General features: G+C 66.8%; 102 protein-coding genes (1 of these 102 cut by a window edge). 59 read left to right on the top strand and 43 right to left on the bottom strand.

All coding sequences use genetic code 11. The features are described 5' to 3' along the window. The 5 genes from KY501_RS17570 to KY501_RS17550 form a co-directional block, all read right to left on the bottom strand. Nucleotides 1-366, bottom strand: partial view of a pilus assembly FimT family protein gene (locus KY501_RS17570; protein ID WP_224364323.1) — the start only. Its footprint begins 393 nt before the window's first position; 366 of the gene's 759 nt are visible here — the first part of the coding sequence; the start codon lies at nt 364-366; the stop codon falls past the left edge of the window. 171 nt (nt 367-537) lie between these two features. Beyond that, complete coding sequence (locus KY501_RS17565) at nt 538-1,239, bottom strand: hypothetical protein (protein ID WP_224364322.1); 702 nt, start codon at nt 1,237-1,239, stop codon at nt 538-540. A gap of 58 nt (nt 1,240-1,297) precedes the next feature. Beyond that, entirely contained in the window at nt 1,298-3,187 is a 1,890-nt protein-coding gene (locus tag KY501_RS17560) for a cytochrome c/FTR1 family iron permease (protein WP_224364321.1), read from the bottom strand. A 121-nt stretch (nt 3,188-3,308) separates the two neighbouring features. Beyond that, entirely contained in the window at nt 3,309-3,797 is a 489-nt protein-coding gene (locus tag KY501_RS17555; RefSeq protein WP_224364320.1) for a dihydrofolate reductase, read from the bottom strand. Further along, nucleotides 3,794-4,588 carry a thymidylate synthase gene (locus KY501_RS17550; RefSeq protein WP_224364319.1) on the bottom strand — a complete coding sequence of 265 codons (795 nt, stop codon included), beginning with the start codon at nt 4,586-4,588 and terminating at the stop codon, nt 3,794-3,796. The genes KY501_RS17555 and KY501_RS17550 overlap by 4 nt, the downstream gene beginning before the upstream one ends. A gap of 15 nt (nt 4,589-4,603) precedes the next feature. Here KY501_RS17550 and KY501_RS17545 point away from each other — a divergent pair, with 15 nt between their 5' ends. From KY501_RS17545 to KY501_RS17530, 4 genes are read left to right on the top strand one after another with little or no spacing between them, the layout of a single operon-like run. Further along, nucleotides 4,604-5,164 carry a cob(I)yrinic acid a,c-diamide adenosyltransferase gene (locus tag KY501_RS17545; RefSeq protein ID WP_224364318.1) on the top strand — a complete coding sequence of 187 codons (561 nt, stop codon included), beginning with the start codon at nt 4,604-4,606 and terminating at the stop codon, nt 5,162-5,164. A 39-nt stretch (nt 5,165-5,203) separates the two neighbouring features. After that, nucleotides 5,204-6,223, top strand: a complete 1,020-nt coding sequence (gene queG / locus KY501_RS17540; protein ID WP_224364317.1) for a tRNA epoxyqueuosine(34) reductase QueG — start codon at nt 5,204-5,206, stop codon at nt 6,221-6,223. After that, on the top strand, nt 6,220-7,161 hold the full coding sequence (locus tag KY501_RS17535; RefSeq protein ID WP_309242970.1) for a DMT family transporter: 942 nt from the start codon (nt 6,220-6,222) through the stop codon (nt 7,159-7,161). Before queG ends, KY501_RS17535 begins: the two co-directional genes overlap by 4 nt. A 57-nt stretch (nt 7,162-7,218) precedes the next feature. After that, entirely contained in the window at nt 7,219-7,578 is a 360-nt protein-coding gene (locus tag KY501_RS17530) for a hypothetical protein (RefSeq protein WP_224364315.1), read from the top strand. A 23-nt stretch (nt 7,579-7,601) separates the two neighbouring features. Here the strand turns inward: KY501_RS17530 and KY501_RS17525 are convergent, their stop codons facing one another. Beyond that, nucleotides 7,602-8,339 carry a hypothetical protein gene (locus KY501_RS17525; protein WP_224364314.1) on the bottom strand — a complete coding sequence of 246 codons (738 nt, stop codon included), beginning with the start codon at nt 8,337-8,339 and terminating at the stop codon, nt 7,602-7,604. Between the two features lie 86 nt (nt 8,340-8,425). Between KY501_RS17525 and KY501_RS17520 the strand changes: the two genes are divergently transcribed. The 3 genes from KY501_RS17520 (at nt 8,426) to rd (ending at nt 10,704) form a co-directional block, all read left to right on the top strand. Continuing rightward, nucleotides 8,426-9,313 (top strand): MTAP family purine nucleoside phosphorylase, encoded by an 888-nt coding sequence (locus KY501_RS17520; RefSeq protein ID WP_224364313.1) that lies wholly within the window; start codon nt 8,426-8,428, stop codon nt 9,311-9,313. Between the two features lie 110 nt (nt 9,314-9,423). After that, nucleotides 9,424-10,470: a YihY/virulence factor BrkB family protein gene (locus KY501_RS17515; RefSeq protein WP_224364312.1), complete on the top strand. Its 1,047-nt coding sequence runs from the start codon at nt 9,424-9,426 to the stop codon at nt 10,468-10,470. A gap of 63 nt (nt 10,471-10,533) precedes the next feature. Then, entirely contained in the window at nt 10,534-10,704 is a 171-nt protein-coding gene (gene rd, locus KY501_RS17510; protein ID WP_224364311.1) for a rubredoxin, read from the top strand. A gap of 3 nt (nt 10,705-10,707) precedes the next feature. On the opposite strand, the gene KY501_RS17505 is transcribed toward rd, so the two are convergent. Then, entirely contained in the window at nt 10,708-11,535 is an 828-nt protein-coding gene (locus KY501_RS17505; RefSeq protein ID WP_224364310.1) for a M48 family metallopeptidase, read from the bottom strand. A 227-nt stretch (nt 11,536-11,762) separates the two neighbouring features. Here KY501_RS17505 and ku point away from each other — a divergent pair, with 227 nt between their 5' ends. The 11 genes from ku to KY501_RS17450 all read left to right on the top strand — a co-directional run bounded on the left by ku (nt 11,763) and on the right by KY501_RS17450 (nt 23,510). Then, nucleotides 11,763-12,716: a non-homologous end joining protein Ku gene (gene ku, locus KY501_RS17500; RefSeq protein ID WP_224364309.1), complete on the top strand. Its 954-nt coding sequence runs from the start codon at nt 11,763-11,765 to the stop codon at nt 12,714-12,716. A 96-nt stretch (nt 12,717-12,812) separates the two neighbouring features. After that, on the top strand, nt 12,813-14,243 hold the full coding sequence (locus KY501_RS17495; protein ID WP_224364308.1) for an adenylate/guanylate cyclase domain-containing protein: 1,431 nt from the start codon (nt 12,813-12,815) through the stop codon (nt 14,241-14,243). A gap of 60 nt (nt 14,244-14,303) precedes the next feature. Beyond that, entirely contained in the window at nt 14,304-15,134 is an 831-nt protein-coding gene (mutM, locus tag KY501_RS17490) for a bifunctional DNA-formamidopyrimidine glycosylase/DNA-(apurinic or apyrimidinic site) lyase (RefSeq protein ID WP_224364307.1), read from the top strand. Next, nucleotides 15,131-15,550 (top strand): methylmalonyl-CoA epimerase, encoded by a 420-nt coding sequence (gene mce, locus KY501_RS17485; protein WP_224364306.1) that lies wholly within the window; start codon nt 15,131-15,133, stop codon nt 15,548-15,550. Before mutM ends, mce begins: the two co-directional genes overlap by 4 nt. Nucleotides 15,551-15,662: 112 nt before the next feature. After that, nucleotides 15,663-17,537 (top strand): TIGR04551 family protein, encoded by a 1,875-nt coding sequence (locus KY501_RS17480; protein ID WP_224364305.1) that lies wholly within the window; start codon nt 15,663-15,665, stop codon nt 17,535-17,537. A gap of 222 nt (nt 17,538-17,759) precedes the next feature. Continuing rightward, nucleotides 17,760-19,001 carry a diaminopimelate decarboxylase gene (lysA, locus tag KY501_RS17475; RefSeq protein ID WP_224364304.1) on the top strand — a complete coding sequence of 414 codons (1,242 nt, stop codon included), beginning with the start codon at nt 17,760-17,762 and terminating at the stop codon, nt 18,999-19,001. Nucleotides 19,002-19,018: 17 nt separating this feature from the next. After that, complete coding sequence (gene dapA, locus KY501_RS17470; RefSeq protein ID WP_224364303.1) at nt 19,019-19,906, top strand: 4-hydroxy-tetrahydrodipicolinate synthase; 888 nt, start codon at nt 19,019-19,021, stop codon at nt 19,904-19,906. Nucleotides 19,907-19,925: 19 nt separating this feature from the next. Next, entirely contained in the window at nt 19,926-20,741 is an 816-nt protein-coding gene (dapB, locus tag KY501_RS17465; protein ID WP_224364302.1) for a 4-hydroxy-tetrahydrodipicolinate reductase, read from the top strand. Continuing rightward, nucleotides 20,738-21,508, top strand: a complete 771-nt coding sequence (locus KY501_RS17460) for a fumarylacetoacetate hydrolase family protein (protein WP_224364301.1) — start codon at nt 20,738-20,740, stop codon at nt 21,506-21,508. The genes dapB and KY501_RS17460 overlap by 4 nt, the downstream gene beginning before the upstream one ends. After that, the gene (gene folK, locus KY501_RS17455; protein ID WP_224364300.1) at nt 21,505-22,035 is read left to right on the top strand and encodes a 2-amino-4-hydroxy-6-hydroxymethyldihydropteridine diphosphokinase; all 531 of its coding nucleotides are present in this window, start codon (nt 21,505-21,507) and stop codon (nt 22,033-22,035) included. Before KY501_RS17460 ends, folK begins: the two co-directional genes overlap by 4 nt. Beyond that, nucleotides 22,032-23,510, top strand: a complete 1,479-nt coding sequence (locus KY501_RS17450; RefSeq protein WP_224364299.1) for a tetratricopeptide repeat protein — start codon at nt 22,032-22,034, stop codon at nt 23,508-23,510. Before folK ends, KY501_RS17450 begins: the two co-directional genes overlap by 4 nt. Before the next feature lie 7 nt (nt 23,511-23,517). On the opposite strand, the gene KY501_RS17445 is transcribed toward KY501_RS17450, so the two are convergent. Further along, nucleotides 23,518-23,760 (bottom strand): hypothetical protein, encoded by a 243-nt coding sequence (locus KY501_RS17445; RefSeq protein WP_224364298.1) that lies wholly within the window; start codon nt 23,758-23,760, stop codon nt 23,518-23,520. A gap of 125 nt (nt 23,761-23,885) precedes the next feature. Then, nucleotides 23,886-24,941 (bottom strand): KpsF/GutQ family sugar-phosphate isomerase, encoded by a 1,056-nt coding sequence (locus tag KY501_RS17440; RefSeq protein WP_224364297.1) that lies wholly within the window; start codon nt 24,939-24,941, stop codon nt 23,886-23,888. 140 nt (nt 24,942-25,081) lie between these two features. Here KY501_RS17440 and fsa point away from each other — a divergent pair, with 140 nt between their 5' ends. Continuing rightward, nucleotides 25,082-25,729 carry a fructose-6-phosphate aldolase gene (gene fsa / locus KY501_RS17435; RefSeq protein WP_224364296.1) on the top strand — a complete coding sequence of 216 codons (648 nt, stop codon included), beginning with the start codon at nt 25,082-25,084 and terminating at the stop codon, nt 25,727-25,729. A gap of 83 nt (nt 25,730-25,812) precedes the next feature. Here the strand turns inward: fsa and KY501_RS17430 are convergent, their stop codons facing one another. Further along, nucleotides 25,813-28,026: an Ig-like domain-containing protein gene (locus KY501_RS17430; protein ID WP_224364295.1), complete on the bottom strand. Its 2,214-nt coding sequence runs from the start codon at nt 28,024-28,026 to the stop codon at nt 25,813-25,815. 104 nt (nt 28,027-28,130) lie between these two features. On the opposite strand from KY501_RS17430, the gene KY501_RS17425 reads away from it, so the two are divergent. From KY501_RS17425 to KY501_RS17415, 3 genes are all read left to right on the top strand, one after another. Continuing rightward, complete coding sequence (locus tag KY501_RS17425; protein ID WP_224364294.1) at nt 28,131-29,267, top strand: acyl-CoA dehydrogenase family protein; 1,137 nt, start codon at nt 28,131-28,133, stop codon at nt 29,265-29,267. Between the two features lie 120 nt (nt 29,268-29,387). Then, nucleotides 29,388-30,185 (top strand): electron transfer flavoprotein subunit beta/FixA family protein, encoded by a 798-nt coding sequence (locus KY501_RS17420; protein ID WP_224364358.1) that lies wholly within the window; start codon nt 29,388-29,390, stop codon nt 30,183-30,185. 39 nt (nt 30,186-30,224) lie between these two features. Beyond that, a complete protein-coding gene (locus KY501_RS17415; RefSeq protein WP_224364293.1) occupies nt 30,225-31,190 on the top strand; it encodes an electron transfer flavoprotein subunit alpha/FixB family protein in 966 nt (321 codons plus the stop codon). Nucleotides 31,191-31,265: 75 nt separating this feature from the next. On the opposite strand, the gene KY501_RS17410 is transcribed toward KY501_RS17415, so the two are convergent. Continuing rightward, nucleotides 31,266-31,835, bottom strand: a complete 570-nt coding sequence (locus KY501_RS17410; RefSeq protein WP_224364292.1) for a cytochrome c oxidase assembly factor Coa1 family protein — start codon at nt 31,833-31,835, stop codon at nt 31,266-31,268. Nucleotides 31,836-32,041: 206 nt separating this feature from the next. Between KY501_RS17410 and KY501_RS17405 the strand changes: the two genes are divergently transcribed. From KY501_RS17405 to KY501_RS17360, 10 genes are all read left to right on the top strand, one after another. Then, complete coding sequence (locus KY501_RS17405; RefSeq protein ID WP_224364291.1) at nt 32,042-32,389, top strand: PqqD family protein; 348 nt, start codon at nt 32,042-32,044, stop codon at nt 32,387-32,389. Between the two features lie 61 nt (nt 32,390-32,450). Then, nucleotides 32,451-38,276, top strand: a complete 5,826-nt coding sequence (locus tag KY501_RS17400) for an FG-GAP repeat domain-containing protein (RefSeq protein WP_224364290.1) — start codon at nt 32,451-32,453, stop codon at nt 38,274-38,276. A gap of 5 nt (nt 38,277-38,281) precedes the next feature. After that, entirely contained in the window at nt 38,282-38,425 is a 144-nt protein-coding gene (locus KY501_RS17395) for a hypothetical protein (RefSeq protein ID WP_224364289.1), read from the top strand. A gap of 17 nt (nt 38,426-38,442) precedes the next feature. Beyond that, nucleotides 38,443-39,201, top strand: coding sequence for a P-loop NTPase family protein (locus KY501_RS17390; protein ID WP_224364288.1), 759 nt, complete (start codon nt 38,443-38,445; stop codon nt 39,199-39,201). Next, complete coding sequence (locus KY501_RS17385; RefSeq protein WP_224364287.1) at nt 39,191-40,156, top strand: GNAT family N-acetyltransferase; 966 nt, start codon at nt 39,191-39,193, stop codon at nt 40,154-40,156. The genes KY501_RS17390 and KY501_RS17385 overlap by 11 nt, the downstream gene beginning before the upstream one ends. Nucleotides 40,157-40,227: 71 nt before the next feature. Further along, a complete protein-coding gene (gene cax / locus KY501_RS17380; RefSeq protein ID WP_224364286.1) occupies nt 40,228-41,370 on the top strand; it encodes a calcium/proton exchanger in 1,143 nt (380 codons plus the stop codon). 28 nt (nt 41,371-41,398) lie between these two features. Then, on the top strand, nt 41,399-42,313 hold the full coding sequence (locus KY501_RS17375; RefSeq protein ID WP_224364285.1) for a DMT family transporter: 915 nt from the start codon (nt 41,399-41,401) through the stop codon (nt 42,311-42,313). A gap of 111 nt (nt 42,314-42,424) precedes the next feature. Next, complete coding sequence (locus tag KY501_RS17370) at nt 42,425-43,402, top strand: MBL fold metallo-hydrolase (protein WP_224364284.1); 978 nt, start codon at nt 42,425-42,427, stop codon at nt 43,400-43,402. A 13-nt stretch (nt 43,403-43,415) separates the two neighbouring features. Beyond that, nucleotides 43,416-44,003 carry an MOSC domain-containing protein gene (locus tag KY501_RS53640; protein WP_309242969.1) on the top strand — a complete coding sequence of 196 codons (588 nt, stop codon included), beginning with the start codon at nt 43,416-43,418 and terminating at the stop codon, nt 44,001-44,003. Between the two features lie 108 nt (nt 44,004-44,111). Beyond that, on the top strand, nt 44,112-45,128 hold the full coding sequence (locus KY501_RS17360; protein ID WP_224364283.1) for an Rpn family recombination-promoting nuclease/putative transposase: 1,017 nt from the start codon (nt 44,112-44,114) through the stop codon (nt 45,126-45,128). A 75-nt stretch (nt 45,129-45,203) separates the two neighbouring features. Here the strand turns inward: KY501_RS17360 and KY501_RS17355 are convergent, their stop codons facing one another. Next, nucleotides 45,204-46,664 (bottom strand): pentapeptide repeat-containing protein, encoded by a 1,461-nt coding sequence (locus KY501_RS17355; RefSeq protein ID WP_224364282.1) that lies wholly within the window; start codon nt 46,662-46,664, stop codon nt 45,204-45,206. A gap of 43 nt (nt 46,665-46,707) precedes the next feature. On the opposite strand from KY501_RS17355, the gene KY501_RS17350 reads away from it, so the two are divergent. Continuing rightward, entirely contained in the window at nt 46,708-47,673 is a 966-nt protein-coding gene (locus KY501_RS17350) for an RluA family pseudouridine synthase (protein ID WP_224364281.1), read from the top strand. Then, nucleotides 47,670-50,324 carry a penicillin-binding protein 1A gene (locus KY501_RS17345; protein ID WP_224364280.1) on the top strand — a complete coding sequence of 885 codons (2,655 nt, stop codon included), beginning with the start codon at nt 47,670-47,672 and terminating at the stop codon, nt 50,322-50,324. Before KY501_RS17350 ends, KY501_RS17345 begins: the two co-directional genes overlap by 4 nt. Before the next feature lie 9 nt (nt 50,325-50,333). On the opposite strand, the gene KY501_RS17340 is transcribed toward KY501_RS17345, so the two are convergent. After that, nucleotides 50,334-51,095: an SDR family NAD(P)-dependent oxidoreductase gene (locus KY501_RS17340; RefSeq protein WP_224364279.1), complete on the bottom strand. Its 762-nt coding sequence runs from the start codon at nt 51,093-51,095 to the stop codon at nt 50,334-50,336. Nucleotides 51,096-51,174: 79 nt separating this feature from the next. Continuing rightward, nucleotides 51,175-53,013 (bottom strand): ATP-binding protein, encoded by a 1,839-nt coding sequence (locus tag KY501_RS17335; protein WP_224364278.1) that lies wholly within the window; start codon nt 53,011-53,013, stop codon nt 51,175-51,177. Nucleotides 53,014-53,318: 305 nt separating this feature from the next. Here KY501_RS17335 and KY501_RS17330 point away from each other — a divergent pair, with 305 nt between their 5' ends. Continuing rightward, a complete protein-coding gene (locus KY501_RS17330) occupies nt 53,319-53,717 on the top strand; it encodes a response regulator (RefSeq protein WP_224364277.1) in 399 nt (132 codons plus the stop codon). Nucleotides 53,718-53,738: 21 nt separating this feature from the next. Here KY501_RS17330 and KY501_RS17325 read toward each other — a convergent pair whose 3' ends face one another. Next, on the bottom strand, nt 53,739-54,767 hold the full coding sequence (locus tag KY501_RS17325) for a histone deacetylase family protein (RefSeq protein WP_224364276.1): 1,029 nt from the start codon (nt 54,765-54,767) through the stop codon (nt 53,739-53,741). Nucleotides 54,768-54,914: 147 nt separating this feature from the next. Between KY501_RS17325 and KY501_RS17320 the strand changes: the two genes are divergently transcribed. The 8 genes from KY501_RS17320 (at nt 54,915) to KY501_RS17285 (ending at nt 65,193) form a co-directional block, all read left to right on the top strand. Beyond that, nucleotides 54,915-56,966: a methyl-accepting chemotaxis protein gene (locus tag KY501_RS17320; protein WP_224364275.1), complete on the top strand. Its 2,052-nt coding sequence runs from the start codon at nt 54,915-54,917 to the stop codon at nt 56,964-56,966. Nucleotides 56,967-57,033: 67 nt separating this feature from the next. Then, nucleotides 57,034-58,308 carry an MFS transporter gene (locus KY501_RS17315; protein ID WP_255636613.1) on the top strand — a complete coding sequence of 425 codons (1,275 nt, stop codon included), beginning with the start codon at nt 57,034-57,036 and terminating at the stop codon, nt 58,306-58,308. Between the two features lie 129 nt (nt 58,309-58,437). Beyond that, nucleotides 58,438-58,944, top strand: a complete 507-nt coding sequence (locus KY501_RS17310) for a Sec-independent protein translocase subunit TatA/TatB (protein WP_224364274.1) — start codon at nt 58,438-58,440, stop codon at nt 58,942-58,944. Nucleotides 58,945-58,997: 53 nt separating this feature from the next. Then, complete coding sequence (tatC, locus tag KY501_RS17305) at nt 58,998-60,203, top strand: twin-arginine translocase subunit TatC (protein WP_224364356.1); 1,206 nt, start codon at nt 58,998-59,000, stop codon at nt 60,201-60,203. Then, a complete protein-coding gene (locus tag KY501_RS17300; protein WP_224364273.1) occupies nt 60,200-61,306 on the top strand; it encodes a potassium channel family protein in 1,107 nt (368 codons plus the stop codon). The genes tatC and KY501_RS17300 overlap by 4 nt, the downstream gene beginning before the upstream one ends. A gap of 139 nt (nt 61,307-61,445) precedes the next feature. Further along, entirely contained in the window at nt 61,446-62,363 is a 918-nt protein-coding gene (locus KY501_RS17295; RefSeq protein WP_224364272.1) for an MBL fold metallo-hydrolase, read from the top strand. 232 nt (nt 62,364-62,595) lie between these two features. Beyond that, the gene (locus KY501_RS17290; protein WP_224364271.1) at nt 62,596-63,447 is read left to right on the top strand and encodes a bifunctional transcriptional activator/DNA repair enzyme AdaA; all 852 of its coding nucleotides are present in this window, start codon (nt 62,596-62,598) and stop codon (nt 63,445-63,447) included. A 33-nt stretch (nt 63,448-63,480) separates the two neighbouring features. Further along, on the top strand, nt 63,481-65,193 hold the full coding sequence (locus tag KY501_RS17285) for an amidase (RefSeq protein WP_224364270.1): 1,713 nt from the start codon (nt 63,481-63,483) through the stop codon (nt 65,191-65,193). Nucleotides 65,194-65,196: 3 nt separating this feature from the next. Here the strand turns inward: KY501_RS17285 and KY501_RS17280 are convergent, their stop codons facing one another. The 3 genes from KY501_RS17280 to KY501_RS17270 all read right to left on the bottom strand — a co-directional run bounded on the left by KY501_RS17280 (nt 65,197) and on the right by KY501_RS17270 (nt 68,207). Then, nucleotides 65,197-66,042: an aldose epimerase family protein gene (locus KY501_RS17280; protein ID WP_224364269.1), complete on the bottom strand. Its 846-nt coding sequence runs from the start codon at nt 66,040-66,042 to the stop codon at nt 65,197-65,199. A gap of 7 nt (nt 66,043-66,049) precedes the next feature. Continuing rightward, entirely contained in the window at nt 66,050-67,687 is a 1,638-nt protein-coding gene (gene pruA / locus KY501_RS17275; RefSeq protein ID WP_224364268.1) for an L-glutamate gamma-semialdehyde dehydrogenase, read from the bottom strand. 115 nt (nt 67,688-67,802) lie between these two features. After that, on the bottom strand, nt 67,803-68,207 hold the full coding sequence (locus KY501_RS17270; RefSeq protein ID WP_224364267.1) for a response regulator: 405 nt from the start codon (nt 68,205-68,207) through the stop codon (nt 67,803-67,805). A 276-nt stretch (nt 68,208-68,483) separates the two neighbouring features. Between KY501_RS17270 and KY501_RS17265 the strand changes: the two genes are divergently transcribed. After that, on the top strand, nt 68,484-68,903 hold the full coding sequence (locus KY501_RS17265; protein WP_224364266.1) for a hypothetical protein: 420 nt from the start codon (nt 68,484-68,486) through the stop codon (nt 68,901-68,903). Here KY501_RS17265 and KY501_RS17260 read toward each other — a convergent pair. Beyond that, on the bottom strand, nt 68,854-69,468 hold the full coding sequence (locus tag KY501_RS17260) for a glutathione S-transferase family protein (RefSeq protein WP_224364265.1): 615 nt from the start codon (nt 69,466-69,468) through the stop codon (nt 68,854-68,856). The genes KY501_RS17265 and KY501_RS17260 overlap by 50 nt on opposite strands. A 104-nt stretch (nt 69,469-69,572) precedes the next feature. Here KY501_RS17260 and KY501_RS17255 point away from each other — a divergent pair, with 104 nt between their 5' ends. The 3 genes from KY501_RS17255 (at nt 69,573) to KY501_RS17245 (ending at nt 74,951) form a co-directional block, all read left to right on the top strand. Next, nucleotides 69,573-70,472, top strand: a complete 900-nt coding sequence (locus KY501_RS17255; protein WP_224364264.1) for a LysR family transcriptional regulator — start codon at nt 69,573-69,575, stop codon at nt 70,470-70,472. 324 nt (nt 70,473-70,796) lie between these two features. After that, the gene (locus tag KY501_RS17250; protein ID WP_224364263.1) at nt 70,797-73,826 is read left to right on the top strand and encodes a Kelch repeat-containing protein; all 3,030 of its coding nucleotides are present in this window, start codon (nt 70,797-70,799) and stop codon (nt 73,824-73,826) included. A 201-nt stretch (nt 73,827-74,027) separates the two neighbouring features. Further along, nucleotides 74,028-74,951 carry a CARDB domain-containing protein gene (locus KY501_RS17245; protein ID WP_224364261.1) on the top strand — a complete coding sequence of 308 codons (924 nt, stop codon included), beginning with the start codon at nt 74,028-74,030 and terminating at the stop codon, nt 74,949-74,951. 74 nt (nt 74,952-75,025) lie between these two features. Here the strand turns inward: KY501_RS17245 and KY501_RS17240 are convergent, their stop codons facing one another. Further along, entirely contained in the window at nt 75,026-79,069 is a 4,044-nt protein-coding gene (locus tag KY501_RS17240) for an nSTAND1 domain-containing NTPase (protein WP_224364259.1), read from the bottom strand. Nucleotides 79,070-79,239: 170 nt separating this feature from the next. Here KY501_RS17240 and KY501_RS17235 point away from each other — a divergent pair, with 170 nt between their 5' ends. Continuing rightward, nucleotides 79,240-80,256 (top strand): CBASS cGAMP-activated phospholipase, encoded by a 1,017-nt coding sequence (locus KY501_RS17235; RefSeq protein WP_224364257.1) that lies wholly within the window; start codon nt 79,240-79,242, stop codon nt 80,254-80,256. A 102-nt stretch (nt 80,257-80,358) separates the two neighbouring features. Here KY501_RS17235 and KY501_RS17230 read toward each other — a convergent pair whose 3' ends face one another. Continuing rightward, nucleotides 80,359-82,635, bottom strand: a complete 2,277-nt coding sequence (locus tag KY501_RS17230; protein ID WP_224364255.1) for a membrane dipeptidase — start codon at nt 82,633-82,635, stop codon at nt 80,359-80,361. A gap of 293 nt (nt 82,636-82,928) precedes the next feature. On the opposite strand from KY501_RS17230, the gene KY501_RS17225 reads away from it, so the two are divergent. From KY501_RS17225 to KY501_RS17210, 4 genes are read left to right on the top strand one after another with little or no spacing between them, the layout of a single operon-like run. Beyond that, complete coding sequence (locus KY501_RS17225) at nt 82,929-84,272, top strand: porin (protein ID WP_224364253.1); 1,344 nt, start codon at nt 82,929-82,931, stop codon at nt 84,270-84,272. 36 nt (nt 84,273-84,308) lie between these two features. After that, a complete protein-coding gene (locus KY501_RS17220; protein ID WP_224364251.1) occupies nt 84,309-85,592 on the top strand; it encodes an SH3 domain-containing protein in 1,284 nt (427 codons plus the stop codon). Nucleotides 85,593-85,609: 17 nt separating this feature from the next. Then, nucleotides 85,610-87,829, top strand: coding sequence for a 3-hydroxybutyrate oligomer hydrolase family protein (locus KY501_RS17215; RefSeq protein ID WP_224364248.1), 2,220 nt, complete (start codon nt 85,610-85,612; stop codon nt 87,827-87,829). Between the two features lie 6 nt (nt 87,830-87,835). Next, entirely contained in the window at nt 87,836-88,165 is a 330-nt protein-coding gene (locus tag KY501_RS17210) for a DHCW motif cupin fold protein (RefSeq protein WP_224364246.1), read from the top strand. A gap of 2 nt (nt 88,166-88,167) precedes the next feature. Here the strand turns inward: KY501_RS17210 and KY501_RS54305 are convergent, their stop codons facing one another. After that, nucleotides 88,168-88,434: a GNAT family N-acetyltransferase gene (locus KY501_RS54305; RefSeq protein WP_373691614.1), complete on the bottom strand. Its 267-nt coding sequence runs from the start codon at nt 88,432-88,434 to the stop codon at nt 88,168-88,170. Next, the gene (locus tag KY501_RS17200) at nt 88,352-88,837 is read right to left on the bottom strand and encodes a hypothetical protein (RefSeq protein WP_224364360.1); all 486 of its coding nucleotides are present in this window, start codon (nt 88,835-88,837) and stop codon (nt 88,352-88,354) included. The genes KY501_RS54305 and KY501_RS17200 overlap by 83 nt, the downstream gene beginning before the upstream one ends. Nucleotides 88,838-89,123: 286 nt before the next feature. On the opposite strand from KY501_RS17200, the gene KY501_RS17195 reads away from it, so the two are divergent. Next, entirely contained in the window at nt 89,124-89,534 is a 411-nt protein-coding gene (locus KY501_RS17195; protein WP_224364242.1) for a cupin domain-containing protein, read from the top strand. 243 nt (nt 89,535-89,777) lie between these two features. Here KY501_RS17195 and KY501_RS17190 read toward each other — a convergent pair whose 3' ends face one another. Then, on the bottom strand, nt 89,778-91,316 hold the full coding sequence (locus tag KY501_RS17190; protein ID WP_224364241.1) for an ankyrin repeat domain-containing protein: 1,539 nt from the start codon (nt 91,314-91,316) through the stop codon (nt 89,778-89,780). Nucleotides 91,317-91,648: 332 nt separating this feature from the next. Between KY501_RS17190 and KY501_RS17185 the strand changes: the two genes are divergently transcribed. Next, nucleotides 91,649-93,127, top strand: coding sequence for a right-handed parallel beta-helix repeat-containing protein (locus KY501_RS17185; protein ID WP_224364240.1), 1,479 nt, complete (start codon nt 91,649-91,651; stop codon nt 93,125-93,127). Between the two features lie 18 nt (nt 93,128-93,145). Here KY501_RS17185 and KY501_RS17180 read toward each other — a convergent pair whose 3' ends face one another. Further along, nucleotides 93,146-94,111 (bottom strand): LysR family transcriptional regulator, encoded by a 966-nt coding sequence (locus KY501_RS17180; protein ID WP_224364239.1) that lies wholly within the window; start codon nt 94,109-94,111, stop codon nt 93,146-93,148. A 105-nt stretch (nt 94,112-94,216) separates the two neighbouring features. Here KY501_RS17180 and KY501_RS17175 point away from each other — a divergent pair, with 105 nt between their 5' ends. From KY501_RS17175 to KY501_RS17165, 3 genes are all read left to right on the top strand, one after another. After that, the gene (locus tag KY501_RS17175; RefSeq protein WP_224364238.1) at nt 94,217-95,086 is read left to right on the top strand and encodes an NmrA/HSCARG family protein; all 870 of its coding nucleotides are present in this window, start codon (nt 94,217-94,219) and stop codon (nt 95,084-95,086) included. 41 nt (nt 95,087-95,127) lie between these two features. Next, complete coding sequence (locus tag KY501_RS17170) at nt 95,128-95,601, top strand: SRPBCC family protein (RefSeq protein WP_224364237.1); 474 nt, start codon at nt 95,128-95,130, stop codon at nt 95,599-95,601. A 137-nt stretch (nt 95,602-95,738) separates the two neighbouring features. Further along, nucleotides 95,739-97,466, top strand: coding sequence for a hypothetical protein (locus KY501_RS17165; RefSeq protein ID WP_224364236.1), 1,728 nt, complete (start codon nt 95,739-95,741; stop codon nt 97,464-97,466). Here KY501_RS17165 and KY501_RS17160 read toward each other — a convergent pair. From KY501_RS17160 to KY501_RS17085, 16 genes are all read right to left on the bottom strand, one after another. Next, complete coding sequence (locus tag KY501_RS17160; RefSeq protein ID WP_224364234.1) at nt 97,418-98,779, bottom strand: tyrosine-type recombinase/integrase; 1,362 nt, start codon at nt 98,777-98,779, stop codon at nt 97,418-97,420. The genes KY501_RS17165 and KY501_RS17160 overlap by 49 nt on opposite strands. After that, nucleotides 98,779-99,282 (bottom strand): helix-turn-helix domain-containing protein, encoded by a 504-nt coding sequence (locus KY501_RS53925; protein ID WP_224364233.1) that lies wholly within the window; start codon nt 99,280-99,282, stop codon nt 98,779-98,781. The genes KY501_RS17160 and KY501_RS53925 overlap by 1 nt, the downstream gene beginning before the upstream one ends. A 22-nt stretch (nt 99,283-99,304) precedes the next feature. Then, on the bottom strand, nt 99,305-99,892 hold the full coding sequence (locus KY501_RS17150; protein ID WP_224364232.1) for a hypothetical protein: 588 nt from the start codon (nt 99,890-99,892) through the stop codon (nt 99,305-99,307). Next, nucleotides 99,889-100,248 (bottom strand): hypothetical protein, encoded by a 360-nt coding sequence (locus KY501_RS17145; protein ID WP_224364231.1) that lies wholly within the window; start codon nt 100,246-100,248, stop codon nt 99,889-99,891. The genes KY501_RS17150 and KY501_RS17145 overlap by 4 nt, the downstream gene beginning before the upstream one ends. Beyond that, nucleotides 100,245-100,550, bottom strand: coding sequence for a hypothetical protein (locus KY501_RS17140; RefSeq protein ID WP_224364230.1), 306 nt, complete (start codon nt 100,548-100,550; stop codon nt 100,245-100,247). Before KY501_RS17140 ends, KY501_RS17145 begins: the two co-directional genes overlap by 4 nt. Next, nucleotides 100,544-100,900, bottom strand: coding sequence for a hypothetical protein (locus KY501_RS17135; RefSeq protein ID WP_224364229.1), 357 nt, complete (start codon nt 100,898-100,900; stop codon nt 100,544-100,546). Before KY501_RS17135 ends, KY501_RS17140 begins: the two co-directional genes overlap by 7 nt. A gap of 780 nt (nt 100,901-101,680) precedes the next feature. Further along, entirely contained in the window at nt 101,681-102,073 is a 393-nt protein-coding gene (locus KY501_RS17130; RefSeq protein ID WP_224364228.1) for a hypothetical protein, read from the bottom strand. 26 nt (nt 102,074-102,099) lie between these two features. Next, complete coding sequence (locus tag KY501_RS17125) at nt 102,100-102,531, bottom strand: phage tail tube protein (protein WP_224364227.1); 432 nt, start codon at nt 102,529-102,531, stop codon at nt 102,100-102,102. Between the two features lie 9 nt (nt 102,532-102,540). Beyond that, nucleotides 102,541-102,933: an HK97-gp10 family putative phage morphogenesis protein gene (locus KY501_RS17120; protein ID WP_224364225.1), complete on the bottom strand. Its 393-nt coding sequence runs from the start codon at nt 102,931-102,933 to the stop codon at nt 102,541-102,543. A gap of 349 nt (nt 102,934-103,282) precedes the next feature. Then, on the bottom strand, nt 103,283-103,717 hold the full coding sequence (locus KY501_RS17115; protein WP_224364224.1) for a phage tail terminator protein: 435 nt from the start codon (nt 103,715-103,717) through the stop codon (nt 103,283-103,285). After that, entirely contained in the window at nt 103,717-104,040 is a 324-nt protein-coding gene (locus KY501_RS17110) for a hypothetical protein (RefSeq protein ID WP_224364223.1), read from the bottom strand. The genes KY501_RS17115 and KY501_RS17110 overlap by 1 nt, the downstream gene beginning before the upstream one ends. Further along, nucleotides 104,037-104,684 carry a head-tail connector protein gene (locus tag KY501_RS17105; RefSeq protein WP_224364222.1) on the bottom strand — a complete coding sequence of 216 codons (648 nt, stop codon included), beginning with the start codon at nt 104,682-104,684 and terminating at the stop codon, nt 104,037-104,039. The genes KY501_RS17110 and KY501_RS17105 overlap by 4 nt, the downstream gene beginning before the upstream one ends. A gap of 7 nt (nt 104,685-104,691) precedes the next feature. After that, entirely contained in the window at nt 104,692-105,129 is a 438-nt protein-coding gene (locus KY501_RS17100) for a hypothetical protein (protein WP_224364221.1), read from the bottom strand. A 66-nt stretch (nt 105,130-105,195) separates the two neighbouring features. Continuing rightward, complete coding sequence (locus KY501_RS17095) at nt 105,196-106,380, bottom strand: phage major capsid protein (protein ID WP_224364220.1); 1,185 nt, start codon at nt 106,378-106,380, stop codon at nt 105,196-105,198. A gap of 45 nt (nt 106,381-106,425) precedes the next feature. After that, nucleotides 106,426-107,193: an HK97 family phage prohead protease gene (locus tag KY501_RS17090; RefSeq protein WP_224364219.1), complete on the bottom strand. Its 768-nt coding sequence runs from the start codon at nt 107,191-107,193 to the stop codon at nt 106,426-106,428. An 18-nt stretch (nt 107,194-107,211) separates the two neighbouring features. Further along, nucleotides 107,212-108,555 (bottom strand): phage portal protein, encoded by a 1,344-nt coding sequence (locus KY501_RS17085; RefSeq protein ID WP_224364218.1) that lies wholly within the window; start codon nt 108,553-108,555, stop codon nt 107,212-107,214. 297 nt (nt 108,556-108,852) lie between these two features. On the opposite strand from KY501_RS17085, the gene KY501_RS17080 reads away from it, so the two are divergent. Both KY501_RS17080 and KY501_RS17070 read left to right on the top strand, forming a co-directional pair. Further along, nucleotides 108,853-109,218 (top strand): hypothetical protein, encoded by a 366-nt coding sequence (locus tag KY501_RS17080; RefSeq protein ID WP_224364217.1) that lies wholly within the window; start codon nt 108,853-108,855, stop codon nt 109,216-109,218. A gap of 579 nt (nt 109,219-109,797) precedes the next feature. Next, a complete protein-coding gene (locus tag KY501_RS17070) occupies nt 109,798-110,904 on the top strand; it encodes a hypothetical protein (protein WP_224364216.1) in 1,107 nt (368 codons plus the stop codon). 884 nt (nt 110,905-111,788) lie between these two features. Here the strand turns inward: KY501_RS17070 and KY501_RS17065 are convergent. Together KY501_RS17065 and KY501_RS17060 are read right to left on the bottom strand one after the other, a co-directional pair. Further along, nucleotides 111,789-113,282 carry a terminase large subunit domain-containing protein gene (locus tag KY501_RS17065; protein ID WP_224364215.1) on the bottom strand — a complete coding sequence of 498 codons (1,494 nt, stop codon included), beginning with the start codon at nt 113,280-113,282 and terminating at the stop codon, nt 111,789-111,791. Continuing rightward, nucleotides 113,272-113,802, bottom strand: a complete 531-nt coding sequence (locus KY501_RS17060; protein WP_224364214.1) for a hypothetical protein — start codon at nt 113,800-113,802, stop codon at nt 113,272-113,274. The genes KY501_RS17065 and KY501_RS17060 overlap by 11 nt, the downstream gene beginning before the upstream one ends. Between the last annotated feature and the right edge of the window lie 572 nt (nt 113,803-114,374).

Here is a 114,374-nt window from a genome sequence, read left to right as displayed (position 1 = left end):
CGTCTCCGTCGTGCCGTTCGGCAGCTTGCGCGTGAAGGCCAGCGCCACCTCCGGCTCCTGGCTCAGGTCCAGCGCGTTCCAGTTCAGCGCGAGCCCATCGTCCGGGCGCTCCAGCAGTTGGATGCGCACCCGGTTGTCCGGCGTCTGGTGGAAGAAGACGTAGTGCGGCGAGCCATGGCTCACGGCGCGCAGCTGGGCGCTGTTGAGCAGCGCCGTCACGTTGAACACAGCGTTGTTCATCCGTGCCTTGCCCGTGCCAAAGACCATGAAGGTCACGGCCAGGGCGGCCAGGATGATGAGGATGACCACTGTGGTCATCACCTCGAGCAGCGTGAAACCTCGGCGGAGCCGGGCGCGAGCGACCATGACGAAGACCTCCTGCGAGGGTTCGCCTGTCGCAAAGAGCGGGCCTGCTCAGAGTCCGTGCAAGCCAGCGGAAACACGGGTGTGGGCGTGGTTCGCCCTTGCAGTTCGTCGCGGGCGGCACCTCGCAAACTTTGCACTCCGCAGGGAGTATCGAGTTCCGGCCGGCGTGGCTCAGAACTGTCCTGCCAGCCCTCCCATGGGAGCGCCTCTCGGGCTGCGGCCCATGACGGGCATCAGCCGGAGGCCCGAAGCGGGGCGAGAGGACTCCTGCGAGAACGCCTCATGGTGGGAGAAGGCGGCGGACAGCTCGTAGCCCAGGATGGCGCCCAGTGGGGGCAGCAACGCGGAGGCCGCCATGCCCGGGATGAAGTTCGAGTCCTGCGCGACGTTGAAGAGCGCCAGGGCGGCCCCCGTTCCCAACGCGCTTCCGCCAATCGTAGGCAGGAGCTGACCGTTGCCACCTGCCAGCGCACCTGCGCCGTATACCCCCAAGGTCTCTCCCGCGGTGAGGGCGAACATCACCACGAGGAATCCGCGCGTCCTGGGGCCGGGTTCGCAGTCGCCGTTGTCATCTCCGAAGACGCAGACGATGCTGGCGTCGACGGGAAGGGAGAGTGGCCACGCGGCGATGAGTCCCCCCAACTCTCCCGCGGCTCCGCCCACCGTCTCGAGCGCCACCCTCGCTACCGGGTGCCAGCCGCTGCGATGGGGCGTGGGTTCTTCCGGAGGAATCTCCTGGGTGTCCTGCGCGGCGGGAACGAGCGGCGGAGATGCGAGAGGCTCGTTTCGGGGAGCGTCGGCTGGCAACTGAGCGAGCGCCAAGCCTGGGAGCAGCGAGCAGAGGATGCCGCACACAAGGCGTGAGAAGGTCATACGCGCAGTCTAGCCGCGCTTCGAGCCGCACTCACGAAGCAGTGCGCGTCTCCGGCTTCTAGACGAGCGGTGCGCCCGCGCCGCCCTGTCCCTGGCCGGTGGCTGCCGCCTCTCGCGCCTGGCGGATCCGGCGGCGAAGGACGAAGGCCAGAGGCCCGAGCGCCAGGAGGAGCTGGGGCACGAGCGAGATCGCGTCCGGGAAGATGCCGAGCAGCTCCACGTTGATGAACGGGATGGGGGCAATCGGCAGTGCGGCCACCTCCTGGAGGGAATGGATCCCCTTGCCCAGCAGGATGACGGCGGTGGCCATGAGCACCACCGTGGACGCGGTGAAGAGCGTCTTCATGGGCAGCTTGTAGCCCACGCGATTCACGAAGAGGACCAGCGCCAGCAGCACCACCACCCCCGCCAGCGAGCCCCACATCACTCCCGACGCCGAGTCCAGCGCCAGGCCCTGGAGGAACACCGCCGTCTCGAAGCTCTCGCGCAGCACCGCGGTGAAGGCGATGGTGAAGAGGCCCAGCGTGCTGCCGCTGCCCAGCGCGCCCTGCATCTTCTGGCGCAGCTCGCCCATGAAGCGGCTCATGTTGGAGCGCGCGTTGAGCCACAGCGCCGCGTACACCAGCATGGCCACGGCCACGAGCCCGGTGATGCCCTCGAGCAGCTCTCGGTTGGCACCGGCCAGCAGGTGGCGTCCGAACAGGAACGCCAGCGCGCCCACCACGAGCGCGGACGTCCACCCCGCGTGCACCACGCGCACGTGCTGCATCGCCTGCATCTTGCGCAGCGCCGCCAGCAGCGCCGCGACGATGATGGTGGCCTCGAAGCCCTCGCGCAGCAGGATGAGCAGGGTGAGCCAGAGGACCGACCACATGTCCGCCGACGTGCCGCTGCCACGCCGCGCCTGATCCAGCAGCGTCAGCAGCTCGTGACCCTCGTCCTGCAGGTGCGGGCTGCCTCGCTCGGCGGCGAGCCTCGCCTGGAGGAACGCGCGCTCCAGCTTCGTCACCAGCTCCGGATTCCGGGCGCGCAGCTTGATCTCCACCGGCTCCACGCCGTTGAGATACGCCTCCAGCAGCTCCGTGCGTGCTCCGGACATGTCGCCCGCGGTGCCCTTGCGCAGCGCCTCCTCCACGTGGGTGCGCGCCACCAGCAGCGAGCGCTCCTCGTCCGCATCTGGGAACTTGCGCCGCAAGCACGCCAGGTTCTTCTCCCCGTGCTCGGCGACGAGGTCCGGATCCGTGGCGGTGGCCAGCCGCTCCAGGGACACGCTGGGCGGCGTGCCCTCGCACGGAGGCTGGCGCAGCGTGAACAGGTAGAAGGCGAGCGACCAGCGCTGCTCCTCCGAGAGCGTCGGGAAGCCCGGCATCGCCGTACCCGGAACGCCGAAGCTGATGGTGTTGAAGGCCTTGTACGGCATGAGCCCGGCCATGGTCTCCGCGTCATGGAAGTTGGCGGGCTTGGGATCCATCGTCTGCGCGATGGGCATGTCGCCCCGGCCCTCGGGGCCATGGCAGGCGGAACAGGACACCTGGAAGAGGTGCTGGCCCTGGGTCAGATCTGGCGGCTTACGCGGGCTGCGGGCCAGGCCTCCGGCGAGCACCAGGTCCTCCACCAGCTCTCCGCACGCACGGCTGACGCCCGCGGGATCATGCCCTTGATCCACCTGGGCCTTCACCTGCTCGATTCGCGGCAGGAAACCGGCGGCCTTGGGCCCCAACTCGTGGGCCGCCTCCACGGCATCGGCGATGAAGCTGCGCTGCTCGGCCAGCTCGGACTCGGACTTGGACTCGACGGCGTTCGGATAGTCCGCCTGCAGGTACTGGAGGATGCCCACCAGCCGGTGCCATGTGCGCTCATCGCCCGCTGTGCCCTCGTCGGCGGACGCCGTAGTCAAGGGGAGCGCGAGGAGCAGCGACAACAAGGGCAGGGCACGGGTGCGGTTCACGCCTCCCTTGTAGCAGCTCAGGAACTACCTATCAATTTTGAGAATCAAAATCAAAATTGCCGCCGGTCTCGATTTTCCTTTGGCGACAGTGGGGGTGCCCTGGAGGACATGCGAAGGGTCCTCAGCGCACGCGTTCGTAGGTGAGAAAGGCGTAGGGGAGCGCATCCGGAGTGGTGGCGGGGTGGAGCTCTTCCTCGATGAGCTTCCACGTGGAGAGGTCCACCTCCGGGAAGCGCGTGTCTCCTGGCACGTCGCGCTCGATGCGCGTGAGGTAGATGCGGTCCAGGCGGTCCAGCGTCTGCGCGTAGAGCTCCGCGCCTCCGCCGATGAAGACTTCGTCATCGCCCCGGGCCAGCGCGAGCGCCTCGTCCACCGAGTGCGCCACCTTCACGCCCTGCGGTGCATAGCCCGGCTGGCGTGTCACGACGATCATCGTGCGGCCTGGGAGCGGGCGGCCGATGGACTCGTACGTCTTGCGCCCCATGACGAGCGCGTGCCCCATCGTCACCCGCTTGAAGCGCGCGAGGTCCGCGGGCAAGCGCCACGGCAGCTGATTGTTGACGCCGATCACCCGGTTCGCCGCCATGGCGACGATGGCGGACAGCTTCATACGGCCACGGGCGCCTTGATGGCGGGGTGAGGGTCGTACGCTTCCAGCGTGAAGTCCTCGTACTTGAAGGCGAACAGGTCCTTCACATCGGGGTTGATCTTCATCCGAGGCAGCGGGCGCGGCTCGCGCGAGAGCTGCGTCTGCGCCTGCTCCACGTGGTTGAGGTAGAGGTGCGCGTCGCCGATGGTGTGGATGAACTCGTGCGGGGTGAGCCCCGTCACCTGCGCCACCATTATCGTCAGCAGCGAGTACGAGGCGATGTTGAAGGGCAACCCGAGGAAGATGTCCGCGCTGCGCTGGTAGAGCTGGCAGGACAGTCGCCCGTTGGCCACGTAGAACTGGAACAGCACGTGGCAGGGCGGAAGCTTCATGTTCGGCAGGTCCGCCACGTTCCACGCGCTGACGATGTGGCGCCGGGAGTCCGGGTTCTTGCGCAGGCCCTCGACGAGCACGCGCATCTGATCGATGTGCTCGCCGTTGGGCGCGGACCACGAGCGCCACTGGTGGCCGTAGACGGGGCCCAGGTTCCCCTGGGGATCGGCCCACTCGTCCCAGATGGTGACGCCCTGGGCCTGGAGCGTGTGCACGCTCGTGTCGCCCTGAAGCATCCACAGCAACTCGTGGATGATGGACTTCAGGTGGACCTTCTTCGTCGTCACCAGCGGAAAGCCCTGGGTGAGATCGAAGCGCAGCTGATGTCCGAAGATGCTCAGCGTGCCCGTGCCGGTCCGGTCACTTTTCTTCGTTCCGTGCTTCAGGACGTGTTCGAGCAGCGCGAGGTAGGGTTTCATGGCAGGTTCGAAAACATGAAGATCTACACGAAGACGGGCGATGCAGGTGAGACTGGATTGTTCGGGGGCGGCCGTGTTCAAAAGGATGACGAGCGGGTTGACGCGTACGGCGAAGTGGATGAGCTGAATGCGACACTCGGTCTGGCCCGGAGCCTCTCCATGCCTCCCGAGCTGGATGGATTCCTCCAGAAGTTGCAGGAGCAGCTGTTCACCGTCGGTGCGGTGCTGGCCACTCCCCAGGGAACCAAGGCGTCGTCGTACATCCCCCAGCTCAAGGCCGAGTGGGTCGAGGCGATGGAGCAGGCCATCGACCGCTTCGAGACCGAGCTGCCCAAGATGACACATTTCATCCTCCCCGGAGGCACCCAGGCGTCGAGCGCGCTGCACGTGGCGCGCACCGTGTGCCGGCGAGCGGAGCGGCGAGTCGTCCCCCTGCTGCGCGAGGGGATGGTCTCCGCTGACGTGGGCGTCTTCCTCAACCGGCTCTCGGACCTGCTCTTCGTCATGGCCCGGGTGGCCAATCACCGAGAGGGCGTTCCTGACGTGAAGTGGATACCGGAGAAGCCCACCGGGTAGCTCCCCGCGAGCCCGAGGCCACGTTAGAAGAGAAGTGACGTGAATCCGCTACCCACCGCCTACCTGCGCCAGCTCTCCGAGGCCGTCGGTTTCGACCTCGTGGGTTTCGCGCGGGCAGAGCCCATTCCGCCCGAGTCGCTCCGTTCCTGGGTCGAGGCCGGCTATGCGGCCGACATGGACTGGATGAAGGAGCGGGTGGCCGAGCGGCTCGACGTCTCCCTCCTCCTGCCCGGCGCCAGGACGGTGGTGGCCTTCGCCAACAACTACTACCGGAACGACGAGGAGGCGCAGGGCTCGCCCATCGCCCGGTATGCGCGGGGCCGGGATTACCACTCGACGCTGCGAGACCGGATGAAGGCCTTCCGCAAGGCGGTCCAGTCCACCTACCCGGGCATCGGCACCTACGGGAGCGTGGACAGCGGCCCGCTGATGGAGAAGGTGTGGGCGGCCCGCGCGGGCCTGGGCTACGTGGGCAAGAATGGCTGCTTCATCACCGAGCCCTTCGGCTCGTGGGTGCTCCTGGCCACGCTGGTTCTCGACGCGGAGGTGGATGCGTACGCGGACGGGCCTCTGGCGGACCGGTGCGGGCACTGCCGCAAGTGCCTCATGTCCTGTCCCACGGGAGCGCTGGTGGGCAATGGCCGCGTGGATGCGCGTGCGTGCCTCTCGTACCAGACCATCGAGAACCGCGAGCGCGCAGTGCCCGAGTCCTTCCGCGTCGAGATGGACAACCTCGTCTTCGGCTGCGACATCTGCCAGGACGTGTGCCCGCTCAACCGGCGGCCCGTCTTCGCGCAGCACCCGCGCTTTGCTCCTCGCGCCGTGGCGGGCCTGGGCGTCCTGGAACTGGCCGGTTTGACCCCCGAGCAATACACGAAGTTCATCCCGGGCACGGCGCTGGCGCGGGCTCACTATGACGGGCTCCGGCGCAACGCCGTCTATGCGCTGGGGGCGACGAGGGATTCGAGCGCGCGGTTCCTGCTTGAAAAGCTCAGCGGGGATTCGAGCGAACTGGTACGTAGCGCCGCGCAATGGGCGCTTCTACAGCTCCTGCAGTGAACGACGCTTCGCCGTCTCCCGTACCGCTGGGCAGGGTGTATGCGGCGCTGTCCGTCCAGGTGCTCATCAGCGCCGGCACCTACTTGGCCGGCAAGCGGGCCATGGAGGAGCTGTCACCCGCGACGACCATCCTCTGGCGGTTCCTGATCAGCGGGGCGGTGTTCGTGCTGATCCTGCTCCTGACTCCGGGCCCGAAGCTGCCGCCGCGCGCGGAGTGGCGGAAGACGCTGTGGCTCGGGGTGCTGGCAGGGCCAGTGAACCAGCTCCTGTTCTTCACAGGCCTGGCGCGCACTCCGGCGGCCCACGGGGCGCTGCTCTACGCGATGACTCCACTCGGTGTGTACGTGACGAGCCTGCTCCAGGGGCAGGAGCGCCCTTCAGCCCGAGCCGCGGCCGGCATCGTCACGGCCTTCACCGGGGTGGTGGTACTCCTGCTGGGACGGGGACTGGCCAGCGCGCGGGGCTCGATGATGGGAGACCTGCTCATCCTTGGGGCGGTGGTGGCCTGGGTGCTGTACACGACGGAGGGCCGCCCCTTCGCGGCCAGCCACGGGCCCATTCGCGCGACGGCGTGGAGCATGGTGGCGGCGACGCTGCTGATGCTGCCGCTGGCCCCCTTCGCGCTGCGGCCCGGAGAGGTGCTGAACGCGAGCCTGATGGCCAAGGGCTCAGTGGTGTACGTGGCGCTGCTCACCTCCGTGGTGGCGTACCTGCTCTGGTACTACGCGCTGTCCAAGGCGCCCGCGTCGAAGGTGGCCATCTTCTCCAACCTCCAGCCCGTGGCCACGGCACTCGCTGCCTGGGCGCTGATGGGCGAGGCCCTGCACTGGGAGCTGGCGGTGGGCGGCGTGCTCGTCATCGTCGGCGTCCGTCTCACGCAAGGTGCACGGGTGCAGCCTACGGCCTCGCCGAAGCTCGAGGATCGCCCGTCCCGCTGAGCCAGCGGCCCGCACTGCGGGTATCATCTCCTCCGAAGGAGTCCAAAGGAGGGCACTGTGTCCGAGATCTTCAGTGCGTACGTTGGCCCCCAGCAGACCCTGGAGCCTCGGCTTGGAGGCGCCGTGGTGGTTCTGCCACTCGGGCTGGTGTGCCTGTGTACCGTGGTCGAGCTCCTCTCGCACTACGCCGAGCTCGCCATCCTCGCGGGGGGCATCGTATGGGCCCTCTCCGTGGCAGGCGCGATCCTTCGTCCGAACCGGCTCGCCCTCAGCGCTGCCATTCTTGGGGCGATGCTGGTGGGAGCAGGCATCGTGGTCACATACAGCGGCGGCTGCCGGCCCTTAGGGTCCATCCAGGAGCTGCTGAAGCCTCCGTCAGAGCAGTCCGGGAACCACTTCTCGATCATCGAGTGTTGAGTGCGCGAAGGAGGGGCCTCCTCTCAGTCCCCGTTCGGATCCCAGTCGGCAATGTCCTTCTTGGGCTCGGGGGGAGGCTTCGGGCGCGGCGGCTCCACCTTGGGGGCGGGCTTCGGCGGCGGAGGCGGTGGCGGTGGCTCCTCGTCGACCAGCGGATCCGATTCCGCGGAAGCGGTGGCCGTGGGCTCGGATTTCGCGGCAGCCTTGGGCTCCGGCTCCTTCGCGGGCTCCGGCTCGCTGGCGCGGTAGACACCCCGGCGCACCCCGGGCTCTTCGGACGTGCTCCGAGTTGAAGACGCGGTGGGCGATCTCTTCTCCCCGGCTCCCTTGCTGACCGCGGGCTCGTCATCGGAGGCCGCGGGCTCATCGTCGGAGGAGCGGTAGACACCCGAGCGACCGGTACTTCTGGAACTGGACGAAGTGCTCTCGGCAGGGGCCCCGTCGTCGGACGGGCTCCCGTCATCATAGGAGTGGCTCGGCTCGCTCGGAATCGGGGCCGGGGGCGGGGGAACCGGGTCGATGCCCAGGCTCTCCCGCTCCTGGAGCGCATGGTACCGCTCGCTGCACATGTCGTACGTGTCCTTGCAGCGCTGCAAGCAGGCACCGAGCTTGTTGTAGGTGCGCGTGCTGCTGCCGTACTCGACGGTGCAGTCCTCCCGGCAGTCGTTGTTGTCGTCCTTGCAGCCGGCAGCGGTCTGCGGGCCCTGGGCCAGGGCAGGCCCAGCCAGGAGGGTGAGGAGCAGCAGCGGAAGTACACGCATGACGGAACGAGAAGTTAGCAGTCTTTAGCCCCCCCTGGCTCGGGGGCGCGCTATCGTTCCCACTACCAGCGCCGTGGAGGACACACATGGCAGGCATCCGGGTGGGGATCATCGGGGGCGCCGGGCTCCTGGACGCTCTAGGAGCAACGGGTCGAGCAGAATCCCACATCATCGAGACTCCCTTCGGTCCTCCCTCGGGCCCTCTCTTCACCCTGGAGTTGGATGGCGTCTCGGTGGCCGCTGTGGCTCGGCACGGGGCCGGACACCAGTTCAGCCCCACCCGGGTCCCCTACCGGGCCAACCTCTTCGCCCTCAAGGTGCTCGGGGTGTCCCACGTCCTGGCCTACGGAATGGTGGCCAGCCTCCGAGAGCACATCCGTCCGCGCCAGCTCGTCATCCCGGATCAGGTCATCGACCGCACCTACCGGCGGCCCTGTACCTTCTATGACGATCTGGTGGTGCACGTGGAGATGACCTCGCCCTTCTGCGAGACGCTGCGGCACGTGCTCCTCCAGGCGGCCAAGGGCAGCGACTCCCAGGTGCATACCGAGGGTACCTATGTCTGCATCGAGGGCCCGGCCTTCAGCACGCGCGCCGAGAGCGTCATGTACCGCACCTGGGGCGGAGACCTGATCGGCATGACGGCGATGCCCGAGGCCAAGCTCGCGCGCGAGGCGGAGCTGCACTACGCGCTGGTGGCCGTGCCCTCGGACTACGAGTCGTGGCAGCCCGCCGTGAGCACCGATCCGGAGGCGCTCAACACCGCCCACCTCCAGAACCGCCAGGCCGCCAACGCGAGCGCGCTGGCCCTCATCCGGCGGGCCCTGCCCCGAGTCGCCTCGGCGGCCACCCAGTGCACGTGCGACTCCGCGCTGGCCATGGGCATCTGGTCGGACCGCAAGCGCATCTCCAATGAGCTGCGCACCCGCCTGCGCCCGCTGCTGGGCAAGTACCTGCCTCCCGAAGTCGTCTGACGAACAGAACGGAAGCAGGGGCTCGCCTGCCCGCCTGCTGCACCCGGCTCATTCCATCCCCACGTTGAACTCCCCAGAGCAGGGGAGGGCACAGGCCCAAGGGGGGATGGATGCGGCTGCCGAGGCTCAAGTACCTGACATGGCGTGAGTTCACCCGGCGCTTCGTGAAGGAGTTCCAGGAGGACACCGTCACGGACTGCGCCGCGCAGCTCTCGTACTACTTCCTGTTCTCGCTGTTCCCGCTCTTGTTCTTCGTCGTCACGCTGGCGGCATACATGCCCTTCGCGCACGGCGCCGTGGAGGCGATGATGCAGCGCATCGCCCCGCTGATTCCGGGGGACGCCCTGTCGCTGGTGGACGAGCACCTGCGCGCGTTGGTGAACCAGCCTCGGCCCAAGCTGCTCACCCTGGGCCTCGTGGTGGCGTTGTGGTCGGCCTCGCGCGGAGTGGACGCGCTGCGCAAGGCGCTCAACCTTGCCTACGACGTGCCCGAGTCGCGGCCCTTCTGGAAGACGCAGGGAGTGGCGATGCTGATGACGCTCGTGGGCACGCTGCTCATCCCCGTGTCCTTCACCCTGTTCCTACTGGGCGGCCGGGTGGGGGAGTGGCTCTCGGAGCGGCTGCACGTGGAGACCGTGTTCTATTTGATCTGGTCCTGGCTGCGCTGGCCCTTCACCGCCGCGCTGGTGATGCTGATGCTGGCGCTCTGCTACTACGTGCTGCCGGACGTGAAGCAGCGCTTCAAGTACATCACTCCGGGTTCGCTCATCGGCACGGTGCTGTGGCTCGTGAGCACCTGGGGCTTCACCCAGTACGTCGATCACTTCGGCAAGTACAACGTGACGTACGGCTCCATCGGCGGCGTGGTGGTGCTGCTGCTGTGGCTCTACATCACAGGCCTCATCTTCATCGTCGGCGGTGAGCTGAACGCCATCCTGGAGCACGCCTCGAAGGACGCCCGGGCCAAGGCGAAGGGCGCACGCGAGCCGGGTGAGCCGCCTCCGCTCGAGCCGCCCATCAAGACGCCAGGTGCGGCCAAGAGCGCCAGCAGTGCGCGCAAGACGCAGTACGCCTTCTGGCGCTGGCGGCGGCGCGTGGCCCAGGGCAAGTCTCCCGAGCCCTCCGGCAACGAGCCTCCGAATCCCACGGTGCACTGACCACGAGGACCTCTCCTTCGAACGACGCACCGGCTAGGATGTGTCCAGAAGGAGAAAGTCCGCATGAAGAAGCGGTATCGGTGCCTCGCCTGTTCCCATGTCTACGACCCGGAAGAGGGAGACCCTGCTTCGGGAATCCCTCCCGGGACGGCGTTCGAAGATCTCCCCGCTGACTGGACGTGCCCGGACTGCGGCGCCACCAAGGCCGACTTCGAGCCCCTCGACGAGCTGTAGCGCCTACTTCCCGCCGAGCTTCTGCTTGATGGGCGCCAGCCGATCGGCGCCGATCTCCGAGCCGCGCAGGCCGTTCTGGGTGATGTACTGCTCCAGGTGGTTGATGCGCTCCGCGTTGGTGGGGTGCGTGCTCAGCCACTTGAGCACGCCCGGGGTGTCGCCCTGCATCTTCTGGAGCTTCTGGAAGAAGGTGATGAGGCCGCGCGGATCGTAGTTCGACCCGGCCGAGTACTTGGCGCCGTACTCATCCGCCTCGGTCTCCTCGCTGCGGCCGTGCGCCAGCTGCGCGCCTCCGCCCACCAATTGCGCGGCGATCTGCGCCGCCGTGCCCGGATCCTTGCCCAGCGCCAGCTGGGTGATGGCCTGGATGCCGTACGCGTTCACCATGGCGCGCGCTGAGTGCCGGCCCACCACGTGGCCCGCCTCGTGCGCCAGCACGCCCACCACCTCTGCCTCGTTGTCCGCGGCCAGCAGCAGGCCCGTGTACACATAGAGGTAGCCGCCCGGCGTGGCGAACGCGTTCACCGTCTTCGGATCATTGATGACGCTGACCTTCCACTTCACGCCCTTCCGGTCCTTGTTGGCCTGCTGGAGGATGGGCGTGGCGATCCGGTTCACGTACTCGGTGACGGTGGGGTCCGTGACGTACTGGATCTTCTCCTTCTGCTCGAGCTCCTGCTTCACCTGCAGGCCGATCTCCTCCTCCTGCTGGTCCGTGATGAGGATGTCCGCGACGGTCTTCTCCGCCTGGATGCGCTGCTTCGCACAACCAGTGGAGAACCCCACCGCGAGGGTGATGCCCAGGAATGCCGAGAGGATGCGCTGCTGCATAGAGACGACTCTTCCTTTCCTGACGCTGCTTGAGAGTGCGCCGGACTCGTAGTCAGAGGCTCGGGTGGCGGCAAGCTCCACGTGCGGCTGCCCGAGATGGGAGGGGGGCGGGTGGCGGGTAGGCAACGCTCTTCGAGCAGGGCCTGCTGGCAGCAGCCCCACCAGGGGGCCGGGCGGCCCTTGTCGCCCGCCAAGGTGGGATGGACGTTTGGCCAGGGAGGCCCGAGATGTCTCGTCCTTGCTGGGTCGGCTCACTGAGCTTTGGACTGCTCCACGTGCCGGTGCGGCTCTACGCGGCGGTAGAGCCCAAACAGGTGCGTTTCCACCTGCTGCACGAGGCGGATGGAGCGCGCCTGCGGAACAAGCGCGTGTGCTCGGCGGATGGCGAGGAGGTGCCCTACGAGCAGGTAGTGAAGGGTTACGAGCTGCGCCCGGGCCAGTATGTGGAGGTGACGCGCGGAGAGCTGGAGGCGTTCGATCCCAGGTCCAGCCGCACCATCGAGCTCGAGGACTTCGTGGAGCTCCAGGAGATTGATTCCGTCTTCTTCGAGGCCCACTACCACCTGGCGCCGGAGGTGGGCGCGGAGCGGCAATATGCGCTACTCGTCACCGCGCTCGCCCGGTCCGGCCGCGTCGGCCTGGGGCACCTGGTCCTGCGCCACAAGGGACACCTGTGCATGGTGCGGCCCCGGGGACGGGGGCTGGCGCTCTCCACGCTCTACTACGCGGACGAGATGATCTCCCAGGACACCCTCTCCGAGCTGGCCGTGACGGGGCCGAGGCCCTCGGACCAAGAGGTGGAGATGGTGCTGCGCCTCATCGAGTCGCAGTCCGCCTCCTTCGAGCCGCGCCGGTACCACAACACCCATCGCGAGCGGCTCCTCGCCTTCCTGGAGCGGCGGGCGCGGGCTCAGGCCAAGGTCGTCGAGCCGGCGGCAGCTCCTACTCCGCCGCAGTCCGAGAGCGCTCCGGAGCGGATGCAGGCATTCCGCCGCATCGAGGAGGGGATTGCCGCGCTGCGTCGTGAGGGGCACAGAGGGGTGCAGGCGGAGGGAACAGCTTCGGCCCAGGGCTCGCTGCGGTTCCGCCAGCAGGCGGCGCGGACGGTTCGGAGTCGCCCGGGCGAGGCGGTGGAGGAGCCCCAAGCCGGGGCGGGCCAGGGTGAGCACGAGCCCACCTGAGCGGAGACTCGCGGCAGCCGGGTCCACCTTGCCGCAGGCTCCTTGCAAGGTGGGCAGTCATGCGGCGGCGAAGGGTGGCGGTTACGATGGGCCGCCATGTCCGTTGCGCTCGAAAACCGTCTCGAGGTTCTCCGCTCCCATCCCCGCTTCACTCCCGGCACGGTGGAACGCTTCGCGCGCTTCCTCGTGGAATCACCCGAGGAGGCGCTGTTCCGGACCAGTCCGCTGCACTTCGCCGCGGACATGGGAATGCCGGAGAACGAAGCCATCGATCTGTTCCTGCGCGCCACGCACGCCGGCATCCTGGAGTTCACCTGGGGCGTGCTGTGTCCGGGGTGCGGCTCCTTCCTGACGACGCCCGCTGCGCTGCGCTCGCTCCAGCGCGAGCGCGATTGCCAGATGTGCCGCGTGAGCATCAAGACGGGGGACGACAACATGGAGGTGGCTTTCAGCGTGGCTCCCTCCGTGCGCCGCATCCGCTTCCACCAGCCCGACACGCTGGATCTGCGCAAGGATCTGCTTGCTCTGATGTTTTCCCAGAGCCGCAGCATCCCCGAGGACGTCCGGAAGACTGTGTCCGAGTCCGTCCTCGACTCGGTCGCCCTGCCGCCCGGCGGCGTCCACCGGTTCACCGCGAAGGTGGAGGCAGGACAGGCCTACTTCCTGGCCGTTCCACTCAATCACGTGTGGTGCGAGCTGGAGACCGTCACCAAGGGCGGCGTGAGCGCTGTCGAGGCGGAGCTGATGGACGGCCGGTTGCTGCCGGCCCACGTCCAGGTGCGCGCGGGAGAGATCTCCGTGACGCTCCACAACCGGACGTCGGCTACAGCTCGGGTGGCGCTGGTGAAGTTCTGGATCCCCAACATGGCCATGGACTGCGACATGACCACGGGGATGCCGACGGACAAGCACCTGCGCCGCTACTTCAGTGGCAAGCGGCTGGTGACGCACCAGACGTTCCGCGAGTTGTTCCGGGCCGAGAGCATCCCCTCCGAGGGCGGGCTCGAGTTCAAGTCGCTGACGGTGCTCTTCACGGACCTGAAGGGCTCCACGGAGATGTACGAGCGCATCGGCGACCTGCGAGCCTATGGACTGGTCCGCGATCACTTCGGCGTGCTGCGCGACATCATCGCCGAGCGCGGCGGCTCCATGGTGAAGACCATTGGAGACGCGGTGATGGCCAGCTTCGCGGAGCCCGCGCCCGCGTTGGAGGCGGCCACGGCCATGACGCGCGAGGTGCGGCGGGTGGCTCGGGACGGCGCGCAGCTGCAGCTCAAGGTGGGGCTGCACACGGGGCCATGCATCGCGGTGGAGCTCAACGAGCGCCTGGACTACTTCGGCCAGACGGTGAACGTGGCCTCGCGCGTCCAGGGCGTCGCGGGCGCGGATGAGATTGCCATCACCGAGCCTGTGTACACGGCTCCTGGCTCCCAGGACATCATCCGCGCCGCCTCGCTCAACGCCACCCGGGAGCGCACCCTGCTCAAGGGCGTGGAGGGTGAGACCACCGTCTACCGCCTGCGGTGAGCGGAGCCTGGAAACAGGGAATGCGTGGTCCGTGCTCCTGGTGCTATGTGCCTGGAGCGGATGCCTGAGCTTCCCGAGGTAGAGAGCGCGAGACGCAACCTGGAGCGTTGGTTCCAAGGCCACCGCGTGGTCAGGGCCGAGGCGGATGCCACCCGCATCTTCCGAGGTGCCCAGCGCAAGAAGTTCTCCGAGCTGACCGGGCGCGTCGAGTCCCTGGATCGCCGCGGCAAGTACCTGTTGCTCACCTTCGAGGGGGGCCGCGGCCTGCTGGCCCACCTGGGGATGACGGGCAAGTTCCTGCGGCGCCCCGAGGGCCAGTCGGTGCCCCACAGCCACGCCCGTTTTCATCTGGACGATGGCCATGTCATCCACTTCTCGGACTATCGCCTCTTCGGGAGGATGGAGCCCGCTCCCGCCGCGCGCCTGCACCAACTCGAGGCCATCCAGGCGCTCGGCAGGGACCCGGTGGCGGACGGGCTCACCGCGCAGCAACTCCAAGAGGTGATGGGCCGCTCGCGGATGGATCTCAAGGTAGCGCTGATGGACCAGGGGCGCGTGGCGGGCCTGGGTAACATCTATGTCGCAGAGGCGCTCTTCCGCTCGGGTTTGCACCCCGCGCGCAAGCCGGCCTCCCTGTCTCCCGAGGAGTGGGCGCGCCTCACCCGGGCCATCCACGACACCCTCTCTTCCGCGCTGGAGCAGGAGCAGGGGGAAGACCCGGTGTACCTGGAAGAGAACAAGTCGGAGAATCCGTTCCTGGTGTATGGCCGGGCAGGTGGTCCCTGCACCACGTGCAAGACGAAGGTGCAGTCCATCGTGCAGGGGGGACGCACCACGCACTTCTGCCCGAAGTGTCAACCGAAGCGCATCAGCAAGAGAGGGAAGCGATGAGCGTCAAAGCCAAGGGCCTCGACCACGTGGCCATCGCCGTGAAGGACCTGGACAAGGCCATCGCCTTGTACCGGGACACGCTGGGCCTGGAGCTGTCCGAGATCGAAGAGGTGCCCGAGCAGCAGGTGCGCACCGCCATCTTCGGCCACGGCAGCGGCCGCGTGGAGCTCATTTGTCCCACCTCCACGGACACCAGTGTGGCGAAGTTCCTCGAGAAGCGGGGCGAGGGGCTGCACCACATCTGCATCGAGGTGGACGACATCGAGGCGTCCCTGGCGGCGCTGAAGGCGAAGGGGGCGCCGTTGATCGACGAGACGCCCAAGCCGGGGGCGGGAGGCGCGAAGGTGGCCTTCATCCACCCGAAGGGAAGCCATGGGGTGCTCGTGGAGTTGAGCCAGAAGCCGAAGCACCCGTGAGTTGACCGTTGGGAAGGCAGGTGTGGTTGACGTTGACACCCCTCCCCCCCGTGGCTTAACTCGCGCGCCCTCTGTACACGGCCGCCCTGAGCGGTCCTGGAGATACGTGCCCATGTCTCACGTCCTGCTGGCGGCTTTGCTCGTCGCCTCCGCCACGGCCACCGCCCAGACGTCTGCCCAGAAGACGCCGGTGCCTGAGAGCGGGACGCCGGCGTCCGGCCAGTCTGCGCCCACTCCGGCCACCGCCGCGCCCGTTCCCGCCGCTCCCGCCTCGCCGGGTGCCTCTTCCGCTCCCGCGACGTCCGCGCCCACGGCCGCCCCTGTTGCCGCCGAGGGGGGCGAGCTCACCCCGGAGATGCAGCGCGAGCTGGATCGCCGCCTGGAGGCCGCCAAGCAGGAGATGCGCGAGGAGATCCGCGCGCAGATGGCCACCCAGTCGCTGTCCTCCGACTGGCAGCAGGAGTTCTCGGAGGAGAAGCGCAAGCTGGAGCTGTTCACGCTGGACGGCTACTTCCGCGTCCGTCCGAGCCTCTTCTACAAGTTCGACCTGGGCAAGGCGCGCGAGCGCGCGCTGTTCCCCACGCGCTCGGACAACGAGAACACGCAGGCCGGCGCCAACATGCGCGTGCGGCTGGAGCCCACCTTCAACATCTCCGAGGAGGTGCGGCTGAAGTTGCAGGTGGACATGCTGGACAACCTGCTCTTCGGCTCCACGCCGGACTCCTCGCAGAGCGGCCGGGACGTGTTCACGGTGTTCTCCGAGAGCCAGAATCCGTCCCCGGCGGGCACGACCCTGAAGGACTCCATCTACGTGAAGCGGGCCTACGGCGAGGTGAGCACCCCGGTGGGCATCCTGCGCTTCGGGCGCATGGGCAGCCAGTGGGGCCTGGGCATGCTGCACAACGACGGCAACTGCCTGGACTGCGACTTCGGCGACAACGTGGACCGCATCCAGTTCGTCACCGAGCCGTTCGCCGGCTTCTATGTGACGCCGATGGTCGACTTCAACTCCGAGGGCATCACCAGCGAGTCGGTGGCCCCGGATCCGCAGCGCGAGACGTTCGACTACACGAACTCGGACGACAGCCACAGCTACGTGATTGCCATCGCGCGCCGGGACACCGATCAGCAGATCAAGGAGAAGCTGGAGAACAACCAGGGCGTGCTGAACTACGGCCTGCACTTCACCTACCGCACGCAGCGCTGGGACAACGCGGGGACGGGGCTGCTCAACTCCTCGTTCAGCTTCGTGCCGCGCGACGCCACGCTCTACATGCCGGACCTGTGGGTGCGCTACGAGGAGAAGGCGTTCCGCCTCGAGGCCGAGCTGTCCCTGATTGGCGGCAGCATCGGCAACCGGGCGGCGGACGCGGCCAGCGCGAGCGATCCGGCGCAGAACCAGTCGCTGCGCGTGCTGCAATTCGGTGGCGTGGCGCAGGGTGAGTACAAGCTGGTGAACGGCAACCTGCACCTGGGGCTCGAGGTGGGCGTGGCGTCGGGAGACAAGGCCGCGGGCTTCGGCAACTACCAGCGGGGCCGGGTGGTCAATCAGGGCGGTGAGAGCATCGACGGGCCCCAGTACAGCTGCGGCTCGGGTGGCTGCGCCGACAACGCCATCCGCAACTTCCGCTTCAACCGCTCCTACCGCGTGGACCTCATCCTCTGGCGCGAGCTGATTGGCGGCCTCACGGACGCCGCGTACGTCAAGCCTTCGGTGAAGTACTCGCTGGCGGACGGCTTCGATCTGTTCGGCAGCGTCATCTACTCGCAGGCGCTCTACGCGGAGTCCACGCCGTCCACCACCAACCGCGCCCTGGGGCTCGAGGTGGACTTGGGGGCGCGCTACGAGACCGAGGATGGCTTCGTCGCGGGTATCAACTGGGGCATCTTGTTCCCCATGGCCGGCCTGCAGGAGCCGCCGGATGTCGCGCAGCGGGACTTCGAGACGGCCCAGGCGATCCGCGGCACGCTCGCCGTCCGCTTCTAGGGCTGGCACGCGCATGAGCCGTCCGTCTCGGGTTCTTCTCTTGTTGGGCGTGGGCCTCCTGCTGGGGGCCTGCGGCATCAAGGGGTCTCCGCGCCCGCCGCTGCCTCCTCCTCCGCCCCCGTCGGAGACGCAGCCGCCTCCCGCGCCGGAAGTCCAGCCCCCGGGGCAGTCCACTCGTGGTCCCTTCGAGCCCGCGGGGCCGGGCCCTCAGGACGCAGGGTCGTGAACCACTTCAACTACGTTCGAGGCAGTCTCCACGCGGAGCAGGTGCCGCTGGCCGCCATCGCCGAGGCAGTAGGGACGCCCACCTACGTGTACTCCACGGCCACGCTCACCCGGCATTTCCGGGTGGTGACGGAGGCCTTCCAGGGCACCCCGCACCTCATCTGTTACTCGGTGAAGGCCAACAGCACGCTCGCGGTGCTGCACCTGTTCGCGAAGGAGGGCGGTGGCTTCGACATCGTCTCTGGCGGAGAACTGGCCCGCGTGCAGCGGGCGGGTGGCTCGCCGGGCAAGACGGTGTTCGCGGGCGTGGGCAAGACGCCCGAGGAGATGGAGCAGGCGCTGGCCGCCGGCATCCTCATGTTCAACGTGGAGAGCGCCGAGGAGTTGGAGGCGCTCGATGCGGTGGGGCGGAAGGTGGGGCGGCGCGCTCCTTTCGCCCTGCGCGTCAACCCGGACGTGGATGCGCGCACGCACCGCTACATCTCCACCGGGCTGAAGACGTCCAAGTTCGGCGTGCCCTTCGAGGAGGCGGTGGCGCTCTATGCCCGCTCCCGGAAGATGAAGGGCCTGAGCGCGGTGGGGTTGGACTGCCACATCGGCTCGCAGCTCACCCAGGCAGCGCCAATGAAGGTGGCCATCTCCAAGGTGGCGGGGCTGTACCGCTCGTTGAAGGAGCAGGGCTACCCGCTGAGCTACCTGGACATCGGTGGTGGCCTGGGCATCACCTACTCGGATGAGACGCCTCCCTCGCCTGCGGAGTACGCGCGCACCGTGCTGAAGGCGGTGGAGGACACGGGCTCCACGCTCATCCTGGAGCCGGGGCGGGCGCTGGTGGGCAATGCCGGCGTGCTGCTCACGCGCGTGCTGTACCGCAAGCGCACGCCCACGAAGACGTTCGTGGTGGTGGATGTGGGGATGAACGATCTCATCCGCCCGGCGCTCTACGAGGCGCACCATGCCCTGCAGCCGGTGGTGAAGCGGCGGGGCAAGCCGGTGGAGGTGGACGTGGTGGGTCCGGTGTGCGAGTCCAGCGACGTGCTGGCCCGGGCCCGAGCGCTGGTGCTGCCCCAGCAGGACGACCTGTACGCGGTGATGAGCGCCGGGGCTTACGGGATGAGCATGTCTTCTACCTATAACTCCCGGCCCCGGTCGGCCGAGGTTCTGGTGGATGGAGCGGCCTGGCGTGTCATCCGGGAGCGGGAGACCGTCGAGGACCTCTGGCGCGGCGAGCGGGCCTGAACATATAAGCGGCGGCCATGAAGACCTTCGAAGGCTCCATGACGGCGCTCGCGACGCCCTTCAGGAACGGAAAGATCGACGAGGCGGCCTACCGCGCGTTGATCGATCGACAGGTGGAGGGCGGCACGAGCGTGCTGCTGCCCATCGGCACCACGGGCGAGGCCGTGACGATGACGGCCGAGGAGCGCGCCCAGGCTGTGAAGCTGGCGGTGGATGCGGCGCGAGGGCGGGTGCCGGTGGTGGCGGGCGCGGGCTCCAACAGCACGGCGGAGACCATCGAGTCGGTGGGCCGCGTGCGAGAGCTGGGGGCGCAGGGGGCGCTGATCGTCACGCCCTACTACAACAAGCCCACCCAGTTCGGTCTGCTGCAGCACTACCGGGCCATCGCCAAGGCGCACCCGGGTTTCCCGATCGTGGCCTACAACGTCCCCGGGCGCACGGGCGTGGACCTGCTGCCGGAGACGGTGATGTGGCTGTGCGACATCCCCGAAGTGGTGGCCATCAAGGAGGCCACGGGGAACATGGCGCGCGCGGTGGACCTGGTCGAGAAGTGCGGCGACCGCATCACCCTGTTGTCGGGAGATGACTTCACGGTGCTGCCGTTCATCGCCTGTGGCGGCAAGGGCGTCGTCTCGGTGTCCTCGAACGTGGCGCCTCGGATGATGGCGGACCTGGTGGCGGCGGCCCGGGCCGGAGACCTGGCCAAGGCGCGCGAGCTGCAGGTGCAGATGAACGCGCTTCACAAGGTGCTCTTCGTCGAGTCCAACCCCATCCCGGTCAAGTGGGCGCTGCACCTGTTGGGCGTGTTCGGGCCGGAGATCCGCCTGCCGCTGACGCCGCTGTCCGAGCCGCAGGCGGCGAAGCTGAAGGAAGAGCTGCTGCGGCTGAACCTGATCCAGGCTTGAGCCGCCCCCGGAGGTCCTCGTGCTTCGTACCGTCATCACCGGCGTCTCCGGCCGCATGGGCAGCACGCTGCTGCGGCTGGCGAAGAGCTCCCCAGGTTTCTCCGTCGTGGGAGCCACGGCTCGGCCTGGGAGTGCTTCGGTGGGGCAGGACGCGGGGCAGGCCGCGCGCCTCGGTGAGCCGTTCGGGTTGAAGGTGGTGGACGCGCTGGGCCCGGCGCTCGAGGCGGGAGCCCAGGTGGTGATCGACTTTACCCACGCGGAGGCCAGCGTGGAGCACGCGCGGCTGTGCGCGGCGCGCGGGGTGGGCATGGTGATCGGCTCCACGGGCTTCTCCGCGCAGGCTCGCGAGCAGGTAGCTGCTGCCGCCCGTTCCATTCCCGTGGTGCTGGCCCCCAACACCTCGGTGGGTGTCAACGTCGTCATCCAGGTGGCGGCGGAGCTGGCTCGGGTGCTGGGCGAGGGCTTTGACGTCGAGGTGGTGGAGACGCACCACCGGATGAAGAAGGACGCGCCCTCGGGCACGGCGCTCCGGTTGGCGGAGGTGCTCGCCCAGTCGCTGGGGCGCACCAGCGAGGACTTCGTCTTCGAGCGCCATGGCCAGGTGGGCGCCCGCACCCCTCGCGAGATTGGCATCCAGGCCCTGCGAGGCGGGGACGTGGTGGGCGAGCACACGGTGTTCTTCTTCGGCGAGGGTGAGCGTGTGGAGCTCACCCACCGGGCGACCAGCCGGGACCAGTTCGCCAAGGGGGCGCTCCGGGCGGCAAACTGGGTCGTGGGGCAGCGCCCCGGGCTCTATGACATGGCCGATGTGCTCGGCCTGAAGAGGACATCATGAGCGTCACACGCTACTGCCGCTTCCTTCACGAGGGCCGTGCCTGGCATGGCCGCATCGAGGGCAATGAAGTCGTCGTCCTCAACGCCGCGCCGTGGGCTGGGGGCAAGGAGACGGGGCTGCGGCGCTCGCTGGCGACGCTCTCGCTGATGGTGCCCGCGGAGGCCTCCAAGATCGTCTGCATCGGGCAGAACTACCGCAAGCACGCGGAGGAGATGGGCAAGCCCGTGCCGCCCGAGCCCCTCATCTTCATCAAGCCCTCCACCTCGCTGAACGGGCCGCGCTCGCCCATCCGCATCCCCAAGGCCAGCGAGGAGGTGCACTACGAGGCGGAGCTGGGGCTCGTCATCGGCGAGCGGCTGAAGAACGCGGACGAGGCCACCGCCGCTCGCGCCATCTGGGGGCTCACCTGCTTCAACGACGTGACGGCGCGGGACATCCAGCGCCGCGAGGTGCAGCACACCCGCGCCAAGAGCTACGACACCTTCTCCTGCGCCGGGCCGTGGGCGGTGACGGGGCTGTCTCCGGCGGATCTGCGCATCCAGTGCAAGGTGAACGGACAGGTGCGCCAGGACAGCCGCACCTCCGACATGGTGTTCGGCCCAGCGGCGCTCGTGTCCTTCATCTCCCACATCATGACGCTCCTGCCTGGAGACCTGATAAGCACCGGAACTCCCTCGGGAGTCGGGAAGCTGGTGGCCGGGGATACGGTCGAGGTGGAGATCGAGGGAATCGGGACCCTGTCCAATCCGGTTGAGATGGAGCCGTGAGCACCGCCAACGTCTACGTCGGGCTGGGTTCCAACGAGGGAGACCGCGAGGGCTATCTCGTGGCTGCCTTGGAGGCCCTCTCGCGCATTGACGCGGTCGCCGTGCTGCGCTGCTCCTCGCTGTATGACAGCGCGCCCGTGGGCCCGTCCCAGCCGCGCTACCTCAACGCCGTGGTCGCGCTGGAGTGCGTCCTGCCTCCACTGCGGCTGCTGACCATCCTCCAGCGCATCGAGCATGATCTGGGCCGCCGCCGCGACGGTGTGCGCTGGGGGCCTCGGCCGATCGATCTCGACATCCTCCTGTGGGACGGCGAGCTCGTGGCGGAGGTGAACCTCCAGGTTCCGCACCTGGAGCTGCACAAGCGCCGCTTCGCGCTGGAGCCGCTGGCGGAACTGGCCCCGGAGCTGAAGCACCCGGTGCTGGGCGTGACGGTGAGACAGCTTCTCGCCGGCCTGGCTCCGCAAGATGTCCGCAGGCTGTCGGCCACCCAGTGGCCCGAGGCCAGCCCCCTGGTGAACGATTCATGATCCTTTCCGTAGCCCTGACGACCGCTGCGCTGCTCGCCGCTGAGCCGACCAATCTTCCGCCCAACCACCCGGCCATCCCTCCGGGGACCGAGGCGTCGCCCGCCCGACCCGGCTCCTTGCCCGCCGGGCATCCTCCGCTTCCGGAAGGAGAGGGCTCGGCTGCTCAGGGCGCACTGCCCGAGGGCCATCCGCCCATGACGGGCAGTGGCTCAGGGCCGTCGGGCATGTCCACCGGGGCGCTGCCCGAGGGCCATCCTCCGATGTCGGGCACGGGCCGGGCGCCACCCACGGCCGACGAGCTGCTCAAGCAGCTCGACACGACGGACGGCCTGCGCGCGCGGGAGAAGACGTTCGAGATCGCCTCTTCGCTGGGCAAGCTCTACTACACGAACGGGCGCCCCTCGGACGCGGTGGTGTACTTCCTCCAAGCGGAGGAGAAGGCGGCGGCGACGCGGGCGCTGTTCGTGGAGCAGCGCAAGAAGCTGGGGAAGACGCCCGTGCCGAGTCCTGAGGATGCGGGCTGTGGCTTCACGCCGACCACGTCCGTGGAGGACATGGGCAAGGCGGCTGCGGAGCGCGCGAAGAAGGGTGACTCCGCGGGCGCGGCGAGCTGTGCGAAGGTGGCGCTGGGGCCTGTGGTGGAGGTGGAGGTGCTGCGCGCCAACGCCCTGTACCTGACGGGCGACAAGGCGGGAGCGCTGGCGGTGTACGAGCGGGCGCTGGACGTGGCGCCTTCCAACGAGGAGGCGCTCTTCGCTCGTTCGGCGGTGCTGTACGAGACGAAGGGTGAGGACGTGAAGGCGCTGCGGGCGGCGCACGAGGGCTTCGAGGCTTTCGTCGCGGCGCATCCGGACTCGCCTCGCACGGATCTGGCGAAGCAGCTCAGCCAGTTCGCCCAGGACTCGGCGAAGGCTGGGGGCCGGGAGAAGTGGAAGCAGTCGCGCGCGGAGGACCGGCGCATCCGTTTGTCTCAGCGGCCTTCGGAGCCGATGGCCGCGGCGCCGATGATGGGAGGGACAGGGCCCATGGCGGGCGCGTCGGGGGCCATGGGTGGACAGGGGCAGGACGGGCCGCCCGTGCTGACGCAGGAGATGGTGGACGCCGTCCAGAACACCGAGCGCACGCCGGAGCTGGAGGCGGGCCTGGCGAAGCTGGTGGAGGAGGGCGAGGACAACCTGGCGAAGGGCCAGTACGACGCGGCGCTTGGCGTGTACCGGCGCGTGGTGCCCTTCCAGCCGGAGAACGGCCGCGCGAAGGCAGGCATGGCCTGGGCGCTGGTGGGGCTGGGCAAACCGATGGCGGATCGAATCTGGGGCGTGGCGGTGGGTTCGGATCCAGCGGCGGTGGAGAAGCTGGGCGACACCCTGATGGCCAAGGGTGATGCGAAGGGCGCCAAGGCGCTCTGGGCCAAGCTGCTGCAGTCCGTGCCGGACTACCCGAACAAGGCGGCCCTGCAGGCCAAGGCCGGCCAGTAACCGTCGATCAGTTCGCGAACCGCGATTCGGGGGGAGTCAGGCGACTCCCCACGAGTTCCAGAGCCATCTGGGCTCCGAGCATCACCACCGCATCGGCCTCTGCCTCGCGGTAGGAGCGTTTGGCGGAGTCCAGCACAGTCCACGATCGTGGACTCCCGTCCAGCTCCGCGTACGCCTTCTGCACCGCAACCTCTGCATCTTCCAAGCGCTTGGCGAGCGCTACGCTGTTCACCGTGTTCATGGAGGCCATGAAGTGCAGCTGGCGTGCCGGGGCACTGCGCTGCCTCTGGCGTATGACGCGGGAGCGGGTCGGGCTGCGTCCAGCGGGCGTAACGGAGGAGGAGCTGAGCCTCTCTTACTTCACGAGAAGATGAGTCACAGGAAGCGCGCGGCCAGCAGGTCCTGCACATCGAGCAGGCCCACGGCGCGGCCCTCGGCATCCACCACCGGGAGCTGATCCACCCGGGCCTCGCGCATCTGGGCCGCCGCCGTGAGTACCAGCGTCTCGGGGCTCACGCACTTGGGCCTGCGGCCCATCACCTCACGCACGGGGACTGTGAAGTCCGTGCGGCCCTGCTCCACCAGCCGGCGGAGATCTCCATCGGTGAAGATGCCCACCAGCCGTCCCTGGCGATCCACCACGTTGGTGGCGCCGGGCCGTCCAGGCGTCTGCGTCATCACCCCGACGGCATCGGACAGCCTGGCGGAGTCGCGCACGACGGGGTTGGTGGGGCCGGTGCGCATGACCTCGAAGACGCGCTGGACGGAGCGGCCGATCTTCCCTCCCGGATGCAGCAGCGCATACTCCTCCGTTCCGAAGGTGCGCGAGCGCATCAGGGTCATCGCCAGCGCGTCGCCCATGGCGTGCAGCGCGGCGGTGGAGGCGGTGGGGACCAGGCCCATGGGGCACGCCTCTTCGATGCGGCCGATGTCCAGCACGACATCCGCTCCGCGAGCCAGCGGGCTCTCTGGCTCGCCGGTGAGGGCAATGACGGGGGTGCCCAGGCGTCGGAACGAGGGCAGTAGCCGGAGCACCTCCTCGGTGGAGCCACTGTTGGAGAGGGCCAGGATGACGTCACCGCGGCCCACGCGCCCCAGGTCGCCGTGCAAGGCTTCAGCGGGGTGGAGGAAGAAGGAGCGGATGCCGGTGGAGGCCAGAGTGGCGGACAGCTTCTGACCGATGAGGCCCGCCTTGCCCATGCCCGTGACGACGGCCTGGGTCTGACACTCGCGCAGCAGCCCGAGCGCCTTGAGGAACGAGTCCCCCAGCCGCAGCCCGAGGATGGCGCGGGCCTCGGCCTCGAGCACTCCCTGGGCGTAGGCGAGGGCCTCGTTGGCCTCCTCGGTTCGGGGCGGCGCAGTGGCGACACTCCTGCCGGGAAGGGCGCGGAGCCGGGGCTTGTTGGCGGTGGAGCGACGGGGGCGAGCCATTCGCGGTCCTTCTACTCTTGGGGTGCGGTGGGCCGCTACCCTTGACGCGGTGCGGGCCATCGGTTACGCGCTCGCACGCCCGGTCCTCGGGCTGGAACGTTCACCCTGCGTACGCAGGTTTTCCCACAATAGGTGACGGCATGAAGTTCTTCATCGACACGGCGGACGTTGGAGAGATCCGCAAGGCATACGAGATGGGGTGTGTGGACGGCGTCACCACCAACCCGTCGTTGTTGGCGAAGGTGGGCCGCGGGCTCGAGGAGACCATCCGGGAGATCTGCTCCATCGTGGACGGACCGGTGAGCGCCGAGTGCGTTTCGCTGGAGGCGCCGGAGCTCATCAAGGAGGGGCGCACGCTGGCGAAGATCCACGACAACGTGGTGGTGAAGATCCCCATGGGCGTGGAGGGGATGAAGGCGGTGAAGGCGCTGACGTCTGAGGGCATCCGGACGAACGTGACGCTGGTGTTCTCGGCGAACCAGGCGCTGTTGTGCGCCAAGGCGGGAGCCACGTACGTGTCTCCGTTCGTGGGCCGGCTGGACGACATCTCCGAGGACGGGATGGAGCTGATCTCGAACATCCTCGAGATCTACCGGAACTACGACTTCACGACGCAGGTGCTGGTGGCGAGCGTGCGCAACCCCATCCACGTGCTGCAGGCGGCGCGGCTGGGAGCGGACGTGGCGACGCTGCCCTTCAGCGTGATCAACCAGCTGGCGCAGCACCCGCTCACGGACATCGGCATCAAGAAGTTCCTGGCTGACTGGGAGAAGGTTCCCAAGAAGTAGTCCAGCAACGGGCGCTGGAAAGAGGACGGCCACCGGCTCCAGAGCGGAGCACGGTGGCCGTCGTGTTTCAGGGGGACCCCGGGTTACTCGATGGCGCCAATGGTTTGGGCACCCGTGGTCGTGCCCAGCACGGTCGTGCTGAAGGTGGCCTCGTCGCTCTGACAGGATTGGGTGTCTGTGCGGGCGGCGCCAGTGATAGTGGCATCGCTCACGTAACCGCCGCCCCAACTCGTGAAATACACCTTGTAGACACAGATCGGTGAGGTGGTGAGGCAAGCCTGGCCAGTCGAGGTGCTGAACAGCTCTCGGACGTAGCCAAAGCCGTAGCCATCCTGGAAGCCAGCGCTAGCGACCTTCACACTGCCCTTTGTCGCCTTATGGGTCGCCGAAAAGGATGTACCCTGGGCCTGCGGGCGGTTGAAGAAGTCGTCGCCAAAGTACATCCTGACAGTGGTTGTTTCGCCCTTGCCCAGGGGCGGCGGATTGGTGTCGCCGCAATTGCCGGAGAACACATTGGGCAAAATATAGGTGTGGGTCGGGTCGAGCGTTGGCTTCCCTGTGTAGAGGATGCGCGTCTCGACCCAGATGGAGGTGTCGTTGTCCCAGACCCCGTTGGGGCCGTTCCACTGGCCATCGGCGGGGGCCTCATCGATGTATGTCTCGCCAGGATCGCGGACACCGTTGTCGTTGTTGTCGACGAAGGGCTCACCCTGGTCATAGAACTGCTCACCCGGATCCCGGATGCCGTTGGTGTTTCCGTCGTCGAACCATTCCTCTCCGCGGGTATAAGCGAGGACCGTGACGAGGCCGTCGCGAGGATTGGCAGTCAGCTGGCCCTTGGGGCCCCGGGGTTCCCGGTCGCGCTTGATGGGGAACTGGGCGTCGTCGGCCTCGAGGGGATCCACATCCACGGGCAGCGCCCCTTCGGTGCTGAAGTTGACGGAGCCCTTGCCCTCGTCCGCGTTGTTTCCGGTGGGGCTATAAGCCTTGGTCGCCACGGAGTTGGTGATGTTGCCCGCCTCGACCTTGAAGTTGACCGTGGTCCCGGTACCTACGGGGTTGAGGTACCGGTCCTGCACCTTCACGTCACAGGCGACGGTGTAGAGCGCTGGCGGGTTGGGGGAGGTATAGACCCCAATGTTGATCGTCTTGCAAGCCAGGCTGAAGCCCTTGTTGGCCACCTTGGCACCGCGGATACCGATGTTCGGGCTGTCCACCTCGACGCGGCCCGCGATGGCGACCGCATGCACCACGATGGCGCCGATGGAAGGGCCCGACGACACGATGGCCGTTGCGATGCCCTGCGCGTTGGTGGTGGCGGAGGGCGACACGGTGGTGCCTCCAGGCGGATTGGGAATGCTGAAGGTCACCGTCACCCCGGGTACGGGCTGACTGGTCGAGTCCACCACCTTGAAGGAGACCTGGGACTGCTCGTTGAAGCCGGAGCTCTTCGTTCCCATGATGGTGCAGGGCGTACCTCCGCACGTCGTCGAGGAGTGGGTGATCTGCTGGATGTTGGTGATCTTCACCGACACGCTCGCCTGGGCACCAGATGCTGTGTGGCGGGCACGGACACTCGCGGTGCCCGCCGGGCCGCTCTCCACCAGGCGCACCACTGCCTTGCCTGCGCTATTCGTGGAGGCCTGCACGGACTGGGCGGGGGTGTCGCTCTGTGAGACCTGGAGGCCTCCCACGGTCGTGTCGAAGGTGATGGACTCTCCCACCTTCGGGGTATTGCCGCTGCCTGTCAGCGTGGCGGTGATCTCCGCGAAGTCTCCCACGGACGTGAAGACGGAGCTCTTGGAGCTGACCACCGTAATCGTGGTGCCACCGTCCCCGCTTCCACTGCCACCGTCCGGGTTTCCAGTGCCACCGTCCGGGGTTCCTCCATCGCCAGTGCTGCCGGAGCTGACCGTCACGGTCACGGTTCCGGTTGTCGAGCCCCACGTGGCCTCGATGCGCACGCTGCCAGCGCACTTCGCATCCGCGGTCTTGTCACAGGTGAAGCTCGTCGTCGCCTTGCCGTTGGCAAGGTTCAACTTCTCCTCCGTGTCGCTGTTGCCCAGCGCTCCCGCGGGGGTGACCACTGTGACGTCGCCGGTGCCGGCCGAGCCGTCCGCATTCGTCGCGGTGATGGTGAGCTGTGCGGCCTGTCCCCGATCATTGATCTGCCGGGGCGTGGCTGAGAGCAGGAGCTCAGGTTCTTCCTCAGTGGGCTTGTCGCCTCCACCGCACGCGGCGACGATCCCCAGCGCGACCGCCAGGGCGGCGCCCAAGCGCCAAATCGGACGTTGCATAATCTCAGGACTCCTGATGAAGAGAGGTGGCCGGCAGTATTTTCGACGGTACGCCGTTCGTCAAAGCGGCGGTATTCCGCCTTTCCCCATCCGGCGAGGAACGCATGGACTTCCAGCTCACGGACTCTCAGCGCGCGCTCCAGGAGACCGCGCGTAAATTCGCCCGCGAGGTCATTCGTCCCAAGGCTGCCCACTATGATGAGACGGCAGAATTCCCTCGGGACCTGATCGCCTCCGCGCATGAGCTGGGTCTCATGAACCTGGGTGCCTCCGCGGATCACGGCGGCTCGGGGCTCTCCCATCTGGAGCAGGTCATCGTCTGCGAGGAGCTGGCCTGGGGCTGCTCGGGCGTGGCCACCTCGCTCTACGTCAACGATCTGGCCAACCTTCCCATCGTCCTCGCCGGCACCGAGGAGCAGAAGCAGCGGCTGCTCAGCCACTTCAGCGAGAAGCCCAAGCTGTCCGCCTTCTGCCTCACCGAGCCTGCCGCCGGCTCGGACGTGGCCGGCATGAGCACCACCGCGCGCCGCGAGGGAGACCACTACGTCCTCAACGGCTCCAAGTGCTTCATCAGCAACGGCGGCTATGCCGAGCAGTTCACCGTCTTCGCCACGCTCGACAAGGCCAAGCGCCACAAGGGCATCACCTGCTTCGTCGTCGAGGGCCGGCCCGCGGGTCTCACCGCCGGCAAGCACGAGAACAAGATGGGCCAGCGCGCCAGCAACACCGTCACGCTCACCTTCGATGAGGTGCGCGTCCCGGTGGCCAACCGCATCGGCGAGGAGGGCGAGGGCTTCCGCATCGCCATGGAAACGCTGGACAACAGCCGCCCCGTCACCGCCAGCTTCTCCGTGGGCATTGCCCGCGCCGCGCTCGAGCACAGCCTGGAGTACAGCTCCCAGCGACAGACCTTCGGCAAGCCCATCCGCGAGCATCAGGGCATCCAGTTCATGCTCGCCGACATGGGCATGAACATCCAGGCCGCGCGCCTGCTCGTCCACCAGAGCGCTTGGCTGCTCGACCAGGGCCAGAAGAACACCCTGGTCTCCAGCTACGCCAAGTGCTTCGCCGCCGACATGGCCATGAAGGTGACGACCGACGCCGTCCAGGTCTACGGCGGCTACGGCTACATCAAGGACTACCCCGTCGAGAAGCTGATGCGCGACGCCAAGCTCATCCAGGTCTACGAGGGCACCAGCCAGGTCCAGCGCATCGTCATCGCGCGCGAACTGTTCAAGTAGAAAAGTAAAACTGCGACTCCCGGCGAATTCCCGTTGCTCTCGCGGGAGCCGGATGCCTATTACTCCAGCCCGTTCGCGCGTTGCGTCAACATCCGCGCGCGTACCAAGGAGATGGACGCCGTGAAGATCCTCGTCACCGCCAAGCGCGTGGAAGACCCCGAGTCGAAGATCAAAGTGAAGCCGGATGGCTCGGGCATCGTTCAGGAGGGGCTGAAGTACAAGATGAACCCCTTTGACGAGATCGGCGTGGAAGAAGGACTGCGCCTCGTCGCCAAGCACACCGGCGAGGTGGTGGTGGTCTCCATCGGCGGCAAGGAGGTGCAGGAGCAGCTGCGCCAGGCCCTCGCCATGGGCGCCCAGCGCGCGGTATGGGTCAACCACACCGGTCCGCTGGACCAACTGGGCATCGCCGGGTTGCTCCAGAAGGTGGTGGAGAAGGAGAAGCCGGACATCGTCGTCCTGGGCAAGCAGTCCATCGACGACGACCAGAACCAGGTGGGCCAGTACCTCGCCGAGTTCCTCGGCTGGAGCCAGGCCACCTTCGCCTCCAAGGTCGAGTCCCTGGAGAGCGAGCAGGAGAAGAACAAGGTGCCCGCGCTGGCGGTGAGCGCCGACGGCAAGTCGGTGCGCGTGGTGCGCGAGGTGGACAACGGGCTGGCCACGCTGGAGTGCGCGCTGCCGGCCGTCGTCACCACGGACCTGCGCCTGAACCTGCCGCGCTACACCAGCCTGCCTGGCATCATGAAGGCCAAGAGCAAGCCCATCGAGGAGCTGACGCCGCAGAAGCTGGGCGTGGACGTCACCCCGAAGATCCAGGTGCTGAAGATGTCCTCGCCCCCGCCGCGCAAGGCCGGCATCAAGGTGGCGGACGTGGCCGCGCTGGTGGACAAGCTGCACAACGAGGCCAAGGTCGTCTAGGCCCGTTCCTTCAACTGCTTCGAGACTCTGGAGTCCAAGATGCCGACCATTCTCATCGTCGCCGAGCAGCAACCGGACGGGAACCTGCGCAAGGCCACCCTCAACGCCATCTCCGCGGGCCGCACCCTGGCCGAGAAGGCGGGGGGAGAGCTGCACCTGGTGCTGCTGTCCAAGGATCCCTCCAAGGTAACCGAGGAGCTCAAGGGCCTGGGCGCCAAGGCGGTCCACACCGCCGCCGCGCCCGAGTTCGAGCACTACCTGGCCGAGGTGTTCGCCCCCGTCATCGCCGGCCTGGCGCAGGAGCTGAAGGCCGACTACGTGGGCCAGGCGTCCACCGCCATGGGCAAGGACCTGATGCCCCGCGTCGCCGCGCGCCTGAAGGCCGCCATGGCCACGGACGTGATGGGCTTCAACGGCAGCGGAGCCGACGTCACCTTCACTCGCCCCATGTGGGCCGGTAACGTCTTCGCCGAGGTGAAGCTCACCACCCCGGTGAAGGTGTTCAGCGTGCGCGCCACCGAGTTCCCTGCCGCCCAGGGCGGTCAGGCCGCCGCCGAGGTGAAGACCTTCTCGCCGAAGCTCGAGCCTTCCAAGACGAAGTTCGTCGACTTCAAGGAAGTGAAGAGCGCGCGTCCCGAGCTGACCGAGGCCCGCGTGGTGGTCTCCGGCGGCCGCGGCACCAAGGGCGACTTCAAGGAGATCGAGGCCCTGGCCGATGAGCTCGGCGCGGCCGTGGGCGCCTCCCGCGCCGTGTGCGACGCGGGCTGGGTGCCGAACGATCTGCAGGTGGGCCAGACGGGCAAGGTGGTGGCTCCGCAGCTCTACATCGCGGCGGGCATCAGCGGCGCCATCCAGCACCTGGCCGGTATGAAGAGCTCGAAGACCATCGTCGCCATCAACAAGGACCCCGAGGCCCCCATCTTCCAGGTGGCCGACTACGGTCTGGTGGCGGACCTCTTCAAGGTGCTGCCCGAGCTGCGGCAGGCCCTGCAGAAGCTGAAGTAGCACCCGGGCTCTCGCGAGAGCCTGGACGAGGGGCGGTGGCGAGCAGGTCTCGCGCCGCCCCTCTGTCGTTGCGGGCTACAGGTTGATGTCCGGCTTGTTCTCGCCGTTCTTCTGGCCCTCTTGCGGCGGGGCGGGCTCGTTGAGCCCATCAGGGACGTTCTGCTCGCCGGGCGGAGGCTCATCCGGTGTGGGGGGCGCCAGCTCTCGCTTGCTTCCACCGCCCACCTTGTCCAGCAGATCGATCGGCGGCTGCCCGGGCACCTCCACCTGGAGCACCTGATAGCTCCAGTCATCCCCGGTCTTGGTGGCCTCGACGCGGAGGAGGCCCTGGGCCTTCGTTCCCTCCAAGGGGATGCCGAAGCGGGCCTGGCTCTGCCCATTCACGTATGAGACGGAGCTCTGCCAGTTGCCCGCATCTCGGATGGGCGTGCCCAGGGTCGCCTGTACCTCTGAGTCCGCCATGGCGATGGCCAGGGCGTTCTGGGCCGCCGGGCTCTTGTTCGTGGCGTAGAGGCCCGTGACGACGGCGATGACTCCGAAGCACAAGCACGAGGCCATCACGCCCAGGCAGCCCACGGGCACCGCCCACTTCCAGTTGCGGCTCCACCAGCTCGGCTGTGGCGCCATGTTGCCTTCCGGCGTCATGTCGGGACCCTCTCGAGGTTTGCCCACCGCAATGGGTCGGGCTCGCCCGCGTCATACGCGGTTAGCGGAAAGCTACACAGAGCCTTGTGCAGGAAGCAGGCGAGAGGCAGACGATTGGTGCAGACGCGACGGAGCGGGTAGCATGGCCTCGTACTTTGCAAGCCCGGGGGGCCCCAGGCCGGAGGGCACGCCGCCGGGAGATGGCCGTGGCTGCATTCCTTCCCAACAGACTTGGCAAGCGGCCCGTGGGCGCGGGCGGGGACGTGCTGAGCGCCGTGCCCCGGCTCCACCCGGAGGCGGGTGTGCAGCGCGTGGCGGGGAAGTTGATGGCGGCCGGGCCTGACGACTTCATGCACCGGTTCGAGGACGAGCAGGGGCAGGTGTCCGCGGTGGCCGAGCGCATCGTGGAGCTGGTGGACGGGCGGCGGACGGTGGCGGACATCGTGACGGTGCTGTGCCAGGAGTTCGAGGTGGAGCCGGAGGTGTGCCGTGAGGACACGCTCTCCTTCGTGCGCCTCCTCGTGGAGAAGAAGGTGCTGGTGCTCGGGCCGTGAAGGCCGGGCACTCGGGCCGTGAACGGCGGGCCGCTGGAGTCCGCCGAGGGGTGAGAGACGTATGCGCCGAGCGCAATGGCAATGGCTGCTGGTGGGTGTCGCCCTGGTATGGGGAGCCTCGGGGTGCTCTTGCGGCGAGCCCCCTGTCGAGTCACAGCTCGCGGTGTCCTTCGTGCAGCCCACGGATGGGCAGCGGCTGGCGCTGACGGAGGATGCTGATCCCGCCACGGACGGCTTCCAGTACGAGGTGGTGGCGGAGGCCCGGGACACGGCGGACCGGCCGGTGAAGCTGGTCAGCGCGAAGCTGGAGCAGAAGACGGCCTCCGATGTGACGTGGAAGCCGGGCCCGGACGCCGTCATCGACGGGGCGACCGTGCGCTTCCCGGGCACGCTGCTGGAGCCGCGCACCAACCTGCTGCAGGTGACGGTGGAGGAGGAGGGCTCGCACCGCACGGCCACCCGGCAGATCAGCGTGACGGTGTCCAACGAGCCTCCGAGCGTGGAGCTCACCCAGCCCTCCGAGGGCCAGGTGCTCCGCGAGACGGATGACGCGGATCCGGACGCGGAGGGCTACCAGCTGCGCTTCTCTCTGAGGAGCTCGGGGTTGGCGGGGAAGGCGGGCACGCTCTATTGCGAGAATGCTTGCGGCGTACCGCCCACGGACTTCACCGTGAACAGCAGCGGGCTGACGCAGGTGTCCGTGACGCTGACTCAGTCCGCGTGCGAGACCGAAGAGGCCGCGTGCTACGCGGTGGTGCGCAACGGCACCCAGGAGGTGACGTCCGCCAAGCGCAACATCCAGCTGGACACGGTGGCTCCGCGGATCGAGGTCGCCTCTCCCGTGGCGCCGGTGGCAACCACGACGTTCAAGGTGGAGGCCACCGTGGGTTGCACGGAGCCGGGCGTGGCGGCGACCCTCGCGCGCGCGGGCGTCCCGGACATCCTCGTTCCCGTGGGCAGTGGAGGCGTGACGTTCCCCGCCGTCACCGTGCCGACGGATGGCCAGTACACCTTCACGCTGCGCGTGGCCGACAGCGGAGGCAACGTCACCACCCGGGAGATCCCCGTCACGGTGGCGAGCACCGCGCCGACCCTCAAGATCGTGGCCCCGAAGACGATCGACCCGAGTGCGGATGCGGATGGCAACCCCAGCAACGGCATCCAACTGCAGGTGCAGGCTCAGGCGAACTCGCTGCCCGAGGGTACGGAGGTGCGTTTCTTCACATCGGTGACCGGCCGGTTCGCGCGGCCCCAGCGGGCGGCCACGGTGCAGGTGGGCGCCAACCGCGAGGCCTCCTTCACGGTGAACCTGGCGGCGGATCGCAGCAACACCCTCCAGGCGTGCGTGAGCAACGTCGCGGGCCTGGAGCAGTGCACGGCGGAGACCGTGTCCGTCGCTCCGCGCCAGCCGACCTGCGCGATCATCTCTCCCGAGGACAGTTTTCTCGTCCACCCGACCTCTGCGCTGCCCGTGCAGGTGCGAGTGGACTCCGGGGTCGGGGCAGTCACCGTGGTGGCCATTGACTCCAGCGGTGTGGAGAAGGCGCGAGTCAATGGCGCGGTCACGGCGTCCTCGGGCCCGGTGTCGCTCTCGCTCCCGGAGCTGATGGACGGGGAGTATCGCCTCGTGGCCACCTGTCCCGGGGCCACGAGCCAGTCGCTCTCGCTCGGCGTCGACACCCTGGCACCCACGCTGGAATTCCACGTGCACGGTGAGCCCGTGGGGCAGACCACGCTCGGGTCCGAGCTGAATGACACCTCTCTGAGCCCGGGCATGCAGATCTCCCTCGATGTGACCACCGAACCGCGTGCCTCGGTGACGGCCACCGGCTGCGACCTGACGGCGGGCGTGACGGGGCAGGCGGATGCCAATGGCGTGCTGCTGCTTCGCAACATCTCCGTGCCAGCCAAGGGAACGTGTCAGCTGCAGCTCACGGCCGAGGATCTCGCCAAGAACACCTTCTCGAAGACCCAGGACCTGACGCTGGCGTTCGCCGGGGGCGCGCTGACCTTCCTGTCCCCCGCGGTCGGCCGCTACCTGGGCCCCACGGACGGAATCATCCGGATTGGTGGAGGCCTGACCGTGTCAGTGCGCCTGGGCGTGGAGGCCACGGCAAATGGGACACTGCGGCTGCTGCGCGGAGCGACGGAGGTGGCCTCCATCCCCGTGGCCGTGACGGACCAGGAGAAGACCTTCAATGACATCGAGCTGGAGGAGGGCGCAAATGTGCTGCGAGCCGAGCTCATCGGCCCGGGAGGCACGACCGCCTGTGTCACGGTGCTGCTGCTCGTGGATACCCAGCCCGGCAACATCACGCTGGAGATCCCCTCGGGCTCGCCCGCTCCGGTCTACCTCGTCCGATCGGATGCGACTCCGGGGAAGGCCGGCATCCAGGCCCCGCTCAAATACAATGCTCCCGGGGCTTCCTCGCGAGCCGTCGTGGACATCTGCACCAGCGTGGCCCTCACGACGGGCGCCGCGCCATGTAGGGACGGTTCGACGTGGTTCACGCTGGCCGCGAACGTGCCCTCCTACGTGCCGGACTTCACCTACCCGGACGGACGTTATGGTCTGAAGGCAGTTCTGGAGGATGGAGTCATCTCCACATCGCTGGAGGTCGCCGTCACCGTGGACAGCATCGAGCCCGTGGTGAGCTCCGTGGAGCTGCTCGGAGACAAGAACGGGGACAAGCGGTTGAACGCCGACGAGCTGCATTCGAACCCGCCCGAGCTGCGCATCAAAGTGGATGGGCTGGAGGACGGGCGATCAGTGCAAGTGCGCAGCGCCGCCAACCTCAGCATCGTCTATGGCCAGGCCAGTGCCACCGGAGGTCAGGTGACGGTACCGCTCTCGGCCATGCCGACGGGGGCTGCGGCGGACTACTCGCTCGTTGTCACCGTGACGGATCAGGCTGGTAACCCGAACCGGGTGACCAATCCCACGGAGTTCTATCCGCTCAACACGGCGGCCTTCTTCTCATTCGGTCTGGACCCGGTGGTGCCGGGCCTGGTGCTGAGCGCCCCGACGCGGACGGCACTCGGCATTGCGGACGACGCCTCGGCTGCCGCTGGCTTCCAACTCCGCGTTGCCGTCAATACCGACGCGGACGTGGGCACAGGGGGAGTTCATATGGAACTGTCTCCTGGGGGGGCTGTGGACGTTACTCCCTCGGGCCTGGAGGCCTCACGCGAGTTCACCCTGCCTTCTTCGGGAACGTACATCCTGACGATCGTAGCCACGGACACGGCAGGCAATCACAGCGAGACCGTGACGCGCACGCTCACCGTGGACCTCGATGCGCCGACGGTGACCCTGGTCACGCCTGCCGCCAACACCCTCTACAACAGCACCGATCTGCCCGTGCAGGTGAACGTGGAAGGGGCGGACGTGAGCACGGTTCGCATCGTCTCGCAGATGGGCTCGAGCGAGCCGGTCACCCTGGGCGATCTGCAGGTGGTGTCAGGAGTGGCGCAGGGCACCCTGAACTTCCCCGTCGGTGTGCAGACCGTCACCGCGCAAGCCAGCGACCCGGCGGGAAACTCGGACAGCGACTCGGCGGCCAACGTCGAAGTGCGCGTGCCTGGATGCGCCATCACGATCACGACCCCCGCGTCTCCGGTGGCAACGCTGCTCGCCCAAGATGATCGGGACCCGGCTACCGCGGGACTCCAGTACCGCCTGGCAGGAAACACCTTCGATTGTCGCGGGCGCGAGGTATCCCTCTATCGCGGGTCCTCCTCGGCAGCGGAAGCCACCACCACCGCCAATGCCTCGACGGGAGATTTCTTCTTCGATCTGACTCTGGTGGACGGCGAGCAGACGCGGCTCACCGTGGACGTCTTCAACGCCGTCGCCGAGCGCTCGGTCGACTTCGTGGACGTGACGGTGGACATCTCGCCGCCGCTCATCACCTCCGTCTCTCCCTCGCCGACAACGCTCTTCTTCGTGGCCGACACGAACGCCTTCCTCTTCCCCACGCCCGCGCCGGATCACGTGGTGGACCTGTCGCCAGGCGGTGATGCCAACGCGAAGTTCACCCTCACGGTGACCCAGGGTGCCGGAAGCAAGGTGCAGGCCTTCTACCAGGGCAACTCTGTCTCCTCGGAGTTCACCCTCACGGGCGATCCGGAGACGCTGGATGTCCCGGTGACGCTGCCCCAGGACACCACGGGCACGTTCGAGATCCGGGTCCAGGATGTCTCCGGGAACATCGCGCGCCACACCGTGGCGGCCACCGTGGACGTGGTGCCTCCGGATGCACCCACGGTGACCCGGACGCTGGTGACGGGCCAGGAGCGCGCCGCGAAGGTGCAGGTGGCGTGGACGGCCAGCGGGGATGATGGGCTCTCGGGTGTCGTCGCTGGCTACGACCTGCGATGGACCATCAACTCCCAACTCCCGAACGGCATCGCGGACCAGGCGACCTTCTTCAGCCCGAAGGTGATGCAGGAGACGGGAGCACTGCTCCCGGCGGCGACCACGAGCTACACGCTCACGTTGCCGCCTCTGGCGCGGTACTCCATCCAGCTCCGACCGCGAGACGAGATCGGCAACTACGCACCGTTCCAGGCCACGCCTGCGATCGACAACTTCTGGAGGCAGGTCACCGTCACCAATCCTGGCGCTGCGAGCAGCAACTACGGCCTCTACATCGCCTCGCGTGGAGACCTGAACGCGGATGGCCGGGATGATCTGGTGGTGGCCGCTGCTTCGGGCACTCCCGGAACCGCGTACGTCTACTACGGCTCGAGCGATCCGGCGGCGAGCCCTCCAGTCCGGCAGGACCTCACGTTGCCGGAGACCGGGTCCCAGTTCTACGGGAGTGACTTCGACGTCGGCGACGTCGGCAATACGGGCACCGATCAGGTCCAGGATCTGCTGGTCGGCGTGCGCGGGTACTCGAGCACCGGCGGCCGCGCGTTCCTCTACTTCGGCCGCAAGGGCACGACGGTGGACACCACGGGCCCCATCGAGTTCCGCAACGTCCCGAACATCGCGGGAGCCTCGCTGGGCGGAGCCGCGAAGATGATCGGAGACATCAACGGCGATGGGCTGCAGGAGCTCGTGCTCAGCTCTCACGCCGAGAGTCCGCCCAAGGTGTACCTCTTCTACGGGCGCTCCCAGGACGCATGGCGGGCCCTGGGCACGGGTTGCTCGCCCACCGCCTCCTGCGTCGTCGCGACGAGCAGCGCGGACAAGGTCTTCAGCGCACCGGCGGGGACTCCCTTCTTCGGCCGGTCGCGCGGCTACGTCCGGCTCGGGGACATCACCGGAGACGGAGTGCCGGACTTCACAATCCCCTCGTCCCACGAGACCCTCAACAACGTCTACGTGTACTCGGGCGGTGCTGTCCGTGCGCTCCCGGGCAGCGCGGTCAGCCTGTCCGATGCGCTCCAGGTGCTCCATCAGGATCCGAACTCGACCGGCAATGCGATCACCGGCTTTGGCACCGAGGCGGTGGGCGGAGTGAATCTGGCCGGAGGCCCGGGTCTGGACCTCGTGGTCGGCATGGCCACCCAGAGCAAGGTCTTCGTGTACCGGGATGGCACCTCGGCGGGCTTCACCACGCCGCCGCTGGTCATTCAAGGAGGCGGCCGCTTCGGCAACTCGGTGGCTCAGGGAGACCTGAACGGGGATGGCCGCCCGGATATCGCGATTGGCCAGAACTTCATCCCAGGAGGCTCCGCGTTCGTTTTCTACAACCGAGGAGTGAACGGGGCGGAGTTCGACACGCAGGAGGAGAACGGCTTCGCCCAGTCCAAGCTCGAGTCCACCAGCGCGCTGGGCATCAGCGTGACGATTCTGGACTTCAACGGAGACGGAAAGCCGGATCTGGCCGCGGGCGACAGCCAGTCGAATCCCGCCCGGGTCGTGGTGTACTATTGACCCCCATGGCGACGACGGAGCAGCCGAAGAAGGCTGAACCCCAGAAGAAAAAGGCCTATGCGCCACCGAAGGTGCGCTCCGAACGGCTCCTCGTGCCAGATCTGTTCACCCCGAGCTGCATTATCGATCCCGAGACGGGCGAGTGCTGACGGCGGGGTGAGGGCGGATGCGGCTGCTGCGCTTCGGAGACTGGAGCGTGGGCGTGGATGAGGAGCTCCTGGCTCGGGCGGGCGAGCGGTGCACGTTGGCTCCCTTCCTCGCTGCCTCCGGGGGCCTGGCCCGTCTGCGGTTGAGGGCGGAGACGCTGGGCTCGGGGCAGGGGGCGCCGCTCGATCCTCGCCATCCTTCCGGGGCGAGATTCCAGGTGGAGGGGGACATGGTTCGCGTGGAGCCTCCGCGAGAGGAGCTCGATACGGAGCTGGCCCTGCGCGTGGGGATGCAGTTGGCCACGCTCCGGCAGGGAGGCCTGCTCCTGCACGCGGCAGCCGTGGCCTTCCAGGGGCAGGGAGTGGTGGCCATCGGGCCCAGCGGGGCTGGCAAGTCCACCTTTGCCCGGTTGTGCTCCCAGGCTGCCGGAGCGGACGTTCTCTCGGATGAGGTGGTGGCGCTCTATCCGGGGGCTCGAGTGGAGGGCAGCCCGTTCTGCTCGGATCTGGATCTTCCCTCGTCCCTGGCTCGTGCGAGGCTTGCGGCCGTGCTCGTGCTGCACAAAGGCCCGGAGGAACGGATGGAGGAGGTGGCTCCGCAGGAGGCCATCACGGCGCTCATGGGGCAGGTGTTCCGGCCGCTTCCGGGAGAGGCCTCTCCGGGGGAGGTCCTCCAGCGCCTGAGCCATATCTGCGAGCAGGTGCCTCTCCGGCGCTTCGTGTTCAGAAAGCACGAGGCGGCTGCGGACTTCGTGAGAGGGTGGCTCGATGGCCAGTAAGCACCCCACGGATCTCGCGTCGCTCGTCGAGGGGACTCCTCCCGGGAAGCAGCTCTGGCTGCGAGGCGCCGGGCGGAGCCTGTATCCGCTGCTGCGCAGCGGGGACTCGGTCCGCGTGCTGCGGTGCGCTCCCGAGGAGCTCGTCCGCGGCGATGTGGCGCTCTTGAGGGTGGGGCGCAAGCTCGTCGCGCACGTGGTGGTGTCCACGCAGCCCGTGGTGACGGCCTCGTTGCTGGGCAAGCAGGATCCAGTGGGCGTGCCGCTGGGACGTGTCACCGCGCTGCGCCGGGGGGCCTGGTTGCTCCCGTTGCCTCGGCTGGCGAGCCCCTCGCTCTTCCTGGGGCACCGGCTCCTCGCCAGGCTCTGGACCCGCCCCCAGGCGCGCGCGGCGTTTCGCCAGCTCCGCGACTTCACCGTGTCCGGTTGGTCCCGACCGCTGCGGCAGCGGTGGCTCGGGCAGCTCGAGGTCCGCCTGCTCCGAGAGGATGATCTGGACGCTCTGCTGGTCTTCGCGGGCGAGCGGCTGCTGGTGCCCGGGGGTTTCCTTCGCCAGCAACTCCTGGGGCGCTGGACGCGCGAAGAGGGCCTGCTAGGCGCGGCGGTGGGGGCCTTTGATCGGAAGGGGAAGCTGCATGGCTTCGCGTACCTGGATGACTACCGTCAGGAGGGCCTGCAGCTGGAGGGGCTCTGGGTGCGCTCGCTGGTGGTGGCGCCTCGGGCGCGACGGATGGGAATCGCCTTCCAGCTCATCACCTGCCTGGTGGACGAGGCCCGGCGGCAGGGCACCGACCGCATCTTCGCGGACATCGACGATGACAACATGGCCTCGCTGAGGACGTTCCGCAGGGCGGGTTTCCAGGAGTCCTCCCCCGAACTTACTCAGCGAGTGAACACCGAGTGGAGCGCCTCGGGAGGTCTCAAGCCTCTGGTCGTTCTGGAGCGCGTGTTGATTTGACATGGAAGGGGATTGCGCGCGGGGGGCAGGGTGGGCCAAAAGCTCCGTGCCGCATCTCCCTCGAGGCCCCCGTGAGCTCATCGTCCCCTGGAACGCCGCCGCCCGCTGCCGCGTCCTCGTCTCCTTCCGCGGAGGGGCCCGGCAATCCGTGGCTGAACTCGGATCGCGTGTTCATGGGGCTGCTGGTCGTGGCGTTCCCGTTGGCGGTCGCCTCGCACTTCTTTTTCCCGGGCACGTGGACTTTCATCCTCTGCGCGGTGGCGCTCATCCCCCTGGCGCGACTGATGGGCGAGGCCACCGAGGTCATCTCCCACAAGCTGGGCAGCGGGCTGGGCGGGCTGATGAACGCGTCGTTCGGCAACGCGGCGGAGCTCATCATCGCGTTGGCGGCGCTTCGCTCCGGACAGGTGGAGGTGGTGAAGGCCTCCGTCACGGGCGCCATCCTGGGCAACCTGCTGTTGGTGCTGGGCGCTTCCATCCTGACGGGCGGGTTGAAGTACGAGCGGCAGAAGTTCAACACCACGGCGGCCCTGTCTGGTGCGGCGATGATGTTCCTGGCGCTCACCGCCATGTCCATCCCGGACCTGTTCCACGCCTTCCGCGGGCCGGCGGCGGATGCGGTCATCTTCCCGATGTCGGTGGCCATCGCGGTCATCCTGCTGTTCGTCTACGCACTGTCGCTGCTGTTCGCGCTGAAGACGCACGCGCACCTGTACGCGGGTGAGGACCACGGCACCGAGGAGGAACTGCCGCCCTGGGGGACGAAGAAGGCGACGGTCATCCTGTTGGCCGCCACCCTGGGCGTGGTCATCGTGGCGGAGTTCCTGGTGCACGCCATCGAGGCGGCCATCGCCACGTTCGGATTCACCCACACCTTCGTGGGCGTGATCATCATCGCCATCGTGGGCAACGCGGCCGAGCACTCCACGGCGATCATCATGTCGCTGAAGAACAAGATGGACCTGGCGTTCAACATCGCCTTCGAGTCCTCCAAGCAGATCGCGCTCTTCGTGGCGCCGGTGCTGGTGCTGGTGTCCATCCCGATGCAGCAGCACATGACGCTGGAGTTCAGCCACATGGAGGTGTTGGGCATTGGCATCGGCGTCGGAGCGGTGACGCTGATCGCGCTGGATGGCGAGTCCAACTGGCTGGAGGGAGTGATGCTGCTGGGCGTGTACGCGATCCTCGGCGTCACCTTCTTCTTCATTCCGTGAAGCCGCACGCCCGGTGACGGCCCCGACCATGTCCGAAGCAGCAGCCCATGAGGAGCGCCGGAGCCGCCTCCAAGCGGAGGGTGCGTTGGTGGCCCTCACGGTGATGTGGGGTACCACCTTCGTGGTGGTGAAGGATGCGCTGGCGCATGCTGATCCCTTCTCGTTTCTCGCGATGCGCTTCGGTGTGGGCGCATCGGTGCTCAGCGTTCTGACCGGGCGTCAGTTGCTCGCTCCGAGCAACCTGCGGCGCGGGGCCGTGCTGGGCGTATTCCTCTTCCTGGGCTTCGCGCTGCAGACGGTAGGGCTGACGGACACCACGCCCTCGCGTTCCGCGTTCATCACCGGGATGTATGTGCTGCTGGTTCCGCTGGTGATGCTGGCACTGTTCCGGCGGGTGCCTCGCGCGTCCTCTTTGTTGGGGGTGGTGCTCTCGGCGGTCGGGCTCTACTACCTCACGGGTGCGGAGGTGGGCTCGGAGGGCTTGTCCCGGGGGGACCTGCTCACGTTCGGGTGTTCCGTGGCGTATGCGTTCCACATCTCCTTTACTGACCGTTATGCACCGAAGGAGGGCGTGAACGCGCTGGTGGCGGTGCAGTTGTGGGTGGTGGCGCTGCTGTCGGTGGCGTGTCTCCCTCTCGTGGAGGTGCGGGTGGCGTGGACGCCGGCCTTCATTGGGGCCGTGCTCTTCTGTGGCGTCTTCGCCAGTGCCCTGGCGCTCGGCGTCCAGACGTGGGGGCAGGCCCGGAGTTCCGCGGTGCGTGTGGCCATCATCTACTCGCTGGAGCCCGTGTTCGCTGGGGTCTTCTCCGTGGCCATCGGGTACGAGAAGCTCGGGGTGCGCGAATGGGTGGGTGGGCTTCTCATCATCCTGAGCGTGCTGGTGTCGGAGCTTGGCTCGGTGCTGTGGGATCGGTGGCGCACACGCGAGGCTGCTCAGGGGTGAGGGCGCGCTGCATGGAGACGGGGAAGGTTGCTCGGGTGTTGGGGCGACGGGCGGACAGGCTCTACATTGAGAGTCCAGCGGCCGGAGGCGCGTGATACGGGGAGCTTCCGCATGAGTGTCGAGCTGAGGCGAAATGGACTGCACCTGACGGGGACCCCGCTGTCGCTGGACGCGACGCGCAAGACGCCCCTGTCCTTCGTGAGCCACGGCCACACGGACCACATCGCGCGTCACGAGCGGACCATCTCCACGGCGGCCACGCTGCGCTTCATGACGCACCGGCTGGGGCCGGTGGGGGCTCCGCTCTCGGTGCCGTACAACCAGATCTTCGAGCTGGGCTCGCTCTCGCTGGAATTGCTGTCGGCCGGGCACATCCTGGGCAGTGCCCAACTGCGCGTCATCCGCTCGGACGGCAAGCGCATCGTCTACACGGGGGACTTGAACGTGGCGCCGTCGTTGACGGCCGAGCCCGTGCAGGTGGCCGAGTGCGACACGCTGGTCATCGAGGCCACGTTCGGCCATCCGCGCTACCGGTTTCCTCCCAAGGACGAAGTGCTGGGCCAGGTCGAGGCGTGGGTGCGCATGCAATTGGAGCGGGGGGCCGTCCCGGTGCTGCTCGGCTATCCGCTGGGCAAGAGCCAGGAGGCGATGAAGTACCTCTCGAGCCGGGGCTTCGGCCTGGTGGCGCATGCGTCCATCTTCGAGATGACGCAGCTCTACGCGGAGCTGGGGGTGGCCATCGAGCGCGTGCGCCGCTTCGAAGGCAAGGTGGAGCCGGGAGAGGTGCTGTTCTTCCCTCCGCACCTGTCTCGTGCGGGAGGCCTGTCAGGGCTGTGGCCGAGGGCGACGGCGGTGCTCACGGGCTGGGCGCTGGATCCGGGCGCGGCGTATCGCTACGGGGCGCAGGTGGCGTTCCCGGTGTCGGACCACGCGGACTGTCCCTCGTTGGTGAACTACGTGAAGGCCACGGGTGCGCGCGAGGTGCTCACTCACCACGGCTTCAAGGAGGAGCTGGCGCAGGTGCTGCGGGACGAGGGCATCGACGCGCGAGCGCTGGGCGGGAAGCCGCAGCAACTGGCGCTCTTCTGAAGAGGAGGGAGTCGTGAGCACGCCCCTCATGGGAAGGACGCTTCGAGTGCTCATCGGCCCCGAGCCGAAGAACCTCGTCACGCGGGATGTGCCCGAGGTGAAGGTGAGCCTCGAGGGCTTTATGGGAGACCGGCATGCGGGGCTGACGCGGAAGGCGGATGTGCGCACGCCCTGGTTCCCGAGGGGCACGCTGGTGCGCAACACGCGTCAGGTGTCCATCGTGTCCCTGGAGGAGTTGGAACTCATCGCCGAGGCGTTGGGTGTGCCGCAGGTGCTCGCGGCGTGGCTGGGCGCGAACCTGGAGCTGGCCGGGGTGCCGCGCCTGACGCAGCTTCCGCCGGGGACGCGGCTGTTCTTTCCGGAGGACGCGACACTGGTGGTGGATGGGGAGAACGAGCCATGCCGGAAGGCGGGCAGGGCGCTGGAGGCGCACTACACGGGGCTCGAGGGGCTCTCGGGCCGCTTCGTGAAGGCGGCGCACCAGCGGCGCGGGCTGGTGGGGTGGGTGGAGCGTCCGGGCCTCATCCGGCCGGGGGACAAGGTGAGGGTGGTGGTGCCGCAGGCGGTGACGTACTCCGTGGGGCCTGCGTCTCCGGAGTAGACGGACCGTCTCCGATTCGAGACGGTTTGGGACTGTCTTGGACGGCCTGGCGCCAGTAACTCCCTGGGTAGGGGCGTTGGCCCGAGATGTGCTGTGTCGGCTCGGCGCATGTCCGGCCCTCACGACCTCCTCGCGCGCTTCACCTTCGGTCAGCCCGAGCGGGCCGAAGCCGAGCTGCGTGCGACCCTGCCTCCCCACGTGGTGGCTCGGGTGGACTGGTCGACCTTGCGGAGGGAGCCCAATTCCGTGGTGGACCCGGAGTTGCGGGAAACGGAGAGTGACCTGCTTTTCTCAGCACGGTTTTCCGGTGGGCGGCCGGTGCTCTTCTACGTCCTGCTGGAACACCAGTCGTCCGTGGACCGCTGGATGGCCCTGCGCATGCTCCGCTATGTGGTGCGCCAGCTCGAACACTGGCGGAAGGAGAACTCCGGCCACGTGTTGCTGCCCGTCATCATCCCCTTGGTTCTGTACCATGGGGCGGGTGGGGCCTGGAGCGCTCCCCGCCGAGTGGAAGAACTCTTCGATGTGCCAGACGGGAGAGGAGGGGAGGAACGCTGGAACAAGCTCGTGCCACGCTTCGAGTACCTGCTCGATGACCTGACGATCGAGCGTGAGGAGTCACTCATGGCCCGTCCCGGGCCACCCGTGGTGCGGCTGGTTCTCCTGCTGTTGGCCTACGGGCGTACAAAGGAACTGGAAAAGCGGTTGCCCGGCTGGGCAGCGCTCGCCGCTCAGGTGTATGCCGACCTCCACGGAGTCGACGATTTGAAGGCCGTCTTCCACTACCTGTTACGTGTGGCGGACCCACCCGCGCAAAGTGCCGCAGTGGGTATGTTAAGATCGGCGGTTGGTACCCAGCGAGCGGAGGACATGATGTCGAGCTGGTTGGAAGAGCAGATGGCGGAGCGCTTCCTGGCATGGAACCGGAAGGTCAAGGTCCAGGCGAAGGCTGAGGGAATAGCCGAGTCCGTGCTTCGGGCGCTTGCTGCCCGGGGAATCCACGTCGATGACTCGAGTCGGCAGCGCATCTTGTCGTGCACGGACCTGGCGACTCTCGATCGGTGGTTCGATCGGGCCCTGACAGCTACGCGCCTGTCGGATGTTCTGGACGACCTCACGCAGTGAAGTCGTCGCGGTAGCAGGAAACGAGAAGCCCGGCACACTTCGCCGGGCTCATTTCAGGGAGGTGCGTCGCCGCGCTCACTCCATCTGCGACTGGACGATCAGCTTCTCCTTGCCGCACACGTCGCACCGCAAGTGGACGAACAGGTCGTCCTCGCTCTCCTCGGGCACCTCGCCCTCGGGCACGCCCAGCTCCGCCTTCGCCAGCGCCGGCACCTTCGCCGGAATGTCCGCCGCCTTCAGCGCCTGGACGTACGTCATCTCCCGGTCGTGGCACTCGCGCGTCTCCGGCCCGGTGAGCCACTGCGGCTCCATCCCCTCCGGCAGCCGGCTCACCAGCTCCAGGTTCGTCACCGACTCGGCCAGGTACGCCAGCCGCCGCAGCCGCGCCTCGTCCGGCAGCGCCGCGAACACCTGGAAGCCCTCGAACAGCGCGTTGCGGTCCTCGCCCGTCGCCAACTGAGCCAGCTCCATCGCCGGCTCGGCCGACTCCAGCGCCTCTTCCCAGTTGTTCTCCGGGTTGAAGCCCGCCTCCAGCAGCGCCGTGTACAGCTGCGTTGCCGCCAGCCGCCGCCGCGTCTCCTGCAGGTGCTCCACCACCTCGTGCGTCAGGCGCAGCTCCAGCAGCGCTCCCGTCACCCGCGGGTCGATCGAGCCCGTCAGGTCATCCACCTCCACCTCCGCCCGCAGCGCGTCCTTCAACACCTTCGCCGCCGAGAACCGGAACAGCGGCAGCACGCCCACCTCGCGCAGGTACATCGCCGCCACCGCCGCGTCCTTCCCGCCCATCCGCAGCGCCTTCTGCGCCCGCTCCACCGCGCCCGGGTCTGCCCCCGGCTTCTTGTTCTCCAGCCGGGACTTCACCGCCTCGCGGTACAGGGCCTCCAGCGACGAGCCCGGCGGCAGGCGCTGCGGCACCAACGGCCTCAGCCCCGGCACGTCTAGCACCCACACCGGCGGTGCCGCCTGCCGCTTCAGCGCCCGGAAGAACAGCGCCCCCGGCGGATCCTGCGGCTTGAACGGCGGCAGTTCCTCGCTCACCGGCCCCATCACCGCCGCGGCCGTGGCGCCCAGCGCCTTCTCCCGCTGCTCGCGCGTGAAGGCCGTAATCCCCTGCGCCGGAGGCGGAGGCGGGGGAGGGGCCTCCTCGCCATCCAGGCCCACCACCCGGTCCATGTCCACGTCCTCCATCTCGAGGTCGTCCAGCCCCTTGGCCCCGGTGAAGTCGCAGCGCAGCAGTTTCAGCTTCTCGAAGGTCGCCCCTTCGAGGTTGGCTCCTCGGAAGTCACAGTCCTGTAGCCGCCCCCCATGGAAGTAGGCGTTGGACAGGTCCGAGTCGCGGAAATTGATCTTCGACAGGTCGCACCGCTCCCACTCGGAGCCCACGAGCCCCAAGCCCGACAGGTCCGCGTTGGCGGAAAAGAGCTGGGTGAACGTGGCACCGGTGTGGTCGCTTGGCACCTGACCGGCCTTGCGGAGCTTGTTCCACTCGGCCGAACCATTCTGGAGGAGCTTCTCGATACTGGGAGCCTTCGGCATGGACCGGCCATTATTCGTATGGTCTGGTCCCGGCGCAAAACAAATGATCGAGTACCGAATCGAAGAGGACAGTACGGGGATGCGGCTGGACAAGTACCTGCGCAAGCGCCTGGCCTCCGTCCCCACCAGCCATCTCTTCAAGATGATCCGGGTGAAGAAGGTCCGCGTGAACGGCAAGCGGGCCCAGCCCGAGCAGCTCCTGGCCCCCGGAGACGTCATCACCATCCGGGGCGACGAGAAGCAGCTCACCGGCCCCAGCCCCTCCGGGCCTCGCCCCCCGCCCCCCCCACCCCCCGTGGACCCCGAGGAACTGGTCATCCTCCTCGAGGACGAGTGGATGATGGCCGTGGACAAGCCCAGCGGCATGGCCGTCCATACCGGCAGTGGGATTACCGGGGGCACCCTGGTGGACTATGTGCGCGCCTACCTGGGCCCCAAGGCCGTCCGCAACGACTTCACCGCCTCGCCCGCCCACAGACTGGACCGGGAGACTTCCGGTGTCATCCTCGTGGCCAAACGCCGGCCGGCAATGGTCCACTTCACAGAGGTTTTCACGGAGGGTAAATCCCGCAAACGGTACCTCACCCTGGTGAAGGGCAAGATGCCCAAGGACTCGGGAGTCATCGATCTGCCGCTCTCTGAACACCAGCAGACAGCCGAGTCCAAGGCCCGTCGAGGGGTGAACATGCAGGAGGCCATCACCCGTTGGCGGGTGGTACGGCAGTCGAGCGAGGTGGCGCTGCTCTCCTGCTCCATCGAGACCGGGCGCACTCATCAGATAAGAAGGCACCTGGCCTCAGTGGGACACCCCGTTGCTGGGGACAGGAAGTATGGTGACTTTGCCTTCAACCGGGATGTGCGGGCCCGGTGGGGTTTGAAACGTTTGTTCCTGCACGCCGAGCGCATCGAATTTCCTCACCCCCAACACGGCGGGAAGGTGACGGTGGAGGCGCAGTTGCCTCCAGAGCTGAAGGACGTACTCAAAAGAGCTGCGCTGGAACCGTCATGAAGACACCTCAACCGAAGATTGACCGCAGCCGCTCCAAGCTCGTTCTGGACGGAGTGAAGAAGCGCCCCTGGTGGGTGTTCCCCCTCAAGTTCGCGGGCTGGGCGACGCTCACCGGCGCGACCGCTGGAGTCGTAGCGGTGCTGGCGGTGTACTACATCTTCTCGCAGGACCTGCCCGCCATCCCCAAGGTGGACGAGTACTGGCCGCCCATCGTCAGCGAGGTGTACACGGACGACGCGGTGCTGGCCGGCGAGTTCTACAACCAGCGGCGCAAGGTGGTGCCCTACGAGCGCATCCCCAAGCGGCTGGTGCAGGCCTTCATCGCCTCCGAGGACTCCAGCTTCTTCGACCACATGGGCGTGGACATCCTGGGCACGGTGCGCGCCGTGTCGAAGACGGTGGCCTCCAAGCTGGGACTGCGCAGCGGCGGCGTGCAGGGTGGTTCCACGCTGACGCAGCAGACGGCGAAGGCGGTGCTCATCGCCGCCGAGGGCTACAAGGAAGCCACCGCGAAGACGCCCAAGCGGAAGATTCGCGAGGCCATCCTCGCCCGGCGCCTGGAGGCCGCGCTCACCAAGGAGGAGATCCTCTACCTCTACCTGAACAACGTCTTCCTCGGACACCACAGCTACGGCGTGCAGGCCGCTGCGGAGAACTACTACCGCAAGGACGTGAAGGACCTGACGCTGGGGGAGATGACGCTGATTGCCGGTCTGCCCCAGGCACCCAGCCGCTACTCGCCCTTCCTGCGGCCCGAGGCGGCCAAGAAGCGCCGCTCCTACGTGCTGCGCCGCATGCTCGACGAGGGCATGATCACCCAGGCCGAGCATGACTCGGCCAACGCCGAGCCAGTGAACGTGTACCCCGTGGAGGATGTGTTCCACGAGTTCGCCCCGTACTTCGTCGAGCAGGCCCGCCGTGACATCGTCGACCGCTACGGCAACCCGGTGCTGCTGGATCAGGGCCTGAAGATCTTCACCACCATGGACAGCGACCGGCAGCGCGCCGCCCAGGGGGCTGTGCTCAACGGCCTGCTGGAGCTGGACAAGCGCCAGGGCTGGCGCGGCTCCCTCATGAACCTGGCCACCGAGGAGGAGCGCAAGGCCTTCGTCGACCGCGCCAAGAAGGCCATGGGCAAGGAGGAGCTGATCCTCAACCGCTTCTATGTGGGGCTGGTGACGAAGATCGATGACGACGGCAAGGGCGCCGACATCCAGGTGGGCCCGTACGCCGGCCGGCTGCCGCTGCTCGGCATGCACTGGGCGCGCAAGGTCAACCCCGAGTCCTACTACTCCATCGGAGCGATGATCTCCTCGGCCAAGAAGGCCATCAGCGTGGGAGACCTGCTCGTCGTCCGCCACGTGGTGAAGAAGGAGCTCACGGACGACAAGGAGCAGTGGGACAAGAAGCTGGCGGAGGCCATCCCCGACGACGAGGCCGTGCCGCTGGATCCCTCCAAGCCGGTCGAGGGCGGGCTGAGCACCGGACCCATGAAGTCCAAGGGCACGGGCCCGAAGCTCTTCCGCCTGGAGCAGGTGCCCGAGCCGCAGAGCGCGCTCGTCTCCATCGATCCGCACCGGCAGTACCTCACCGCCATGGTGGGCGGGTACGACTTCGACGACAACGAGTTCAACCGCGCCTTCCAGGCGTGCCGCCAACCGGGCAGCTCGTACAAGCCGCTGGTGTACTCGGCGGCCATCGAGAAGCTCAACTGGACCGAGGCCACTGTCATCGTGGACTCGCCCATCGTCGAGCACGATCCGGACACCAAGGTGGCCTGGAAGCCGGAGAACTACACCGAGGCGTTCGTGGGCGAAGTGCTGCTGCGCAACGCCATCATCAACTCCATGAACATCCCCGCGGTGAAGACGTTCGGCGCGGTGGGTACCAAGAACATGGCCGAGTGGGCCAGGACGCTGGGCCTGTCCACGCCGATGAACATGGACTTCTCCGCCGCGCTCGGCTCCTCGTGCGTCTACCCCGTGGAGCTGGCCCAGGTGTACGCCACCTTCAACCGCTACGGCCGCAAGAAGCCCACCTACTTCATCCGCAAGGTCGAGGACCGCTTCGGCCGCACGCTCGAGGACCACACCGCGTTCGATGATCCCTGGGCGCCGCTGCAGGACCGCGTGGCCGCTGGCTATGCGCGCCTCTTCGAGCCCGGTGAGCAGGTGATGTCTCCGGAGACCGGTTTCATCACCACCCACCTGATGCGAGGCGTGGTGCTGGAGGGCACCGGTGGTCCGGCCCAGCGCCTGGGCAAGCCCGCCGCGGGCAAGACGGGCACCACCAACGATTCGTTCGATACGTGGTTCTCCGGCTTCACGCGCGATCTCGTGACGGTGGCGTGGGTGGGCTACGACTTGAACCCGCACCCGCTCAACCGCTTCGAGACGGGTGGCCGCGCCGCGCTCCCCATATGGCTGGAGTACATGAAGAAGGCCCTCGCGGACCGGCCCCAGAGCGAGTTCTACCCCTGGCAGAGCATGGAATTGGTGCGCCTGCCCATCGACAACAAGACGGGGAAGATCGCCTCCGAGAACTCCAAGAACATGAAGGTCATGTTCTTCAAGAAGGGAACCGAGCCGAAGGACGTGGCTCCTCAGAAGGGCCAGATCGACGAGCAGCAGTTCCTCATGGGTCAGCAGTAGCGCGGGCGCTCAGCGCACCTTGCGCCCGATCGCGTCGAAGAGGGGGTCCGGCAGCGCCGTGACCACCTTCATCACCGCGCTCATCTGCCACGGGAACCTGTACACCGGCACTCCGCGCTCGATGGCTCGCGCCATCCGCTCCACCGCGTCCTGCGTCTCCAGCAGGAAGGGCATGGGGTGCTTGTTTGGCGCCGTCATCGCGCTCTTCACGAAGCCCGGGTGGATGCAGGTGACGCGCACGCCCGTGCCCTTCAGGTCCACGCGCAGGCTCTCCATGAAGGTGGTCAAGAACGCCTTGGAGCCGGAGTAGGCCGCATTCTTCGGTAGCCCTCGGAAGGCCGCGAGGCTGGAGACAGCCACCAGATGCCCCCGCTTGCGCTCCACCATTCGTGGCAGCACCGCGCTCAGGGTCGCTGCGGTCCCCATCACGTTGACCTCGAGCACCTGCTTCGCGCGCTCCCACTGGAAGCGTCTCCCGTTCGTCTCCTGCCCCACTCCCGCGTTGGCCACCAGCAGGTCCAGCCCACCGCAGTCCGCATCGAGCCGCTGGATGTGGGCGAACGTCTCGTCCGCACGGGAGACATCCATCTCCACGGGCTCCAGGGTTCCGCCGGTCGCGCGGGCCTCCTCGGCGAGTTCCTGGAGGTGCTCCCTGCGCCTCGCGGCGGCGAACACGCGCGTGCCTTGCTTCGCGAACCACAGGGCCAGTCCTCGCCCCAGCCCGCTCGAGGCCCCCGTCACCAGGGCCGTGCCGTACTTGTTCTTCGCCATCGGTCGTCTCCCGCGCGACTGCTGCTCGAACCCACGCGGCCCCTGTAGCACCGCGTGCGCGGGATTTCCCGTCCCCTCATCAATGCGCGGGTGAGGCGAGCGGCAAGTCCACCTCGAAGGTGGAGCCCTGTCCGGGTTCGCTCGAGGCTCGGATGGTGCCGCCGAATGCCTCCACGAGGTTGCGTGTGAGGTAGAGCCCCAGCCCCAGCCCCCCGAAGTGCTCCGCCGAGACGGCTCGCTCGAAGCGGTCGAAGATGCGTGGCAGGTGCTCGCGTGAGATGCCGATGCCCTCGTCTCGCACCGTGAGGCGTGCTCCGGCGTGGGCGTGCTCGACGAGGACGTGCACCGGACGGCCCGCGCCGTACTTCAGAGCGTTGCTGACCAGGCTGCTCACCACCTGCTCCAGCCGGATCCGATCCCAGTGCCCCACCACGGGCGCCACCGCCTGTACCTCCAACGGCGTGTTCGTCCGCACCGACTGGCCCGCGAAGCGGCTCACGACTTCGCGCACCAGTGCTGTGAGGTCCACGTACTCCAGGTCCAGCTCGAGCCTGCCCGCCTCGAGCCGGGACACGTCCAGCAAGCTCTCCGCCAGCGTGGAGAGCCTCTTGCACTGGCGTTGGAGCACGCTCACGTGCTCCCGCATGCGAGAGGCATCCACCATGGAGCCGTTGCGCTCCAACTCGCGCTGCAGGGTCTGCAGCCGGAGGTTGAGCGGGGTGAGCGGCGTCTTCAGCTCGTGCGAGGCGACGGCCAGGAACTCGTCGCGCAGCCGCACCGCCTCGCGCGAGGCGCTGTAGAGCAGCGCGTTGTCCACCGCCAGGGCCGCGCGCGCCGCCAGCTCCATGGCCAGGCGCAGGTCTGGCCTGTGGTAGTGCCGGTGCGAGCCAGAGTACGCGAAGGTGATGGCTCCCAGTGTCTTCCCGCGGGCCTGCAGCGGCGCGACCAGGTAGGACTCGAGCTCCAGCGAGCGCAGCGCGCGCAGGTGCTCCGCGTCTCGTGCCACGCGCGGCAGCTTCGTCGCCGGCACCACCTCACGCAGCTCCGGCTGGCCCTCGCGGATGACCCGGCCGGGGCCGTAGCTGTCATCCAGGCGGGAGGGCCAGCGGTGCTCCATCTCCCATGCCACCGCCGCCTTCTCCGGCGCCCGGTGCGCCACGGCCAGCCGACGGATGGTTCCATCCTCCTCGAGCATGTCCACCATGCAGAGGTCCGCGACCACGGGCACCGCGAGCTTCGCCACCTGGTCGAGCGTCGCGCGGAAGTCCAACGAGGCCGCGAGCGCCTGACTGGCTCGGGCGACGAATCGAGCCTTGCGCTCGGCCCGCCGCGCCCGGCGCAGCAGCCGCAGGCTCTCCATGGCCGCAACGACCCGGCGCGACAGCTCCTCAGCCACCTGCAACTCCTGCCGCCCATAGGGGGCTTCATCGTTGGAGCGGCCCAGCAGGAACATGCCCAGCACCCGGTGGTGCCCCCTCAGCGGCACCATCATCACCGAGCGCGGCTTGAAGGACTCCAGGCCCGCGAGCGGCTCCGGGAGCGTCGCCACCTGCCGGCGGATCTCCACCGGGTAGTTCGAGAAGAGCCGGGCCACGCCCGTGTGCAGCACGTCCAGCAGGGGGCTGCATGCCGTGTCCGAGCGCGAGTGGCTGGCGAGGGCGCGGAACTGCGCCTCGCGGCTCGGGTCGTGGTGCACGGCCGCCATGCGCCGCGGCCGGCCATCCACGGTGACGAGGTCCACCAGGCAGAAGCCGGCCAGGCCTTGCGCGGTGATCAGCCGCGCCACATCGCGCAAGAGGCTGCGCACGCCGCTTCGCTGCTGGGCGAGCAGGCGGCCTGCCGCGGACAGGAACCGCAGAAAATGTTCGGCGCTGGGGTCATGGGACAGGCTCTCCTCTTCCTCCGACCCGCGCGTCACCGGGGACTCCGGAAGCTCATAGTGCATACCCCTGTCGAGCCCGTCCCTGGATCCGTTCTGCGAGAGGCTGGAGGGATTCGTTTCCATGGCTTCGAGCGGTCAAGAGAGGCCTACCCCACTTAGGTAAGTCTGGTCGGGCGAACGTGCCGGGTGTGGAGGTTCCCAGGCCGCTACTTCCGCGGTGGCCGGGGATTATTCCCAGCCCGGTGCCTGCCTCGCTTGCTCTCCCATCGAGCACTTCGGGAAACCCGGTGGTAGCCGCGGCTCGCGGGCAGCAGCACCCTGAGTGCAGGGGAGGAAGGGCCATGGAGCATTTGAACTGCCTGCTCGTCATCGATGACGACCACGACATCCTGTTGTCGCTCCAGGATGCCCTCGAGATGGAGGGCTACCACGTCGCCACCGCGAGCACCGGACGCGAGGCTCTCGAGTCCCTCAAGCATGGCCTGCGGCCGGACCTCATCCTGCTGGACCTGATGATGCCTGACATCAGTGGGTGGGCCTTCCGCGCCTGGCAACGCTCCCACTCGGAGTTCGCCTCCATCCCCGTGGTCGTCGTCTCCGGGCAGGGCCTCAGCTCTCCGGAGGTCGCTCAGCTCGGGGTGGCCGGGTACCTGCCGAAGCCGCTGGACCTCGACGATCTCCTGGACACCGTGGCGCGCTTCGTCCCTCCGGCTCGTCAGCCGGGGATTGCCTCCTGGTAGGACCCAGGCCGGGCCGGCGCCTCAGAGCCGACGCCAGTATGGCTTCAGCACTTCCCGGCTCCGAGCCAGTGCCGCCATCGCATCCGAGGTCGTCTGTCCGTCTGGGAACGTGTCGCCCCGGCCGGCCAGCACCTCCACGCAGGCATGCACGGATTGAGACAGGCCCTCCAGCGAGTAGCCGCCCTCCAGTAGGAGCACCAGCTTGCCTCCACATACGCTCTCGGCCAGCGACCGCATCGCCGCGCACATGGCCGCGAAGCCTCGCTCGCTGATCATCATCCCCCCGATGGGATCGCTCCGGTGCGGATCGAAGCCAGCCGAGACCAGGATGAGCTGCGGCCGGAACTCCTCCGCGATGGGCAGGAACAACTCCTGGAAGACGGCCCCATAGTCCGCGTCCGTGGCCGCTCCGGGGATGCCGCAGTTGACGGTGAAGCCCTTGCCCGCGCCCACTCCCACCTCTTCCGGTGCTCCCGTGCCCGGGTAGTACGGGTACTGGTGCACCGACTGGTACAGCACGTCCCTCCGCTCCCAGAAGGCCGCCTGGGTGCCATTGCCGTGGTGCACGTCCCAGTCCAGCACCAGCACGCGCTCGGCCCCGTGCCGCCGTGCCGTCTCCGCCGCGATGGCCACGTTGTTGAAGAGGCAGAAGCCCATGGCCTTCCCAGGCTCCGCGTGATGCCCGGGAGGCCGCACCAGCGCGAACGCATTGCGCGCCCGGCCCGCCATCACATCCTCCACCGCCTGTACCGCCGCCCCCGCTGCCAGCACCGCCGCGTCATAGCTGTCCGGCGAGGCGTGGGTGTCCGGATCGATCTCCGCGGAGTCCCCCGCCAGACCCAACAGGTACTTGCGCAGCTCTGGCGTGTGCACCGAGGCCAGCTCCGCCTCCGTCGCCGAGCGCGGTTGTCCTACCTGTGTCCCGCCCACCGGCGCTCGCGCCAGCACCGAGAGGATGCTCCGCAGCCGGGCCGGACTCTCGGGGTGCCTGGGACCCGGATCGTGCTTGAGGAACAGGGGATCGGTCAGCAGCAGGGTTGGAGACGTCATCGGGCAGGCTCCAGGGCTGAGGGTCCAGGACCTACTCCCCCTGTGGGCCAGAATCCACGGTGATCCGGGATTGTTCCGGTCCCGAGGAGGGAAACGACCTTCCCGTTCCTTGCCCTTTGGTGGAATCCCTCCTTTGATGGCGGAGCCTTGGCTCGTCGCTTCCAGAAATTCGGTCTTCGAGGAGTTCTCTTCGGGTTCTTCACTGCGGCCCAGGCCATTCTCTTCCTGGCACTGTCCTTCGTGGTGCCGGACTGGGTGAAGGAGTTCCTGGACACGCGGCTCGCCGTCCACGGGCACGCGAAGGCTCAGGAGATCTCCCGTGTCGTCGCCGCGGACGGGATGGCGTTCCAGCCCGGGGACCCGCTGCGCAGCATGCTCGACCCCATGCGCCGGGACGACGACTTCAAGTTCGTCTCCATCGTGAACAAGGACGGCCAGCGCGTGGCCTCGGTGGGCAGTCCGCCAGGAGATTTCGACGCACTGGTGGCTCGCATGGTCCGGGAGGGAATGCCCACCGAGTTCGATCTGGAGAATGGGGATCGGCTCATCACCGAGGCTCTGGATGGAGACAAGGGGTGGGTGTTGGTGGGGGTGAACTTCTCCTCCATCACCAAGGCGGTGTACTCGCTGCGCCTCAAGGTCTTGGGCGTGTTCGGCGTGGGGATGCTGCTGTTCCTACCCATCTTCATCTTCGTCACCCGGGCGCGAATCCTCCAGCCGCTGGACGCGATGATGTCCATGGCGCGCCGGCTGGCCGAGTCGGATCTCACGGGCCGGGTGGACGTGGCCACCGAGGACGAGCTGGGCAAGTTGGCCGAGGCGCTCAACCGCATCGCCCAGAGCTGGCGTGAGACGCTCGGCCGGGTGCGCGGCGTGTCCGAGGGCCTGGCGGGCGTCATCGAGCAGATCTCTCGCACTGGCACCACGGTGTCCTCGGGCGCGGGCACCGTGCAGGCGCGCGTGGAGGAGACCTCGTCCTCCATGGTGGAGATGCTGGCGAGCCTGCGGGGCATCGCGGACAACGTGGAGGTGCTCTACCAGAGCGCTGAGCAGAGCAGCTCCTCCATCGTGCAGATGGCGGCCACCAACGACGAGGTGGCCGAGAACGTCCAGTCCATGGCCGCCAGCGTGGAGGAGACCACCAGCGCCATCGAGGAGATGTCCTTCTCCATCCGCGAGGTGGCCACCAACATCTCCGCGCTGTCCTCCTCCACGGACGAGACGAACGGCTCCATCAAGCGGATGGACTCGTCTATCGGCCAGGTGGAGACGAATGCCAATGAGACGGCGCGCCTGTCCGAGCAGGTGTCCGAGGACGCCCAGTCCGGCGTGGAGTCTCTCCAGAAGACGCTCACGGGCATCGACCGTATCAAGGACACCAGCCGCACCGCCGCGGGCGTCATCGAGAGCCTGGGCAAGCGCATCTCGGACATCGGCAACATCCTCAACGTCATCGACGACGTGGCCGAGCAGACGAACCTGCTGGCGCTCAACGCCGCCATCATTGCCGCGCAGGCGGGAGAGCACGGCAAGGGCTTCGCGGTGGTGGCCGAGGAGATCAAAGACCTGGCCGAGCGCACCGGCGCATCCACCAAGGAGATCGCCGAGCTCATCCGCAGCATCCAGGACGAGAGCCGCAACGCCGTGGCCGTCATGAACCAGGGCGTGAAGAACGTGGAGGAGGGCGTGCAGTTGGGCCGCGAGGCCGAGGGCGCGCTGTGGAAGATCAACGACAGCGCCCAGAAGGCCACGCAGATGGTGAAGGCCATTGCCCGCGCCACCGTGGAGCAGGCCCGCGGCAGCCGGCAGGTGACGACGGCCATCCAGCGCATCTCCGAGACGGTGTCGATGATCTCCAAGGCCTCCAACGAGCAGGCCAAGGGCAGCGATCAGATCATCAAGAGCGCCGAGCGGATGAAGGCCATCACCGCGCACGTGCAGCGCAGCAGCCAGGAGCAGACGCAGGGCAGCAAGCAGATCACCCGCTCCATCGAGAGCATCAACGAGATGGTCACCCACCTCAACCGCGCCCAGAAGGAGCAGACCAAGGGCAGCGAGCAGGTGCTCAAGGCCGTGGAGACCATCAAGAGCGTGTCCGAGCACCAGACACGCTCCGTCAAGCAACTCGAGGAGGCGATCGACCACCTGCAGAAGCAGGCCGAGGTGCTGAGAGGCGAGGTCCGCCGCTTCCGCGTCTGACGCAGCGGGTCGGGACCGTTGCACCCACAGTGCACTTCTGGGGCGTGGGTGCTAGGAATTCATCCCCATGTCGTCCAAGCCGGTCTCCGAGCGCGCGGTCATCTTCCTCATCGGGGCGGTCCAGTTCGTCAACATCCTCGACTTCGTGATGGTGATGCCGCTGGCCCCCTATTACTCGGGGGCGCTGGGGATCGACTCGGCTCACACCGGCATCATCGCGGGCAGCTATACCGGCGCGGCGAGCATCGCGGGACTGCTGGGTGGCTACTTCCTGGATCGCTTCGATCGGCGCAAGGCGTTGGCCGTGTCCATGCTGGGGCTCGTCATGGCCACGGCGGCGGGGGGCTTGGCGACGGGGCTGCACTCGCTGCTGCTGGCCCGGGTGTGCGCTGGCATCTTCGGAGGCCCCGCCACCTCGCTGTCGCTGGCCATGATCGCGGATCTCATCCCCCAGGAGCGCCGCGGCAAGGCCATGGGTGCCGTCATGGGGGCCTTCTCCGTGGCGCAGGTGATGGGGCTGCCCCTGTCCCTGAAGGCCGCGGACATGGCGGGCTGGCGCGCTCCTTTTCTCGGGGTGGCGGGCATGGGGGTGTTGGTGGTGCTGGGCTCCATCTTCTTCCTGCCCCCCGTGCGCGGACACCTGGAGAAGGGGGCTCGGCGGGCCCATCCCGTGGGCGTGTGGGAGCTGCTGAGCCGCAAGGACGTCCAGCTGTCCTACTTGATGTCGGCGCTGGTGATGATGAGCGGCTTCGTGCTCATCCCCACCATCCCCCCCTATGTGGTCCACAACCTGGGCTACCCGCGCGAGGAGCTGTGGAACCTCTACCTGGTCGGTGGCCTGGTGGGCTTCGTGACGCTGCGCGTGGCGGGCTCTCGGGTGGACAAGCTGGGCGCCTTCCGCGTGGGTACCGCGGGGGTGCTCCTGGGGATCGTCCTCACCTACATCGGCTTCGTGAACTATCCCAAGTGGTTCCCCATCCACGGCGTCTTCATCGGCTTCATGATGGCCATGGGCATGCGCAACGTGGCCTACAACACCCTCACCTCGAAGGTGCCCGAGAACGCCGTGCGCGCGCGCTTCATGTCGCTGCAGTCGGCCATCTCCCACATGGCTTCGGCGGTATCCTCTGCCGTGGTGGCTCCCATGATCCTGAAGACCCTGCCGGATGAGAGCCTGGTGGGGATCGACCATGTGGCCATGGTCTCCATCGTTCTTGCCCTGGCGGTTCCCCCCATGATTTTCGTCGTGGAGCGTCAGATCCGGTCCCGGGGCGCCTCCCAGCCGGGTCCGGCCCTGGCGGCAGCCCCCGCCCTGGCGTCCCAGGCCTCTTCCGACCACTAGCCCCACCCTCAGGGGAGCTTCCGGCCAACCAGGGACTGTGTTGGATGGACGCCGGATGGCGTCTCCCGGTTGCGCTGGGAGCCCCATGGCGCGATAACCCCGGGCCAGTCTTCAGCGGAGCTGTCCGACATGTTCAACATCGGCGCAGGCGAGATGGTCTTCATCCTGATAGCCGCGCTGCTCATCCTGGGGCCGCAGCGGCTCCCGGAATTGGCTCGCGGCATCGGCAAGTTCCTGCGCGAGTTCCGCCGGCAGACGGATGAAGTCCGCAGCGTGGTGGTGCGCGAGTTCTACCAGATGGATCAGGACATCCAGCGCGAGCCCACCCCTGCGCCCCCGCCTCCCGTGGCGGCCGCGACGCCCGAGTTGAGCTCGCCTGTCCACCCGGCGCTGCCCCTGCCTCCGGACATGTCCGTGCCGCACGAGGGGGCTGTTCCTCCGCCCTCCACGCCGCAGCCGTCGGTGGCGGAAGGCCTGGCCTCGGCGGCGGGCGCTCCGGTGGGAACCGCGGCGGCAGCCTCTCCGGGAGCTTCTCCAGCCAGCACGGGGGAGGGCGCTTCGGGTGATGAGGAGCCCCTTCCGCGGTTTGATCCCATTCCGGGCACGGTGGCCCGCAACGCACCGAAGCAGAGCTAGCCTTGTTCCCTTCTCCTCCTCCTCAGCCTTCTCAGCCGGAACCCGAACTGCGCATGTCGCTGGCGGAGCACCTCACGGAGCTCCGCGGCCGTCTCCTGAAGTGCACCTTCGCGGTGCTCATCCTGGGAGCGGTCTCCCTCATCTTCGCCCGGCCCATCTTCGGGTTGTTGATGAAGCCGGTGTTGGCGGCGCTGCCGCCGGGAGGGCGCGCGCTCGTCTACACATCGGGCATCGAGGAGATCAACGTCCTGATGAAGGTGGGCCTGTACTGCGGCATCTTCCTCACGACGCCCGTCATCCTCTGGCAGATCTGGGGCTTCGTCTCTCCGGGGCTGTACCCGGAGGAGCGGCGTTATGCCTCGCCCTTCGTGTTCCTGGGCTCGGTGGCGTTCGTTGCCGGCGTGGTCTTCTGCTACCTGGTCATCCTGCCCTCCATGTTCCAGTTCCTCCTGAACGAGGAGGACTCCACCGCGCTGGAACAACGCCTGGACACGGCGAAGCTGCGGACGGAGGACGTCCTGCGCTTCCTGCGCGTCGGAGACGCGGAGCGTGCGGGCCAGTTGGCCAAGGAGGCGGCCACGGGCCTGGAGACCTCGGGAGATCCGCAGCTGGTGGATCCCGAGGTGGTGCCCTCCGAGGCGGTGGAGATGTCCGCGCGCCTGGACGGGCTGGGGCAGTTGTTGGACGCGGCGGCGGAGGGCTTCGGCGCTCCGGCGCGGCTGGTGCTGCGGCAGGCGGTGGAGAAGCGGGTGGTGGCGGTGGAGGCGTTCGGCCGCAAGGACTTCGCGGCGGCTGCCTCGGCGATGGATGAGGCGGCCAGCCTGCTGGCGGGCGTGGCGCCCACGCGCACCGAGGAACTGGCGAGGATGTGGAAGCTCCAGAAGGAGCTGGCGGCGGGGCATGCGCGCCACGAGGCGCTCAGCTGGACGCGGCCCATGCTCACCATGGACGAGCAGCTCTCGCTGGTGCTGGTGCTCATCCTGGCCTTCGGAGTCATCTTCGAGCTGCCGCTGGTGATGGCGCTGCTGGGCATCGTGGGCGTGGTGCAGAGCAAGTGGCTGTTCAAGTACCAGCGCCACGCCTTCGTGGTGTGCCTGATCCTCGCGGCGGTGCTCACGCCGACTGGGGATGTGGTGAACCTGTCGCTGATGGCCGGGCCGATGTTGCTCTGCTACGAGATGGGCGTGTTGGCGGTGTGGATGATCGAGCGGAGGCGGGCGCGCAACGAGGCCGCCACGAGCATCACGCCTACATCATGAAGTACCCCACGCCCCCAGGCCGACGGCTGATCGCCAACCTCCGGTATCTGCGGGCGCTCATCAAGCGGTTCCGCACGACGCTGATGCTGACGACGCTGCTGTTCCTGGGAGCGCCGCCTGTGTACCAGTGGCGGTGCCATGCGCCGGATGGCTCTCCGGTGCGAGCGGGCAAGGCGCTGGAGCACGTGTACTTCCTGCTGTTCGGTCAGCCCTCGCTGGACTGCGGGGATGACTGGGTGGCCATTGTGTTCAACATCCTCATCCCGCCGGTGGGCATCGCGCTGGTGGTGGATGGCGTGGTGCGCTTCGCCTACCTGTTCTTCGCCAAGCACAAGAGCGACAAGGAGTGGATCGAGGTGATTGCCGAGACGATGAAGGGTCACATCATCGTGTGCGGGGCGGGGCGGGTGGGGTACCGCGTGGTGGACCAGTTGCGCTCCATGGGCAAGGACGTGGTGGTGGTGGAGAAGCGTGAGGACGGTGCCTTCGTGGGGGTGTTGCGAGACGAGCAGGTGCCGTTGCTCATCGACGACATCCGCAGTCCGCAGTGCCTGCCGCGCATGAATGTGAGGGCGGCATCGGCCATCGTCTGCGCGACGGACGATGACCTGGCGAACCTGAACATCGCGCTGGACGCGCGGCGGCTGAACCCCTCCATTCGGGTGGTGATCCGCCTGTTCGACGACGACCTGGTGGCCAAGGTACGGGACACGTTCAAGGCGGAGGCGCTCTCGAGCTCCTCGCTGGCGGCGCCGGCCATGGCGCTGGCGGCGTTGGATCCGCGCATCGTCCATTCGTTCCGGATCGGCGGTCACCTGATGGTGGTGTCCGTGTTCGAGGTGCGCACGGGGCTGCCGGGGCTCACCATCTCGGAGATGCGGGATCGGTTCGGAGCGTTGGCACTGGCGCTGCGCCGGGGAGAGCAGGAGAAGCTCCACCCGAATGGGGACCAGGTCATCCAACCGGGGGATCTGCTGACGGTCCAGGCCGAGTACCCGGACTACCGGCGGCTGCGGTCCTTCACTGGGGAGACCCAACCGCCCATCTGGTCCGACAACGAGTTCGCCCTGCCCTCGGGCTCGAGGCTGACGGGCACGGACTGATCCGCTCGAAACACTGGCGGCACGCGGGCTTGGCTGGAGACTGGGGCGAGGCAGGACGCGCGGGGGTGAGTCAATCCGTGTGGGTTGTCGGCTGGCGGTGGGAGCGCGTAAGAAGGGCGGCCGCTCAGGAGACCGCACCATGCTTCGCCTTGTTTCCGCCGTGTTGCTCGCGCTCGTCGCGGGCTGTGCCTCCGTCCAGGTTCCTGCTCGCGCGCAGGTGACGCTGACCTCCGCCGGGGACTCGCGCGTGGGCACGTACGTGTCCTCGCCGTGGGGGTTCAGCACCTCGTCCTACTGGATTGAAGGGCCCGAGGGGTTGATCCTCATCGACACGCAGTTCCTGCCATCCGAGGCCGAGGAGTTCGTGAACTGGGCCGAGCAGGTGACGGGGAAGAAGGCGGTGCTGGCCATCGTCCTGCATCCGAATCCGGACAAGTTCAACGGGACGAACGTGCTGCACAAGCGAGGCATCCGGGTGGTGACGAGCGAGCAGGTGCGCGCGCTCATTCCGCACGTGCACCAGATCCGGACGGAGGCGTTCTATGACCGGTACAAGCCGGACTACCCCACGGAGGTGCCGTTGCCGGACAGCTTCGGCCCTTCGACGACGGAGCTGAGCGCGGCGGGCGTGACGGTGAAGGCGCACGTGATGGGCGCGGGCTGCAGTGAGAGCCACGTGGTGGTCGAGTACGAGGGGCACCTGTTTCCGGGCGATCTGGTGGCGAACGACTCGCACAGCTGGCTGGAGATCGGCAGGACGGACGAGTGGCTCGTGCGCATCGACGAGATGAAGGCGCTGAAGCCGAAGTTCGTGCACCCGGGCCGAGGGCCCTCGGGGAGTGCGGGGCTGCTGGATGCGGAGCGCGCGTACCTGGAGCGCGTCATCGCCGAGGTAGCGGCCGAGAAGCCGCAGGGCACGCCGAGCAAGGAAGCCCTGGGGAATATCCGCTCGAGAATCCTGTCGGCCTACCCGGGGCTGCGGTTCGACGCGTTCCTGGGAATCGGTCTGCCGGCGGAGTGGGCGCGGCAGGCGAAGGCCGCGGGCTCGGCACCGTAGGCTGTTCTCCTGTTGATGAGGAAGCGGTGTGGCTGGTGCCCCTGTCGGGCGGGTTTGTTGCGAACCTGTATGCTTAGCATGCAGGTTGGGCCAGACCGCGCCGGACAGGGGGGGCCTTCGGGAGTCGCTGTCGGTTGAGAGCCGAACCCGTGTGAAGTGAGCGCAAGAACCGGGTTGTCCGGTGGTCGTACCGGCTCTACTGATGAGGCATCCTCTTGGGAGTCCTCGAATCATGGCTACCAGCGACTACGCCCGCATCGAGCGCGCCATCCACTTCCTAGACGCGCATGGACAGAACCAGCCCCCTCTTGCCGAGGTCGCCGCGCACGTGGGTCTGAGCCCGTACCACTTCCAGCGCCTGTTCACGCGCTGGGCCGGTATCAGCCCCAAGCGCTTCCTCCAGTTCCAGACGCTGGAGAACGCCAAGCAGCTCCTTACCGAGCGCCGCAGCCTGCTCGACGCCACCTATGATGCGGGGCTCTCGAGCGGTGGGCGCCTGCATGATCTGTTCGTCACGCTGACGGCGATGACGCCTGGCGAGTTCAAACAGGGAGGGGCAGGGCTGACGCTCCGGTACGGTGTGCACGCTTCTCCGTTCGGGGATTACCTGCTGGCTGTGTGCGAACGAGGCATCTGCGCCCTGCGGTTCCTGACAGGCTCTTCCTGGGATGAGGCCGTGGCGGAGCTTCGAGCGGAATGGCCTCGAGCGGCGCTGGTGCAGGCCCCCGAAGCCACCCGGCCCTACGCCGAGCGCATCTTCCCCCAGCGAACGCCGAGGGAGTTCCAACCTCTGAACCTCTTGGTGAAGGGGACGAACTTCCAGCTCAAGGTCTGGGAAGCACTGCTGCGCATCCCTTCTGGAGCTGTGGCCACTTACGAGGACATTGCCCAGGCTGTCGAGGCGCCACGTGCTGTCCGGGCCGTGGGCTCGGCGGTGGGTGGCAATCCCATCGGCCTGCTCATCCCCTGTCACCGCGTCATTCGGAAGACGGGAGCCTTCGGGCAGTATCGGTGGGGCCTGCCGCGCAAGCGGGCGATGCTCGCCTGGGAGTCGGCTCGGCACGCCCCGGATGAGGCAGCGTGAGGTGACTGGGGAGGGAAGCCCAGGTGCGGTAGCTTGCACTCCTCTCGGGAGTCCACGCTCGACACCATGCCTGCCTTCTCCGATCGCCGCCGTTTCCTGTCCGTCTGCTCTTCGCTGGGACTGAGCTCCACGCTGCTCCCCGGAGTCCTCTGGGCCATGGGGCAGGACAAGCCCGCCCTCACTCCAGAGCTGCTGGACTCGGCCTGCAAGATGGCCGGGCTGGAGCTGGACGAGGCCCAGCGCAAGCTGATGATCCAGTCGCTCAACGATCAGCTCACGGCTTCGAAGGAACTCCGTGCGCTGAATCTGCCCAACGCGGTAGCTCCTGCGTTCTCTTTCGATCCCGTGCTGCCGGGCGTGACGACCTGGGACACCGCGAAGCGCCCGATCAAGGTGAGCCCTCCGAGAGCGCCTCGAGTGGGGCAGGACTTCGAAGCGCTTGCGTTCACCTCGGTTCGAGATCTCGCGGAGCTGGTGCGGACACGGAAGGTGTCCTCTGTGGCGGTGACGGAGCTGTGCCTCGCGAGGCTGGAGCGGCTGGACACGAAGCTCCATTGCGTCATCACGCTCACGAAGGATCGCGCGCTGGCCCAGGCGAAGGAGGCCGATCGGGAGATCGCCGCAGGGAAGTATCGCGGTCTCCTGCACGGAATCCCCTGGGGGGCCAAGGACCTGTTGTCGGTGAAGGGGTTCCCGACAACATGGGGCGCCGGAGGCTTCGAGCAGCAGCGCTTCGAGGAGGACGCCACGGTGGTGCAGCGCCTCGACGCGGCTGGCGCGGTACTGGTAGCGAAGCTGACGCTGGGCGCGCTGGCCATGGGAGACAAGTGGTTCGGCGGGATGACTCGCAACCCGTGGAAGCTGGACGAGGGATCGAGCGGTTCGTCCGCGGGAGCGGCGGCGGCAGTGGCGGCTGGGTGCCTCCCGTTCTCAGTGGGCTCGGAGACGTATGGCTCCATCGTCTCTCCCTCGACGCGGTGCGGGACGACAGGGCTGCGTCCCACCTTTGGCCGGGTGCCTCGCACCGGGGCCATGGCGCTCTCGTGGACGATGGACAAGCTGGGACCCATCGCGCGCACGGTAGAAGACACCGCACTGGTGCTCGCGGCGATCCAGGGCCCGGATGGCAGGGACCGCACCGTGCGCGAGGTGCCCTTCAACTGGGACGCGAGTGTTCCCCTCTCGAGCATCCGTGTGGGCTACCTGAAGGCGGACTTCGAGAAGGATCGGCCCGAGAAGCCCTTCGATGCCGCCACCCTGGAGAAGTTGAAGGCGCTCGGTGTGAAGCTCGTGCCCGTGGCCCTGCCTGATGTGAACGTGGGGGCGATGCTGCCCCTGCTGAGCGCGGAGGCCGCCGCGGCATTCGATGCGCTGACGCACAACGGGCGCGACAAGCTGCTCACGGGGCAGGGCGAGCACGACTGGCCCAACTTCTTCCGGGTGGCCCAGTTGCTGCCGGCGGTGGATTACATCAACGCCAACCGGGCCCGGGTGCTGGCGATGGAGGGGATGGCCAGGACGTTCGCGGATGTGGACGTGATCGTCGCTCCCACGGAGGACCCGCAGGTCCTGATCACGAACCTCACGGGCCACCCGACGGTCGTCGTGCCCAATGGCTTCCGAGAGAACGGAACGCCTGTGAGCGTGTCCTTCCTGGGCCGGCTGTTCGGCGAGGCGAAGATGCTGGCCGTGGCTCGGGCCTACCAGGAGGCCACGGACTTCCACCTGCGGCAGCCGAAGCTGTAGGCCTCAGCGAGAGATCTCGAACACGAGCGAGGTGCGCTCGCCCGGAGCCACGGCGATCAGCCCTTCGCCCGTGGCGAGTGCTCCCGCGGAAGCCGTCCACGGCTCCACGCAGACGAAGTCTCGCCCCTGCAGCGTCCAGACGACGAGCCGTCGGAACTCGGAGCTCCAGTTCAGGAAGATGGGCTGGAGCTTCGGACCTCGATGAAGCGTCGTCCCATCTGTCGAGTGGTCGAGCAGGTGCAGGTCCAGCTCATCCGCGGTGAGATCCAATCCGGTGAAGGGAATCACCTTGCCGTGGCGGTTGTCCCAGGCGCGGGTGGCATCCGTCTGCACGGTGGCCTCGGCCTTGGCGGCTTGGGGCACCGTGAAGTACGGGTGGAAGCCCAGGTGCAGGGGCATGGGGCTCGCGTCCTGGTTCTCCACGTCGAAGTCGAGCGTGAGCTGCTCGCCCTCCAGCGAGAACGTGAGCTGCGCATCGAAGCGCCAGGGAAACTGGCGCAGCGTCTCCTCCGAGGAGGTGAGTCCCACCACGAGCAGGTTCTCCTCCGCCTGCCGCACTGTCCACGGCAGCCGCCGGGCGAAGCCATGCTGCTGCATCGAGTAGGCCTGCTTGCCCACGGGATACGTGTCGCCCGGGAGCTTACCGGCGGTGGGGAAGAGGACGGGAATCCCTCCGCGCACATTCTTCGAGAGGTCCACCACGGTGCTCTCATCCAGATAGAGCAGCTCGTCCCCACCCACGCTCATGCGTGTGACAAGGGCTCCGCGGCTGGGGATGATCTCCACGCGGGAGTCCCCATCCACGAGCGCGTACGTCTCCAGTCCTCCGAGCCCCTGAAATGACGGCATGGCGTGCTCAGCCCTGCATGAACGGATACGGCACGCGGGTGGGCGGAGCGAAGTTCTCCTTGATGGTGCGCGGGCTCGTCCACCGCACGAGGTTGAGCATGGAGCCCGCCTTGTCGTTGGTTCCCGACGCGCGCGAGCCGCCGAACGGCTGCTGCCCCACCACCGCGCCCGTGGGCTTGTCGTTGATGTAGAAGTTGCCCGCCGCGTGGCGCAGCGTGCTCATCGCCGTGGAGATGGCCTTCCGGTCCCTCGCGAACACGGCCCCCGTGAGTGCGTAGGTGGCGGCCTGGTCGCACTCGCGCAGCGTCTCCTCGAAGCGCGCGTCCGGATACACGTGCACGCCCACCAGCGGCGCGAAGATCTCCTCCTGCATGATGCGGTGGCGCGGGTTGGTCAGCTGCACCAGCGTGGGCTTCACGAACCAGCCCTCGCTCCGGTCCGCGTCTCCGCCGGCGATGATGGAGGCCTCGGCGCCGCCCTGCTTCGCCAGGTCGATGTACGAGGACACCTTCTTGAACGAGCGCTCATCGATGACCGCGCCCATGAAGTTGCGGAAGTCCGTCACGTCGCCCATGCGCAGCTCCGCGATGAACTCCTGCAGCCGCGCCTTCAGCTTGGGCCACAGTGACTCCGGCACGTAAACGCGCGAGGCCGCCGAGCACTTCTGTCCCTGGTACTCGTACCCGCCGCGGACGATGGCCGTGGCCAGCGCGTCCAGATCATCCGCCGCCGAGGCATGGGCGAAGACGAAGTCCTTGCCGCCCGTCTCTCCTACCAGCCGCGGGTACTGCTTGTAGCGCTGGATGTTCTCCCCCACGGTGTGCCACATGCTCTGGAACGTAGGCGTGGAGCCCGTGAAGTGCACACCGCCCAGGTGCGGGCTTGTCAGCGCCGCCTTGCCCAGCGTGGGCCCGTCTCCCGGCAGGAAGTTGATGACGCCGTCCGGCACGCCCGCCTCGCGCAGCAGCTCCATCACGTACCAGGAGCTCAGGGCCGAGGTCGGCGCCGGCTTGAACAGCACCACGTTGCCCATGATGGCCGGCGCAGTGCACAGGTTGAGCGAGATGGACGTGAAGTTGAACGGCGCCACCGCGAACACGAACCCGTCCAGCGGCCGGTAGTCCAACAGGTTCCACGTCTGCGGAGAGCTCACCGGCTGCTCGGCCAGGAGCCGCTCGGCGAAGTGGACGTTGAAGCGCAGGAAGTCGATGGCCTCGCACGCCGCGTCGATCTCCGCCTGGTGCGCCGTCTTCGACTGGCCCAGCATGGTGGAGGCGTTGAGCAGGGGACGGTAGCGCGTGGCCAGCAGCTCCGCGGCGCGCAGGAAGATGGCGGCGCGCTCGGGGAACGGCATTCGGCTCCACTCCTCCTTCACCGAGAGCGCGTTCTGGATGGCCTGCTCCACGTGGCTGGCATCCGCTTCGTGCACCGTGGCCAGCACGTGCGAGTGCTTGTGGGGCATCCGCACCTCGTCCTTCTTCCCGGTGCGGATCTGCTTGCCGCCGATGACGACAGGGATGTCGAGCCGCTCCGAGGCCATGCGCTGGAGCGCGGCCTGGAGCGTGGCGCGCTCGGGAGAGCCGGCGGTGAAGGAGAGGACGGGCTCGTTCTGGGGCGGGGGAACACGGGCAATGGCGTTGATCACGCGGGACCTCGGGTTCGAGAGACGAAGGGGCGCGGAGCATAGCCCTTTGTCCCCGAGGTGGGAGCGGAAAGCCGGGAGGCTTTTCCCTGCGTGACAGAGGCGCTGACGGGGCGCGTCAGCCCTGGGGTGCCGCCTCGACCGAAGTTGCTCCCACACGGGGGCTCTGGCCGAGCAGGGCATGGAGCTGGGAAATAAGCTCCGGAGGCTTCACCGGCTTCATCAGATAGATGTCCGGCTGGCTGATGGGGGGCTCGGTCAGGCGCGGTGCGTAGCCACTGAGGAAGGCAACTCGGATGTGCTGCAGCCGAGGCTCCAGGCGGACGCGGCGGCACAGCTCGTACCCGTCCATTCCGTCCATGTTCACGTCCGACAGGAGCACATCCGGCGGGCGCGCCAGCATCTGTTCCAGCCCGGACTCACCACTCGCGGCCACGGCGCAGTCGAATTCATCGGCCAGCAACAGACGCAGGGTTTCCCGCATCGTCCGAGTGTTCTCCACGATGAGCACGTGAGGCTTCACGATGATGTAACTCCCAGAGGACGGAGCTCCCCACGGCTTGAACACGCGCCGCGGGCCTTGGCGAGGTGTGCTGTGGCCGACAAAATCACTCTGGAGGGAGGAAGAAAAGAATCGGGTCGGTTGGGACTCAGGCGGGTTCGCACAAGGTCTGCTTGCCCATGTGCCGTGGGGGCGAGGGGGCCAGCCCCAGAGGCCTGCTGAGGCGGAGAGGGGAGTCAGCCGAGCAGGGAAGGAGGCGTCGAGGGCGTCACCCCATGTAGGTCCAGGAGGGACGCCATGTGCAGATACGCGATGTACGGCCCCTACAAGCAGCACTACGCGTGCTTCCAGTGCCGCAAGGCGTTCAAGTGGCCGCTGGACGCACGCCAGAGGCCTCCGAAAGAGCAGTCACCGGAAGCAGTGAAGTGCCCTCAATGCGGCGAGCCCATGGCGGGCATGGGGCTCGACTTCCGGCCGCCGAGGCAGCGAGACACCCGCCAGTGGCAGAAGGTGGAGCTGCTGTTCCTGCGCGGGTACACGTACCACTCGTGCGGATGCGGCGGGCCTGGATACCGGCCACGGACGCTGCGGGAGGTGCGCGAGTTCCTCGCCAGCCTCGGGCCCCGCTCCGAGGGGCTGGGGGAAGGGGGCTCCCGGCGTCCTCGCATCACCCCAAGACGGCCCTTCGCACCGCTGGACGCTGAGAGTGGCGCTTGACGTACTCAACCAGCCGCGGATGCCCATCGAGCAGCATCAGTTTGTGGGCCAGGTGGAGGATGGACGCCGTCACCACATCGGCGGCGGTGAACGTCGCTCCCACGAGGAATTCACGGCCGCCGAGGCCCACGTCGATGAAGTCGAGCACACCCGTGAGGCGGGTCCTGTGCTTCGCGCTCTCTTCCTCCGAGCGCTCGCTGGTCTTCTGCTCTTCGGGCAACTGCGCGTCCCAGTAGAACTCCATCACCGCGGGATCGAGGCGCGCCTCGGCGAAGGCCATCCATTGGTAATAAGAGCCGCGCTCCGCGGAACCCATGGGCGGCGCCAGGCGCTTCTCCGGAAAGCGGTCGGCCAGATGGAGACAGATGGCCAGGGTCTCAAGCAGCGTGACGTCCCCATCTACCAGGGCGGGGAGTTCGCCCAGCGGATTCACCGCCAGATAGGAGGGGGTGGTGTTCTCCTGTCGATCGAGGTCGAGCCTGACCAGCTCGTAGGGAACCCCGAGCTCCTCCAGCAGCCATCGGGGACGGACCGCTCGGGTCCTGGGGGCAAAGTAGAGCTTCATGTGTGGTGCTCCTGCAGGTGGCGGGAGGCGTCAACATGCGGCGGCTGGAGGCCCCTGACAATGCGGCCACGAACGAACTCATTGTCAGGCTAGGCTTGACGGTCATGATCTCACCCGCAGACATGATGCTCTTCGTCACGGTCGTCCACGAGGAGAGCTTCACCCGGGCGGCGCGCAAGCTTGGCGTCACCAAGCAGACCATCAGCGAGCGCATCGGCAAGCTGGAGGAACAGCTGGGGGTGCGGCTCCTGGAGCGAACGACGCGGCGCCTGAGGGTTACAGGGCCTGGAGTGACGTACTACGAGCGCTGCGCCGCCATCGCTGCACAGATCGACGAGGCGAACAGTGAGGTGCAACAGCGGCAGGCGGAGCCCACCGGCTTGCTGCGTGTCGCCTCGCCCGTGCTCTACGGCCGGCGCTACCTGACACCCGTGATTTCGGAGTACCTCGCCCGCTATCCCGAGGCGCGGGTGGAGGTGGTGCTGGCGGACCGACGTGTCCACCTCATCGAAGAGGGGCTGGATGTCGCGATTCGCATTGGCCCGCTCGACGACTCGACGCTCGTGGCGCGAAAGCTCGGTGAGGGTCCGATCCATTTCGTCGCGAGCCCCGGCTTCCTGTCGAAGTACGGCGCGCCGAGTGCCAGGGATCTCCGCTCCGCGCGCTGCATCGGCTTCAATGCGTTCGAGACGTGGGAGGCCGAGGGGGTGAAGACTCGAATTGATCCGGTCCTGACCGTGAATGATCTCGAGCTCGCGTGCGAGGCAGCCATCGCCGGGGTTGGCATTGCACGCGTTCCGGCCATCGTCTGCCGGGATGCGGTGCGTGACGGGCGGCTGAAGATCCTCTTCGGCCCCAAGTCTGTGGCGATGCGGGCCATCCATGTCGTCTACCCGAGTCGGCTGAACCTTCCGGCAAAGGTCCGGCTCTTCGTGGATGTCCTGGCGACGCTGTTCGAGCCGGTGCCCCCGGTGCGCAGCGGTTCTCGGCGGAAGCGCTCGTGAGGGGGCGATGGTCCCCAGGGATGCAGCGGCGGGGTGAATTTTTTTTGCGTCAGCAGACGGCGCCGCCTGTCACTTCAGCGAGGCTCGATGCGATGAGCCCTTTCCTCGCCCAGAGAGACAGAGATGCCATCCACCCTACCGCTCCTTGACCTACCTCCCGCCAGAACGCCGCTCACGCCGAGCACCCTGCTGACGGTGATCCTCTCTCTCCTGCTCGCCGCCTGCGGCCCTGGCCTCGAAGGCTTGGGTCCGCCCGTGCATGCCCAGGACGGCGAGCCCCCCTCGTTGCGCACAGCCCCCCAGGAACTGGGAGGGATGGCCAGGATGTCCACTGCCCGGGTGAGCCATACGGCCACGCTGTTGAACGATGGCCGGGTACTCGTGGTCGGTGGCACTTCCGTCAACACCTCTAATGGCATTCTCGCCAGCGCCGAGCTGTATGACCCGGTCACCAATATCTGGAGAACCACCGGCTCGCTCGCGACGGCCCGCTACGATCACACCGCGACGCTGCTGGAAAATGGCCAGGTGCTCGTGGTGGGCGGGAGGGATACCGCCCAGAACCGCCTTGCCACGGCGGAGCTGTATGACCCGGCCACCGGTACCTGGAGCGCCACCGGCTCGCTCGCGCAGGGTCGCCACTTCTACGTGGCGACGAGACTGGCCGATGGCAAGGTGCTCGTTGCGGGCGGCATTACCAGCAGCGGCACCGTCGCCACTGCTGAGAGGTACGACCCGGCCACGGGGCTCTGGTCCAACACCGGCTCCATGGTGGTGGCCCGCTACGCGCATTCAGTGACGCTGCTGCCCAATGGGAAGGTGCTCGTGACAGGGGGGAGCACCCCCTCGGGCATCACCGCTACGTCCGAGCTCTACAACCCGGCCACTGGCACCTGGGCCTCCACAGGCGCGATGCCTCAGGCCCGCGGCAGCCATACGGCGACGTTGATGAACGATGGCAAGGTGCTCGTCGCGGCGGGCTCCTATGGCTCCACGCCCCTCGCGACGACCGCCGTGTACAACCCGGCCAACGGTACCTGGGCTGCTGGTGCTTCGCTCGGTCAGGCGCGCATGAACCACACGGCGACGCTGACGGGCAACGGCACTGTGCTCATCGCGGGGGGAGCCGCCGACAACATGCCCCTCTCCAGCTCTCGGGAGTACGCCGTGGGCAACACGCTCCTCACCGTGGGCTCGCTCACCCAGGCCCGTTTTGCCCATACGGCCACGGCGCTGCTCGATGGCAAGGTGCTCGTCACGGGGGGCATGGGCGTCGTGAGTGCCCTCCAGACGGGCCCCCTGCGCACCTCCGAGGTGTATGACCCGGCCAACGGCACCTGGGCTCCTTCCCTCACGGAGAGCCGCGCCTATCACACTGCGACGACCCTGCTCGATGGCCGGGTGCTCGTTGTGGGTGGGGCCCCCTACGGGACGTCCACCGCGCGGTCCAGCGCCGAGCTGTATGATCGATTCTCCAACACCTGGACCCAGACCGGCTCGCTCACGCAACCCCGTTACAACCACACGGCGACGGTGCTGGAGGATGGCCGGGTGCTCGTGGTGGGCGGGTACCACTCCGGCGCTCCCCTGGCGAGCGCCGAGCTCTATGATCCGGACACCGGTACCTGGACGGAGACCGGCCCGCTCTCGATGGCGCGGAGACTCCACACGGCCACGCTGCTGAGCGATGGCTCGGTCCTGGTCGTGGGGGGAATGGACGGCGGCAGTTCGTCCACCGCCGAGGTGTACAACCCGGTCACGGGGACCTGGACCTCCGCCGGCACGCTCGCGTCGAACCACTACGCGCACACTGCCTCGGTGCTGCCCGATGGCAAGGTGCTCGTGGTGGGCGGGTACACGGGAGCAGCTTCCACCTACCCCACGAAGGTCTGCGAGCTGTACGACCCGCTCACCCGCACCTGGAGCGCAGCCAGCTCGGTCCAGTGGGAGCGCACCAGCCACACCGCCACGGTGCTGACTGATGGCAAGGTGCTCGTGACGGGCGGGAGCGGCCTCACAGGTGCGGAGACCAGCGCCGAACTCTATGATCCGGACACAGGGCTCTGGACTGGGACTGGTCCGTTGACAAGCGAGCGCTACCGGCACACGGCGACACTGCTGCCCTCGGGCAAGGTGCTCGTGTTGGGTATGGCCAATTCGGAGCTGTTCGACCCCGTCACCCGTTCCTGGGCCACCGTTCCCTCGCTCGAAGCGCCCCGCACCGGCCATACGGCGACGCTGCTGCCCTCGGGCAAGGTGCTCGTGACGGGCGGGCATTCCATCTGCACCAACGGCGCCTACTGCGTCATCTCCAGCTCCGAGCTCTACGCGCCGCCGGACGTGGCTTGGTTTCCCACGGGCTCGCTGGCGCAGGCCCGGCGCCTTCACACCGCGACCTTGCTGGACGATGGCCGGGTGCTGGTCGCGGGCGGGCAGGGCGCCAGTGGTTATCTCACCAGCGCCGAACTCTATGATCAGAGCACGGGCACCTGGACGGCGACCGGTGCGCTCGCGACGGCTCGGGGGTACCACACCGCGACGGCCCTGACGGATGGCCGCGTGCTGGTGGCGGGTGGGTACAACTCCAGCGGCCGGTTGGCCACCGCCCAATTGTATGACCCGGCCACGGGGACGTGGACGACAACCAACCCGCTCGCGACGGCTCGCTACCACCACTCGGCGACGCGGCTGTTGAATGGCAAGGTGCTCGTGGTGGGCGGCTCGGGCCCCAGCGCCGTGCTGGCCACCGCCCAGTTGTATGACCCGGCCACGGGGACGTGGACGGCGACCGGTTCGCTCACGACGGCACGGTATGCCCATACAGCGACGCTGATGCCGGACGGCAGCGTTGTCGTGGCGGGGGGGATTGGCGCCACGGGCGCATCGCTCGCCACCATCGAGATCTATGTCCCTGCCAGCGGCGTCTGGACGACCCTGACGGCCTTCACCCAGGCCCGCCAGTTCCACACCACGACGGTGATGCCCGGAGGGTTGCTCCTGGTGGCTGGTGGGACCGGGACGGGAGGCCCCTTCACGAGCACCCAGCTTGCCTCCACCGTGAACCTGCGGGGGGCCATCTGGGCCGGTCGGCAGCCCATGCTCCAGGCCCGCTACGCTCACACTGCGACGGCGCTGCCGGATGGCCGCGTGCTCCTCGTGGGTGGCAGGAATGCCACGGCCTCCCTCGCCAGTACCGAGATCTACGATCCCGCCACCTGGTCCTGGGCTCCCAGCGGCTCGCTCGCCCAAGCCCGCCGGTACCACACAATGACTGTGCTGCCCGGGGGCAGGCTGCTTGTGGTGGGCGGAGAGGGGGCCGACAATGTCTTCCTTTCCAGCGTCGAGCTGAACTGACACTCGTACTCGGCGTGAACCTCGGTGCTAGAGAAAACGAGAATTCTTTCCCTCGTCTGGGTTCATGCTGTCCTGCCGCAGTGCGGCGGCATGCCTGACTTTGAGCAGGGAATGCGGTAGGGCTTGCATTGGGTTCCTCGTCTCTGAAATGAAGGCAACGCTCAATCTCGAGCGTTTGTATAGGGTTTGGAGCCCCTGAAAATGAAAGTCACTGCGCCGTTCCTGGTGCTGTTCCTCCTTGCAGCCAATTCAGCTCTGGCACAGGTCCAGATGAGCACCGTGAGCGTTCCCTCGACTGTGGCGAACCCGATCAGCAGCGGGTTCACCATCAACTACACCATGCTTGGGAGCAAGGTGGGGCTGGCGTCCGCCCAGGTCACCTTCTACATGTCGACCAGCCCGACGGGGAGCACGGGCGTCTATCAATTGGCCTCGTACCAGATCCTGCTCAACTCCAGCGGCTCCGGGCTCTATAGCCCGCCGCCGGGCACGCAGACGCGCTTCATCTCCGCGTCAGGCTTGCCGTCGAATACCTATTCGCTGTGGCAGGCCATCGCTGCGGCGTGCCAACCGACAACCTGGTACGTCCTGGGCCGGGTGGACTTTGGCAACATCGTCTCTTCCTCGACGTCCTCGATGGGCACCACCAAGCTGCCTGACTTCTACTTCACGGCGGGAACGATCAGCCCGACCTCGATCCAGCCGGGAGGCACCACCAACATCTCGTTCGACCTGTACACGCAATGTCCCGCGAGCAGCGGGTCGACGGTAGGGGTCTACCTGGCCGATGCCAGCTATTCGCCGCTGGCCTACATTGGTGGGATTTCCATTTCGGCGGGGGCGGGGACCTTCTCGCTTCCTCCCACGCCCATCACGTTCTCCTCCTCCATTACGCCGGGCAACTACACCATCCTGCTGATCGCGGATGAGGATGGCGTGGTCGCGGAGAGCAATGAGAGCAACAACGGTGGTGCCTTCAACCTGACTGTCACCACCCCGCTGGCGCCGCTCCGCGGCGAAGTGGGCGAGGAGAAGCTGAACACGGAGCTTCCGGTCGAGCTCTCTCCCTCGCTGTATAGCCCCAGGATGAGCGGGGCTGCCGACTACATCTTCCAGGGGATCTGATGTGAGGGGCCAGAGCGCTGTCCGTCCAGAGCCTCTTCAGGACGGCGCTCTGTCTCTCCTTTCCTTCTCAACAGCTACTCGGTGCGATGCATGGGACGAGCAACGGCAGAGGTGCTTCTCTCTTGAGGGCTGGAGAAGCAGGAGGCCCGCCGGGTGTGGAGATACTTCCAGCACTCCTCGGGGGTCAGGCTCCGTCCTGCATCCAGGCTCGCGAGCTGATCCTCGAAAGGTGCCCAGAGCCTTTCTGACCAGATATAGGCTGTGCCATCAGAGCCTGCGGTGACGATCTTCGTACCATCGGGACTGAAGCTGGCAGATATCACGGACCCCTGGTGCTCGAAGAGGACAGAGATGAGCCTGCCCGTGGTGACCTCCCAGAGGCGCGCCGTGCCATCAAAACCTGCAGTGACGATCTTCGTGCCATCGGGACTGAAGCTGGCAGACGCCAACATCCCTTTGTGTCCAGAGTGAATGGGGGTGGACTTGCCAGTGGCCACGTTCCAGAGGCGTGCCGTGCCCTCATCACCGGAGGTAACGATCTTCGTGTTGTCCGGGCTGAAGCTGGCGGAAGTCAACAGCCCTTCGTCTTCGGAGAGCACCGCCAGAGTCCTGCGGGTTGCCACGTCCCAGAGGCGTGCCGTGCCGTCGAAGCCAGCGGTCACAATCCTCGTCCCATCGGAGCTGAAGTTGGCGGAGAGCACGGGTCCCTGGTGTCCGAAGAAGACTGCCGTGGGTTGGCCCGTGGTCACGTCCCAGAGGCGCGTCGTGCCATCGGATCCCGCGGTGACGACCCTCGTGCCATCAGGGCTGAAGCTCGCAGACCATATCCACCCCTGGTGCCCGGAGAGGACAGCGAGAGGCCTGCGGGTAGCCGTGTGCCAGAGGCGCGCCGTACCGTCGTTTCCAGCGGTGACGATCTTCGTGCCATCGGGGCTGAAGCTGGCGGACATCACCGGCTCCTGATTCCCGGAGAATACGGCGAGGGACTGACCGGTGGCCGCGTCCCAGAGGCGTGCCGTGCCATCGTTTCCAGCGGTGACGAGCGTCGCGCCATCGGGGCTGAAACTGGCAGACATCAGCGTCCCGTCATGCCCTGAAAGGACCGTCATGGACTTGTCGGTGGCCACATCCCAGAGACGCGCCGTGCAATCGAAACCGGCTGTAACGATCGTTGTGCCATTAGGGCTGAAATGGGCGGACATCACTGGCCCCTGGTGCCCGGAAAGGACGGCGGTGGGCTGGCTGGTGGCCACGTCCCAGAGGCGCGCCATACCATCGTTTCCAGCCGTGACGACCTTCGTGCCATCGGGGCTGAAACTGGCCGACGCCACGAACCCTTGATGCTTGGAGAGGACGGCAGTGGATCGGCCGGTGGCTACATCCCAGAGGCGTGCCAGGCCATCGCTTCCAGCGGTGACGAGCGTCGCGCCATCGGGGCTGAAGCTGGCAGAATTCAATCTCACCCCTGCATGCCCGGAGATGACGGCAAAAGGCTTGCGGGTGGCCACGTCCCAGAGGCGCGCCGTGCCATCGGCACCCGCGGTGACGATCTTCATGCCATCGGAGCTGAAGTTGGCGGACAACACCGGCCCCCGATGCCCGGAGAGAACGGCGGTGGACTGCCCTGTGGCCACGTCCCAGAGGCGCGCCGTACCGTCGTTTCCTGCGGTGACGATTTTCGTGCCATCGGGGCTGAAGCTGGCGGATACCACCGCCCCCTGATGCCCGGAGAGAACGGTGGTGGGCTGGTCCGTGGCCACGTCCCAGAGCAGTGCCGTGCCGTCACTTCCTGCGGTGACGACCTTCGTGCCATCAGGACTGAAATCGGCGGACATCACCGTCCCGTCATGCTTGGAGAGGACAGCGATGGACTGGCCGGTGGCCATGTCCCAGAGGCGGGCCGTGCCGTCGTCACTGGAGGTGACGATCGTCGTGCCATCAGGGCTGAAGCTGGCGGAGGTCATGCCCAATTTGTGCCCTCGCAGAATCATCCTGCCGGGTTTGCTCCGCCATGCAGCCAATGCTTCAGCAACTTGATCAGTCATGGCCAGGCGCCCGGCTTGCTGGGTGAGCAGGAGGCTGAGCTGTGGGTCGTTCTCGAGGTTCTCCAGTGCGTTCAATGTCAGCTCGCGTGACAACGCCAGCCTCTGCTGATGCCGGGCCATGCCCAGGAAGATGAGGATGCCCGTAGAGGCCAGGAGGAGCACCACCACCAGCATCCGCAGGCGCTGGGTCGCCCTCCGGGCCGCGCGGGCCCTCTCCGATTCGGTTCTCGTGAGCTGCCGCGCGCGCTCCAGCTCCTCATGGAAACGGTGCTTCTCCGATCGCTTCTGCTCGTCCCGGTGTTCCAGGCTCGCAACCAGGAAGTCATGCTCCCGCTGGTTCAACCTCGCAGGTTTCCGCGAGGTGAGTTCCAGGGCGAAGAGTTCCTCGGCCTCCAGCAGCCGGGAGCCGGTGTACAGGTAGCTGGTATCTCGCCGGTGCGTCGCCCATTCGTTGGCCGCTTCCGTCAAGCGCTGGTGGATCTGGAACTCCCGACGGTTCACGCGCACCCAGCTTCGCAGCGTGTTCCACTCCAGAATGAGCACCTCGTGCGCCACCTCCACCGTTTTTTCGCCAGCGACGAGCAACCGTGCCTTGGGCCCTGAAAGTACCCGCAGCACATGCTCCACCTGCTCGGGAGCGGTCCCCGGAAAGACCAGCTCGCCCCGAGCGATACGCCGGCTCGTGTCAGGCGTGCCCTCGCCCAGCGCCGTCAGCCGGAGGAAGATCTTGCGCGCAAGGTCCTGTTCCTCGGGCCGCAGCGTCTCATAGGTGGATTGCGCACGCCGCTGGAGCGCTCCGGTCACTCCTCCGCTCGCCTCATATGCGGACAGCGTCAGCCAGACCCCGTTGCGCGCTCGCCATAGCTCGTAGAGGGCATGTTCCAGCAGTGGCAGGGTCCCCAGTCCATGGACCAGGTCCTTGAGGATGGCGCTCACCAGTCCTTTTTCCAGGAAGGCCCCCACCACTTGAGCCGGACAGACGATGGCATCCCGCAGCGCCTCATCTCCCATGGTGCCCAGCAGCACCTGATGGTCTTGCAGGAGTTCTCGGAGGGGCGGTAGTGCCAGACACCGCTCGAAGAAGTCCGCGCGCAGGGTGATCAGGATGCGCAGCATGCCGCAGCCCTGCTCCACTGCGTCTCGCAGGTTGGCGAGGAATGCCGCCGCTCCCTTCGAGGGCATCCCAGCCTCCCCATAGGTGAAGAGCTCCTCGAACTGGTCTACCACGAGCACAAAGGGCCCCGGTTGATCGGCCGTCAGTGTGGCCACCGCCGTCCTGAAGCCCTTCGCCGAAGAGGTCATCTGATGGACGAGCCACTCCGCGGTGGCCAACCGGCTCTCGGGGGGAGCCCTCGTGGCGAGCTGATTCGCCAGTGCCCGCAGCGGCCGGTCTCCCGGAGTCATCCTCCGGATCCAGAGCCGAGGACTGAATCCCGATCCGGGTCGCTCCAGCCGGGGCAGGACTCCGCTCAGCACGAGCGAGGACTTGCCTACCCCCGAAGCCCCCACCACCGCGACAAAGGGGTTTTGGCCGAGCTTGTCGAGCACCGTCTGGATTTCGCGCTCGCGACCAAAGAAGAAGCGGGCATGCTCGCTCTCGAAGGGGAGCAGGCCCCGGTAGGGCGCCGGCTCGTCCGGGAGTTGGTAGGTATCGTGCTCGGGGGCCTGGCCTTGGATGCCGGCGACCAATCGCTTGAATGCCACGGTGTCATCCAGGCCGTTGCGGAAGTCGACCCAGGTGCGCTGAGCCAGGAATCCTGTCACATCTTCGCGCCGGGCCCCGGGGAGCAGGACGGGGATGACCCGATACTCGTCCCTTGTCCGCACAGCACTGGCAAGGGCCAATCGCATCTCCTCATGGCTCCAGGGACTTAAACCCTGGGGGCCGAAGAAGACGGCCACCGACTGGCTCTCCGTGAGCGCATCCTCCAAGCTGGGCTGCCACGCTTCGCCCGGTACCAGTGACCACTTGTCGAGGAAGGGCTGGAGCTTCGTCTCAGACTTCAGCTTCCAGGCGAGCGCTTCGACGACAGGCTTGTCCTGGCTGCTATGGCAAAGGAATACATCGAACATCGTCCCTCCGGGGCCCCTGTCCGCATCCTGGCCGTCTCACGGAGAGAACTCATTGGCAGGGGTGCGACAGTTCAGGCGACGCTCCTCCCCTCAATCCCATGGGAGGTCTTCAGGGACAATCTTCCTCTAGAAGAGAGGCGTCTGATGCTCGCACGCGCAGGGGGCACGCGATGAATCGTTTCCGCATCCTGAGTCTTGATGGAGGAGGAATCCGAGGAGCGTTTTCGGCTTCTGTGTTGACCGTTCTTGAGAGGGAGATAGGTCATGCTCTGGTGGACCACTTTGATCTCATCACCGGCACGTCGACTGGTGGGATCATCGCTCTGGGCCTCGCGCTAGGCCTGCCGGCGGCGACCATTCGTGACTTCTACCGGGAAAAGGGACTCGACATCTTTCCGGGCACGGGGCTCGTGCAGCGCACGCGCGACAAGGTCCGGCAACTGTTCGCGCCGAAGCGGTCACAAGAGATGCTCGCGGCTGCGCTGCGCTCGGTATTCAAGAACATGTGGCTCGGCGAGGCGCGCTGCCTCCTGGTCATCCCCACATATGACGCCATCGGTGGTCGCATCTACCTGCTCAAGACCGCTCACAATGAGCGTCTCACCAGCGACTATCAGGCGAGCGCGGTGGAGTGTGCCCTGGCTACCTCAGCGGCCCCCACGTACTTCCCTCCTTGCACTTTTGCCGAGCACCCGGGCTCCAGCTACATCGATGGCGGTGTATGGGCCAACTGCCCCGTCATGGTGGGCTTGGTCGAGGCGGTGCACTTCCTTGGGATTCCGGTGGATCAGATCGATGTGCTCAGCGTCGGGACCCTCGGGGAGCCGTTCAGCGTTTCGCCGCGCCGCCGCCGTGCCGGCGTCATCGGCTGGAGCACTTCGCTCATCGAGCTCCTGATGCGGGGGCAATCGGAGGCGGCGCTGGCCCAGGCGCAATTGCTGACGGGATGCAGAGTGCATCGCATTGATCAGGTGGTCAGTCCCGGACGATTCTCTCTCGATGACGCACGGACGATCGACGATCTCATCGCGCTCGGAGATGGCGAGGCACGGAAGGTGTCGCATCTGTCCGAGGTGAAGCGGCGCTTCCTCAATGGCATCCGGGTCGAGCCATTCGTTCCATCGCGCCAGCTCGAGGTGCCGGCCGTACGAACCGTCCTCGAGCCGTCAACGCTGGGATTGCATTGAGCCCCCAAAAACTCCACGGCAGGGTGAGCTTCCAACTTCGGCTCTGCCATCGCTTGGGGGAGCCCAGGCCTTCCTGGGCTCCCAGGATTTCGTTGCCTGGAGCTACGGCACGGTGGGGCCCTTGGCCTCAGCGCGCTCCCAGACCTGGATGTACCCTTCGGCTGAGTTCATCAGGGGATCCAGGTCCTGGCTGCGCAGTCCCTGGCGGTGCAGGTCTGCGATGAGGTCCGGGAGCATGCCGACGTGCGCAAGACCATCCTCGTTGATGTCGAAGGTCTTGCTGCCCACCACACTGCGCTCCAGCTTCGTGGGGCTGTTCTCCACCGCGATGCTCAGCGGGTAGCGCGTGCGGGCCACCTGCTGGGCGGAGCTGCCGCCGTGGCATGCCTCGCCGCCGAAACGCGGGCCCGGCAGGCCTGCCAGGCCGTTGAAGTCCGTGCCCAAGCCCACCGCCATCCCACTCTGCTGCTGCGTCAGATAGAGATACGCCTGCGCCCAGCTCTGCGAGGTGTTGCCGCACTGGTGCTCCACCACCGGCTGGCCCGTGCCGCGCCAGGTGGGCACCTCGTCTCGCGAGCCCTGCTCCACGATGAGCGACACCATGCCTCCCACGTTGCGGATGCGCTGGACCTGCGCGGCCTTGAGGCTGCCCTCGTGACGCTTGCCGGCGCGAGCCGTGTCAAACAGCGTGGTGTGGCCGCTCACCACCGGATAGCCGTAGGGCTCCACCATCCCCAGCGTGTCGTCGAAAGCCAGCTTCGACATGTGGTCGATGTCGATGATCATCTTCCGGCGCATCATTCCTCGCACCAGCGTGCGGCCCAGGCTCGTGAGCCCCTGCGCGCCGCAGATGGGAGCCTTGGTGACGTCCCGCTTGTACTCGTAGCCCTCCTGAGAGCAGTCACGCGAGTCGCCTTCGGTGATGAGGTTGATGAGCGCCGAGCCGCCGAAGGCGTTCTGCTTGAAGTGGACGGGGAAGAAGTGGCGCAGGCCCAGCGACTGGTAGTAGTCCAACCGCGACTCCACATACGCGGCCGTGCACGAGCCGTTGCGGCGGCAGTCGAAGAGGTAGTCCACCTCCGCGCCCAGCACCACCGCCAACTTGCCCTGGGCAATGACGGCGCGAGCCTCCGCGGGCGACTTCACGATGCGGTACCAGCCCAGCCCCGTGCCGCCAGCCTTCGAGTCGATGTAGCTCTGCATGTTGTAGGCCTCGGCGATCTGCAGATCCACCGCCTCCATGTCCTCGCCCGTGCGGCCCGGCGCCTTCTCCGCGTAGATGGGGAAGCCGAGCAGGTCCTGGTTGTTGACGGCCAGCATCACCATCAGCCGCAGGCCGCCTTGCACGGCGCGGTAGAGCCAGTCCTCATACATGGACTGGTGTGTGTAGCTGTTCCAGCGCGGCCAGCCGTCGTACTGCGGGTAGCCGCCCACCAGGTGTCCCGCGCCACCGGTGCCGTAGCCGAGGGTGGCCATGATGCTGCCGAAGGAGTCTCGCGTGCCCCCAGGCCCGTGGACGCTGTCGCACCAGGGCAGCGCGGTGGACAGGGGACCGTAGGCCTTGCCGAAGAAGGCCTTGCCTCCGAAGGCCAGGTTGGCGAACTGGTGCGAGTGCAGATCCGCGAAGCCCTTCGCGGGGGCCTTGCAGTAACAGGTGACGGCGGTGTCTCCCTGGTCCGCGGCCACATCATCGCAGGACAGACAGGAGCCCGCGTGCGGGCCGCTGGTGACCTGACCCTTCACGCACGCGCCACGCTGGCCCCAACTGGAGTCACGGTTGGCGCAGAAGGCATCGCAGCTCACCGCGCCGGTGTTGCCTGTCTTGGTGAAAGTGCCCGTGGGTGGAGTGGCGGTGCACTCCGTCACCGGGTTGCATGTGGTGTCATTCACCTCGAACTCGCCCCACATGCCGGAAGTGCCCTTGTTCACGCAGCGGGTGGGGCGCAGGAAGGCATAGCCTCCCACGGTGGCGCCGGTGGCCTGGCACGCGGTCTCCCAGGAGGTGTTGGGCGGCACGTTCAGCAGTTGCGCCGAGTATTGGCGCCGGCCCGAGTCCGTGCACCGATCCTTCTGGAGGGTGCCCCAATTGGGCTTGCAGCTCGTGTCCGTGACATCGAACTGGCCCCACATGTTGGTGCCGGTGTTCACGCAGCGGTTGGGCTTCGCATACGCGCGCCCGTCGATGGTGGCGCCCGTGTTCGCGCAGGTGGTCTCCCACGAGACGCCCGAGGGAATGCCCCAGAGGATGGCGGACTTCTGGCGCAGGCCCAGGCCCGTGCACGCATCGGTCTGGAAGGTGCCCCAGTAGGGAGCGGCGATCGCGGGGGAAGCGGTACACAGCATCCACCCCAACAGGGTGAATCGAAGCAGGTTTGTCATGTGTGGTGACTCCGAGGCAGGCGGGAGCGGGGCTCCAGGTCGACTTCTAGCCTCCACCCTGGCGGGCGTAACTGAGGGGAAGCCGAAAGAACTGCCCGCATCCGTGATAGCGGATGCTTTCGCCATTGCTCCCCCAGGGAGCGTCCGTTATATTGGACGGCCGAATGATGAAGGCCTGTCGCCGCTGTTGTCGCTCCTCTGCGTGTCATCCGTGAGCCGCCGCTCCACCACGAATCCCGTGCCAGAGCAGCCAGCAGCCCCCCTCGCATCAGCCATGCTCTGAGAAATTTCTCATGCCTTCACATGTCGCCTTGCGCCTCGCGCGCGCTTTCAACCTGTTCTTCGCATTGTGGCTGGGATTCGGGACCGTTGCCTGGGCCCAGGAGGCTGCCGTGCCTCCGGCGGACTCGAAGCCGGGTGAGCCCTCGGTACCGGCCACCGAGTCCGTGACGCCGCCCGCGCCGCCCGCGCCGCCGGAGGTACCGCCCCCCGCGAGCGCTCCTGCCTCTCCGGCCCCTGCCAATCCACCGCCCACCGTCACCGCGGAGCCTGGGAAGGGCATCGTGGTGAAGACCGCGGACGGAAAGTACTCCTTGGGAGTCCGGGCGCGAATCCAGCTCCGGGAGACGTACGTCCACTTCGGCGACAGTGACACCAGCGAGATCAACGTCCGGACGCTGCGCCTCTCCGTGGCCGGAAATGTCCTGTCGCCGGATATCCGCTACACCGTTCAGTTGGCCTTCGGCGGCAACGACTTCGAGACGGGCAGCAGCTCGCCTATCTTCGACGCCTACGTGGATTACACCCGCTACCGGGATCTGAACATCCGCGTCGGGCAGTTCTTCGTGCCCTTCGATCGGGCCCGCACCATCCGCGAGTTCGCGCTGCAGTTCGTCGACCGGCAACTGGCGGTGCGCGAACTCAACCTCGATCGCGACGTGGGCATCATGCTCTCGTCCAACAACCTCTTCGGGCTCCACGAGCTGCTCGGCTATCAGTTCTTCCTCGGGGGCGGGGATGGGCGCAACCGGTTCACGGCGTATGCCGCTGGACCCATCACCACACTTCGGCTCACGCTGCGGCCCTTCGGCGCGTTCGACGACGATCAAGAGGGAGACTTGACCCGTGGGACCAAGCCTCGGCTGGCTCTGGGCGTGGCGGGTGCCTACAACTACCGGACCTCGCGCAGCCAGAGCACGTTTGGAACGGCCTTCACCGCTGGAACGGTCAACTACACGCACCTCGCCGCGGATGTGGTGTTCAAGTACCGAGGCTTCTCCCTGTTGGCCGAGGGCCTGTGGCGGAAGGCCAGCAAGGACGTGCTGGAGAAGCAGACCAACACAACCGTCACGCGCGAGCCGACCCGCTCGGGCCATGGCTACTTCGTGCAGGCCGGTCTGCTGTTGAACTCCCAGTTGGAGGTGACCGCGCGCTGGGACAAGCTCTTCTCCCGGGGCGCCACGGACCCGCAGTTGGTGCAGCTCGCGCAGACGCAAGGCAAGCAGCTCGGAGGTGGCCTCAACCTCTACTTGAATGGTCACGCCTTCAAGGTGCAAGCCGACTACTTCTACATCTTCGGATCCATCGGCGGCGATCCGCGGCACCAGGCCCGTCTCCAGTTCGACGCCTCCTTCTGAGCGGAAGTCCTTTCCGGTTGTGCCATGCTCCAGGGCATGGGCGAATCAGCAACACGCGGCGCAGGTAAGACCCTCGTCCTCATCCTGGTGGTGGGCGCCGGTGTCCTGGGGCTCGTTGTGGGAGCGAGATGGTTCTCCCAGGGTCCGGCGTCTGGAGATGCATCCGCCAGCAAGCCTGGAGCCAGTTCCCCTCCTGACACCCGGGAGCGGGTGTTCATCTCCGGGTCGCTCGTCAACCTTCGGGAGTCGGCCTCCGCGACCGCCAACGTGCTCGGGAAGGCGCCCATGGGCACCGAGTGCGTCGTCGAGGAGAAGGCGAGCTCCGGCTGGTGGCGCATCGGCTGCGGTGACAGCCACGGCTGGGCGAAGTCGGAGCTGCTGTCCGCCGATCGCCCCACCGTCGAGCCGTTGCTGGCGACGGCCGAGGACCCGAAGCAGCCTCTGAAGAATCGCTTTGACGCGGCGCTGCGAGCCACGGCGCTCGAGCCTGGGCACGCGGGAGCCAGGACTCTGCTCTGGAACCTGTTCGCGGAGCAGGAGCGGGTTCAGCTCGAAAAACTGCTCGCCGGAAAAAGAGAAGCACTCCCCCAGGTGCGCCTCTCCGCGGGGTGCGAAGGCGAGAGCTCGACGGAGACCTGCCTCAAGAAAGCGCTCGAGGTCGGGCCATCAGGTCCCTGGCATCACGTCGATATCCGCAATGTGGAGAGCGTGGGGAAGAACCTGTTCGTGAGCGCAGAGCTCGACAGGAGTCAGCCTCCGCAGCTCTGGGTTCGAGCGGGAACGATCGAGGGGGATGCCAAGGCGTTCGACATCCAGGTCTTCTTACAGAGCCGGTATGCCCCTTCCGACACCTTGAAGGGCGCACTGGAGAAGCTCCCAGATGCCCACCCGGCGAAGACGTCGGAGCGGCTCTCGAAGTTCCAAGCGGTGCTCACACCGGGAGAGGTGCTGATGGCCCGGCAGTTGCTGGGCACCTGGACCCAGCTGACGCGAAAGTCGCAAGAGCTCGTCATCCAGCACTCTTGCGGTGGGAGCCCGAGGCAGGTCCGGGTCGACGAAACCGATGGGCGAGTGCGGATCCACCTCGAGTTCGGCCAGGACGAAAACGACTACGACGTGGCAAGCATCGAGATGGACCACGGCACGACCCTCTTCCGGATGTTGATGGGTGGGACGCTCAAGCATGCGCTCTCGCGCGAGGACAAGCGTTTGGCGACCTGGGTCTACTCGGAATCCGACTCGTTCCAGGGGCTCTTCGTGCACTCCTCGCAGGAGGATGAGTTCCCTGTGGTGCAGCCCGAGAGCTGTGACGACCTGTAATTTCCAAAGGAAAGCCAATGAGAAGGAAGCTTCTTGCCGTCATCATGAGCGCGGCCTGGGGATTGGGCTCCACGGCGTGTGACGAGTCCGAGCCCGAGCCTCAGCCTCCTCCCACGAGCGTGCTTCCGAGCTTCATCGTGCCGGGCAGTGAGCTCACCCAGGAATATCCCGGCACCGACGGGGACAATCAGCCCGACCTGCTCACCTCGGGGCTTGGCGCGAACGGGATCGCCGGAGCGGCTCCTGGCTACGCGGATCCCAATCATCCCACCTGGCGGGAGCTTCGCGCCAACACCGTCTACAACAACTACCGAGGCCTCGTGGACATCACGAGCGGTGGAGGGTACGGCCGCCTCTTCGGGCCCAATGTCACGCCGGATGGCAGCGCCACTTCCCTGCCGGGGAAGATTCCTGGCATGGAGTATCTCGCCTTCGCCAGTGAGGAAGGGGGCCAACGGGTAGGGCTCATGGTGCAGGTGCCCCGCTCGTTCGATGCGCAGCGGCCCTGTATCGTCGCGGCGCCTAGCTCCGGCTCGCGCGGTCTCTACGGCGCCATTGGCACCGCGGGTGACTGGGGACTGAAGCGGGGCTGTGCCGTCGCCTATACCGACAAGGGGGGCGGCACGGGGTACCAGGACCTGGAGACGAATACCGGATACGGTCTGGATGGCTTGACCCGCGATCTGAAGACGCAAGCTTCCGAGGCCACCTTCCAGGTGGCGCTCTCGGAGGAGAAGCGGCTCGCGTACAACTCCACCTTACCGAACCGGATCGCCACCCAGCACGCCCACTCCCGGCAGAACCCCCAGGCTTCCTGGGGCAGGCATGTCCTGCAGTCCGTCGAGTACGCGCTCCATGTGCTGAACCGGCAGTTCAACGCCCCGCTGCCGGATGGAGCCATTCCCGCCACCTTCACGGCGGAGAACACGCTCGTCATCGCCACGAGTGTCTCCAACGGCGGAGGAGCCAGCCTCCGGGCTGCGGAGGCAGACACCTCGGGGTTGATTGACGGCGTGGTCGCGGGCGAGCCCAACGTGCAGCCCGTCTTCGACGCCAGCCTTCGCCTTCGCCAGGGCTCGGGGACGGAGTTCCAGGAGCACAGCCGGAGCCTGTTGGAACTCGCCAGTCTGGTGAGCCTGTATCAACCCTGTGCGAGCCGCGCGGCTGCGCTGGCGGCCTCGGCTCCATTGAACTCCGTGAGTCAGCAGGCCGGTGAGGCGAGGTGCCAGTCCCTGGTCGAGCTGGGGTTGTTGCCGGGCCTCACGGGCAGCAGCACGGTCGAGGAGCGGGCCCAGGCGGCCCAGGTACGTATCAACGCAGCGGGCATCCTCCCCGAGCAGAACGTGCTCCAGCCCGCGCACTACGCGCTGCTCGTGCCCCAGGGCATCCTCGTCACCTATGCGAACCAGTTTGGCCGCTTCGGAGTGGAGGACAATCTGTGTGGCTTCAGCTTCGCCTCCACGGATGCCACCACGGGCCAGCCCGTGGCGACCTCTGCTTCACGGCTCGCGTCGCTCGCCGCGCTCAGCAACGGGCAACCGGCGAACGCGGGTATCAACCTCGTCTACAACCTGGGCGCCAACGGCCCGGTGGCTGACAACACCGCCAACCTGGTGACTTCCCGCATCACCAGCCGCAATGACCTGAACCTCGATGGAGCGCTCTGTTGGCGGGCTCTCGCCACGGGAGTGAATCCGCTGGACGGCGTGCCCCTGTCCACCCAGCCCGCGACGCTGGGCGCGTATACCGTCACGCGAGCTCAGTACGAGGCGGTTCAGGCTGGTATCTCCCAGACGCTCTCCACGGGGGACCTGCACGGCAAGCCGGCCATCATCGTCACGGGCCGCAGCGATGGTTTCCTCCCTCTGAATCACGCCTCGCGGCCGTACTACGCGCTGAACCAGAAGCTCGAGGGGACGGGGAGCCAGCTTCGCTATTACGAGGTGACGAATGCCCACCACCTCGACTCGCTGAATGCCAACACGGGGTTCGACTCGCGCTTCATTCCGCTGGACTACTACTACTTCCGCGCGCTGGACCTGATGTTCGCGCGGCTCCAGGGAGGCGGCGAGCTGCCTCCGAGCCAGGTAGTCCACACCACGCCGCGTCGCATCAACTCCAGCACGGGCAAGCCCGAGGACCTCACGGTCCAGGCGAACCTGCCCGCGCTCTCGGCTCAGCCCGCGGCCGGGGATGTCCTCTCCTTCAATAACGGCCTCCTGACCATCCCGGAATAGCCACTCATGAAAATCGCGAACATTCCTTTCTTCACAACGGACTGGAGCACGATCCAGCCAACGGAGCATCCGGGGGTATCAGGGAAGGCGCTCTGGCGGACGCTCCAGGCGGGAGACATCCGGGTCCGGCTCGTTGAGTACACTCCCGGGTACGTCTCGGACCACTGGTGCAGCCGCGGACATATCTTGCTCGTGCTCGAGGGGACGCTGCACACAGAGCTGAAGGATGGCCGGCGTTTCGAACTCGGACCGATGATGAGCTACCAGGTCTCCGATGACGACGGGGCCCACCGCTCGTCGACCGAGACAGGGGCCAGGCTTTTCATCGTGGACTGACGTCACCGCGGACGTGTTCCACCGGGGCCGAGATGGAGCTGTCCGACGCGCACTGCGGTACGGCGCATTGCGCATCGGCGCTCCCCGGGCAGGCCCTTCAGGACCTCATCCCGCAGGATGGCGGACAGGCGCTCACCGATCGCGGCGCCCTCCAGCGTCTCGAAGCCGAGGCGGGCGTAGAAGGGCTCATTCCAGGGGACCCCCCGGAAGGTCGTCAGAGTCAGGGCTGCAAGCCCTTCCCGCCGGCTGTATGCCGCCGCCTCCTCCATCAACTGCCGGCCGACGCCTCGGCCCTGATGGCTCGCATACCAGGCTGGCAGTGGGGACCCTGAACGTCATGAGATTGTGTGCGCGGCCCCAGGAGTCTTCTTTCTCCTCCAGGAGGTGGCGGTCGGACTCGTACCAGTGCGCGTACAGCCACTCCATGAGTTCCGGAGGTTGAGGTGCGAGGTCCGTCGCGGTGAGGATGGAAACCCGTTCGTCAGGGGATAGCCGAAGGAGTGCCTCCTTCATGGCTGCTCCGAAGTCCTCGAGCTTCGCGCAGAGAAGGAGATATTCCAGAGGGAGGCCAGGGTCGTCGAGTTCGTGGATCTGGACGAGTTCCAGACTCGAGAGCCGCAGCAGCTCTGCGTCTCCGAAGATGCCGAGTAACCCGACGATCCGGCACCGCAAGCCGAGAAGAAGTCTTCCAGGGATTCCGTCCTGGGGCTCAAGGGGTCATCGTGGCAGGCCGTGAGGTGGAGGGGCGTCCATCCCGTCGCGGGGGCATTCTGGAACTCCGGAGCTGAAGTTGCCTGGGTTCTGATTCGCAGTCGAGCGCAGAGTGGCGGAGATGCGGCTGTGATCTCGCCAGCTCGAGCTGCCGGCCGTGCCACGCCATCCCTAGCTTCCATTGGGAGCGGCGAGCGGATCGCGGCGACGTGCCGTGACCTGCCCGTCGACGATGGAGGTGGGTGTCATGAGCAAGTTGATGGTCAAGAAGTTCTCGAGCCCCGATGAGCGGCGGCCCTTCGTCTCACATGGGCATGCCGACATCCTCCGGTTCGATGAAGATGTGATTGGACTGGCGGTTTTCGAGCCAGGGTGGAAGTGGTCAAAGGATGTCCAGCCCCTTGCTGGGACGCAGAGCTGCATGTCTGCTCATCTCTGTTACTGCCTGTCTGGGAGGATGACCGTGGTGATGGATGACGGCGTCCGCGCAGAGGTGGGACCCGGGGAGATGGTCGCCATCCCGGCGGGACATGATGCATGGGTGGTAGGCAACGAGCCGTGCGTCATGTTGGACGTAGCGGGGATGGGGGACTACGCGCAGGCACATGCGCCCGCTCGGCAGAGCGCACCGGAACAGGGTGTCCCGCGGATGCACTGACGGCGGATGTGGTCCCCGGGCAGCAGACCGACCTTGGCGATCGGGTCATCCCCTCGCGATGGACTTCCTTCCTGAGCTAGGGGAACTGCTGCTCCAGCCTGTGCCACCGCGCCCGGACCCACTGACGGAGGTACTCGATCTCCTCCTCATGGGTAGTCATGGCCTGCGAGGATCGTCCAGAGGCGAACTCCGGAGAACGAGCAGGCGATCGGGTCCTCGGTACGCTGGTGGAGAGCTGGACTCCTAGTCGCTGTCGAGCTCGATACTCCCGTCCTCCAGGCCCTCCAGATACTCCCCGAAGAAGTCTTCCAGGGATTCGGCCCTGGGGCTCAAGGGGCCATCGTGCATCTCCCATTTTATCACCTGCCCCAATTGCCCCTCGGGGCCGGGCGCGAGATCCACGCAGTACAGGTTGCCCCCACTGTCCTGCGCGAGCGGAACCCAGCCGGAGTGCCACCAGGTCCATGCCACTTCTTCCTGCGACTCGGACAGCTCGTGGGGTTCGGTGTCCGCGAACGTGCCTTTCTCACGGAGCTCCTCGAGTCCCTTCCATCGCTCCAGGATCCGGCGCACGGGCAGCACTTCGTACTCGGAGATGGACATGGGAACTTCCCCGGGCGGTGAGCCCCCTCCGAACCGCAGCAGGAACGCGCGGAAGTCCAAGGGGAGTTCGGCCCCGAGGGCCTTCTCCAAGGTGGAGATCTCCTCCGGCTTCGCGGGGCGGGTCTGCTCGACGCTCTTTGCGTATGCCGCGTTGTTCTTCGCGTACCACGCCCCGATGCGCTTCCAGAGTCTCTCCATGCGCTCGGCCGCGGCCTGCTCCGGCGTGGGGCTCCCCGCGGCGAGCAGGCGCTTCACCACCTTCTTGTGGTTACGGCTGCTCGCCAGGTCGATGGCGCAGTAGCCACCCGCATTCGGGGTCTTCACGTCCGCTCCGGCCTGGAGGAGCAGCTCCGTGAACTTCACGTCCTCGATGCAGGCCGCGAGGTGGAGGGGCGCCCATCCCGTCGCGTTGGGCTTGTTCGGATTCGCACCTCCACGGAGGAGCGCATCCACCACCTTGGGGGAGGGATCGCCGTAGACCTCGTCCAGGTGCAGTGCCATCGTCAGCACGGTGTTGCCCTGGTCATATGTGGCGGCCTGGTTGACGTCGGCCCCCTTGGCGATGAGCCGCTCCACGAGACGAACGTTCCCGTCCTTGACGGCGTTCATCAACGCCGACGCCCCCTCGGCGTCCACGGCATTCACCTGGGCGCCATGCTCCAGGAGCAGCTCGGTCAGCTCCGGTTGCTCCGTGTAGCCAACGGCGAGCATCAGCGGCGTCTCCCCTCGGCCGTTGGGGAGGTTCGGGTTCGCGCCCGCCTGGAGCAGCGTCTTCAGGATCTCTGCGGAGGGCTCCTCGTTGTTCTCCTGGTTCAGGAGGTCGGTGAGGATCGTGGGGCGATCCTCGTCGTCCCACTGGTGGTTGACGTTGGCGCCCTTGGCGATGAGCAGCTTTACCCGCTCCACGGCGTCGCCGTCCGTGCGCGCGGTGGCGAAGCTCAGGGCGATCGCCGAATCCGAGTCGAGCCCATCCACCTCCGCTCCCGCGTCGAGCAGCAGCTGGATGATCTCGGGGCTCGTGTCGGAGGCGGCGTGGTGGAGCGCCATGTAGCCGTCCTTGTCGCGAGCGTTGGGGTTGGCTCCGGCCGCCAGGTGTTTGGCCACCGCCTTGGCGTCCGAGTCCTTGACGGCGGAGAACAGCTCGGTGTCCAGCTTCGACAGCTTGTTCTTGGGAGGCATTCCGGATCTCCTGCGCGGAGTTCACCCGGATTCCCCTTCGCAGTCGAGCGCGGAGTGAGGCTCGAGGCTTTGGGCCCGGGACGCGGAAACCGTCATTCATGGGTTTTCCCCAGTGCGCTGGTGGGGAGCTGCACTCTTTTTCACGGCAGCTTCAGCCGAGCCCATCGACGACCACGGTCGCGTTTCCGCCGGGTGAATCCCAATGCTGAAGTTCGGCCAGAGCCCCTCTCCGCCCGTCAGCGCTCGCGGCTTCTCTCGTAGCAGTTGGACCGTGAGAAGCGGCGACGCTTGCGTAGAATGGTGGCCTCTCCGCAGCACAGAGGTCCATCTCGATGCTCAAGCCCGTTGCGCTCCTGCTGCTTCTCGCCTCCCCAGCGCTGGCCCGGCAGGTGAATGTCTCCTCGGTGTCCCAGCTCCAGTCAGCCCTCGCGGGCGCGCAAGCCGGGGATGAAATCATCCTCGCGGACGGCACCTATGCGGTGAACGCCAACTTGAGCTGCTCGACGAATGGGACGGCTCAGGCTCCCATCGTCGTGCGCGCTCAGAACCGGCTGGGCGCGATCATCCGCTTCAATGCGGTGGAGGGCTTCAAGGTCTCCGGTGCCTATTGGAGCTTCGATGGGCTCGACATCCAAGGCGTCTGCGCGGATGACAACAACTGCGAGCACGCCTTCCACGTCACGGGTCACGCTGAGCACTTCGTCCTGCGCAACAACCGGGTGCGCGACTTCAATGCGCAGCTCAAGGTGAATGCCTCCCAGAACGGAAGCACGTGGGAGATTCCCCACGGGGGGCTCATCGAGCGCAACGAGCTGGCCGACACCCGCCCTCGAGCGACTTCGAATCCGGTGACGAAGCTCAACATCGACACGGGTGACAACTGGATCGTCCGCGACAACCTCATCCACGACTTCCACAAGAACGGTGGGGACTCCGTTTCCTATGGTGCGTTCATGAAGAGCGGCGGCAACAACGGCGTGTTCGAGCGCAACCTTGTGTTGTGCACCCGGGATGTGGCCACTGGCGGCACACGCATCGGGCTTTCCTTCGGGGGTGGCGGGACGGGCAATGCCTTCTGCGCACCGGAATTCAATGCCAATGTGGCGTGCGACCCCGAGCACAGCGGCGGCACGATTCGCAACAACGTCATCGCCAACTGCTCGGACGTGGGCATCTACCTGAACAAGGCCCGCGCCACGCAGGTGCTCTTCAATACCCTCATCTCCACTTCAGGCGTGGACTTCCGCTTTCCTTCCAGCACGGGCTCCGCGCATGGCAACGTGCTGGCGGGGAACCTGCGCGGCCGGGAGGGCGGCACGTTCGATGCCGGCACCAACCTGCTCAATGTGAGCTCGGCCAGCTTCTCTGGCTGGTACCAGGAGCCTCTGAAGGGAAACCTCACGATTCGAGGGGACGTGTCCCCTTTGATTGGCGCCGCGGCGGCCCGCGCGCAGGTGGTGGACGACTTCTGCGGCCGGGCCCGTCCGGCCTCGGGCGCGTACACGCTGGGGGCCCTGGAGCACTCGCTCGGGGACTGCTCGGGCTGGCCCAGCGATGGGGGCAGTGCGTCTCCCGACGCTGGGATCAGCGACGGGGGCACGGATGGGGGCACGGACGGGGGCATCCTTTCGCCCGTGGACGCGGGAGTGGGCAACGACGGAGGCTCGGGCGCGGAAAGTCCTTCGGATGAGGAGGATGCCGGTGGCTGCGGCTGCTCCACGAGCAGGGGGATGAATGCCTCATTCCTGCTCATGGCTCTGGGGCTGCTTGTCGCTCTCTCCAGCCGTCGGAGCTCTCTTGGCCCGAAGTAGTGCAGGAGAGCGCTGGCGTCATTTATTTCTTCGAAGACTGGCGGCCCCCTCTTTTCGAGAGGGGCGCACTCGAGCCGGTGCTCGAACCTGGGTGGCCCCGATATAGGCCGCCAGTTCGTCAGGCTTCCCTTGGGGAAAGGCTTCCTTCAAATAGTCGAGAAAGGCGGATACACGCGCGCTCAGCAGCCGCCGCGACGGGTAGAGCGTCCATAGGGTGATTTCTGGCCCCTCTACATCGCCCCAATGCACCAGCGTTCCAGCGGCCAGATCGTGACTGACAAGTGAAATGGGAAGGCGTCCGGCGCCCACGCCCGCTCGGACAGCATCGCGGACCATGATGAGCGACGAAAGGCGAAGGACTGGATCGACCGCGATGCGTGAGCTTCCGGTGGGCGTCACAACATTCCAGGCTGCAAGACGGTCGCCCGCGCCTCGTACTACAGCCGGAACAGCGAGATTGTCCGTCGGCCGAACAATGCTTGGACTCGCGACGACTACCAGTTGATCGCGCAGAAAAATGCGTCCGACAAGGCGCTCATCCGGCTCCGGATTGACGCGAATGACCAGGTCATAACCTTCCTCAATCATGTCGACGGTCCGATCTTCCGTCGTGATCTCGAGCCGGACCTCCGGATATTTCAGCGCGAACCCGGCCGCGAGCTTACCCATCGCGGTCTGAGAGAAGAGCAAGGGCGCGCTGATCCTCAACGTGCCTCGTGGCTTGTCTCCACCTGAGGCGATCGCTGCCGCAGTCTCGTCGAGCTCGGTCAGCAATGCCCCCGTTCGCTCGAAGAGCGCCCGTCCTTCCTCGGTGAGCTTCAGCGTGCGCGCTCCGCGTTCGAACAGACGCAGGTCGAGGGTGGCCTCCAGCTCCGACACCCGGCGGGACAGGGTTGCCTTAGGGCGCCCCGCGGCGCGTGCGGCTCGTCCAAAGCCTCCGTGTCGGGCGACGAGATTGAAATCAGCGAGAGCCAGCAGATCCATGAGTGTTCCACCAGTGAGACGGTCTGTCCAAATGTAACGTCTATCGGTACGAACCTGGAACAGTAAGTTACGGGGTGTCTCTTGACCCAAACCGGAGTGATCCCCATGACCATCCTCGTTACCGGCGCGACCGGCACAGTCGGCCGCCAGGTTGTCGAACAACTCACGAAGCGCCGCGCGGATGTGCGCGCCCTCGTCCGCGATCCCGCCAAGGCTCACTTCCCGGAGGGCGTCGCCGTAGCGCAGGGCGACCTGCTCGACATCGACTCGCTGCGGAGTGCTTTCTCGGGCGTCTCCACACTCTTTCTGCTCAACGCCGTGGTGCCTGACGAATTCACCCAGGCCCTTATCGCGCTCAACCTCGCCCGCGCGGCCGGGATCGAGCGGATCGTCTACCTGTCGGTGATCCACAGCGACCTCTACGTGAACGTGCCGCACTTCGCGGGCAAGTTCGCCGTCGAGCGCATGATCGAGCAGATGGGCCTCAACGCCACCATCCTGCGTCCCGCGTACTTCATGAACAACGATCTCACGATCAAGGACGTGGTGACCGGATACGGCGTCTACCCGATGCCGATCGGCGGCAAGGGCCTCGCGATGATCGACGCGCGCGACATCGGGGAGATCGCGGCCATCGAGCTGATCCGCCGAGAGCGGGCGGCCGCCCCGCTTCCCCTCGACCGGATCAACCTCGTCGGCCCCGACACGCTGACCGGTGCGGATGTCGCAGCCATCTGGACGGAGGTCCTGGGGCGCCCGATCGCCTATCCGGGCGATGACACCGCCGGGTTCGAGCAGAACCTCCGGCGGTTCATGCCGAGCTGGATGGCGTTCGACATGCGCCTGATGAGCGAGCGCTTCCTCACCGAGGGAATGCTCCCCGAGGCCGGCGACGTCGCGCGTCTCACCACGCTCCTGGGGCGCCCCCTGCGCTCCTACCGCGACTTCGCCGCCGAGATCGCGACCTCGGCCTGACGGTCGAGCGACACCCAACACTCACGAGAAGGAACACCATCATGATCTATTCGTCCGCCATCGTCCCGGTGAACCCGGAAGGCGAGACCCCGCTGACCCGCGCCCAGGCATGGGAGGGCCTGGTCCTCAAGGCCCGCGACGCCCGCCTGTTCCTCCCGCCCGGCCTCTGCACCCGTTGCGACGTCGTCGAGGAGAGCGCTTCGCACATCGTGCGTGAAGCCACGATTGCAGGAGCCGATCTGCGCGAGATCATCACGTTCGAGCCGCAGAACAAGGTCACTTTCTTCCAGGCCACCGGTCCGCGCGAGGGCGCGATCATCAACGAGTTGTTCGAGGGCGCCGACGGCACGCTCCATCTCCGCTTCTACTGCTACCTCGGCCTGCGCGGCAAAGCGCCGAACGGCCCCGAGGAGCGGGCCGAGCAGGAGTGGATGAGCGGCGACAAGGGCTACAAGAGCGCCTTGTTGTCGACGCTGAAGCGGACGCGCGAACTGCTCGCGGAGGGACGGCTCTGATTACCACGAGAGACATCCACCCCGGGGCTGCCTCTGAGGAGGCGTCCCGCCTTCCGAGGTAGCTACTCTGTGGTCCGGGCTACCTGGCTGGCTACGCGCCAAGCCGACGGACGCCTGGGAAGCCTGAAGGGCCGGCGATGAAGCGAGAAGCGGATGGGGTCGTGTCGGTCACATCCGACAGGACCGCCATCGACCTCATCAAGGATTCGGGGAGCCGGGGGCGCGGGGAGGACAATATGAGCGTCGTCGTGAAGAAGGCTGTGTCAAAGCGGCTCCTTCGTCTCGGTGCCTGCGGCTGCGCGGTACTCCTCGCCTCGCTCCTCGCCACATCCCAGGCCGCGGCCGAGCCGCCCGATGCCAGGATGTCGCTCATCCGTGGCACGCTCCTCATCGGCAAGTTCCGTACGCAGCGCGAATTGAACGCGATGTCGTGGGAGGACCAGCGCAACACGCTCATCACCGAGCTCGTCGCACGCACGCGCGACGATGTCCGTTTCTATCAGGGGCTGAACGATACGGACCTTGCGGGAGCCGGATCGCTCCTTGTGTATTTGCGCGAGACGTCAAGCCGGACCGATGACCAGATCAAGACGATGAGCGCCGACGACATGCGCAACACGGTCATTGTCGAGGTCGGCGTTCAGACGGGCCGCGGAAGAGATCTGCAGGCCCTCAGCAACCTGCAGCTCATCCACCTCGTGATGGGTCCCGAGCGCTCGTTCATCCGGGGCGTGCTGTTGGTGGGAAGGTTCCGCACTCAGCGGGAGCTCAACGCCATGTCGGGAGAGGATCAGCGCAACACGTTGATCACCGAGCTGGTGGGTCGAACGCGTGACAACCTTGCCTTCTACCAGGGACTCAACGACAGGGACCTGGCGGGCACCGGAGCGCTGCTCGTCTATCTTCGTGGAACGGGAAGCCGCACCGACGAGCAGATCAAGACGATGAGCGCTGACGATATGCGCAACACCGTCATCGTCGAGATGCACGAGCAGGTCCACCGTACCGACCTGCAGGGCCTCACGAACATGCAGTTGGCGCTGACCGCCCTCGGTTCGCATGAAGTCCGCAGCCCCGACAACCTTCCCGAGCTTCAACGACCGGGACAGCACACACTGGTCCTGCGGGCCGACCGGGTCTTCACCTGGCACACCGTCCGGCGCTTCAGCGACGTGCCCGTCCTCGGCCCCTTCATTGGCCGCGGTATTGATTGTTCCCACGGCTGGCTTCCGCAAGGGCTCGCGGTGGGGAGCGGCGAATCGCTTATCGCCGTTGCCGGTTGGGGGCAGGTGGAAGGCAATGGACACCCGGGTGCCTCCACCGATCCATGCATGTCCTGGGTCTCCCAACTGACGCTCAACTTCGACACCCGGCCGTTCGACACCCTTCCCAGGAAGACGCTCGATCGCGCCGTTCTCGCCTATCGCGAGCAGGCCGCTTCGGAATGTGTCGCCCTGGTCTACACACAGGGCGGATTCCTGGTCGACCCGCTCCCGTGCTGGACGGACGGAGACGCGAATCCGGAGTTCAAGCCCAACGGCTGCCTCTCGCTTCGGGTGCCGAACGAAGACTGGGTGCGGAGTCCTCCCAACCGTGCGATCGGATGGTTCGACTCCACTTTCGGCGTTGGCAAGAGCGGGCCGTCGTCCTGGGACGTGACCGGCCTGTTCCGCGGCCGCCACATGCCCGGCCTGGGTCAGCCGGACATGGGGGTTGGATACATGTTGACCGGAGATCCACTGACCGTCGGCAACCTGAGCGCGGAAGACAACACGAGATGCACGTCCGCCTTGTCCGATATCCGGCTCGAGGTGACCTACACCGTCCCGCCCATCCCGGCCGAGTACGACGTGGACGTGCATTGACGTCGACGGCTTCCCCCCGGCTTCCGCCTGCCCGAGAATCCGCCTCCCGGCGGCGGGTTCGATTCCCGCCGCCTCCATTCCAGCAGGGCCCCCAAGTTCCTGAAACTTGGGGGCTTTTTTGTACCCGCCGGGAACGTAGTATTGCCGTAGTACTCAGCGGTGGCTTGCACCGTGGATTCCTCCCTGACGGGGAGTTGGATCCGCAGCTTTGCTATCTCCTCGCAGAGGGCTTCCCAGGGGAACGTGGTGTAGTCCTCCATGATTTCCTTTGGGGGGCCGTGGGTAATCCACCGCAGAATGTCCTTCCGTGCTCCGTCAGCTCGGGCCAGGGAAATCAAGGTGCGGCGAGCATCATGGGTTCGTCGAGGGCGCAGGCCGAGTTCCCGGCAGTCCTGATGGAGCTGCTTCAGAACCTGCCTGCCTCTGCGGTAGCCTCCTTCTCTGGCAGGGATGATCAGATCCTCCTCAGTGGGAGGACGGCCCATCACCCGCTCCCAGCCCTCCGCTCGCCACACCGCCAGCACCTTGGCCAGGATGAGGTGGACGGGAACCAGGCGCGGGTTCTCTTTCTTCGTCCCCTTCTCGGCCTTCATCTTCTCGTTGAAGCTCTTCGCCACGGCGAGACGACCCAGAGGACGAGCCTCTTGCTCGTAGCGACTCCAGCGCAGAGCTCCGGCCTCGCCAATGCGCGTACCCGCCAGGAAGACGATGGCATACAAGATGCGCCTGTCCTCTGGGACTCGCTTGTCTGAGATGAGCGCCACCACTTCCTCCCTGGAGTAGACTGCGGTGGCTCGCCAGAGGGGATCCTTGTCTCTCTTTTCCGGGAGCTCTTGGCGCCGCGTTTTAAGGGTGCAAGGGGACTGCTCCAGCAGTTCCTCTGTCACCGCATCAGCGAACATGACACGTAGCACGCCGTACACGTGAAGCTGAGTGCGTGGGGCGAGCTTGCCGCTCTTCTTCAGGGCCCGCATGACGTCGCGCACGTGGCGCGGGCGCACCGCGCTCAACTCCAACTGACCGAGCTTCGGGAGCGCATGGCGCAAGCGCCCCTCGTCATCATCTGCGGAGGCGATGCCTCGCTCCCTACGCTCTTGGAGCCACTTGTCCGCGTACCGCTCGACGGTAATGGGACCGGAAGGGGCCAGGCCGCTCTCCTTCTCAGCCGCCACCTTGCGCTCGACGGCCTGTAGAAGCTTACGAGCCACGGCCTCGTCCTCGCTCTTCGAGGAGACGCAGCGCTGCTTCCCAGCGGCATCGATGAAGGCCACCCACCAGTACGCCGAATCTTTGCGACGATAGAGTGAACCCATTACCGCCTCCCCCGGAAAACGCGTTCAGCCATCCGCTCGATCTCCGCGCTCGTGGTCCCCTGAGAGTGCTGGCGCGCCATCAGCTCCTGCAACTCGCGGCGGTTGACGCGCACCCCTCGGCCCTCTCCGTAGCGCCTGAGGGTTCCGGCCTTGAGCCACTCTCGAATCTTGGTGACGCCGTAGCCTGCGAGGGCTGCAGCCTGGGCAATGGTGAGCATCTCCCCTGCGATGGGAGCAACCGCCTGGATCTCCTCGCGGATAAGCTGCCGGATTGTCAGCACCAGTTCCTCTCGATGGGTTGCGGCGCCTGAGTTGCTCGCTGCGTCTTGGCGTTCTCTCGGGTCTCTGTTGTCTCTCGCTGTTGATTCACTTCTCATGGATGCATCCTCTGAACGCATTTTCAGTTGAGATGGTGACACATGGCTCGCCACGTTGTCACCGCTTCCGCGGGTGGCCTGCTCCATCACTGAGCACGACTCACCCGCGGAGAGCACCTTCACCACGCCGACCCTCCACGCCCCGGTGTTACTTGGTCCGACCTCCTTTGGCACCTCGCGTACTGCCTGTTCCATGCCAGCCGCCCTTGAGAGGGGAGCGGGAGCGGGCACCGTCCACGATCGTGGACTGTTCGTCCCGCATCGTGGACGGTGGGGGCAGTGGCTCCGAGCGGCGCAGCCCCGCCTTGCGGGCAAGACGCACGAAGCGAGCGAGCGTCCGTCTCTCGGCGAGAAGGGTGGCGGCCTTCAGTCCCTGGGCTTGACGTCCCTTGAGGTACGTTCTGGTGAGGCCTTCCATCTCGCGCATGAACTGGGCGTGCCCGGTGTGCCGAGAGGGCGCGGCAGGCACGGCCATGAAGTCCTGCGCGAAGAGGGCGAAGTCGGACAGATCCAGAGCGGTGTGGAGAACAGCGGCAGTGTTCCACCCGCTCCGAGCACGTTCGGCGAGGAAGGCGGCCATGTAGCGTTCAAGGTCCGTTACAGGGGGGGACGGCGATCGCGCGTCACTGCGCATCCCTTCGAAATCGCTGCCCCGGTGCCGCGCCCCCTGCTGCACGCGGGAACGTGCAGCGTTGCGCGCAGGCCCGCGCCCCGTCTGTGTCTTGCGAGCGCTCATGCCGCACCTCCACCCTGCAAGCGCAGCACTTCCGCGACGCCACTGGCAGCATGCGCTGTTTCCTCAATGGCCTGCGCCTCGTTGGCGAGTTCACGCTGCGAGCTGTCATCCATGGTGACTTCAAGAATCTGGGAAGTCTCGGCGGCGTTGACGAACGCACGCACGCTGCGGGCCACCGGAACGGTCAGCTCACCGCGCGCTTCCGCGGCAGCCAGCACGTTATTGGCTGCGGTGAGCGCCTCCATCGCCGTGCGCTGCGCCTTCCACGCCAGACGGTACGCTGCTGCCGCGCACAGCAGGTGCCGGTTCACCGTACGGAAAGCCTGCGTTACTGCCTGCAACTCGGTGGTGTTCATGCTGTGCCCCCATGCTTCTCGTGCTTCGGCTCGCGCAGGTGGTTCCGGACTCGGAGGGGGATGGACGAGATGTCGGCGAGCATGGCGTGCACGTACTTGAGACTCTCCGCGTCCCCGTCATCCAGGCTCAGAATCTGCCGCACCGCCTGCATCCCCATTTCCGAGTACGGCTCCTTTTCCACGAGGAAGAGGAAGCAGACAGGACAGCCGAAGACGGGAGAGTGGTGATGTGCGTCGCACTCCTCCCACTGTGCCAGGGTGAACGTGACCTGGTCCGCGGTCAGGAACGGGACGGTCACCATAGCCTCCCCCCTTCTCGCGCAGCCGCGGCACCCTCGCGCACCCCACCCAGGGCAGGGGCGGCCTGCGAGCCCATGACACCGCCATCGAGCTGCGCGGGCGGCGTGTCGCGAGTTGAAGCGCCCAGGTCCTCTGCGCGCTTGGCGTATTGGGCGAAGGCCTCCACCTGTCCACGCGCATCCCTGAAGCGCTCCGTGCACTGCGCCGCCAGTCGGACAGCTCGCGCACGCAGCTCTACGAGCGTGAATGCTTCGCTGGCCACTTCGAGCTCCGCGCGCGCGGCGTCCAGCTCTTCAGCCGCATGGGCGAAGTACGAGCTGGCGCGGCGTAGGTGGAGCGACGTGCGCAGCATCCGCTCCAGCAGGGAGCGGGGGTGGGGGGTGTCTACATGGTGGGGGGAATTGGGAGGAAAAACGTGCGGCTTTCGCTCTGCGGCCATCAGGGCCTCAAAAAAGAGGAGAGGCCCCACCAGCCGGGTATGACGCCGGCCAGCAGAGCCTCTCCAAAGGACAGGTGCCGGGATTCCCATCCCGACACTGCCCTGGGCGTCCGTGGAGGGATTCGCATCCCGCACGGGCACCCGAACGCCGTAGTAGTACGGCCGCGCTGGCCGTACAAGCGTGCCTCAAGGGTCATACCCCACCGTGGCGAGACGGCAGGCCCTAAAACACGCGCGCGTGCCGGGTGGGAAGCCCGGCGTGGAGCGGCGTTACCCACTCCCGCGCAGTGCAGACAGGCTGCTCTGGGCACGCCTGCACTGTCAATAGGCTGCGATTTCCGTCGATTCGGCGCGCACTTGCGGGCGCCGTGAATCGCGTCGTTTCGAGCACTTCGCGTACGTCAGAACGCGGCGCTACCCTCGGCTCGCGGCACACTCATGCGCTGACGCGTTGGAATCCGCTCCCGGCGTGGTGGCGCGGCCGCTACTTCGCCCTCATGCGGTACTCGGTGGTGACGGTACGGGAGCCGGGGGCGGCTGTTGGCGGAGCAGCCCTGGCTTGGCCAGTGCTCCGCTCGAACTCCTCAGCCTCCAGGGCACAGTAGGCGGCAACGAGCTGCAGGTCCTCGAAGGGCTGGCCCCTGGCCTCTGAGAGGAAGCGGCCTAGCCGGACGGCGACCCCCACCTCGAGCATCAGGTCGGGGTCGCTGCGGAGTTTCCCTTCAGCTTCTCCAAGGAGGCGCCGGTGCCCGCCAAGGCCGCAGTGCAGTCGTCCCCCAGCTCCGGAAGGAAGGGGGCCTCGAGCACCTCCTCCTCGGTAAAAAGAGGGCGCACGGCATTGGGGGCGAAAAGCGTGAGGGCCACCACTCGGGCCCGAAGGCGCAGGCCTGCCTCAGGACTGGTGGGCTCGCCCTTCTCCGTTAACAAGCCCTCCTCCTTGGCCTTGCGCAGCAGCTCGGCCACCCTGGCATCCGGCGGCCGACGGATGACGAGTTGCACAGGGCCAGTCGTACCTTCCACCGTCACGTCCTTGTACTTGCGCCAGGGGGCGCTGAGCAGGTTTGCCTTCAATTCATCCACGTTCATGGGTTGCTCCTTGTGAGTGAGGGACTTCAGACTGCGGTCGGGGCGCCGTTGGCCTTCACCGAGTATGAGTAGGTGACGAGCTGCCCAGCCTCGCGGGGATCCTCGGCGCTCTCGATAACGAGCTCCCACCGCTCGCCCCTGCTCCCAGCCGACGCGGTGGAACTCTTGATGACAGTGACGAAGAACGACCTGCGATTCCGGTTGGCGTTCACCAACACGGCTTGTGAATCACTGTTCTTCTTCACATCTCCGGAGAAGGTGCCCGAGGCGGACTTGAACGTAGGAGTGTTGCGGGTCCACCCATCCGAGTTGAGGAACTTCTGCTCCACCTGCTCGGTGGTCTCGGTGAGTTTGAAGCTACGGAGCGCCTCGAGTTTGTTGCTCTCGGAGAGTTCCTCGTCGGCGGTGGCGGTGACGTGGATGTCGTCCAGGTGGGCGAGGTGGTACTCATCGGACATGCTGATTCCTCACTTTCGGGGGAAGAGGCGAGCCAGGGTACTGGCGAGCTGGGCGGCCACGGCTTTGCGCACCCGGCCACGGGTGCCGCGGAAGGCAGTGCGCAGGAAGTGGGGCGGGGGCTGAGTCTGCTCACCCCAGTGAAAGCCCTCGTGAATAGGGCCGGCCGCCGGGTGCATGTAACCGGCTGTCCACGTGGTGGAGAGCTGCGTTCCGAGGTTGAGGAGGGGCCCGTCGAGGAAGGCCGAGTTGCGCAGTCCGCCGCTCTCCGTCGGTACGAGGAAGAGGGAGATGTCGAGCGCGCGGCGCGCTGCATCCCGCAGCGGGTGATCCAGGTCCCTCAACACCACCTGGGGCTGCTGCCTCAGGCGGTGGAGCGCCCGGAGATCCATCTCAACTTTCACTCTACCTCTGGCCATGCCAGGGAGAAGGGGCGGTGTTCGCTCGTGGAACAGCGAACTCTCACCAGCATCTCGAGATGCCGCGTTTGTTCTGAGCGCCTATTCTCGGATTGGCACGGCACCAAAGAAGGTACGTATGATGATTGATCTGAGCGGCGCGGACGTGGAGACGCTCCTTGAATCTCTCGAGTACTCGAAGGATCGCGTTCGTAATGCGCCCGGCACACCGGACTCGGTGCGCAAAGAAAACTTGGCGCGACTCGATGCTGTAGCAACGAAGCTCCGAGATGCCCGGAGGACCGCCAAGGCACAAGCGAGGGAGTAACGGGCCTCCCTGCGATCGCGGAGCCGCTCAGGACACGACCATGCGCGGCACCACGAGGGCTGTGTACGCGAGCTGCACGGTGAAGCTGAAGCGGTGCCGACCGTTCTCATCCGGCCCCAGGTAAGCGGGTCCAGCGCCCTGAGCCTTCACCAGCACGTACTCAGGAGTCTGCACCCCATAGAGAGCCTCCCAGGCATCCAGCGCCCGCTGCAGGGTGGCTCGGTACTTCTCGCGCGGCCCGCGCACGCGCACAGTTACCTCAGGGCGGAAGTAGGCCCTGCTGGTGCCCGCCAAGTAATCCTCGGGAGTCTCGCCGCCGGAGGAGAGACAAGAAATGAGGATCTCTGGCGCGCTCGCCGGGAACGGCCCCGCATAGAGGGTTGGCGGGTTGCTGCTCATGCTGCCGAGCCCAGCCGCCTCGAGCAGGGTGGCCACATCCAATTCCACATCCCGGAGGGGCATTAGAGGTGCACCTCGTAATGATCCACCTTGCCGGAGAGAGCGTAGTGGGGCACCGCTCGCAGCGGCTTGCGGCCGACGTCCTCATCCTCAGGATCGACGCCCGGCAGCCACACCCGGTCCTCCACGCTGACGGCCACCGTTGTGAATAGCACCGCCTCGCTCACGACCTGGCTCCCATCCGCCGCGCGCAGCAACCGGACGCTGGGCTGGTAGCGGCACGGGTGCTCCTCGGGCTTGCTGTACTCCTCGTCCCCACGCGCATTCACCGAGAGGCGGTGAGCCAGGTGGAAGCGCTGGCGGAAGTGGCGGGCCCAGCGGCTCACGGTGTGCCCCTGCCGTGCTTGCGGTAGCGGGCCACCAGAGCGCGAGCCGAAGTGGGGAGAGCAGCCGCGCGGCCAGATCCGTAGCTCGTAGAGGCATCCCCGAGGCTGACGCTCACTTCATCCGGATCGTCGCCCTTGCGCCGGTACCACGCGGTAACGGTGAGGAGGGCGGCCTGCTCAAGCACCTGCGGCAAATCCCTCACGCGGGTGGACTCGAGTTCCACCTGCCCGGGTGTCACCCACCCGGCGCTGAAGGTGACAGCAATCTCCCCGGTGTCCTCCCGCTGCAGCGGCGACTGGCTCACTCCTCCGCCGGTGCGGCCTGTAAACGGCCAGGGCTCCCTCAGTGAAAGGAGAATGCCCTTCACCCCGTCCTCGAGCCGGTACGTGTTCGTCGGCCGTTGCTGGCCAAACACGGACACCGAGGCAACGGCCTGCACAGCACCGGAGCGGAGGAAGAGACGCTGGGCGCCCCCCGCGCAGGTTTCCACCACACCCTCCCGGCGATGGAGCGGGTAGCCCAGCCAGTCGGCCAGGGCCTCTGAGGCGGCTGTCACGAGGTCGGGCAACTCCCCCTCCTCGGCGCCCACGTCCAGGCGGTTGGCCGCCTTTGCTACGGTGGTCAAATCGAGCAGGGAAGGCATGGGTCCCTCAAATGGGCAGGCGCGAGGCTCCACCCAGCACCAACACCGCGCCGCCCACCACGGTGGGGTTGGTGCCGCCGGTGAAGGCAGTGTCCTCGACGATGCGGATTTCGGAATGGTCCTCTGGCAGCCACATGAGGTTGATGTCGAGCTCGGCCACGGTGTTGGCCGCCTCCACCTTCACTTGGGGCACGTTGCCGTCCGGATCGGTCACATTCACCCAGGCGTTGCTGCCCTCCAGGCGGGACTGCACGGTATGGGTGACGGAGAGCGCGCTCGGCGCTCCGGTGGCAGCCCCGGTGAACGCAATGAGCACCGCGGACTTGTACTGGCTGACGTCCATCGCTCCGCTGGTGCGCTCGCCGACGGACTCCGCAGAGGGTGGAAGCGGGAGGTTCTTCCCATTGATGTAGGCGCCGATGTCGACGAGTGAGGGGTGAGACATAGGAACTCCAGTGAGATGAGTGGAAGAAGTGGGCCGGCCTGAACTGGCGCCGACCCGAGAGGGGGCTCAGTAGTCGACGCCTGTGCGAACAGAGAAAGCCTTGGGGCGGCGCACCTGCCAGTCGCCCTCCTGCACGCCGCGCAGTGTCTTCCTGTCTCGCTTGAAGTCGCTGCCGTTCTCGCCGAGTTCGATCTCAAGAGGCGCGGCGTTGCCGAAGTAGAGTTCCTGCGCCAGGCCGAACCCCACCACCTTCTTTCCCGCGAGGGACTCGGTGTACTTCACGGGAAAGCCGTTGATGGTGGGGCTCTGGAGGTCCTGCAAGCCGGGGAACACCCAACCACCACTGCCAGAGGCGGCCGTGTCCCGCAGGCTGCTCAGGTGCATCATGGTGGTTGACGTCATGAAGTAGAACGGGTTGGCACCCTGAATCGGGATGTTGGCCGCGAGCACATCCGCCACCATGCCCTTGAGGTCCGCTACCTTCTTGTCGATGTCCGTCCCGCTGATGGGCTTCTTTGTGATGCCCTCGGAGTTGAGGATGCCGGTGGGCTTTTTCGGGCCCTTGCCGTAGAGGCCCACCTGATCGAAGGCCAGACCCATGGCACGGCCGATGTCGGCGGCGAGCTGTTCGGCCGAGCGCAGGGTGCCCTTGCGCATCAAGTCGTTGCTGATGCGGATGGTGGCCATGGCCTTGTGCGCGCCGAGGATGAGGTCCCCCGTGTCCTGGTCGGACTCGCTGGCCTCCTCATCCTCGCCCTCCCAGGCCACCTGCACGCCCTCGTTGATGACGCCGATGATGAGCTTGCTGCCGTAGCCGGACTCGATGCGAGGACCGGCGCTCAGGAGGATGGAGGCCGGGCGGAGCACGTCGACGATCTCCTCGCTCACCGTCTCTCTGGCCCAGAGGGAGCCGCCCTGGCTGAAGACGGACTCGAAGACACCGGCGGACTTCACCTTGTCCAGGAAGTCGCGCAGTTGCTTGTTCTTCCCCTTCACGGACTCGCGGGCCGTCCTGTCCTCGAACTCGAGGAAGGCGGCCTTCATCCGCAGGCCGAGCGCAGCGTGGGCAGGCCGCTCGGTGTCGAACATGCCCTTGTACTTGAGGATGGCGGGCGCCCTGCCCTCGGGCACTGGGCGGGAAGCGAGCGCAGCCTCCACGTGCTTTGTAATGAGCGGAGCCAGCGCCGCCTCTACCTCGGGTGGAATGGTGGGCGGCGCGATGGGCTTCGGATTGGTAACAGGAGTGGTCATGCAGTTTTCCAGAGGTGAGTGCTGCGCCAGGAGAGAAGGGGCGGCCTACTTGGTGACGAAGCCCCGGAAGAACTTCGCCACTGTGTCCTCGCCCGTGGCTGGCGCACCCGGGGGCGGCTCACCCCGGCCGTTCCTCTGCTCCTCAGCGGGCGGCTGCTCCTCGGGCTCTTCGAGCCCTTCCACCATCCTCAAGATTGTAGCCACGTGCTGAGCGAGACTCGTCAGCTCCGTGCGCAGCGCCTCCAAGTCTGCTGCCATCTTCTCCATGCCGGCCTGCGCCTCCTCGGCGCTCTTCCACCTTCGGGCTTTGGTGCTCATTTGTGCCTTCCTTCTGTTGAGGCTCTTCACGCGCAGGGCGCTGCGCTTGGCGCCGATGCCGGTGAGGCTCACCTCCACCAGCTCGGCTTCGTAAACGTCCTCGCCACCTCGCTCGTTGGGGGCGGCGCGGTGGGTGATGTAGCCGATGCTCGCCGCATCGATGGTGCCGACCTCCACCTTGTCGGCCACCTCGTTGGAAAGGGCGCCAATCCGATCGAAACGCGGGCGCATGTACGGCATGCCCTCAGCCCAGAGAATCTCCGCGCGCCCCACGGGCACGCGGCAGCTGGCATCCGGGTCCCGGTGGCTGTGGTCCCAGAAGAGCGGCACCTCCACCTGGCTCGTGGGGAGCCGGAGCGCGCCCGCCATCATCCGGTCGTTGTCCCGGTCGTATTCCTCGGGCGCATCCAGGAGTTGGAAGAGCGGACCCTCCACCGCAGCAGGGGTAGAGGGCAGATCCGGGGCGGCAAGGCGCTTGAGGCGGAGGCGTTTCATGCCGGAAGAGAAGGGGCGCTACTCGGCGGCCGGGCCTCGCGGGGGCGGCGGATTGCACGGCTCGCTGGTGGTGTCCAGCACCGGCTGGGCGCCCGGCAGCGGGCGCGGACGCTTGCCCTCGAGCGCTGGATCCGACTCGTATCCAGCGAAGGTGCGCACCTCGTTCCAGCTGAAACCTTCGTTGGGGGCGGAGGTCAGCACCTGGTGAGTGCGCTCCCAGCTCTCGGGGCGAGGGTCATCTGCCTCAAGCACTGCTGTGCTATCGAGGAGAGGTACCAGCTTGTGGTTCAGCTCGGCGACAATGAAGGAGAGCAGCGGGGCGGTGGCCCTATCTGCCAGGGTGTACTTGGCCTCCTCGGAGGTGGCGCGAGTGGAGCCAGACTGCACCCCCATGATCTCAGCCGGAACGTTGAAGCACTCGCGGATGTAGTCGCGCAGAGCCTTGTCCAACTCCGCCATCTGGAGTTCGCGAAAGTTCACCTGCACTTGGGCGAGAGTGGCGTTACCCGGGACGAACCAGACCTTGCCGGTGTTGTCCGGCCCCTCGTGCTCGGCCTTGTACTTCTTCTCCAACTCATCGACGGCTGTCTCTACGTCCACGTCCTCGGACTTGGAGTCCACGCTCACCACGGCGGCAGCAATGCCACCGCGCTGGAAGGTGGCGCGGGTAGCGTGAGCAATCGCTTCGCGCGTGTCCACCTCGTCCGCCAGGGCCGAGCCGCGCCCCACCCCACGTGCCTCGGGGTTGCGCGGGTCCGGCCTCTTCAGCCACACCATCTCGCTCTCGGGCACCTGGCCGACGAGCAGGTTGTAGGAGATGAAGTAGTACGAAGCCTCAGGCGTGGGCGTCATCGACACGCAGTGGGGCGGCAGCAGCTCAGCTCCCACTACGTGCCCGTCCTCGGCTCGGCGGAGCAAGAGGAAGGCCTCACCGTTGAGCAGGAGATAGGTGGACAGCAGGCGCATCCAGCTCCACCCGCTCAGCTTCGGATGAGGAGCCGCGAGGAGGCGGAGCACCTCATGGTCCGGCAACTCCACCCACCCACCGGCGGCCGTGGCATCCTTCAGCGCCTTGTGCCTAGCCCCTGGAGCGAGGCTCTTCACCCGGTAGCTCGGCCAGGCCTTGGTGCTGCCGGGCACCGGCTTGTACACGCGCCAGTGCACGGCGGCCACGGAGTCCGCAACAGTGTCTACGATACCTTGCAGCCACCCGTCCTCGGCGTAGGCATCGAGAATGGCACGACTGCCTCGCCGCGGGCTAAAAGTGGGAATGGGAATGGCGTACACGAGAGGGCGCCCCGCATGGGGGCCCATCAGCAACCGGGAGAGAGCAGTCTTCAGCCGCGCACCAAGGGAGGCCATGCCCTGAAGAAGGGGTGGGGCTCACTCCCTCTCCGCGCCGAATTAAGAGGTGGTGGAGACATCTGCGTTCAGGAATGGCTGCTCCTGTCCCCACTCGACTCAGCGAGGCAAGTAACCTCCCAGTCAATCTGATGATGGAGCTAAGTGACTTGGTATGATCCACCTTGCCCTTGGCGTCATCTCGTCAAAGACAGTCCGGTCAGCATCATGGCAAGACTGGTGCTGTAGCGAGCCATCAGCACTGAGTGGGTAAACCCACTCTTCGAAGACCATCGGGAACGGCAATTTACGCGGGAGTTGCTGTTCTCCACGGTGGTGGAGCTGATGTCCGTGGTGGCAATAGGGCTGCGCCCGTCGCTGCACGCAGATGCGAAGGCGACGGAGGTGGGAACCTCGTTGGCCGCGTTCTACGACAAGGTGAACCAGATGGAGCCTGCCCTGGTGCGTACCCTGGTGCGCGGCAGTGCGCAGCGCCTGGATCCTGTGGCCAAGCCGCTGCACGCCGCACAGCAGTTCTGTGCCAAGGGTTACCGATTTCGCGTCCTGGATGGTGCGAACAGTGGGATAAGCAGCGCTGCCCGCTTGGCGAGCAGCGCTTCCGCGTTTCATCGAGCGTGGGGCATTTCCCCGTGCGTCACCGTACTACGACGCGCACGTGAGTGAGATTGGAGGTGTCAGTCCCTGTACGGCATGAAGCGGCGACGTTGGTGCGTACGGTTGCTTGTTGCACAACGATGGAGTGAGCACCGGCCAAGAGCTCAACGGTTTTTTGGATGTGCCAACCTCCAGCAGAAGCGTCGGGCAGGCTCACCTGGATATCTCCGGCGCCTGAAGCTTGCCCATCCACATTGAATCGAAATAGGCAATAGGCAGTGGATGACCCAGTGACCGATACGGAACCGCTTGCCTCAAGATCGACCGTCGCAGGGCTCGTAAGCGTGAAGGAGACCCCGGTTCCTGGGATAGTCGGCCAGTTATTGGTGTTTGTCACAAGCTGTGCCGTTTGTGTTGCGACATAGACTACCCACGAGTTTCCAGGAGGCCCTGCGGGGCCAAGTTCGCCCTGCGGACCTTGGGGACCCTGCAGACCGTGGGGGCCTTGGGGCCCTACAGGGCCTTGCTCTCCTGGAACCCCTCTTTCCCCCTGTGCTCCCTGGTGCCCTGGCTCACCTTGTGGACCTTGCAACCCTTGGACGCCTGGTTGTGCTATGAGGCCGGTACGTACGGACAGCAGGGGAAGCCATGAATGTAGGATTCATATGTATAGCGTTGGTCCTCATCGCAATGCTGTCAGGGTACTTCCCCTTGGGGCATGGAATCGCAGCGATCTGCGGGGCGGGGCTCGTGGCGGTGGGAATAGGGCGGGACGGAGTACCGTCAGTGCCCGTGCGCAGGCTTTCAATGTTGGTGGTGGGTTTCCTCATTCTCCAGTTCTCGCCACTTGAGAGAAGGGTGGCCTCCATGGGCCTGTCTCCCTGGGACTGCACTGTGGGACTCTGGCTAGTTTTCGCGGCCTACTATGCCTATGTAGGGGATGGGTTCTTGCTTCGGAGTGAGAAGGGCATCAAGAGGGCCAAACTGATCGGTCGGATGGGAAACGTGACCTTGGTCGTCAACAGGGAACAGAGAAGAGCCACCCTCCGAGGGTCCTTCCTAGTTCTAGCGTATTCCAGACCCAAGACCGTCTCACTAGCCACCTTGGACTGCGAAATCAATCAGATCAAGAGGACCGTTTTCATTCACAGGCACATCAACGCGACGGCGCATACTCCACAAGGGCCTGTCTCGGTGACGGGAACAGCCGGTATCGAGGGCTCTTATGAGGTGCCAACTGAGTGGAGCAGGGTGGCGATCTGGGGCAACACCGCTTCCGGAGAACCGATCACAGAGGTCTCAGTCACTCTGTCTAACGCGGGGGCACTACGGCTCGCCGAGTTTATTGATACCGAGAGGGAATGGGCAATCAAAGCAGAGCAGCGACTGGGCGACGTGAAAATCAAGGAGACGGTTCACCAGATGCTGATCGAGGCTGGCTTCTCCCTTGAGACCACGCTCTGGCATTGCGTCAGCTATGAGGGCACCTCCGTTTATACGTTTGATTGCCTGATTGCCGCAGATAGCAGCAATGGCCAAGTGTTCTTGTGGGAAAGAAATCATGGCCAGTGGGTCGGCCATGCCAGCCAGACCCGCTCTGAAATTGAGTCGGATCATCTGAAGGTTCATATCAATGATCCGGAGTATCGGGTGAAGCACCTCAAGGAAAGGCGGATTCCGATGCTGCGCAACAGCAGCGAAGACGTGCTCGTCACCTGGAATGATCGCCTCAAAATCCTGAAGAAACTGGCTTGAGGCTCCGGGGGAAGTGTCGGCCTACGCGCGGCTCACATACGGGTCTGGCGGAGTTCCTCTGAACCTGTCCTCCTGCGGCGACCGCCTGCCACGCCTCCTGCGGCGATTAGCGGCAGTGTTTCGGCCTCGCGGACCGTAGCGAGGGAAAGGGGATGGGCCGGCGGATCTGCCAGGAACCACTTGACCCGCTCTTTCTTGAAGCGTTCCAGCCCCAAGAAGGCTTCCAGGTCCTTCCGGGTCAAGACAGCCAGCGCTCCCGCGTCCGACGGGTGAAGTTGGGCCCCATGGAGTCCTCCCGCCTCCAGGCTCACCTGCCGGGCGCGTAGAGCGCCCGCGCACGTCGGACAGGCCCAGGCGGGCCTGCTGGGCCCGTGGAGCGCTCGCGCACGTCGGACACATGCAGCCGGGCCCGTGGAGCCCTCCCGCGTCCAGGCGGGCCTGCTGGGTCGTTCCGCTGACGCTGTAGCCAGGGTTCACGCCGCGCCTGACCTGGAGCGTCGTTCCCTGTCCCAGCACATACCGGGTAGTGTTTCCCTCCGTTGGGCGGCGCCCTCTCTCGCTCTGCCAGGAGTCGATCTCGCATGGCTACGTCTCGCCAACCCTGGAGCGTCCCGGGGGTGATTCTCTTCTCTCATGGCGATCTCTCGTATGAGGTGGATCTGTTTCGACCATTGCTCGAAGAGTTGGCCCAATCCAGGCTCGGGGAAATGACCGTCCCAGCCTATGAACGCACCGAGAAGATGATGGACGCGATAGCACCGGACAGCGATACCGCTTCCGGCGTATCTGTTCGGCGCCGAGCCCCGTCTCGACGGCCCAGGTCTCACGTGCCTCCTCGCTCATGCGTCTTCCTCGAGGGGAACTGCGCTGTATAGAAGGGGTGGCTACTCCTCGTCCTCTTCCAACTCCTCCACTCTGGCCACCGCTCCTCGGTTCTGCCTCTTGGGGACGACGTACAGGTAGATCGGCCAGGCAAAGGCGTCCGCCCGGTCATCCCGCGCGTGTCCGCCGGGCTGGCCGGTGAACCGGGCGAGTTGCTCCTCGAGCGCGCGGTGGCGCCCAACCATATGCACCAGCCCGGCCTCGCAGAGCGAGCTCACAGGGGCCGCGCGCTCGGCCTTCGAGTTCATCGCGCGTCTGCCCTTCACCTTCACAGTCCCATCCACTTGGCGCACCGTGGACTTCACCATACTGCCGCCGGTGTTCGTCTCGGCGAACACCCATGCCTGCTTCTCGGGCGCGGTATCCTTCCACTCGTGGTAGGCTTTCACTGCTGCCTTCGCCCAGGCGCTGGGCTCCGGGGCCCGAAGCGAGAGGTCCTGCAGCACGTACACGTGCAGCAGCCCGTCCTCCTCCTCGCGGATCCCCTCCACCACGATGCCGTGCATGTCCGCGCCCTTCTTCTCCCCGGTGGCCGGATCCACGGACACCACCAGCTTGTCGAAGAGGGCCTTGCTCGGGCGTGCGGGAATCTCCTTCCAGTTGCGCACCCGCGTCTTGTTCCAATCCACGCTCCGGTACAGCGCCGGATCCAGGTCGAAGGCGAGCAGACCGCCGAACTCGCGCGCCCCCACAGTGGTGTGCATGAGGCGCCGGGCCTGTCGCACGTAGGAGCGATCCAGGTTCTCCGCGTTGTCCAGGGTGGTGGCTCGGGAAATAGACAAGCGCTCTTCGTTCGCGGGGTTGAGAAGCTCGCGGAAGATCGGCGTTGGTGCCGGGCTGGTAGTGATCGCCGTGCGCGCGGAGAGGCCCATGCGTTTCATTCGCCGCGTCACATGGCGGCGCACCCGCCGAGTCTCCTGCCACACCTCCACTGGATCGCGCTTCCAGGCAACAACCTCGTCCAGCCACTCCCAGGAGTAGCCGCCGCCGCGGAACTTATCGGCGTCCACTGCGGGGACGCAGAGTGCCTCGGCGCCGTTGGGCCACTTCAGCAAGTGGTCCTGCTCCTTCCACTGCGGGCGAGCCCATGGCGGCGCCATGCGCATGAGGCCCGAGGGGCCGTACAGCATGTGCTGCTTGATGTGACCGTACGTGGGTCCCACCAGGAGCCCTCGCATCTCCGGATCCGCCTCGGCCTCACTCTGCGTCGCCGCGGACCCGCCGAACGTCTTCCCAGCTCCGCGGCCCGCGCAGAAGAACCAGGTGCTCCAGTCGCCTCCAGGGAGCACTTGGTACGGACGAAGGCGGAAGCTCACGTCGTACGCGACGGCGAGGCGCTGCTCGTCGAGCGTCAGCCCGAGGCGAGTGTCCCACTCAGCCAGAGGCGCGCCCTGGCGTTGCAGTTCCAGAGCGAGGAACTCGAGCGGTGAGTACCGCCCCGCGCTCTCAGGGGTGCGCACAGGCCACCCGAGCGCTGCCAGCGCATCAGCCGCCACTGAGGGGACCCTCCACAGGCATTGGCTCGCTCGCCTTCGCCTCCACGGCGTGGCGCGAGAGGAAGTCCGCCAGGAACTGGTGCACGGAGGCCACCGCCTCCTCAGGGGATATGAGGGCAAAGCCGGAAGTGCCCGCCTCGCCAGGTGCCCGTGCGCTGTACTCGAGCGGGCGCAGCATGCTCAGGCTCCAGGTCACCCATCTCACGTTGAGCGTCTTGTCCTGGGCGGCCTGGTCGCCGAGTTCCACCAGGTACTCCTCGCGGTGGGCCTTGGCCTGTTCCACCGCCAGCAGCAGGTGGGAGTACACCGTCCACTTCCCCTCGGCCGCGTCCCGCTCGCCGCGGCGCAGCCACTGCTGCAGTTGTGCCTTCGTCGCCGACACCCGAGCCGCAGCGGCGGGCAGACTCAGCCCCTGAGCAATGGCGCGGGCCACCACCGGCACGTGATCGCGGGTCAGGTCCGGCACCACCCCGTTTACCGGCTGTGGGTCGTACGGTGGTGGCGGGGGCGGAGGCTGCATCGGCGGCCGTCCGCGCTTCCGCTCCCCCTCGCCCTCTTCCTTTGTCGCGCTCCTGGGCGCTCGTGGCTGAGACATGCCAAGGGAGAAGGGGTGCGGCTTTCCGTGGCTCAGAGGGGCGGCCAGGGCCCCTCCACGGCCAATTTCATGGGGGTCCGGTTACAGGCCGGAGGATTTCCTGGGGTTTTCCGAGCGCGTGATTCCACCCCGCCGAGCAATCCAAATTCCGGCCCGCGCCCTGATTTCTGGGGGTGGGGGACCGCTCCTTGTCTCCTGGAATGTCGTCGCAGATCCCTCCGCGTGCTGCGCCTGCATTTCCCTAGCACGCATCTCCCTTTCCCCTACCTCAGTGCTAGCGTTGGTGGACTTCGGCGCCACTTAGGAGTGCTCGCCTCCTTCAAGAATGCGGGCGACCTGTCGTGGACTACGGTCTCCCACCCGGGGATTCGCAACACCTTGCATGCAGTGGACTACAGTCACCCACCCGGGGATTCGCAACACCTTGCATGCAGTGGACTACAGTCACCCACCCGGGGATTCGCAACACCTTGCATGCAGTGGACTACAGTCACCCA

Origin of the sequence: Hyalangium versicolor (assembly GCF_020103695.1) — a bacterium.
Classification (GTDB): Bacteria; Myxococcota; Myxococcia; order Myxococcales; family Myxococcaceae; genus Hyalangium; species Hyalangium versicolor.
Note: the sequence above shows the minus strand (reverse complement) of the source record. Positions and strands in the feature narration are given on the sequence as shown.

Coding starts and splice junctions, on each gene's coding strand:
- KY501_RS17565 (WP_224364322.1), bottom strand. CDS start 1,239: ATGACCTTCTCACGCCTTGTGTGCGGCATCCTCTGCTCGCTGCTCCCA.
- KY501_RS17555 (WP_224364320.1), bottom strand. CDS start 3,797: ATGAAGCTGTCCGCCATCGTCGCCATGGCGGCGAACCGGGTGATCGGC.
- KY501_RS17550 (WP_224364319.1), bottom strand. CDS start 4,588: ATGAAACCCTACCTCGCGCTGCTCGAACACGTCCTGAAGCACGGAACG.
- KY501_RS17545 (WP_224364318.1), top strand. CDS start 4,604: ATGAAGATCTACACGAAGACGGGCGATGCAGGTGAGACTGGATTGTTC.
- KY501_RS17525 (WP_224364314.1), bottom strand. CDS start 8,339: ATGCGTGTACTTCCGCTGCTGCTCCTCACCCTCCTGGCTGGGCCTGCC.
- KY501_RS17520 (WP_224364313.1), top strand. CDS start 8,426: ATGGCAGGCATCCGGGTGGGGATCATCGGGGGCGCCGGGCTCCTGGAC.
- KY501_RS17515 (WP_224364312.1), top strand. CDS start 9,424: ATGCGGCTGCCGAGGCTCAAGTACCTGACATGGCGTGAGTTCACCCGG.
- rd (WP_224364311.1), top strand. CDS start 10,534: ATGAAGAAGCGGTATCGGTGCCTCGCCTGTTCCCATGTCTACGACCCG.
- KY501_RS17505 (WP_224364310.1), bottom strand. CDS start 11,535: ATGCAGCAGCGCATCCTCTCGGCATTCCTGGGCATCACCCTCGCGGTG.
- ku (WP_224364309.1), top strand. CDS start 11,763: ATGTCTCGTCCTTGCTGGGTCGGCTCACTGAGCTTTGGACTGCTCCAC.
- KY501_RS17495 (WP_224364308.1), top strand. CDS start 12,813: ATGTCCGTTGCGCTCGAAAACCGTCTCGAGGTTCTCCGCTCCCATCCC.
- mutM (WP_224364307.1), top strand. CDS start 14,304: ATGCCTGAGCTTCCCGAGGTAGAGAGCGCGAGACGCAACCTGGAGCGT.
- mce (WP_224364306.1), top strand. CDS start 15,131: ATGAGCGTCAAAGCCAAGGGCCTCGACCACGTGGCCATCGCCGTGAAG.
- KY501_RS17480 (WP_224364305.1), top strand. CDS start 15,663: ATGTCTCACGTCCTGCTGGCGGCTTTGCTCGTCGCCTCCGCCACGGCC.
- dapA (WP_224364303.1), top strand. CDS start 19,019: ATGAAGACCTTCGAAGGCTCCATGACGGCGCTCGCGACGCCCTTCAGG.
- KY501_RS17460 (WP_224364301.1), top strand. CDS start 20,738: ATGAGCGTCACACGCTACTGCCGCTTCCTTCACGAGGGCCGTGCCTGG.
- KY501_RS17450 (WP_224364299.1), top strand. CDS start 22,032: ATGATCCTTTCCGTAGCCCTGACGACCGCTGCGCTGCTCGCCGCTGAG.
- KY501_RS17445 (WP_224364298.1), bottom strand. CDS start 23,760: ATGGCCTCCATGAACACGGTGAACAGCGTAGCGCTCGCCAAGCGCTTG.
- KY501_RS17440 (WP_224364297.1), bottom strand. CDS start 24,941: ATGGCTCGCCCCCGTCGCTCCACCGCCAACAAGCCCCGGCTCCGCGCC.
- fsa (WP_224364296.1), top strand. CDS start 25,082: ATGAAGTTCTTCATCGACACGGCGGACGTTGGAGAGATCCGCAAGGCA.
- KY501_RS17430 (WP_224364295.1), bottom strand. CDS start 28,026: ATGCAACGTCCGATTTGGCGCTTGGGCGCCGCCCTGGCGGTCGCGCTG.
- KY501_RS17425 (WP_224364294.1), top strand. CDS start 28,131: ATGGACTTCCAGCTCACGGACTCTCAGCGCGCGCTCCAGGAGACCGCG.
- KY501_RS17415 (WP_224364293.1), top strand. CDS start 30,225: ATGCCGACCATTCTCATCGTCGCCGAGCAGCAACCGGACGGGAACCTG.
- KY501_RS17410 (WP_224364292.1), bottom strand. CDS start 31,835: ATGACGCCGGAAGGCAACATGGCGCCACAGCCGAGCTGGTGGAGCCGC.
- KY501_RS17400 (WP_224364290.1), top strand. CDS start 32,451: ATGCGCCGAGCGCAATGGCAATGGCTGCTGGTGGGTGTCGCCCTGGTA.
- KY501_RS17395 (WP_224364289.1), top strand. CDS start 38,282: ATGGCGACGACGGAGCAGCCGAAGAAGGCTGAACCCCAGAAGAAAAAG.
- KY501_RS17390 (WP_224364288.1), top strand. CDS start 38,443: ATGCGGCTGCTGCGCTTCGGAGACTGGAGCGTGGGCGTGGATGAGGAG.
- KY501_RS17385 (WP_224364287.1), top strand. CDS start 39,191: ATGGCCAGTAAGCACCCCACGGATCTCGCGTCGCTCGTCGAGGGGACT.
- KY501_RS17375 (WP_224364285.1), top strand. CDS start 41,399: ATGTCCGAAGCAGCAGCCCATGAGGAGCGCCGGAGCCGCCTCCAAGCG.
- KY501_RS17370 (WP_224364284.1), top strand. CDS start 42,425: ATGAGTGTCGAGCTGAGGCGAAATGGACTGCACCTGACGGGGACCCCG.
- KY501_RS17360 (WP_224364283.1), top strand. CDS start 44,112: ATGTCCGGCCCTCACGACCTCCTCGCGCGCTTCACCTTCGGTCAGCCC.
- KY501_RS17355 (WP_224364282.1), bottom strand. CDS start 46,664: ATGCCGAAGGCTCCCAGTATCGAGAAGCTCCTCCAGAATGGTTCGGCC.
- KY501_RS17350 (WP_224364281.1), top strand. CDS start 46,708: ATGATCGAGTACCGAATCGAAGAGGACAGTACGGGGATGCGGCTGGAC.
- KY501_RS17345 (WP_224364280.1), top strand. CDS start 47,670: ATGAAGACACCTCAACCGAAGATTGACCGCAGCCGCTCCAAGCTCGTT.
- KY501_RS17340 (WP_224364279.1), bottom strand. CDS start 51,095: ATGGCGAAGAACAAGTACGGCACGGCCCTGGTGACGGGGGCCTCGAGC.
- KY501_RS17330 (WP_224364277.1), top strand. CDS start 53,319: ATGGAGCATTTGAACTGCCTGCTCGTCATCGATGACGACCACGACATC.
- KY501_RS17325 (WP_224364276.1), bottom strand. CDS start 54,767: ATGACGTCTCCAACCCTGCTGCTGACCGATCCCCTGTTCCTCAAGCAC.
- KY501_RS17315 (WP_255636613.1), top strand. CDS start 57,034: ATGTCGTCCAAGCCGGTCTCCGAGCGCGCGGTCATCTTCCTCATCGGG.
- KY501_RS17310 (WP_224364274.1), top strand. CDS start 58,438: ATGTTCAACATCGGCGCAGGCGAGATGGTCTTCATCCTGATAGCCGCG.
- tatC (WP_224364356.1), top strand. CDS start 58,998: ATGTCGCTGGCGGAGCACCTCACGGAGCTCCGCGGCCGTCTCCTGAAG.
- KY501_RS17300 (WP_224364273.1), top strand. CDS start 60,200: ATGAAGTACCCCACGCCCCCAGGCCGACGGCTGATCGCCAACCTCCGG.
- KY501_RS17295 (WP_224364272.1), top strand. CDS start 61,446: ATGCTTCGCCTTGTTTCCGCCGTGTTGCTCGCGCTCGTCGCGGGCTGT.
- KY501_RS17290 (WP_224364271.1), top strand. CDS start 62,596: ATGGCTACCAGCGACTACGCCCGCATCGAGCGCGCCATCCACTTCCTA.
- KY501_RS17280 (WP_224364269.1), bottom strand. CDS start 66,042: ATGCCGTCATTTCAGGGGCTCGGAGGACTGGAGACGTACGCGCTCGTG.
- KY501_RS17265 (WP_224364266.1), top strand. CDS start 68,484: ATGTGCAGATACGCGATGTACGGCCCCTACAAGCAGCACTACGCGTGC.
- KY501_RS17260 (WP_224364265.1), bottom strand. CDS start 69,468: ATGAAGCTCTACTTTGCCCCCAGGACCCGAGCGGTCCGTCCCCGATGG.
- KY501_RS17255 (WP_224364264.1), top strand. CDS start 69,573: ATGATCTCACCCGCAGACATGATGCTCTTCGTCACGGTCGTCCACGAG.
- KY501_RS17250 (WP_224364263.1), top strand. CDS start 70,797: ATGTCCACTGCCCGGGTGAGCCATACGGCCACGCTGTTGAACGATGGC.
- KY501_RS17245 (WP_224364261.1), top strand. CDS start 74,028: ATGAAAGTCACTGCGCCGTTCCTGGTGCTGTTCCTCCTTGCAGCCAAT.
- KY501_RS17240 (WP_224364259.1), bottom strand. CDS start 79,069: ATGTTCGATGTATTCCTTTGCCATAGCAGCCAGGACAAGCCTGTCGTC.
- KY501_RS17235 (WP_224364257.1), top strand. CDS start 79,240: ATGAATCGTTTCCGCATCCTGAGTCTTGATGGAGGAGGAATCCGAGGA.
- KY501_RS17230 (WP_224364255.1), bottom strand. CDS start 82,635: ATGACAAACCTGCTTCGATTCACCCTGTTGGGGTGGATGCTGTGTACC.
- KY501_RS17225 (WP_224364253.1), top strand. CDS start 82,929: ATGCCTTCACATGTCGCCTTGCGCCTCGCGCGCGCTTTCAACCTGTTC.
- KY501_RS17220 (WP_224364251.1), top strand. CDS start 84,309: ATGGGCGAATCAGCAACACGCGGCGCAGGTAAGACCCTCGTCCTCATC.
- KY501_RS17215 (WP_224364248.1), top strand. CDS start 85,610: ATGAGAAGGAAGCTTCTTGCCGTCATCATGAGCGCGGCCTGGGGATTG.
- KY501_RS17210 (WP_224364246.1), top strand. CDS start 87,836: ATGAAAATCGCGAACATTCCTTTCTTCACAACGGACTGGAGCACGATC.
- KY501_RS54305 (WP_373691614.1), bottom strand. CDS start 88,434: ATGGAGGAGGCGGCGGCATACAGCCGGCGGGAAGGGCTTGCAGCCCTG.
- KY501_RS17195 (WP_224364242.1), top strand. CDS start 89,124: ATGAGCAAGTTGATGGTCAAGAAGTTCTCGAGCCCCGATGAGCGGCGG.
- KY501_RS17190 (WP_224364241.1), bottom strand. CDS start 91,316: ATGCCTCCCAAGAACAAGCTGTCGAAGCTGGACACCGAGCTGTTCTCC.
- KY501_RS17185 (WP_224364240.1), top strand. CDS start 91,649: ATGCTCAAGCCCGTTGCGCTCCTGCTGCTTCTCGCCTCCCCAGCGCTG.
- KY501_RS17180 (WP_224364239.1), bottom strand. CDS start 94,111: ATGGATCTGCTGGCTCTCGCTGATTTCAATCTCGTCGCCCGACACGGA.
- KY501_RS17175 (WP_224364238.1), top strand. CDS start 94,217: ATGACCATCCTCGTTACCGGCGCGACCGGCACAGTCGGCCGCCAGGTT.
- KY501_RS17170 (WP_224364237.1), top strand. CDS start 95,128: ATGATCTATTCGTCCGCCATCGTCCCGGTGAACCCGGAAGGCGAGACC.
- KY501_RS17165 (WP_224364236.1), top strand. CDS start 95,739: ATGAAGCGAGAAGCGGATGGGGTCGTGTCGGTCACATCCGACAGGACC.
- KY501_RS17160 (WP_224364234.1), bottom strand. CDS start 98,779: ATGGGTTCACTCTATCGTCGCAAAGATTCGGCGTACTGGTGGGTGGCC.
- KY501_RS17150 (WP_224364232.1), bottom strand. CDS start 99,892: ATGAGCGCTCGCAAGACACAGACGGGGCGCGGGCCTGCGCGCAACGCT.
- KY501_RS17145 (WP_224364231.1), bottom strand. CDS start 100,248: ATGAACACCACCGAGTTGCAGGCAGTAACGCAGGCTTTCCGTACGGTG.
- KY501_RS17140 (WP_224364230.1), bottom strand. CDS start 100,550: ATGGTGACCGTCCCGTTCCTGACCGCGGACCAGGTCACGTTCACCCTG.
- KY501_RS17135 (WP_224364229.1), bottom strand. CDS start 100,900: ATGCTGCGCACGTCGCTCCACCTACGCCGCGCCAGCTCGTACTTCGCC.
- KY501_RS17130 (WP_224364228.1), bottom strand. CDS start 102,073: ATGAACGTGGATGAATTGAAGGCAAACCTGCTCAGCGCCCCCTGGCGC.
- KY501_RS17125 (WP_224364227.1), bottom strand. CDS start 102,531: ATGTCCGATGAGTACCACCTCGCCCACCTGGACGACATCCACGTCACC.
- KY501_RS17115 (WP_224364224.1), bottom strand. CDS start 103,717: ATGCCCCTCCGGGATGTGGAATTGGATGTGGCCACCCTGCTCGAGGCG.
- KY501_RS17105 (WP_224364222.1), bottom strand. CDS start 104,684: ATGCCTTCCCTGCTCGATTTGACCACCGTAGCAAAGGCGGCCAACCGC.
- KY501_RS17100 (WP_224364221.1), bottom strand. CDS start 105,129: ATGTCTCACCCCTCACTCGTCGACATCGGCGCCTACATCAATGGGAAG.
- KY501_RS17095 (WP_224364220.1), bottom strand. CDS start 106,380: ATGACCACTCCTGTTACCAATCCGAAGCCCATCGCGCCGCCCACCATT.
- KY501_RS17090 (WP_224364219.1), bottom strand. CDS start 107,193: ATGAAACGCCTCCGCCTCAAGCGCCTTGCCGCCCCGGATCTGCCCTCT.
- KY501_RS17085 (WP_224364218.1), bottom strand. CDS start 108,555: ATGGCCTCCCTTGGTGCGCGGCTGAAGACTGCTCTCTCCCGGTTGCTG.
- KY501_RS17070 (WP_224364216.1), top strand. CDS start 109,798: ATGAATGTAGGATTCATATGTATAGCGTTGGTCCTCATCGCAATGCTG.
- KY501_RS17060 (WP_224364214.1), bottom strand. CDS start 113,802: ATGCAGCCTCCGCCCCCGCCACCACCGTACGACCCACAGCCGGTAAAC.